Origin of the sequence: Tateyamaria sp. Alg231-49 (genome assembly GCF_900143535.1) — a bacterium.
Classification (GTDB): Bacteria; Pseudomonadota; Alphaproteobacteria; order Rhodobacterales; family Rhodobacteraceae; genus Tateyamaria.
This window is the reverse complement of the sequence record NZ_FRFA01000011.1, coordinates 1-91,049: the sequence shown is the minus strand read 5'-3', so window position 1 is coordinate 91,049 and position 91,049 is coordinate 1. Positions and strand designations below refer to the sequence as shown.

78 protein-coding genes, 1 tRNA gene and 1 pseudogene are annotated in these 91,049 nt (G+C 58.4%); 46 read left to right on the top strand and 34 right to left on the bottom strand.

Annotated elements, in window-relative coordinates; genetic code table 11:
* Positions 1-595: transposase (locus tag DHN60_RS16365; RefSeq protein ID WP_159089243.1), on the top strand; the 595-nt coding region annotated here is incomplete at its 5' end.
* Between the two features lie 29 nt (positions 596-624).
* Here the strand turns inward: DHN60_RS16365 and arfB are convergent.
* The 6 genes from arfB to DHN60_RS16335 form a co-directional block, all read right to left on the bottom strand.
* Positions 625-1,047: an alternative ribosome rescue aminoacyl-tRNA hydrolase ArfB gene (arfB, locus tag DHN60_RS16360; protein WP_108838401.1), complete on the bottom strand. Its 423-nt coding sequence runs from the start codon at positions 1,045-1,047 to the stop codon at positions 625-627.
* Between the two features lie 249 nt (positions 1,048-1,296).
* A complete protein-coding gene (locus DHN60_RS16355; RefSeq protein WP_108838400.1) occupies positions 1,297-1,926 on the bottom strand; it encodes a queuosine precursor transporter in 630 nt (209 codons plus the stop codon).
* 59 nt (positions 1,927-1,985) lie between these two features.
* Positions 1,986-2,819, bottom strand: coding sequence for an esterase-like activity of phytase family protein (locus DHN60_RS16350; protein ID WP_108838399.1), 834 nt, complete (start codon positions 2,817-2,819; stop codon positions 1,986-1,988).
* Positions 2,792-3,667 carry a penicillin-insensitive murein endopeptidase gene (gene mepA / locus DHN60_RS16345; RefSeq protein WP_108838409.1) on the bottom strand — a complete coding sequence of 292 codons (876 nt, stop codon included), beginning with the start codon at positions 3,665-3,667 and terminating at the stop codon, positions 2,792-2,794. Before mepA ends, DHN60_RS16350 begins: the two co-directional genes overlap by 28 nt.
* Positions 3,637-5,034, bottom strand: coding sequence for an MFS transporter (locus DHN60_RS16340; protein ID WP_108838398.1), 1,398 nt, complete (start codon positions 5,032-5,034; stop codon positions 3,637-3,639). Before DHN60_RS16340 ends, mepA begins: the two co-directional genes overlap by 31 nt.
* A gap of 142 nt (positions 5,035-5,176) precedes the next feature.
* Entirely contained in the window at positions 5,177-5,743 is a 567-nt protein-coding gene (locus DHN60_RS16335; RefSeq protein ID WP_108838408.1) for an acyl-CoA thioesterase, read from the bottom strand.
* A gap of 121 nt (positions 5,744-5,864) precedes the next feature.
* Between DHN60_RS16335 and DHN60_RS16330 the strand changes: the two genes are divergently transcribed.
* From DHN60_RS16330 to yaaA, 3 genes are all read left to right on the top strand, one after another.
* A complete protein-coding gene (locus DHN60_RS16330) occupies positions 5,865-6,152 on the top strand; it encodes a YggT family protein (protein WP_108838397.1) in 288 nt (95 codons plus the stop codon).
* Positions 6,153-6,236: 84 nt separating this feature from the next.
* Complete coding sequence (recQ, locus tag DHN60_RS16325; protein ID WP_108838396.1) at positions 6,237-8,291, top strand: DNA helicase RecQ; 2,055 nt, start codon at positions 6,237-6,239, stop codon at positions 8,289-8,291.
* Between the two features lie 30 nt (positions 8,292-8,321).
* The gene (gene yaaA / locus DHN60_RS16320; protein ID WP_108838395.1) at positions 8,322-9,092 is read left to right on the top strand and encodes a peroxide stress protein YaaA; all 771 of its coding nucleotides are present in this window, start codon (positions 8,322-8,324) and stop codon (positions 9,090-9,092) included.
* Here yaaA and DHN60_RS16315 read toward each other — a convergent pair.
* Complete coding sequence (locus tag DHN60_RS16315; protein ID WP_108838394.1) at positions 9,080-11,272, bottom strand: response regulator; 2,193 nt, start codon at positions 11,270-11,272, stop codon at positions 9,080-9,082. The genes yaaA and DHN60_RS16315 overlap by 13 nt on opposite strands.
* Before the next feature lie 151 nt (positions 11,273-11,423).
* On the opposite strand from DHN60_RS16315, the gene DHN60_RS16310 reads away from it, so the two are divergent.
* Complete coding sequence (locus DHN60_RS16310) at positions 11,424-16,805, top strand: alpha-2-macroglobulin family protein (protein ID WP_108838393.1); 5,382 nt, start codon at positions 11,424-11,426, stop codon at positions 16,803-16,805.
* A gap of 20 nt (positions 16,806-16,825) precedes the next feature.
* The gene (gene pbpC / locus DHN60_RS16305; RefSeq protein ID WP_234423671.1) at positions 16,826-18,799 is read left to right on the top strand and encodes a penicillin-binding protein 1C; all 1,974 of its coding nucleotides are present in this window, start codon (positions 16,826-16,828) and stop codon (positions 18,797-18,799) included.
* On the opposite strand, the gene DHN60_RS16300 is transcribed toward pbpC, so the two are convergent.
* From DHN60_RS16300 to DHN60_RS16285, 4 genes are read right to left on the bottom strand one after another with little or no spacing between them, the layout of a single operon-like run.
* On the bottom strand, positions 18,796-20,841 hold the full coding sequence (locus DHN60_RS16300) for a hypothetical protein (RefSeq protein ID WP_108838392.1): 2,046 nt from the start codon (positions 20,839-20,841) through the stop codon (positions 18,796-18,798). The two genes, pbpC and DHN60_RS16300, sit on opposite strands and share 4 nt — an antisense overlap.
* Positions 20,838-23,606, bottom strand: coding sequence for a DUF4159 domain-containing protein (locus DHN60_RS16295; protein WP_108838391.1), 2,769 nt, complete (start codon positions 23,604-23,606; stop codon positions 20,838-20,840). Before DHN60_RS16295 ends, DHN60_RS16300 begins: the two co-directional genes overlap by 4 nt.
* Positions 23,603-24,484: a DUF58 domain-containing protein gene (locus tag DHN60_RS16290; RefSeq protein ID WP_108838390.1), complete on the bottom strand. Its 882-nt coding sequence runs from the start codon at positions 24,482-24,484 to the stop codon at positions 23,603-23,605. Before DHN60_RS16290 ends, DHN60_RS16295 begins: the two co-directional genes overlap by 4 nt.
* A complete protein-coding gene (locus DHN60_RS16285) occupies positions 24,481-25,488 on the bottom strand; it encodes a MoxR family ATPase (protein WP_108838389.1) in 1,008 nt (335 codons plus the stop codon). The genes DHN60_RS16290 and DHN60_RS16285 overlap by 4 nt, the downstream gene beginning before the upstream one ends.
* Positions 25,489-25,556: 68 nt before the next feature.
* Between DHN60_RS16285 and DHN60_RS16280 the strand changes: the two genes are divergently transcribed.
* The 4 genes from DHN60_RS16280 (at position 25,557) to DHN60_RS16265 (ending at position 28,256) form a co-directional block, all read left to right on the top strand.
* Positions 25,557-26,132, top strand: a complete 576-nt coding sequence (locus tag DHN60_RS16280; protein ID WP_108838406.1) for a DUF1285 domain-containing protein — start codon at positions 25,557-25,559, stop codon at positions 26,130-26,132.
* Between the two features lie 146 nt (positions 26,133-26,278).
* Positions 26,279-26,980 carry an SDR family NAD(P)-dependent oxidoreductase gene (locus DHN60_RS16275; protein ID WP_108838388.1) on the top strand — a complete coding sequence of 234 codons (702 nt, stop codon included), beginning with the start codon at positions 26,279-26,281 and terminating at the stop codon, positions 26,978-26,980.
* A 36-nt stretch (positions 26,981-27,016) separates the two neighbouring features.
* The gene (locus tag DHN60_RS16270; RefSeq protein WP_108838387.1) at positions 27,017-27,784 is read left to right on the top strand and encodes a hydroxypyruvate isomerase family protein; all 768 of its coding nucleotides are present in this window, start codon (positions 27,017-27,019) and stop codon (positions 27,782-27,784) included.
* Between the two features lie 244 nt (positions 27,785-28,028).
* Positions 28,029-28,256: a DUF2798 domain-containing protein gene (locus tag DHN60_RS16265; protein WP_108838386.1), complete on the top strand. Its 228-nt coding sequence runs from the start codon at positions 28,029-28,031 to the stop codon at positions 28,254-28,256.
* A gap of 210 nt (positions 28,257-28,466) precedes the next feature.
* Here the strand turns inward: DHN60_RS16265 and DHN60_RS16260 are convergent, their stop codons facing one another.
* The 5 genes from DHN60_RS16260 to DHN60_RS16240 all read right to left on the bottom strand — a co-directional run bounded on the left by DHN60_RS16260 (position 28,467) and on the right by DHN60_RS16240 (position 34,647).
* A complete protein-coding gene (locus tag DHN60_RS16260) occupies positions 28,467-30,029 on the bottom strand; it encodes a DUF1254 domain-containing protein (RefSeq protein WP_108838385.1) in 1,563 nt (520 codons plus the stop codon).
* Between the two features lie 75 nt (positions 30,030-30,104).
* Positions 30,105-30,773 carry a TetR/AcrR family transcriptional regulator gene (locus DHN60_RS16255; protein ID WP_108838384.1) on the bottom strand — a complete coding sequence of 223 codons (669 nt, stop codon included), beginning with the start codon at positions 30,771-30,773 and terminating at the stop codon, positions 30,105-30,107.
* Positions 30,774-31,014: 241 nt separating this feature from the next.
* Positions 31,015-33,810 (bottom strand): DNA polymerase I, encoded by a 2,796-nt coding sequence (polA, locus tag DHN60_RS16250; RefSeq protein ID WP_108838383.1) that lies wholly within the window; start codon positions 33,808-33,810, stop codon positions 31,015-31,017.
* A 124-nt stretch (positions 33,811-33,934) separates the two neighbouring features.
* Positions 33,935-34,108 carry a zinc-finger domain-containing protein gene (locus DHN60_RS16245; protein WP_108838382.1) on the bottom strand — a complete coding sequence of 58 codons (174 nt, stop codon included), beginning with the start codon at positions 34,106-34,108 and terminating at the stop codon, positions 33,935-33,937.
* 71 nt (positions 34,109-34,179) lie between these two features.
* A complete protein-coding gene (locus tag DHN60_RS16240; RefSeq protein ID WP_108838381.1) occupies positions 34,180-34,647 on the bottom strand; it encodes a DUF1203 domain-containing protein in 468 nt (155 codons plus the stop codon).
* Positions 34,648-34,895: 248 nt separating this feature from the next.
* Here DHN60_RS16240 and DHN60_RS16235 point away from each other — a divergent pair, with 248 nt between their 5' ends.
* Entirely contained in the window at positions 34,896-37,814 is a 2,919-nt protein-coding gene (locus tag DHN60_RS16235) for an error-prone DNA polymerase (protein ID WP_108838405.1), read from the top strand.
* Positions 37,815-37,848: 34 nt separating this feature from the next.
* On the opposite strand, the gene DHN60_RS16230 is transcribed toward DHN60_RS16235, so the two are convergent.
* Positions 37,849-38,253 carry an Rrf2 family transcriptional regulator gene (locus DHN60_RS16230; RefSeq protein ID WP_108838380.1) on the bottom strand — a complete coding sequence of 135 codons (405 nt, stop codon included), beginning with the start codon at positions 38,251-38,253 and terminating at the stop codon, positions 37,849-37,851.
* Positions 38,254-38,357: 104 nt separating this feature from the next.
* On the opposite strand from DHN60_RS16230, the gene DHN60_RS16225 reads away from it, so the two are divergent.
* The 9 genes from DHN60_RS16225 to DHN60_RS16185 are packed head-to-tail and all read left to right on the top strand — an operon-like array spanning position 38,358 to position 46,021.
* The gene (locus DHN60_RS16225) at positions 38,358-39,569 is read left to right on the top strand and encodes a GTP-binding protein (RefSeq protein ID WP_108838379.1); all 1,212 of its coding nucleotides are present in this window, start codon (positions 38,358-38,360) and stop codon (positions 39,567-39,569) included.
* Positions 39,566-40,201, top strand: a complete 636-nt coding sequence (locus tag DHN60_RS16220; protein ID WP_108838378.1) for a DUF1826 domain-containing protein — start codon at positions 39,566-39,568, stop codon at positions 40,199-40,201. The genes DHN60_RS16225 and DHN60_RS16220 overlap by 4 nt, the downstream gene beginning before the upstream one ends.
* Positions 40,198-40,470: a DUF6525 family protein gene (locus tag DHN60_RS16215; RefSeq protein ID WP_108838377.1), complete on the top strand. Its 273-nt coding sequence runs from the start codon at positions 40,198-40,200 to the stop codon at positions 40,468-40,470. Before DHN60_RS16220 ends, DHN60_RS16215 begins: the two co-directional genes overlap by 4 nt.
* A 10-nt stretch (positions 40,471-40,480) precedes the next feature.
* The gene (locus tag DHN60_RS16210) at positions 40,481-42,004 is read left to right on the top strand and encodes an ABC transporter substrate-binding protein (RefSeq protein WP_108838376.1); all 1,524 of its coding nucleotides are present in this window, start codon (positions 40,481-40,483) and stop codon (positions 42,002-42,004) included.
* Entirely contained in the window at positions 42,001-42,684 is a 684-nt protein-coding gene (locus tag DHN60_RS16205; protein ID WP_108838375.1) for an ATP-binding cassette domain-containing protein, read from the top strand. The genes DHN60_RS16210 and DHN60_RS16205 overlap by 4 nt, the downstream gene beginning before the upstream one ends.
* Positions 42,678-43,403 (top strand): ABC transporter ATP-binding protein, encoded by a 726-nt coding sequence (locus tag DHN60_RS16200; protein WP_108838374.1) that lies wholly within the window; start codon positions 42,678-42,680, stop codon positions 43,401-43,403. Before DHN60_RS16205 ends, DHN60_RS16200 begins: the two co-directional genes overlap by 7 nt.
* Entirely contained in the window at positions 43,400-44,338 is a 939-nt protein-coding gene (locus DHN60_RS16195; RefSeq protein WP_108838373.1) for an ABC transporter permease, read from the top strand. The genes DHN60_RS16200 and DHN60_RS16195 overlap by 4 nt, the downstream gene beginning before the upstream one ends.
* Positions 44,331-45,125, top strand: a complete 795-nt coding sequence (locus DHN60_RS16190; RefSeq protein ID WP_108838372.1) for an ABC transporter permease — start codon at positions 44,331-44,333, stop codon at positions 45,123-45,125. The genes DHN60_RS16195 and DHN60_RS16190 overlap by 8 nt, the downstream gene beginning before the upstream one ends.
* Positions 45,122-46,021, top strand: coding sequence for a DMT family transporter (locus tag DHN60_RS16185; RefSeq protein ID WP_108838371.1), 900 nt, complete (start codon positions 45,122-45,124; stop codon positions 46,019-46,021). Before DHN60_RS16190 ends, DHN60_RS16185 begins: the two co-directional genes overlap by 4 nt.
* A gap of 322 nt (positions 46,022-46,343) precedes the next feature.
* On the opposite strand, the gene DHN60_RS16175 is transcribed toward DHN60_RS16185, so the two are convergent.
* Positions 46,344-46,835, bottom strand: coding sequence for a DUF3291 domain-containing protein (locus DHN60_RS16175; protein ID WP_159089241.1), 492 nt, complete (start codon positions 46,833-46,835; stop codon positions 46,344-46,346).
* Between the two features lie 121 nt (positions 46,836-46,956).
* Between DHN60_RS16175 and gpmI the strand changes: the two genes are divergently transcribed.
* From gpmI to DHN60_RS16160, 3 genes are read left to right on the top strand one after another with little or no spacing between them, the layout of a single operon-like run.
* Positions 46,957-48,468, top strand: a complete 1,512-nt coding sequence (gene gpmI, locus DHN60_RS16170) for a 2,3-bisphosphoglycerate-independent phosphoglycerate mutase (RefSeq protein ID WP_108838370.1) — start codon at positions 46,957-46,959, stop codon at positions 48,466-48,468.
* Positions 48,465-49,598 (top strand): murein hydrolase activator EnvC, encoded by a 1,134-nt coding sequence (locus DHN60_RS16165; RefSeq protein ID WP_108838369.1) that lies wholly within the window; start codon positions 48,465-48,467, stop codon positions 49,596-49,598. The genes gpmI and DHN60_RS16165 overlap by 4 nt, the downstream gene beginning before the upstream one ends.
* A gap of 6 nt (positions 49,599-49,604) precedes the next feature.
* Positions 49,605-50,945 (top strand): S41 family peptidase, encoded by a 1,341-nt coding sequence (locus tag DHN60_RS16160; protein ID WP_108838368.1) that lies wholly within the window; start codon positions 49,605-49,607, stop codon positions 50,943-50,945.
* Positions 50,946-50,978: 33 nt separating this feature from the next.
* On the opposite strand, the gene DHN60_RS16155 is transcribed toward DHN60_RS16160, so the two are convergent.
* Genes DHN60_RS16155 through DHN60_RS16135 form a run of 5 tightly spaced genes read right to left on the bottom strand, consistent with a single transcriptional unit; the run spans position 50,979 to position 56,377 of the window.
* Positions 50,979-52,067 (bottom strand): mandelate racemase/muconate lactonizing enzyme family protein, encoded by a 1,089-nt coding sequence (locus DHN60_RS16155; RefSeq protein ID WP_108838367.1) that lies wholly within the window; start codon positions 52,065-52,067, stop codon positions 50,979-50,981.
* Entirely contained in the window at positions 52,060-52,992 is a 933-nt protein-coding gene (locus tag DHN60_RS16150) for a 2-hydroxyacid dehydrogenase (protein WP_108838366.1), read from the bottom strand. The genes DHN60_RS16155 and DHN60_RS16150 overlap by 8 nt, the downstream gene beginning before the upstream one ends.
* Positions 52,985-53,827 (bottom strand): fumarylacetoacetate hydrolase family protein, encoded by an 843-nt coding sequence (locus DHN60_RS16145; RefSeq protein WP_108838365.1) that lies wholly within the window; start codon positions 53,825-53,827, stop codon positions 52,985-52,987. Before DHN60_RS16145 ends, DHN60_RS16150 begins: the two co-directional genes overlap by 8 nt.
* Before the next feature lie 10 nt (positions 53,828-53,837).
* Positions 53,838-55,637 carry an IlvD/Edd family dehydratase gene (locus DHN60_RS16140; protein WP_108838364.1) on the bottom strand — a complete coding sequence of 600 codons (1,800 nt, stop codon included), beginning with the start codon at positions 55,635-55,637 and terminating at the stop codon, positions 53,838-53,840.
* Complete coding sequence (locus DHN60_RS16135; RefSeq protein ID WP_108838363.1) at positions 55,634-56,377, bottom strand: SDR family oxidoreductase; 744 nt, start codon at positions 56,375-56,377, stop codon at positions 55,634-55,636. The genes DHN60_RS16140 and DHN60_RS16135 overlap by 4 nt, the downstream gene beginning before the upstream one ends.
* A 100-nt stretch (positions 56,378-56,477) precedes the next feature.
* Here DHN60_RS16135 and DHN60_RS16130 point away from each other — a divergent pair, with 100 nt between their 5' ends.
* From DHN60_RS16130 to DHN60_RS16120, 3 genes are read left to right on the top strand one after another with little or no spacing between them, the layout of a single operon-like run.
* On the top strand, positions 56,478-57,371 hold the full coding sequence (locus DHN60_RS16130) for an NAD(P)-dependent oxidoreductase (RefSeq protein WP_108838362.1): 894 nt from the start codon (positions 56,478-56,480) through the stop codon (positions 57,369-57,371).
* A complete protein-coding gene (gene denD, locus DHN60_RS16125; RefSeq protein ID WP_199913691.1) occupies positions 57,368-58,339 on the top strand; it encodes a D-erythronate dehydrogenase in 972 nt (323 codons plus the stop codon). Before DHN60_RS16130 ends, denD begins: the two co-directional genes overlap by 4 nt.
* A 48-nt stretch (positions 58,340-58,387) precedes the next feature.
* Positions 58,388-58,900 carry a hypothetical protein gene (locus DHN60_RS16120; protein ID WP_108838361.1) on the top strand — a complete coding sequence of 171 codons (513 nt, stop codon included), beginning with the start codon at positions 58,388-58,390 and terminating at the stop codon, positions 58,898-58,900.
* A gap of 70 nt (positions 58,901-58,970) precedes the next feature.
* On the opposite strand, the gene DHN60_RS16115 is transcribed toward DHN60_RS16120, so the two are convergent.
* Positions 58,971-59,606, bottom strand: a complete 636-nt coding sequence (locus DHN60_RS16115) for a GntR family transcriptional regulator (RefSeq protein WP_108838360.1) — start codon at positions 59,604-59,606, stop codon at positions 58,971-58,973.
* Positions 59,607-59,805: 199 nt separating this feature from the next.
* Here DHN60_RS16115 and DHN60_RS16110 point away from each other — a divergent pair, with 199 nt between their 5' ends.
* The 17 genes from DHN60_RS16110 (at position 59,806) to DHN60_RS16030 (ending at position 79,219) form a co-directional block, all read left to right on the top strand.
* A complete protein-coding gene (locus tag DHN60_RS16110; RefSeq protein WP_108838359.1) occupies positions 59,806-60,831 on the top strand; it encodes a TRAP transporter substrate-binding protein in 1,026 nt (341 codons plus the stop codon).
* A gap of 100 nt (positions 60,832-60,931) precedes the next feature.
* Entirely contained in the window at positions 60,932-61,822 is an 891-nt protein-coding gene (locus tag DHN60_RS16105) for a TRAP transporter small permease subunit (protein ID WP_108838358.1), read from the top strand.
* A gap of 3 nt (positions 61,823-61,825) precedes the next feature.
* Positions 61,826-63,448, top strand: a complete 1,623-nt coding sequence (locus DHN60_RS16100) for a TRAP transporter large permease subunit (protein WP_108838357.1) — start codon at positions 61,826-61,828, stop codon at positions 63,446-63,448.
* A gap of 12 nt (positions 63,449-63,460) precedes the next feature.
* Complete coding sequence (locus tag DHN60_RS16095; RefSeq protein ID WP_108838356.1) at positions 63,461-64,405, top strand: phytanoyl-CoA dioxygenase family protein; 945 nt, start codon at positions 63,461-63,463, stop codon at positions 64,403-64,405.
* Between the two features lie 8 nt (positions 64,406-64,413).
* A complete protein-coding gene (locus DHN60_RS16090) occupies positions 64,414-65,913 on the top strand; it encodes a UxaA family hydrolase (RefSeq protein ID WP_108838355.1) in 1,500 nt (499 codons plus the stop codon).
* On the top strand, positions 65,889-66,815 hold the full coding sequence (locus DHN60_RS16085) for a phytanoyl-CoA dioxygenase family protein (RefSeq protein WP_234423668.1): 927 nt from the start codon (positions 65,889-65,891) through the stop codon (positions 66,813-66,815). Before DHN60_RS16090 ends, DHN60_RS16085 begins: the two co-directional genes overlap by 25 nt.
* Entirely contained in the window at positions 66,812-67,699 is an 888-nt protein-coding gene (locus DHN60_RS16080) for an NAD(P)-dependent oxidoreductase (RefSeq protein WP_108838354.1), read from the top strand. Before DHN60_RS16085 ends, DHN60_RS16080 begins: the two co-directional genes overlap by 4 nt.
* Before the next feature lie 4 nt (positions 67,700-67,703).
* Positions 67,704-68,597, top strand: coding sequence for a DMT family transporter (locus tag DHN60_RS16075; protein WP_108838353.1), 894 nt, complete (start codon positions 67,704-67,706; stop codon positions 68,595-68,597).
* Positions 68,594-69,472: a sugar kinase gene (locus tag DHN60_RS16070; protein WP_108838352.1), complete on the top strand. Its 879-nt coding sequence runs from the start codon at positions 68,594-68,596 to the stop codon at positions 69,470-69,472. Before DHN60_RS16075 ends, DHN60_RS16070 begins: the two co-directional genes overlap by 4 nt.
* A gap of 35 nt (positions 69,473-69,507) precedes the next feature.
* Entirely contained in the window at positions 69,508-70,545 is a 1,038-nt protein-coding gene (locus tag DHN60_RS16065; protein WP_108838351.1) for a Gfo/Idh/MocA family protein, read from the top strand.
* A complete protein-coding gene (locus DHN60_RS16060; protein ID WP_108838350.1) occupies positions 70,542-71,549 on the top strand; it encodes a Gfo/Idh/MocA family protein in 1,008 nt (335 codons plus the stop codon). The genes DHN60_RS16065 and DHN60_RS16060 overlap by 4 nt, the downstream gene beginning before the upstream one ends.
* Positions 71,546-72,589, top strand: a complete 1,044-nt coding sequence (locus DHN60_RS16055) for a Gfo/Idh/MocA family protein (protein ID WP_108838349.1) — start codon at positions 71,546-71,548, stop codon at positions 72,587-72,589. The genes DHN60_RS16060 and DHN60_RS16055 overlap by 4 nt, the downstream gene beginning before the upstream one ends.
* The gene (locus DHN60_RS16050) at positions 72,586-73,584 is read left to right on the top strand and encodes a Gfo/Idh/MocA family protein (RefSeq protein WP_108838348.1); all 999 of its coding nucleotides are present in this window, start codon (positions 72,586-72,588) and stop codon (positions 73,582-73,584) included. Before DHN60_RS16055 ends, DHN60_RS16050 begins: the two co-directional genes overlap by 4 nt.
* Positions 73,585-73,736: 152 nt before the next feature.
* Positions 73,737-74,648, top strand: coding sequence for an NAD(P)-dependent oxidoreductase (locus DHN60_RS16045; protein WP_108838347.1), 912 nt, complete (start codon positions 73,737-73,739; stop codon positions 74,646-74,648).
* On the top strand, positions 74,645-75,514 hold the full coding sequence (locus DHN60_RS16040) for a sugar phosphate isomerase/epimerase (RefSeq protein WP_108838346.1): 870 nt from the start codon (positions 74,645-74,647) through the stop codon (positions 75,512-75,514). The genes DHN60_RS16045 and DHN60_RS16040 overlap by 4 nt, the downstream gene beginning before the upstream one ends.
* 124 nt (positions 75,515-75,638) lie before the next feature.
* Positions 75,639-77,249 (top strand): glutamate synthase-related protein, encoded by a 1,611-nt coding sequence (locus tag DHN60_RS16035; protein WP_108838345.1) that lies wholly within the window; start codon positions 75,639-75,641, stop codon positions 77,247-77,249.
* Positions 77,246-79,219: a thiamine pyrophosphate-binding protein gene (locus DHN60_RS16030; protein WP_108838344.1), complete on the top strand. Its 1,974-nt coding sequence runs from the start codon at positions 77,246-77,248 to the stop codon at positions 79,217-79,219. The genes DHN60_RS16035 and DHN60_RS16030 overlap by 4 nt, the downstream gene beginning before the upstream one ends.
* A 67-nt stretch (positions 79,220-79,286) precedes the next feature.
* Here DHN60_RS16030 and DHN60_RS16025 read toward each other — a convergent pair whose 3' ends face one another.
* From DHN60_RS16025 to DHN60_RS15990, 8 genes are all read right to left on the bottom strand, one after another.
* The gene (locus DHN60_RS16025) at positions 79,287-79,685 is read right to left on the bottom strand and encodes a thioredoxin family protein (RefSeq protein ID WP_108838343.1); all 399 of its coding nucleotides are present in this window, start codon (positions 79,683-79,685) and stop codon (positions 79,287-79,289) included.
* Positions 79,686-79,701: 16 nt separating this feature from the next.
* On the bottom strand, positions 79,702-80,415 hold the full coding sequence (locus DHN60_RS16020) for a cytochrome c biogenesis CcdA family protein (protein WP_108838342.1): 714 nt from the start codon (positions 80,413-80,415) through the stop codon (positions 79,702-79,704).
* A gap of 69 nt (positions 80,416-80,484) precedes the next feature.
* A complete protein-coding gene (locus DHN60_RS16015; RefSeq protein ID WP_108838341.1) occupies positions 80,485-81,693 on the bottom strand; it encodes an alpha-D-ribose 1-methylphosphonate 5-triphosphate diphosphatase in 1,209 nt (402 codons plus the stop codon).
* A gap of 122 nt (positions 81,694-81,815) precedes the next feature.
* On the bottom strand, positions 81,816-82,583 hold the full coding sequence (locus tag DHN60_RS16010) for a LamB/YcsF family protein (protein WP_234423667.1): 768 nt from the start codon (positions 82,581-82,583) through the stop codon (positions 81,816-81,818).
* Between the two features lie 4 nt (positions 82,584-82,587).
* Positions 82,588-83,613 carry a biotin-dependent carboxyltransferase family protein gene (locus tag DHN60_RS16005; protein ID WP_108838339.1) on the bottom strand — a complete coding sequence of 342 codons (1,026 nt, stop codon included), beginning with the start codon at positions 83,611-83,613 and terminating at the stop codon, positions 82,588-82,590.
* Positions 83,610-84,356: an allophanate hydrolase subunit 1 gene (locus DHN60_RS16000; protein ID WP_108838338.1), complete on the bottom strand. Its 747-nt coding sequence runs from the start codon at positions 84,354-84,356 to the stop codon at positions 83,610-83,612. Before DHN60_RS16000 ends, DHN60_RS16005 begins: the two co-directional genes overlap by 4 nt.
* 38 nt (positions 84,357-84,394) lie before the next feature.
* Complete coding sequence (locus DHN60_RS15995) at positions 84,395-85,603, bottom strand: winged helix-turn-helix domain-containing protein (RefSeq protein WP_108838337.1); 1,209 nt, start codon at positions 85,601-85,603, stop codon at positions 84,395-84,397.
* Positions 85,600-86,628: a LacI family DNA-binding transcriptional regulator gene (locus DHN60_RS15990; RefSeq protein WP_108838336.1), complete on the bottom strand. Its 1,029-nt coding sequence runs from the start codon at positions 86,626-86,628 to the stop codon at positions 85,600-85,602. Before DHN60_RS15990 ends, DHN60_RS15995 begins: the two co-directional genes overlap by 4 nt.
* A gap of 129 nt (positions 86,629-86,757) precedes the next feature.
* Between DHN60_RS15990 and DHN60_RS15985 the strand changes: the two genes are divergently transcribed.
* Both DHN60_RS15985 and DHN60_RS15980 read left to right on the top strand, forming a co-directional pair.
* A tRNA-Arg gene (locus tag DHN60_RS15985) sits at positions 86,758-86,834 on the top strand.
* A gap of 428 nt (positions 86,835-87,262) precedes the next feature.
* Positions 87,263-87,715 (top strand): annotated as a pseudogene (locus DHN60_RS15980) (transposase); the annotation flags it as partial.
* A gap of 207 nt (positions 87,716-87,922) precedes the next feature.
* Here DHN60_RS15980 and DHN60_RS15975 read toward each other — a convergent pair.
* A complete protein-coding gene (locus DHN60_RS15975) occupies positions 87,923-88,342 on the bottom strand; it encodes a DUF4345 domain-containing protein (protein WP_108838335.1) in 420 nt (139 codons plus the stop codon).
* Positions 88,343-88,451: 109 nt separating this feature from the next.
* Here DHN60_RS15975 and DHN60_RS15970 point away from each other — a divergent pair, with 109 nt between their 5' ends.
* A complete protein-coding gene (locus DHN60_RS15970) occupies positions 88,452-89,063 on the top strand; it encodes a TetR/AcrR family transcriptional regulator (protein ID WP_306416013.1) in 612 nt (203 codons plus the stop codon).
* Between the two features lie 401 nt (positions 89,064-89,464).
* Here the strand turns inward: DHN60_RS15970 and DHN60_RS15965 are convergent, their stop codons facing one another.
* Entirely contained in the window at positions 89,465-90,580 is a 1,116-nt protein-coding gene (locus DHN60_RS15965) for a linear amide C-N hydrolase (protein ID WP_108838333.1), read from the bottom strand.
* Positions 90,581-91,049: the final 469 nt, after the last annotated feature.

Below are 91,049 nucleotides of genomic sequence, written 5' to 3'. Positions count from 1 at the left end.
ACCCAWCGACGAAAAGCAATATGAAATCAGAGAGTTATTCAGTGCCCGAGGAGCTCTTATCAAGGATCGCACCCGATTGATAAATCGTCTGCAAACACAAACTCTTGCTCTCGTCAGGCGGCAAACCAAAGCACGGATAGAACAGCTAACGCGTCAGCTGAAGGCATTACAACAAGACATTAACGTAAGGCTGCAAGACTGCCCCAGCCGCGCCCGGGCCAACGCAATTTTACGATCAATCCCGGGCATAGGCGAAGTGGCCGCAGCAACCATTCTGATTGAGATGCCTGAGGTCGGTACTCTTGATAAGAAGAAAGCTGCAAGCCTGACCGGGCTGGCTCCGATGACCCAACAGTCGGGAAAGTGGCGTGGCAAAGCCAGCATTCAAGGGGGCCGAAAGCAGTTGCGCGACGCGCTCTACATGCCTGCTCTCGTCGCTGTAAAACACAACCCCGATATGTGCAAAAAATACCAGAGAATGATCAAACAGGGAAAACCGCAAAAGGTCGCTCTCACAGCAATCATGCGGAAACTCATTGAGCTCGCCAACACATTGGTCAAAGCAGATCGAGAGTGGGTTCAAAACCACGCTTGACCAAGACGGATACTCGAAACTATGTTTCGTTAGGTGTCCGGGTCTACGCGCCCGCGCATCGCTTTGACTTCTCCGCGCACTTTTTTGGCTTTGAGCCTGCGCTTTTTTGACCCCAGTGTCGGGCGGGTCGCGATGCGCTTTTTGGGCGCGACCAGTGCTTTTTCGATCAGCTCTGCCAGCCTTTTGCGCGCTATGTCTCGGTTGCGGGCCTGAGATCTGGTTTCATCACATTGGATGATCAAAGCGCCTTCTTGTGTCCAGCGCCGCCCCGCCAAACGTTTGAGCCGGGTTTTGACAGGACCGGGCAAGGACGGCGAACGCGCCGCCTCAAATCGCAACTCGACTGCTGTGGCGACCTTGTTCACGTTCTGCCCACCGGGTCCTGAGGCGCGCACAAACTGCTCGCTCAATTCCCAGTCTTCAATCGTGATAGTATCATTGATCCGCAGCATGGTGCCTTGATACCGCCTGAGGCTGTATAGAAAAAGGGCCACCCTCGCAGGCGGCCCTTCTCGAAATGTTTCGGAGGTTGTGTCGGTTAGGTCAACCGACCAACTTGGCGGTTTGCGCCGCGCGGGGCTGCCCTAGCAGGCGACCTCCCAAGTTGTTCCGACACCTCTCTCCAATACCTTTCTTGACACTGGATCACCTCCTTTTCATTTGTTGAACTCACTCACAGTTTTGCACAGCCGTGAGATAAGTCAACGCATTTCGGCAGGTGCGACAACGCGTGCGGTGATCGCCCGAAAAGGTGCCAATGCAATAAGCGCGAGTGTGAGTTTGACCGCCCAGTCGGCGATGGCCAAGGACACCCAGAGTGGTGCTATTGGACCGAACCCGAGGATCGGCAATGCCTCACCCGCCCATGACACGTCATTGCCCGGTTCGATGAAGGCAAGACTTGCTGAGAAGGCGATTGTGAAGAAAAGCGCGGTGTCGACAGTGCTGCCGACCAGTGTGGAGACCAATGGCGCCTTCCACCACGCGCCATTGCGCAGAGCGGAAAAGATACCGACGTCCAGCAACTGGGCAGTCAAAAACGCAAGCCCCGAGCCGATTGCAATGCGGAAGGTTACGAGTGGCCCGAATTCGCCCATAATCTGGGTGCCGACCAGCGAACAGAATACGCCGACGATAAAGCCCACAAAGACGACTGTGCGCGCCGGACCCGCGCCATAGACGCGGTTCATGATGTCGGTCACCAGAAAAGCGAGCGGATAGGTGAACGCCCCCCAGGTCAGCCAGTTGCCGAACAGGTATTGGACGAGGATGTTGGAGGCCACCACGATGGCGGCCATGGCAATGATGCCGGGAAGATGTGCGCGTGTCATAATATATGCCCGTTTTTGCAAGGTTGCGGCGACTTGGTTCGGATCCGAACTTGGGCGTCTTAGTCGCAGGTGGCGCCGCCTGCAAGCGTTTCCGTCACGGCGTATTCCACCAGCTCGCTGGTCTGTACGGATAGAAAATTGTCATCCGAAACCATCGATAGACACGTCGCCCCGCTGCGTGACGTCCAGACTGAAAGTCCTTCGAGGTTGTCATGGGTGCCCAGTCTCGTCTCCAAAACTGTTTCTGCGGTTGGCTCTGGCACATCGAGTGTGAGGCGCCGAATGCGTGTTCGAAACCCTAGGGCGGAAAAGGCGCGTTCCAGAACGTATAGCTGTCCATCCGGGCCGACATCTGCCCCGGTGGGTTGGAAGCCGCCATCGCGAGGTAAATATGCGGCGATGTCCCAGGCCTCGTTTTTGTAGCGGTAGATTGGGAAGGCGCCTGAGCGTTTGGGCGGGTTTTCAGGCAGGGTCAGCAGTGCGCCATCTGGTGTGATGGCGAGCGCTTCCAGAGCGCCGTTCGATGGAAACGCCATGAAATCGCGCGGCGTGAACAAAACGTCGCCGTCCAATGTACTTATGCTTGCAGGGTCTTCATAGCTCAGGAAAGTTGTTTTGTTGTTGATGGCCAGCCCTTCGATGTCCCATGCCGGATAGGGCAATGTGACGGATTCGACGTTTTTGATGCGGCCCCCATCGTCTGTCCGCTCGATCGTGAAACGGTGCGCGGTTCCACGATCTGACAGCACAAAGGCGGCTTGACCGTCCTGCTCTACCTCGATCGCGGATACACCGCCCAGACCATCCAGCGGAATGGTCCGCAGAAAAGTAAGGGGGTCGGCCAGCGACGCGGAGGCAGAGAGGATCAGCGCGCCGCTAAGACGCCAGCGCATTGTTGTGGCAAGTCCGCGACACGCAATTCACGGCGCGGTTTTGGAGCAGGTGCATTCGGATCACGGGGCCGGGGCGCGGGCGGGTTGAGGATGTCATCTACCCATTTCTGTGCATCTGCACATCCATCTCCGCGTGGCGGTAGATCTTGATTAACGCACCCGCGCGCGCCACGTGGGCAAGCAAGGCGCACGTGGAAATGATAGTGATGCCCGTACCAAGGACGGATCTTGCGCAACCAGCGTCGGTCGCCCTTTGCGTCCTTGCACATCTGAACTTTGGCACCCGGAAATACGAAAATGCGGGCCGTACGCTTGTCTTTGGCCGCCGCCTTGATGATGCGGTGATGCGCGCGGCTCCAATTGTCATTCACGAATGCGCCGTTGGCTCGGCGCAGCGAGATGGAGGAAATGTTTTCGCGGGTGTTGCGGCTTAGGTTGAGTCGCGAGGCGGGTAGCATCCAGATATCGATATCCAAACCCAACTGGTGGCTACGGTGCCCTGACAACATCGGACCACCACGTGGTTGACTGATATCTCCGATATAGAGGCCTTTCCAACCGGGTTGTTTGGCGGCCACTTTTGACAGGTCTTTGACAAAATCAACTGCCTGTGGATGTCCCCAGTTGCGGTTGCGTGACAGACGCATTGCTTGCCATGTGGGGCCGGTTTCCGGCAGTTGTTCCGCCCCTGCGATACATCCTTTTGAATAACTGCCAAAAGGCGCGGACTTTTGAGCAGATGCGACGCGCTTGGCCCCAAATTCCTGCTTGGCCAGTGGCTGCGCCCCAGCGGGTACAGCCAACAGAAGTGCAAAGATCAGGGCGAGGGAATTTCGGATTTTGACCATGTAGCGTGGTCTCCTTCTGGATGCACATAGCGCAACAGGATCAGCCCGATGACGAACAGCGCTATAACCGGAATATACCCCAACTGAGCATTCCCTGTCAGCGTTGAAAAGAGCCCGATGAGAAACGGCGCCAAAAAAGCGGTCGCTTTGCCTGACAAGGCGAACAAACCGAACGCTTCAGTTGGACGTTCGGGATGGGTGTGACGTACCATCATCGACCGGGACGCAGAATAAATCGCGCCGCCAGCCCCGCCAATGGCCGCACCACAGACATAGAATACGATGTCAGGCAAAGCGGAGCCCTCAGGAATAGCGACAATGCCAAACAGGCTGGTTCGGTTCATGCCAACAATGACGACACAGACAGCAATCAGAATGTAGCAACACACTTTGATCACAGGCCGCGGGCCGATCCGGGAATCGAAAATGCCCCCAATCTGTGTGGCAACGGCCGCCGTTATGGCCCCAACGATCCCGAATACGCCAATTTGAATGATGCTCCACCCAAGCACCAGCGTCGCATAGACGCCGCCCGCCGAATAAAGCGCGTTAAGCGCATCGCGATAAAGCATCGAGGAGATGAGAAAATTGAGCAGAGATTTGCGTTTCACAGCACCAGATAGCGACTGTTTGAGATCACGCATCGCGTCCTTGACCCCACCTGTTCGGTTGGCTTGCCGGGGTTCACGCACCCACACAAAGAAAGGGATCATAAAGACAGCGAACCAGATGGCGATGAATGGTCCAACCGACCGGGTGCCTTCGCGTTCGCTGGCATCCAGACCAAACAGTGGATCAAGCCCAATCAGGGTTTTGCCGGTATCGTTTTCTGCCAACAGCAGCAGCATAATGAAAAGAGACAAAACTCCGCCCCAATACCCCAAGGCCGCGCCGTTTCCGGAAATCTTTCCTATCTCTTCTTTGTCCCCAAGAGAGGGGAGGATGGCGTTGACAAAGATCAGCAAAAATTCTGCAGCGATGAGCCCGACGTTGAAAGCGATGAGGATCAGTATCAGTGTTGAGGCATCAGGAAAGGCCCACCACAGTGCGCTGGTCATCACGATGTAAATGACGCTGAACGCCCAAACCCACGGCATGCGCCGACCCGTGCTGTCGGCATAGGCCCCGATCAACGGAGCCGTAAACGCAATAAAGAGGCCCGCAATGGTCTGACCCCAGAACCACAATGTCTGTGAAGCGGCGGCGGCCTCTCCCGCATCCTCCATCTGACCTGAGAAATAACCCATTGAAATGGCGGCAAAGTAGGGACCGAATACGAATGTGAGGCCAAGAGTATAAAAGGGCTGCGTGGCCCAATCAAAGGACATCCATCCCCAAATCCGTCTTTTCAGACTAATCTCCGCCATGCCCTGCTCCCCACATTCTTTTTTTGTGGTTTCACCAAAGCAGTCTGCATCCAGTGTGGCAAGGAAAGGTTGTTAGCAGTGTCGGTGGATCAACCAATCTTTGAGGCAAAGGTCGGCTGCAAATCGACGCGTTTTGCCCAACTCACGCCGCGGTGCGTAGCTGTGTTGCGGGTGTTTCCTGCATAGGCGGCCAAGGGCGCAAGGCCTCTGCCTTGATCCAGGCGGCAATCCAGTCCGGTGTTTCGGGCGACGGTTCGGTTTGACCCATGGCGTCTAGCACCCTTTTTGGCGAAACGATCCCATTCTTGTCGGTGACGGCCGCGCGATACAGAACGTGACTGGCGCATTCCCCATCCGTTTTCCACATCGACTGTTCAATGTAGACAAACTTGTCGTCCCAACACACTGCGCGGCTGCGGGTTTCGAACCGCTCAAACGCGCGCAAACGGCGGCGATAACGGACCGAGGATCCAGCCATCGTCAAACCCCATTTTTCCGTAGCGAGGGCGGTCATCAATCCTGCACGAACACCCATGCCAAGCCGCCCAAGATCATAGAGCGTTAAAGCACGTCCGTTATTCAACTCCAGAAACCCATCCAGATCCCACGGCCAAACCATGTGGTGCGTGATGTGCATATCTGCCAGCCCGATACTGGGTTGGCGGCGGGCGATCACCAGATCTTTGACAAGACGTACGAAAGGAAACATGGGCATTACTCCTTGCTGGCTTAGATGCGGTTTTGCCGCGAAACTTCAATAGGCTGGCCAAGTGACCTTGCGCCACTTCGTTTAGCGCCCTAGGTCTTGGAAAACGAAAAGGACGCCAAATATGCTGGCCATTTACCAAACGCTGCAACTGATCCTAAGCGTTGTTTACACGATCATGATCGTGCACATCATCATGAGCTGGTTGATCAGCTTTCAGGTGCTGAACCTGCACCAGCCGATCGTTGCGCAGATCTGGCAAGGGCTGAACAAGTTGCTGGAACCGATTTATCGCCCCATTCGGCGCATCATGCCCGACACACATCCGCTTGATCTGGCGCCGCTTGTGGCCTTTGTGGCGTTGATTGCATTCCGATCCTTTATCTTGCCTGCGATTTTCGGGCTCGCCTGACCTCAAGGCCTTGTTCACCGCCTGTTAAAATGTGAGTCTGTATCAAACGAGCAGAACACATAAAATTTGACAGGGTTTTGAGACATGGAGCTCTCCAATACGGGCGCTGCCACGCTGTTGCGGGACATCTTTGGGTTCGACGGATTCCGACCGGGTCAGGAAGAGATTGTGGATGCCGTCGTGGCGGGGGATAACACCCTTGCCATAATGCCCACTGGCGGCGGTAAATCTCTTTGTTTTCAGTTGCCTGCACTGATGCGGGATGGGGTGACCGTGGTCATCTCCCCGCTTATCGCCCTGATGCGGGATCAGGTGCGTAGCCTGCAAGAGGCAGGCGTTGCAGCAGGCGCCCTGACATCCGGCAATACCCCTGAAGAAACCGATGCCGTGTGGACGGCGCTCGAACGTGGTGAACTGAAACTACTGTATATGGCGCCGGAACGGCTCGGCGCAGGGTCGGCGATTGGGATGTTGCGCCGAATTGGTGTGTCTTTGATCGCCGTGGACGAGGCGCATTGTGTGAGCCAATGGGGTCACGATTTTCGTCCCGATTACCTGCGAATTGGCGAATTGCGGCGAGCGCTTGATGTGCCTTTGGCCGCATTCACGGCGACAGCAGACGCTGAAACCCAAGCCGAGATCGTACAAAAGCTGTTTGACGGCACGCCTCCGCGCGCATTCCTGCGCGGCTTTGACCGGCCCAACATCCACCTTGCGTTCGCAGCCAAGAACGGCCCGCGCGCGCAGATTTTGAACTTTGCTGCTGCACGCAAAGGACAATCCGGCATCGTTTATTGCGGCACACGGGCCAAGACCGAGACGCTAGCCCAAGCTCTGCGTGAAGCAGGTCACACGGCCATCCACTATCATGGTGGCATGGAGGCCGAGGACCGGCGCATAGCAGAGCGTCGCTTTCAGCAAGAGGACGGGTTGATCGTCGCCGCTACGGTTGCCTTTGGCATGGGCGTGGACAAACCGGATATCCGTTGGGTGGCCCACGCGGATCTGCCTAAGAGTATCGAGGCCTACTATCAGGAAATTGGGCGCGCTGGGCGCGACGGAGCCCCCGCGGAAACCCTCACTCTGTTTGGGCCCGAAGACATCAAGCTGCGGCGCAGCCAAATCGACGAAGGATTGGCCCCACCAGAAAGGCGCATGGCGGATCATGCTCGGTTGAACGCACTTTTGGGGTTGGCTGAGGCTTTGGAATGCCGTCGCAAAACTCTTTTGGGGTATTTTGGCGAAACGGATGTGCAGTGCGGCACCTGCGATCTGTGCGACCAACCCGCCGACGTGTTTGACGGGACCACGGCAGTTCGCAAGGCTCTGTCCGCTATGCTCCGCACGGACGAATGGTTTGGTGCCGGGCACCTGATCGATATTCTACTGGGTGCCAAGACGGAAAAAATAATGCAACGCGGGCATGACAAACTGCCGACCTACGGTGTTGGCAAGGAATATTCGAAAGGGCAGTGGCAGGCCGTGTTTCGTCAGATGATGGGGCACGATCTGGTGCGCCCAGACCCGGATCGATATGGCGCGCTTCGCATGACAGACGCGGCGCTGCCTATCCTGAGAGACGAGGCCAAGATTTCGCTGCGACGCGATACGATTGCAGCGGCCGTAAATCGACGCCCGGCTGTGAAGGAAATGGTCTCGGAAGAAAACGCACCGTTACTCAGCGCTCTTAAGGCGAAACGGCGTGGTTTGGCCGAGGCAGCGCGGGTGCCAGCTTATGTGATTTTCCCTGACAGGACCCTGATCGAAATGGCCGAGAAACGGCCCAATAACCTTGATCAGATGGCGCAGGTCAGTGGTGTGGGTGCCAAAAAGCTTGAAAAATTTGGTAACGCGTTCCTTGAGGTGATCAATGGTGAGGCAGCGGCGCTGCATCCTACACGACGAAAACTTGCTGGAAAGGATGCCGGTGCAATTTATGACCAACTGCTTGCTGTGCAGGCAGAATTGGCGCGTGGCACGGACGGGACAGACAAACCGCTGAGCTGCTCGGCGTCTCAATTGGCGAAAGTTGCGCAATTGCGCGTTGGAGATGATGCGGCGATTGAGCGCGTGCTTGGTGATCGCAAAGCCGAGCGATTTGGTCCGGCTTTTCTGGACGTGTTGCGTGACGCAAGCTAGATCAGCACCAAACGGAATGGGAGTGGTGATATGCTGGTGGTAATTTCCCCCGCCAAGCGGTTGGATTGGGCAGAGCAGCAAGTGCAATCAACCGCACCTGCGATGCAGGAAGACGCAGTGCGTCTGGCCCGTACCGCGCGGAACCTTACATTGGGCAAATTGAAAGGGCTGATGGATCTGAGCGACGATCTGGCTCGGTTGAACCGCGACCGGTTTGCTGCGTTTGAAGAAGTGCCTGATGTCGAAACGACCCGCCCTGCGATGTTTGCCTTTGCGGGCGATACATATCAGGGCCTGGAAGCCGGAACGCTGACAGACGATCAAGTGGCCTACGCTCAGGATCATCTGCGGATTTTGTCGGGTTTGTACGGCCTGCTGCGCCCGCTTGATGCGATCCAGCCGTACCGATTGGAAATGGGAAGCAAGCTCAAGACGCGGCGTGGGACGTCGCTTTATGATTATTGGCGGGGTGAAATTGCCAAAGCGATCAATCTGCAGGCTGACGCCGTCGGAACAGATATGCTCGTGAATTGCGCTAGTCAGGAGTACTTTGGTGCCGTTCCGCTCAAGACGCTTAAGCCGCAAGTGATCACGCCGGTGTTCATGGAAGACAAAGGGGCGGGGCCCAAGATTGTAAGTTTCTTTGCAAAACGGGCTCGCGGCGCAATGGCGCGGCATGTGGTGCAAAACGAGGTGCGTGATCTAGATGGATTGCGCGCCTTTGAGACGGACGGATATCGGTACCAACCGAAGGCCTCTGACGATCAGCGGTTGGTGTTTGTCCGTCCTTACCCCGCTTGAAGCTCAGCAACGTTCTCTTCCAGCAACGGGTGGCAGGCCTCCGCCGGACATAGTTCCCTGAGTTTGGAGTGTATCTCTGGCTTGCGCAGAGGTTTGGTCAAGTAATGGTCAATGCCGCTTGCTAGAATGCCCTGATCATCACCGTCCATCGCGTGTGCAGTCAAAGCGACGATGGGGATATGCCCACCTGTCTCTTTTTCGATCTCGCGTATTTTGGTAGCCGCCTCTTTCCCATCCATTTTGGGCATCGAGATGTCCATGAAAATCATGTCGGGTTTGAAGCTTTGGAACAGCTCGACCACTTCTACTCCGTTGCCTGCAAACTTGAGATCGATGTCGGCATCCTTGACCATCTTTCGGAAAACAAGCTGATTGGTTTTGTTGTCCTCAGCAGCCAGAACCCGCATTTTGCGTGCTTCCGGGGCTGATGTGGGCGTGGCGCTTTTCTGGTTTCCCAACAATGGGCCTACAGATTGCAGATGGGAAAAAAGGTCTGCGCGCGGCAAGGGTTTTTGCAGGATCGCGTGCACATGCTTTGCACCGGGGTCGTTTGCGGCATAGGTTGTATTGGAACTGAGCAGGATGATCGGCACCTCAGAGCCCGTGGCACGGATGGCTTCTGCCAACTCGAGCCCGTCCATTCCGGGCATGTTGTGATCGGTCAACACCAGATCTATTTGGTCGAGTTGCTCCAACGCTTCCTTGGCATTGGCGCATGTGACAACGCCCATCCCAATCTGTTCCAATTGTCTTTGTAAGATTGTGCGGTTCGCCTCGATGTCATCGACCACCAACATGCGCCGCAACCCTTCCGGCACGGGCGGATGGGCGGGCAGTTCAGTTGTGCCCAACTCAAAAGGTACCATAAAGCCAAAGCATGACCCGATGCCATCCTCACTTGTGACCCACATCTCACCACGCATCAGGTCGACGAGGCGTTTAGAGATGGCAAGACCCAGCCCAGTACCATCAAACTGGCGATTGCGTTCGTTTTCGACCTGATTGAACTCGCCAAAGATGTGGTTGATCTTGCCATCTGGGATGCCAATCCCTGTGTCTTCGATGGCAATGTTGACGACCGCCTGGCCATTTTCGAGATCGGGAACACCCGTGACCCGCACAAGCACATGTCCCTTGGACGTGAATTTGACCGCATTGCCTATCAGGTTGGTCAACACTTGGCGTATGCGCCCCGGATCGCCGACATAAACAGTAGGCAAGAAGAGGTCGAAATCCACCAGCAAAGTCAGGTTCTTTTCCCGGGTCGAGGGTTGCAGAAGCATGATCACATCATGAATGCACCGTTCCAGATCGAAAGGCTCAGGGTGTAACTGCAGCTTCTGCGCTTCGATCTTGGAATAGTCGAGGACGTCGTTGATGATCACGAGCAAGGCTTCGCCGGATTTCTTAATTGTTTCGACATAGAGCTGTTGTTCTTCACTCAACCCGGTGTCGCATAGCAGTTCGGCCATGCCCACGACTCCATTCATGGGCGTGCGGATTTCGTGGCTCATGTTGGCCAGAAACGTAGATTTGGCGCGACTGGCGGCCTCAGCTTCGGCTTGGGCGGATTTTAGTTGTTTTTCGTATTGAACGGCTTCGGTGATGTTCAGGCCAAGCGAGACGATGTCGCCGCCATGTCCGCGTCGATCGACGAGTTTGATATATTGGTTGTTCCAAAGGCGGACGGTGATCGGCTCTGGCTGGGGCTGCAGCCACCGTTCCGTCATCAATTCGCGCCATGCCTCAGGGGTCAATTTTCCGGTGTCTATGATTCCTTCATCTGTCAACGACTGCAGGATAGTGACGTAGTGCACACCCGGTCGGATCACCTCGAGACCATCAAACGCCGCTAGGTAACTGCTGTTGGCGGCAATCATTCGATTGTCGGAATTAAAAAACGCAAAGCCGTCTGTGATTGTCTGAACCGAATGCCACAAGCGCCGTTCAGCGATTTCGACTTTTTGCTTGGCTTGCCCGAGTTCGGATTTGACCCGCTCGTTTTCGGTTTTGAAATTCGCCACTTCGGCCCGTGTTTCCACGATTTCGCCCTGCAATGCCGCTGCATGGCGCCCAAGCTTGCGATTGGCGGCAGACAATTCTGCTTCCTTGAGCTCCAAAAGTCGTTCAGCCGCTAGTCGACCACGCCGTTCCAGGGCCAGCTTGTTTGCCAGGCTCATTTCGTTGCTCCGCCAAAAACCACGTGGTTCCCCTATGTCACGGTCAGGGTGAAGATCGACTTAACCCGCGGTCGTCGAAACATTTGCATGCTGCGCCTCGGGCGTGGCAGGTTGGGGATGTCTTGCGTTCCTATTGCTCCGGAGATTTGGCATGCGTTTTTTTGGTCTGATTTGCCTTGTTCTTGTCTGGAGCAGCACCGCCTTTGCCCAAGCAGTGATCCCGGATCAACGTTATGTTTTAACGCAAGACATGGACTTCTTCGGAGCCGATCGCACCGCTCTGTTCGATACCACATTCCCAGCATGCCAGCGTGCATGCAGCGCGGATTCGCAATGTGTCGCCTTTACCTTCAACAGCCGGTCAAACGCCTGTTTTCCAAAATCCGCGATCTCGGATCAACAACCCTATGCCGGCGCAGTTTCGGCGACCCGTTTGTCCACCGATCCTGGGTTGAAACAGGCTGCTATCGCCCGCGCGGCGACACTTGGTGCATCAGACCAGGACAGTGCAGCGGCCCTTGAACTTGCCCAAGCTGTTGGGGCCCGCCATCCGGTCAATGGCCAGACAGTTGAGGCGTTGCTGGCCGCATCCCGCGCGTCGTGGGATCGTGGGGATCGCGTTGGCGCACTGAACTGGACAGGCGCGGCCATTGCATTGAGTGACGCGCCTGATCTGTGGTCACGCTATGCCTACATTGCCCTTCGCCTTGGAGATCAGACGCCGAACCGTGTGCGCAATCAGGGCCGTCGTGATGCAGTGCCCGCTGCGCTCAACGCCTTTCTGCGCAGCGCAAGTCCGGGCGGGCAGGCCAGTGCGTTGCAAGGTCTGGCTGAAGCTCTTGATGCCAATGGGCGAGGGCGGGACATGATCCCGGCGCTGCGTCTTGCTCAGTCTTTGCAACCGCGTGACGATATTGCTGCTGCACTCGATGATGCAGTCGCCAAGTACGGGTTCCGGGTTATTGATACACGGGTTGAAAGTGATGCCGCCCAACCTCGGATTTGTGCGACATTTTCGGAACCGCTGGTGCAAGCAGGCGTGGATTACGACCCCTTTGTGCGCAGCCAAGTACAGGGTTTGGTCCCCCAAGTCAGTGACCGCGAATTGTGTCTGGACGGCGCCACACATGGTGAACGGTATCAATTGACCCTTCGTTCGGGTCTGCCGAGCGCGAACGGAGAGGTGCTGCACAAGGACGTTCCTCTGACTCTGTATGTTCGGGATCGCGCACCGGCAATCCGCTTTGCGGGCCGTGCCTATGTGCTGCCGCGCAATGCTGGTGCCAGCGTGCCAATCGAGACCGTGAACCTCGAAACTGTCGATTTGGTTCTTTCGAGGGTCAGTGATCGAAATCTCGTCCAGTCACTCAAGGCCGACTTCTTTGGACGCCCCTTGTCGCGATGGCAGCAGGATCAGTTTGACCAAGAGATCGCACAAGAAGTTTGGCGCGGGACAGGTCAAGTTGAGAGCGTGTTAAACCAAGAGGTGCAGACGCGACTGCCTCTTGGCGATGTGCTCAAGGATCAACCGACGGGTATCTATGTGCTCAGTGCGCGTATACCGGGCAGTGACGTTTACGAAGTTCTCACAGCGTCGCAGTGGTTTGTTCTGTCTGATCTTGGGGTCAGCACATGGCAGGGGAATGATGGTCTGACAGCGGCCGTCCGAGCCCTCAGCGATACCGGGGCAATAGCAGGGGCCGACGTAAAACTGATTTCGAATGCCAATGCGGTGCTCGGCAGCGCCGTGACGGATGCAGACGGCTTTGCCAGTTTCGCACCCGGTCTCACCCGAGGGCGCGGCGCGGCGGCCCCTGCGTTACTACAGGTCGAGACAGGCGATGATTTCGTTTTTCTGCCTTTGACCGATCCTGCCTTCGATTTGTCTGATCGCGGGGTTGAGGGGCGTCCGCCCGCGCCACCAATTGATCTCTTTTTGACCACCGATCGTGGCGCCTACCGCCCCGGAGCCACGATCTATGCGACGGCTCTTGCTCGCGACGTGCGGGTGCAAGCAATTGAGGGCCTGCCAGTGACGGCGATCCTGAGCCGTCCGGACGGGGTTGAGTACACGCGTGTCGTCAGTGGGGCGGGACAGGCAGGGGGGCATGTGCTGGCTTTGCCGCTTGCCGCGAGCGCACCGCGCGGCACGTGGCGCATCGCAGTGATGGGCGATCTGGACGCCCCTCCATTGGCAACCACAACCGTGCTGGTGGAGGATTTCATACCTGATCGCATCGCCGTCACGTTGAACATGGATGAAGGCGCGATTGACCCGGTTGCTCTGCCGCGTTTGCAGGTCGATGCGCAATACCTTTTTGGCGCGCCCGGCGCTGATCTGGCGATCGAGGGTGATATCCGCCTGCGACGGAGAGACAGCGTTGAAGGATGGCCCGGGTATCTGTTCGGTCGCTTTGATGCTCAGTTCTCTGGTCAAAGCCAGTACTTTGACGGCGGTCGCACAGACGAGGATGGCGCGGCGCGCGTGCAATTTGAGTTGCCGGATGTGGAGGCGGAAGGAGTCTTGCTTGAGGCCGTCGCAACAGTGCGGGTTTCGGACAATGGCGGGCGCCCTGTTGAACAAGCCTTAACGCGCCCAGTTGCCTCAAATGGCCCAGTGATTGGCATTCGTCCGGGGTTTGACGATGTTTTGCCAGAAGGAGGCACAGCAATCTTCGATCTGGTGGCCGTTGGCGCGGATAATCTGCCAGTCCAGTGGACGGTGAACAAGATCGAAACTCGATACCAGTGGTATCAGCTTTACGGAAACTGGAACTGGGAACCGGTAACCAGACGCATCCGTGTGGCGCGTGGAGAGCTTGAACTGAATGCGACTCCACAAGGGCTACAAGTTGCGACCGAATGGGGGGATTACGAACTGGTCGTCGAGGCGCAGGGTGGCGCATTCAGCGCTAGTTCCGTTAGTTTTTCGTCAGGCTGGTATGGTGGTGTAGACAGCAGCGCGACGCCTGATCGCCTTGCCCTTTCATTGGACGCAACCTCCTACAGCGTCGGAGAGGTCGCACAGTTGCGATTGGTCGCTCCATTTGATGGCACGGCGTTGGTCTCTGTGCTCTCAAGCGGTGTGATCTCCCGTCAGGCGGTGCCTGTTACCGAGGGAGAGTTCGTTCTTCCGCTTTCTGTCACTGAAGCATGGGGTACGGGAGCGTATGTCGCCGCATCTATCCTGCGTAATGGTACCCAAACGCGTGGGCCATCGCGTGTTCTGGGTGTTGCCCACGCGCAGGTCGACCCCGGCGACCAAGCGTTGAAGGTCCGCATTGACGCACCCGAAGCAGTCAATGGTCAGGTGGGTAAGACCAATGTGACTGTCCGGGTCGACGGCCTCAACGGTGCGACGGGCTTTGTCACTTTGGCGGCCGTTGATGTGGGCATCCTGAACCTTACGCGTTTTGACGCCCCGGACCCGCAAGGGCACTACTTCGGGCAACGAAGACTTGGGGTCGAGTTGCGCGATTTGTACGGGCGGCTGATTGATACAAGCACCGGGGCCATGGGCAGCGTCCGTTCGGGCGGGGATGCAAATCGCGGTATGGAGCGCGCCGGGCCGCCACCGACCGAAGCGGTCATGGCTGTGTTTTCCGGACCGGTCGCACTGAACGCTGACGGCAGCGCCACCATCTCCGTGCAGCGGCCAAACTTCAACGGAACGGTTCGCTTGATGGCGGTGGCCTGGTCCGACACTGGTGTCGGTCAGGCGTCAACGGACATGCTTGCGCGCGATCCGGTTGTGATTTCAGCGGCACTCCCGCGCTTTCTTGCGCCCGGAGATAGGAGCCGTGTGATGCTCGATTTTGTCCATGCGGCGGGCGCATCGGGACCAATGGCGCTGTCGGTCAAATCTTCGGGTCTGGATTTGGGGCCGCCGCCTGCGCAGATTGATATTGGTGATGGGGCAACCGTCCGAGTGGCCCTTCCTGTCTCTGCGTTGGGCACCGGTGATCACAGGATTGAGGTTGCATTGACAACACCGGACGGAACGGTCCTGACCAAGAATCTCAATCTTGGTGTGCGGGCGAATGATCCGCTGATTGCAACAACCCGTCGTTTTGCCCTTGGCGCGGGTGAAGTGCTGACCTTCGATGACAACGTATTCGCCAACTTCCGCAGTGACACTGCCAGTGCGACACTCGCAGCCGGTCCGCTTGCCCGCTTTGACATGCCGGGCCTGTTGCGGCAGCTGGACCGCTACCCTTACGGCTGCACTGAACAGGTCACGTCCGCTGCTTTGCCCCTGCTCTATCTGCCGCAAACGGCAAGTGCTGCGGGCATTGAGGGGGTCAGGGGACGGGTTGAAAGCGCCATCACGCAGGTGCTGACACGTCAAACAAGCAACGGTGCCTTTGGTCTATGGCAGGCGCGGTCCGGTGACTTCTGGCTTGATGCGTATGTCACTGATTTCCTCACGCGCGCGCAGGTGCAAGGATACGAGGTTCCAGATGCTGCCGTACGCATCGCGCTGGATAACCTGCGCAATCGTATCAACTATGCGCCTGATTTTGACACAGGAGGCGAAGATATCGCCTATGCGCTTTTGGTGCTGGCGCGTGCTGGTGCAGCTTCAATCGGTGATCTTCGTTACTATGCTGACACCAAGGCAGAAGCCTTTTCGACCCCTCTTGCGCGCGGTCAATTGGGGGCGGCTTTGGCAAGCTACGGAGAGCAGTCCCGCGCCGACCGGATGTTCCAACTTGCTCAAGATTTGGCGCAGCGGACAAGTGACCAGACACCCGGGTGGCGCGATGACTACGGCACGGCGCTGCGGGATGCAGCAGGTCTTCTGCATCTGGCAGTTGAGGCAGGCAGTACAGCGGTTAACCAGACCCAACTCGCTGCTGGACTGACAGCGAGTCAGGGGCGGTATTCGACCCAAGAGGCGGCGCAAATTTTGATGGCGTCTCAGGCCTTGCGGGGCGGATCTGGGGTCGCGGTGCTCAGCGTCGATGACGCGCCTGTTGCAGGACCATTGGTGCAGACCCGTAGTGTCGGTGAAGCGCCATCTGCGATCCGCAATATTTCGGGCGTCGCGCAGGATGTGACCCTGACCACCTACGGCGTCCCGCTAACACCACCGGAGGCGGGCGGATATGGCTATGCGATCACCCGTAGCGAGTACGATATGGAGGGCACGTTGGTCAGTGGACCATGGCGCGTCGGCGAACGGCGCGTGATTGTTCTGCGCGTCGTTCCGTTTGAGCCCGTCGGTGCGCGGTTGATGGTTGATGATCCTCTGCCCGCTGGAATCGAGATCGACAATCCAAATCTGCTGCGGTCCGGGGATGTGCGTGGGCTAGATTGGCTGACACCGGCCGATGCTCAACACGCCGAATTTCGCAGTGTCCGGTTCTTGGCCGCAGTGGATCACCGCGGTGAAGAAGCGTTTGAACTGGCCTATATCGCCCGTGCCGTCAGCCCCGGCGATTTTCACCATCCCGCGGCCTCTGTCGAGGATATGTACCGGGCTGAGTACCGCGCCGTGACAGACACAGGTCGCACAGTGGTGACAGAGTGAGGCAGTCGCGCCGACCTTTCTTGTTGATTGCAGCTCTGTTGCTGGGTGTCGGCGTGATTTGGACGGTCTGGGATCAATGGGTCGATCGCACTGTTCTGCCTGCAATGCTGACCGAGACCTCGGTCGAAATGCAGGACCATCAGGGCACATTGATGCGTGCGTTCGCGGTTGAGAACGGGCGCATCCGCCTAGCCGTGACACAGGGAACTGTGGACAGCACGCTGACCGACATGCTGATCGCTTACGAGGACAAGCGGTACTACAGACACAACGGAGTCGACGTGCGGGCTATGATGCGCGCCGCCGTACAGGCGGCCTTTCATGGGCGTGTGGTGTCTGGCGGGTCCACGCTCACAATGCAGACAGCCCGATTGCTTGAAAACTCCGGCACTGGGTCGTTGCGCGGAAAGCTGCGCCAAATGCGGTTGGCTTGGGCCTTGGAGCGGACCCTGAGCAAAGCCGACATCCTGCATCTATACCTCCAACATGCGCCCTATGGTGGCCGGTTCGAAGGAGTGCGCAGTGCAGCCCATGTCTGGTTCGGCAAAGAGCCAACCCGTCTGTCTCCGTCGGAGGCGGCATTGTTGGTGGCCCTGCCGCAGTCGCCCGAGAACCGGCGGCCAGACCGGTACCCAAATGCCGCAAGGATGGCCCGCGACAGGGTTCTTGAACGGATCGGAGCAGCGCAGGTCAAGTCAGATGTCCCGCGCGCCATGCGCCCTTTGCCGCGTATTGCACCGCATCTGGCGGATGCATTGCGCATCGAGCAGCCCAACCAGACGCGTTTCGTGACCACCTTGCATGCACCCGTGCAGAAACAGATGGAAACTTTGGTTCGAATGCATGCGGCGGATCAGGCGGCGGGCGTTTCCGTCGCGCTAATGGTTGTTGATCACCACAATGGGGCGGTCCTTGCCCGCGTCGGCGCACCTGAATACTCGGATGCACATGGCGCGCTTGGCTTTGTCGATATGACGCGTGCAAAACGCTCGCCCGGCTCGACACTAAAGCCGTTGATATATGGGCTTGGTTTTGATCGCGGGCTTGCGCACCCTGACACCATATTTGCAGATCGACCCACGCGGTTTGGGCGATATGCGCCGAAAAACTTTGATGGGCAGTTTCGTGGGGATGTGACGGCGCGGACCGCATTGGCGCAATCCTTGAACATCCCGCCAGTTGCGTTGACCGACAGGCTTGGGCCGCAGCGCCTGATGGCAAGCTTGCGCGCATTTGGTGCCGAACCCGTGTTGCCTGGTGGCAAACCGGGTCTTGCTATTGCTTTGGGTGGTGTCGGGTTAAGCCTCGAAGATCTCGCAAAGGTCTATGCGGGACTCGCGCAACTGGGCAAAGCTGTTTCGATCAGCGACCAACGGCATGAGGAAACGCACACCGATCAGGTGATCGCAGCGCGCGCGGCATGGCAAGTGGGTGATATCTTGCGCGGCATCGCACCGCCTGCTGGGGCCCAGGGTGGGTTGGCTTACAAGACCGGCACATCTTACGGACACCGGGACGCCTGGGCGTTTGGTTATGACGGACGGCACGTGATTGGGGTTTGGATCGGGCGGCCAGACGGGACGCCGGTGCCGGGTGCGTTTGGCGCGGATCATGCAGCTCCGTTGTTGTTTGAGGCGTTCGGGCGCTTGAAACCTGAGCTGGACCCATCTCCGCCGCCGTCGCCCGACACGCTGATTGTAACCACGGCAGATCTGCCCGCGCCTTTGCGCCGTTTCGGCCATGCCGAACCCAATGCGTCTGGCCCTGTGCTAAGCTTCCCCCCGGATGGAGCTGTCTTGGAGGACGCGGGTACCATGGTCAAAGTGGAAGGGGGGCACTTGCCGCTGACAGTGTTGCTTAACGGCGCGCCGATCACATCGGGCTTACGCCAACGCACACTCTCGGTCGATCTCACATCGCCCGGATTTTCGGACATTGCCGTGATCGATGCTTCGGGCCGTTCTGCCCGGGTGGCCGTCGAACTTCGCCCTTAGCGGCGCCCTTCGCGCAACCATGCGCCGGTAATAAACCCTGCTGCCAAAAGCAGAACCAACCACGGGGGCAACAAGGCCATCTGGCGCACATCTTGTGTCTCGTAAGCACCGCGTGGCGTGATCCCGATCCAACCGCGTCCTGCGGCAGGTCGGCCCTCGCGTACTGTCCGGATGCGCGGCACGCCTTCTTCGATGCGCAATACTCCACCACGGGTGCTGGCCACCCGCTCGCCGATGATATCAGCAGTTGCGATGGTTGCTTCGAACTCTTTAGGCGCTGCGGGTCCAAGGCCAATGACTGCGCTTTGCTCTCCGTTCTCCAAGCGGTAAAGCCCGATCTCAGGCCCGTCAAAACGGGTTTCGAACTGGCCCGGAGCCACCTCTGTGAGGGACAGTTCAACAGTCGTGCCGTTTGGGTCGGTCACAGTGACAGGCGGCACAGCGTCAGACAATGTGCGACGCTGGATGCGCATGGACTGACCTGTGGCAATGGCGGTCAGCGCTTCTTCTTCCAGCTCGGGTTCTTTCATCATCCAGTGGGCAAGCCGACGCAGCAATTCCAATTGCGGACCGCCTCCTTCATACCCGCGATTCCACAGCCACGCGTGGTCCGAGGCCAGCAGCGCAACGCGCCCCTCCTCAACCCGCTCCAGCACCAGTAGTGGGCGATTGTCGATACCTTCCATTACCACCACACTGTCTTGTCGTGCGGCCACATCGATCTGGCGCAACCAGCGGCCCCAGTCACCTGCGCCGGGCATGCCGATTGTGACCGGGTGGCGCACGCCAATTTCGGACACTGTGGGGCGATAGGCCTCTTCCAGCACGCGGGCAGACGGTTCAGCGGGCATGACGGTCCCAAGTGGTGAGCGGTAAAGACTGTCGGCACCAGCAAAATCGGGCCCTGCCGCGACCAGAACTGCGCCGCCATCGCGGATATAGCGGGCAACGTTGTCGAGATAGAGCGACGGCAGAATCCCCCGCCGTTTATAGCGATCAAAGATGATCAGATCGAAATCGTCGATCTTTTCGAGGAACAATTCTCGCGTTGGAAAGGCGATCAAGGACAACTCTCCAACGGGCACGCCGTCCTGCTTTTCTGGCGGGCGCAGAATGGTGAAGTGGACGAGATCGACAGAACTGTCTGACTTGAGCAGATTGCGCCATGTACGCCCACCCGCATGCGGTTCGCCCGATACCAGCAGCACACGCAACCGGTCACGCACCCCGTTCATTTGGATCAATGCTGTGTTGTTGCGGTCGGTCAACTCACCCTCGGCTTCGGGAACCGAAAACTGGATCACATTGCGCCCGCCATGGGGCAAGGTGATGGGCAGATCGATATCCTCGCCAATACGGACGTTGAACCGCTGCGGTTCAGAGCCGTCGACAGAGATGTCCAGCGGGGCGGTGCCTGCGTCGCTCGGGGCCGCGCCGCTGTCTTCGATCCGCAAGGTCAGCGTGACGGATTCGCCAATGATGGCAAAGGCCGGCGCATTTTTGACCAATAGGCGGCGGTCCCAATCCGTGTCCTTGCCGGTCAGCAGGACGTGCAACGGCGCGGGCAATTCCAACGGCAGGTCAGCGTCGTGCACAACCCCGTCGCTGATCGCGATAAGGCCTGCAATACGCGCGCGCGGTTCTTCGGCCAGCGCATCCGACAGCGCGCTCATCAAGCGGGTGCCAGTGTCTTCGTCCCCATCCGGCACGGTGATACGCCGTACTTCGGTGCCTTCGCGCGCGGCGAGGGTTGCGGCGATTGCGTTTGCCGTGCTTTCGGTTTGGTCCGGCCGGTCTCGCAACCGCTGGCTTGCACTTTGGTCTTCGGCGAGAATGACGATATCGTTCAATGGCGCGCGGTCTTCTTCCTGAAGTGATGGGCCAGAAAGCGCGCCAAGAATGACCAGCCCGGCCATGCCACGCAGTGCCCAGCCGGACAGACCGCGCATCACGGCCAGAACGACGCCGCCCAAGACAATGGCCGCCAAAATGGCCAAAACAGGCCAAGGCAACAGCGGGTCAAAAAGGACAGTTCCGGTCATTGGCCAAGCCGATCAAGCAGTGCAGGCACGTGGACCTGATCGCTTTTGTAGTTTCCGGTGAGCACATGCATGACGAGGTTCACTCCGAAGCGGTAAGCCAACTCGCGCTGACGTTCTCCGCCAAATCCGCGACCCACCGGTAGCATCGCTTGACCGCTTGGGGTGACAGCCCACGCTGCCGCCCAGTCATTGCCACCGATCACGACTGGCGTGACGCCGTCATTGAGGTTGCGGAATGGCATCCCTTCGACCTGTTCTGCGCCGGGGGGTGCGGCCTCGACCCAAACCTCGCCGTTCAAATGGCGGCCCGGAAAGTCCTGCAGGAGGTAAAAGGTGCGCGTTAGAACGTGATCGCGTGGGATCGGTTCAAGGGCTGGGATGTCGAGCGGCGCTGCCAAGTCTTGCAACTTGCGCCCGTTCGGGCTGGCTGTCCCAAAGCCTGCGATGTCACCGTCACGGGTGTCAAAAAGGATGAGCCCACCGGACCGCAGGTAGTCGTTCAACTTGCCATAGGCTTCGCGTGACGGGCGCGGCTGATCCGGTGTGACGGGCCAGTAGAGGATTGGGAAAAACGCCAGCTCATCCGTTTCGAGGTCCACGCTGATAGGCGGCGCAGGTTCGACCGAGGTGCGGAAGAACAGAGTATCTGACAGGCCGCGCAGCCCGGCCTGTGCCACTTCGTCGACTTGGCTGTTGCCGGTGATGACATGGGCCAGCACAACTTCGGAAGCGGCAGCAATTTCATCCTCGGCACTTTGTTGGGCATGCGCGGGACCGGGGGCCATAGGCGCGACCAAAAGTGCCGCAATCAGCGCCGCCGGGCCACGTGCGCGGACACCGCCAGTCAACCGTCCCGAAAGTGCCAGAGACGCGATGATGTCAGCCAGCAACAGCCCGATTGCGGCCGCCAACAAAATGCCACCAAGCGGTTGTTCGGGGATGACTGCAAGGCCAGACACTTCGATCCGCGCAGGCCATTCCGTGGGGGTCAAAACCGCCTCTGCTGTGAGAACATTGCGCGCAAGGCTGCGTTCGCCCGAGATGTAGACGCCGGGTAAAAGGTTCGGCCCGGCGGGGTCCGAGACCAGCTTTGGACCAGGCACGCCCGGCATCGCGCCTGCGTCCCGCAAGTCTCCGAAACCATCCATGACGATTTGGGGTGTCCATATTGTGCCCTCCAGATCGTCTGCATTGGGCGCAGAACTCGTAGACGACACCGCGAGCCGTTCGAGCATTTCCACAAACAGGCCCGAAAGGGGCAGGGACGACCATTCGGCATTGGCCGTGACGTGAAACAAAACGATCTGGCCCTGTCCGACACGCTTGCGGGTTACCAATGGTGTGCCATCGCTCAACTCTGCAATCACCCGCTCGGCAAGGGTCGGGTCGGGTTGGGCCATCACTTGGGCGGTGATGGCGACGTCATCGGGAACCTCAAGACCAAAGAATGGCGACCCTTCCGTAAAAGGAGCGAGGGTCTTGGGAGATCCCCAGCTCATCGCGCCGCCGACGCTGCGCCCGCCAGACCGCAGACGAACAGGCATGAGCGGATCCTCATTGACGCGTGAAACATCGCTGGCGGCCACACGCGGCCCGGCAAAACGCAAGAGCAGTCCGCCCTGATCGATCCAGCCGGAAATCGCCTCGGCTTCGCCGTCCGAAAGAGTGGCCACATCGGCAAGAACAATCACATCAGGGTTGGCAGGCAGAACATCGCTAAGGGCACCGCCCAACAGGTCCGCCGTGGGTGCCAGCGCACGTTCAAGGTAATGCAGCGGTGAGAGCAATTCGAGGCCTTCACGCCCCTCGCGGCCTGCGATCAGTGCGATCTCCCGGCGACGCAGGCTGTCATCTACCAGAGTTACAGCACCCGAAGATTTCGCGCCCTGTACCTCAAAACGGGTGACGCGCGCCCGCAACTCGGCTGGTAGGGAAAGGGCAGTGTCCGCGCTGGTGGTTCCGGCATCGAATACGGCATTGGCGTTGGCCAGTATCGCGGCATTTCCGGCCGGATCCCGACCCTGCGCCAGAACAGTGACGCCCCGTTCAGGGCCAGCAGAGACGCGCAAGGCAGTCAGCTCAATCAACCCGTCGACGTACCGCGCCGGGGTCAATGCAATCACATCGGAAACGGCCTGAACGACCCGGACAGTCCCACGCGATTCCAAAGCGGCAAGGATGTCCGATTGACCTGGATAATCCACCCCATCACTGAACCAAACCGTTTCAAAATCTCCATCGGGCAGATTGGCGGTCAAAGAGCTTGGATCACCGGGTTGCCAAGGGGACGGAACAACCCCGGGCAGGCGCGTTGTGATCGTATTGGCGGTCTGAAAGACTGTCGATTCCGGATCGGCCAAGTTTAGCAGAGCAACCTGACGATCTGCCGCTCCGGCACGGCGCAATTCGCCTTCCACCGCTTCGATTTGACGGGACCATTGGGCCGCCCCCGCCCAACTGCCGTCCATCACAACAAGCAGAGGCCCGTTTCCGGCTTGGCCATCATCTTCGGGGTTCAGGACAGGCCCGGCGAGGCCGATAATCATCGCAGCCACAGCGAGCATGCGCAGCAGCAAAAGCCACCAAGGGGTGCGGTCGGATACAGATTCGTCGTCCTTGAGGCCCAACAAGAGTGCCACGCCCGGGAAACGCTGACGGATCGGCGCGGGCGGGATCGCGCGCAGGATCAGCCAAAGGATCGGCAGCGCAATAAGCGCGACCAGCAGCCACGGCGCGGCAAAACCAATGGGCCCAAAAACAGTCACGTGCGCGCCCTTCCACCATCAAGTGCCCGCCAAATCCACAGCAAACCGGATTGTGCGGAGGTGTCTGTGTGGTGCAGGCCATAGGTCCAGCCCGCAACCGAACAGAGATGCTGTAACTCGGCCTTGCGTTCAGCGAGCCGCTCAAGATAGCGGTCCTTCAGGTCAGAGGCTTTGAGGGTTTCATGCTCGAGAGTGCCGCCCATGCTTTGAAAGACAGTGCGCCCACGGAACGGAAACGCTTCTTCTGCCGGGTCAAGCACATGGAGCAGAACGCCACGCACTCCGCGATCCGCGGCCTTGGTCAATGCGGTGCGCACGGCTTCGATATCACCCATGAAATCAGAGACGAACAGCGCGCGGGCATGCGGCACCATCGCCCGGTGTTCCGGGGGGGCATAGTCCTCATCGGCATCTTCAGAAAACATCTCGGCCAACCGCATGACCTGCATGTTGCCCCGGCGTGGTGGCAATCGTGTACCCGTCAGCCCGACGCGTTCCCCGCCACGCACCAACAAGATCGCACAGGCCAACGCAAGGACTCGAGCGCGCTCAGCTTTTGTTGTGAGGTCCTTGGTTGAGGCAAAGTTCATCGATGCGCCCTGATCAACCCACAGCATAACGGATTGGGCTATCTGCCACTCGCGTTCGCGCACGAACTGAACGTCACCCATAGCGCTGCGTCGGTGGTCAATCATGCGGCGGCTATCGCCCAACTGGGCTGGGCGGTATTGCCAGAAATCATCGCCCATACCTGCGCGCCGCCGGCCGTGATCGCCCAGCAGGACAGCGCCTGCCAGATGCTCTGCCCGCGCCAAAAGGGCGGGCAGGCGCGCGGCCTGTGTCTCGGCTTTTTCTCGCAGAGCGACGGGGCTTGTCACGCGGCAGCCTCTTGGCGGCTGAGCGTGGCGGCGGTTTCCTCGATCAGGTCTGACAGGCTATCCCCACGGGCGCGTGCCGCAAAGTTCAGCGCCATACGGTGGGACAGAACAGGGCGGGCCATGTCGATAACATCCTCGGCCGAGGGCGCAAGACGCCCCTGCAACAGGGCGCGTGCACGCACGGCCAACATGAGGGCCTGTGCCGCACGTGGGCCAGGACCCCAGGCGACGGTTTCGCGCACTTGGGCAGATGAATCAGGTTCTGATGGACGGAAGGCACGTACCAGATCGAGGATCAATTCAACCACACTGTCGCCCACAGGCATCCGGCGCAGCAAAGTTTGCGCCGCAAGCAACTCACCATCCGAGAAGACGGCAGTGGCCTGCGCGTCCTCTGTTCCGGTCGTGGCCAGAAGAATGTCGCGCTCGGTCGCGCGGTCCGGGTAAAGGACGTCAATCTGCACAAGGAAACGGTCAAGCTGCGCTTCGGGCAGGGGATATGTCCCCTCCTGCTCAATCGGGTTCTGAGTGGCCAGAACGTGGAACGGCACGCCGAGGGGGCGGTCTTGTCCCGCCACAGTCACCGTCTTTTCCTGCATCGCCTGCAACAGGGCTGATTGGGTGCGCGGGCTGGCGCGGTTGATTTCATCTGCCATCAACAATTGGCAAAATACAGGGCCCGGCACGAATCGGAAACTGCGGTTGCCGTCGTCGTCCGTATCCAGAACCTCGGACCCCAGGATATCAGCAGGCATCAGGTCAGGTGTGAACTGGATGCGGCTGCCGTCTAGACCCATCACTGTGCTGAGGGTTTCGACCAATCGTGTCTTGCCCAGGCCGGGCAGACCAATCAGCAGACCGTGACCGCCGCATAGCAGGGCTGTGAGGGTCAGATCGACCACCCGCTCCTGTCCGATAAAGCGCTTGGTGATCGAGGCTTTCGCTTCGGCCAGCTTGCCTCCCAAAACTTCTATGTCGGCAACAAGATCCTCGGATGGGGTCATGACTTCTCTTTCCTTCGGGATATACTCTATTTGACAACCTATTGCCTAAAGGTGGAATGGCAAAAGATATGAGTGGACAAAAAACTGTGACACCGGATGCCGAAGGGCTGGTTGCGTCGATCAATGCAGTAAAAACACGCGGTTTGCCGCCTGTACATCTGTGGAATCCTCCGTTTTGCGGTGATCTGGACATGCGGATCGCCCGGGATGGGACGTGGTTTTATCAGGGTACCCCCATCGGGCGGCCCGGTTTGGTCAAATTGTTCTCATCGATTCTCAAGCGGGAAGAGGGCAAATATTTCCTTGTGACTCCGGTCGAAAAGGTCGGGATCACGGTGGATGATGCGCCGTTTGTGGCGGTTGATTTTGAACTCGAGGGGGAGGGCGTTGCGCAAACCCTGACATTTACCACCCACGTGGGGGATGTGGCCGCAGCCGGAGCCGAGCATCCCATCCGCGTGGAGCGTGATCCTGAGACAGGCGAACCTTCGCCCTACATTTTGATCCGCGCAGATCTTGAGGCGCTGATCGACCGCAAGAGCTTTTACCGTCTGGTTGATTTGTGCGTGCACGAAGACGACTGGTTTGGCGTTTGGTCGGGCGGACAGTTCTTCGGGGTAATTCCGTCAGCCGAATTGCCCTGATCCTGGCGCACGATACACAAGCCTTACTTCAAGGTGCACATCGCCTGTGCATTGGATGATCTTGGCCTTTTGGAACATTGGATTGCATTGTGGGCGGACGGCAGAGGTTCCCTCCGCCGCGCAACCTATGGCTTGGAGACAGAGATATGACCAAAGGAACGGCTTTGATCATCGGCGCAGGCAGTGGGCTGTCCGCGTCACTGGCGCGGCAATTGCATGCGCGTGGGAACGCCATTGTCCTCGCGGCACGCAACACCGACAAACTGGCGGTGCTTGCCGAAGAAACGCAGGCGCGCACTGTTGCACTGGATGGCAGTGATCCGGGCGATGTTGATGCGCTCTTTGCTTCTATCGAAGGTCGGTTGGATGTCGCCGTTTATAACCCGTCTGCGCGCGTTCGTGGTCCGGTGGCCGACCTTGATCCCGAAGAGGTCCGCCGCGCCATCGAAATCACCGCGTTCGGATCCTTCCTGATGGGCCGTGCGGCTGCCAAAGTGATGCAGGCCCAGCCCGCTCAGGAGGGCAAGCGGGGCACAATCCTGTTCACAGGGGCCTCTGCTGGCGTCAAAGGGTTCCCGAACTCAGCTCCTTTTGCGATGGGCAAGTTTGCACAGCGCGGCCTTGCTCAATCCATGGCGCGGGAACTGCACCCAAAAGGTATCCATGTGGCGTGGGTCAACATCGACGGTGGCATTTCCAATACCGCCTGGCCTGAGCGTACGGACGATGGCACGGACAAGATGCTGGATCCGGACGCCATCGCGGGGGCTTACATCCAGTTGATTGACCAGCACCGTTCGGCTTGGTCAAACGAGATCGCTTTGCGCCCATGGGTCGAGACGTTTTGATGGCGTTGCGTCCAAGGGCGGGCTAGCCTGCCGGTCATGCCGAAGTTTGCTGCCAACCTGACACACCTTTGGGCCGAGTTGCCCTATCTCGACCGCTTTGATGCTGCGGCGGACGCTGGATTTGAGGCGGTCGAAATCCTATTCCCTTACGACACCCCTGCTCCGGAGACGCAAAAGGCGCTTCAGCGAAACGGGCTGGAGATGGTACTTTTGAACGCGCCGGGTCCGAATTATGCGGGCGGCGCGCGGGGTTTTGCGGCGACCCCCGGCGGTGAGGCACGGTTTGACTATGATATGCGCCGGGCCGTGCGATATGCGCAGGCTTTAGGGGCGCGGTTCATCCATATGATGAGCGGTGTGGGTCAGGGCGATGCGGCGAAAGAGACAATGATCGCCAATCTAAAGCGTGCGGCCGCCGATTTGCCTGAGGGTCTTTGCCTTTGTTTGGAGCCGCTCAATCAGATCGCTCAGCCGGGGTATTTTCTCTCCAGCTTTGACCTTGCCGCCGAGATTATCGAGGCGGTTGGTGCGTCGAATGTGGCCCTTCAATATGACAGCTATCATGCTCAGGTGATCACGGGGGATGCTCTTGAAACCTTTGAAAAACTGCGCCCGCTGATCCGGCATATTCAGATCGGAGACGCGCCGGATCGGACGCCCCCGGGGACCGGGGAGATCGATTTTCCAGCCCTTTTTGCGGCCATTGATGCCGGCGGATATGAAGGCTGGGTCAGCGCGGAATATACGCCTCAGGGGCGCACGGAGGCGGGTCTGGGCTGGCGGGTGTCCCACGCTGGGACATGAGTTGGCACAAATAAAATCAATGGCTTACAGCGGCAGATTCATACCCTGTTAAGAAATCGCCCACTCCACGCCACCATCCCAATGCACTGGCCAGCCGGACGGAACGACGGGAGGACGCGCACATGAGACCTCCAAAATTGCGGGGGTTTGGTGAGACGCGCAGAGGTTGTGCACCAGAACACTTTCAAGGTTTGGGCAGCGCTGCTAGGACGCAGCCATCACAGGGAATGGAGAAGGGGCCAGCATGATACCTGCACGCTACGCACATATCGTCTTTGGACTGTTTCTGAGCGGGATGATGTCGTTCATCGTCTCGGGTATTTCGACATTCCTTGCCGTCGGCCTGATCCCCGGCTTTTTCGCGACATGGATGGGGGGCTGGTGGCCCAGCTGGGCGGTCGCCTTTCCCGTGGTGCTGTTCGTGGCACCTCTGGCCCGGCGCATGGTCGCGGCGCTGACGATCAAGGAGTAGCACGCGCAGGCGGCCAAGGGCGGCGATTGGCACAAGCTGATTGGACGTGTCGCTCTGGTTTAGGTCATCACAAAATCCCGCTGTGCGGACCAAAGCCGCAGGTTGCGTCGCGCGGGCGAGCAGCTGCTTTGCACCGGGATATTTCGGTCTCACAAATGATTAAGGGCGGCGCATATTTGCCCCGCCCCGTTTGCTATTTTTGTTTCGGTTTTATTCGTTGCAAGAACACGCTTCGCCATCTGAAGCGAAGGTGATCAATTCGATTTCACCGGGGCGCCAGGTTTGATCGAACCAAGACTCAAGTGGACCATACAGACGGAAAATGGTGTTCCACCCTTTTCCGGGTACGGTTTGAACCCAGTTGCTTTCTTTGCCCTCCGGAGCTTCTGGCGCAAAGTAAATGTCATAAGAACCATCGTCGTTCTGCACGACGTCAGAATCGTTGCTTCCTATGGCTGGGAACTGAGCGTCCGTCTGTAGCATTGAACGTGTCTGGTTATCGTACAGTGTGAAGGACCAGAAATCTTCGGCTGGAACATCGGCTGGCACGTTGATCTTATACATTTTGCCACCGTCTAGCGGATTGCCGTTGGAATCGCGGTAGGTGAACGCATATTGCGAGCCTTTCCCGACGGCCTTCAATGCCATGGCTGGGGTTATACCGGTTGCATAGAAGTGAAAGGCCGCGCGAATATCCTGAACGGTCGCCCCTTCGATTTCAAAAGTGTATGCTCCGCCCGGGAATGCCGTCTGCCAATAGCTTTCGCCCGGGTACCAGTAAAAGCGTTCGTCCCGCGGTTTGGAGATGATCGTTTTGACGGTTACCGCACCGGCAGCGGCCGCCGCTTCCAAAATTGGTTTCATCCGCGAGTCGGGCGCGAATTCTTGTCCTTTGACGATCCCAATCGCGGCAAGATGCCCAAGCAGTTCCGGACGTTCGCCCATGAGGGGTTCCCGCTGGACAACGGCGTTTATCTCTTCAAAAATTTCGACGTCCATTCGGTGAATCGTGTTAAACAGCTCACCGGAAACGTTCACGAAATTCATCTCAGGCGGGTTGTCAGCCTGTGAAAGAGGATAGATCCGGAAACGTTCTTTGGTCTGGCTGACCGCGAGGTCGGTCGTTCCGTCCTTTTGATAGCCGCGCCACAGCACCCAGTTCCCATACGTGTTGGTGCGTGCGACGTAATACCCTTCTGGCACATCGCCCTCGTATCCGGGGGGCAGGATCAGGAACTTGCCACCCTCTCCCTTGTCCGGGCCGAGGTTGCCAAAGTCAGTGACATATCGAAACCAAGCGTCGTTTAGGAACCCAAGTACATTTGGAGGCGTTTCGATCACCATGGGTTCGTCACCCATTTCAAGCCAAGACATCATATACACGCTGGTTGTATTTGCTGTCAGAAACAGCGCCCGGGAATCCATGAGTTCTTCGAAGAGAATGGCCGTTGTATTTGCGGGGCCAAAATCCAAAATCCCGTTGCGCAGACCTTCCATTGACGCGATTTTGGTGCCGTCCAAGACCGCTTGGTAGGCATGGGTAAAGTCCAGCAGGTTATAAATCTTCTGAGCGGACTCTACGTCCGGAACGCCGTCAAAGAAGTTAAGTTCTCCTACGCGTGTTTGCAGGTTGTCTGGTGTTGTGACCCCGTCCGGTATTGGTGTTGTCATCTCCATCGTCTGAACGCCTTGCGCGTTCGTTTGGGCGGCGAACAGACCCCCCGCCAATGCGGCTGCCGCAGCCACACGGAACATAGGTTTCTTGAAACTCATTTACTGTCCTCCCAGTAGTTCGTTTTTGTTTTTGAAAGCGACAAGAGTCGCCTTCGCAGAGTTCGAAACTTGAACTTACCCCTTACTTAGTTGGATCGCCGCGCGGGCGTCGAAGGGGTAAAGCGTTGAAAGCCAAACCCGCAATATCGCGGATAGTACCGCATCCTTGTCGTCCTTTTTTGGTGTGCCGAACGCCTTGATCAAAATGGCTGCATCCATTCGGTTCAGGGCGCGCGCCACATGAAAGGAATTGAACTCGGGCGTGATGCCATTTTGCTGGTCGTGCTCGATCCGAGCCGACACAACATGGTCGAAAGAGCTGAGGAACGTCTCCCAAACGATTTCAAGGCGTTCGTCACGGGTTGCCGCGTCTGAAACAGCCTTGAGGATCGTCCCGTGTTCGAAGCCGACATCCACAACGGCACGCAAACTGTTCTGAAGCTCGGTCACGGCATCGCCTTCACAGGCCAGCCAAGTTCTTGCCCCCTCGATGATCCCGCCTTTTGCTTCATCTAGCAAAGTTTCCATGAGGCTGTGCAGGTCATTGAAATATAGATAGAATGTCGGGCGACTAAGCCCTGTCGCCTTCATGAGCGTGCCTACGGTCAAATCTCTGAATGGACGGGTTTCCAAAATTGAGTGAGCGGTGTCTAAAATCGCCGCTTTCGTCAATGCCGCCTTGCTGGGTTCTAAGAAACGTGAAGCTGGGGCATCGGTTGAATCGCGTGGTTTCTCTTCTGACATGGTGTCAGTAATGCTGACATGGTGTCAGAAGTCGAGTCTTTTTGAAGTACCCCATTGGCTGCGGGTTTGTTGCCAATCGATAAGGTTTGGCTCGGGACGCTCTGATTTTGTTGTTTTGGGTCGCGCGCTGTGAATGGCAGTCTTGGGCTCAACGTGAACCTGCGTTGGAGTGCGAAAGGCTAAAATCCAGATGAGATGCGTGCCGCCGACAAAGTGGGTTTGGCTCAGTCTTTGACTTTGGTTAGTGCGCCTCGGCCCAGTTTTGGCCCTGTCCTGCATCCACGGTCAGTTTGACGTCGAGATGCACGACGGGGTTGTTTGCCCCTTCCATCACGCCCCGCGCCACGCCGATCAGATCGTCGACGGCGCTGTCTTCGACTTCGAACAGCAATTCGTCATGCACCTGCAGCAGCATCGTGGCGGGCAGGTTTGCGATTGCCTCTGGCATACGGATCATCGCGCGCCGGATCACATCTGCCGCTGTCCCTTGGATCGGGGCGTTGATGGCGGCGCGGGCTGCAAAGCCTGCATGTGGCCCCTTGGCCCCGATGTTGGGCGTGTGGATTTTGCGGCCAAACAGGGTCTGGACGTAGCCGTGTTCTTTGGCGAACGCCTTGGTGTCGTCCATATAGGTGCGGATGCCAGGGAAGCGTTCGAAGTACCGGTCGATGAACCCCTGCGCTTCGGCCCGTGGGATGCGCAGGTTGCGCGCCAGACCAAAGCCAGAGATGCCATAGATCACCCCGAAGTTGATCGCCTTGGCTTGTCGGCGAACGTCCGGCGTCATTTCGTCGAGCGGGACGTCAAACATTTCAGACGCTGTCAGCGCGTGGATGTCGATGCCGTCGTCAAAGGCCTGTTTCAGCTCGGGAATTTTGGCGATGTGGGCGAGAATGCGCAGTTCGATCTGGGAATAGTCCAGCGCCACGAGGGTCTTGCCCGGTTCGGACACAAAGGCTTCGCGGATGCGCCGCCCTTCTTCGGTTCGGATCGGGATGTTTTGCAGGTTTGGATCGGTTGAGGCGAGCCGCCCTGTTGACGCCCCAGCGATTGAATAGGACGTGTGCACGCGGCCTGTGTCCGGGTTGATATGGTCCTGCAGCGCGTCTGTATAGGTCGATTTCAGCTTGGAAAGTTGCCGCCAGTCCAGCACGAGACCAGGCAGTTCGTGTTCTGTGGCAAGGTCTTCGAGCACGTCCGCGCCGGTGGCATATTTGCCGGTCTTGCCCTTTTTGCCGCCCTCAAGGCTCATCTCGTCAAACAGGATTTCACCAACCTGCGCGGGAGAGCCCACGTTGAATTTGCGCCCGACCATTTCGTAAATCTCGTCCTCAAGCCCGGCCATCTTTTGGGCAAAGGCGTTGGACATGCGTGACAGCGTATCGCGGTCGACCTTGATACCGGAGCGTTCCATGCCAGCCAGCACGGGCACCATCGGCCGTTCGAGCGTTTCGTAGACTTTGGTGACCTGCGCGCGGTGCAGCCCAGGTTTGAACTGTTGCCAGAGGCGCAAGGTGATGTCGGCATCCTCGGCGGCGTATTTGACCGCATCCTCAACCGGCACCTGATCGAAGGTCTTGGCGGACTTGCCGGACCCCAGCAGCGGTTTGATCGGGATGGGTGTATGGCCCAGATAGCGTTCTGACAGTGTGTCCATGCCGTGATTGTGCAACCCGCCATGCATCGCATAGCTCATCAACATGGTGTCATCGATGGGGGCGACGTGCACGCCGATCTGGGCAAAGATCTTGGCATCATATTTCATGTTTTGCCCGATCTTGAGGATGCTGTCGTCTTCCAGAACGGGTTTGAGCATGTCGAGCGCCGTTTCCAGCGGCATCTGCCCCTCGGACAGATCGTCAGACCCAAAGAGGTCATCGCCCCCCTGTTTGTGGGTCAGAGGAATGTAGCAAGCGTGGCCCGGATTAACGGCCAGCGAGATACCGACAAGGTTGGCCGTCATTTCGTTCAGGCTGGTGGTTTCGGTGTCCACGGCGACATAGCCACGCTCGTAAATGAGGTCGATCCATGTCTGGAGGGCGGTCGCGTCGCTGACCTGTTCGTAGGTGGCATCGTCAAAGCTCGGCGCGTCGGGGGCATCTGCCGCCTCGGGCGCGGTGGGTTCCTTTATTTCGGGTTCTTCAACTCCAAGCTGGGTTGCAATCCGCTTGGTCAGGGTGCGGAATTCCATCTCGGCCAAAAAGGGTAGCAGTTGGTCGGGATGCGGGTCGCGGACCTCAAGATCGTCGATGGTGAAATCGAGCGGCGTGTTTTCGTCCAGCAATACCAGCTTGCGCGAGAGCCGGATCTGGTCGGCATTGTCGATCAGGGTTTCGCGGCGCTTGGGTTGTTTGATTTCGCCTGCGCGTTCCAGCAGTGCATCAAGATCGCCATATTCGTTGATCAACAGTGCTGCGGTTTTGATCCCGATGCCGGGGGCGCCGGGCACGTTGTCGACACTGTCGCCTGCCAGCGCCTGCACATCGACAACGCGTTCGGGAAAGACGCCGAATTTCTCGAACACACCGTCGCGGTCGATGCGCTTGTTCTTCATCGCGTCGAGCATTTCGACGCCGTCGCCGACCAGTTGCATCAGGTCCTTGTCTGACGAAATGATGGTGCAGCGCCCGCCGGCGGCACGCGCCTGCACGGCCAACGTGGCGATAATGTCGTCGGCCTCGAACCCTTCCTTTTCCTTGCAGGCGATGTTGAACGCCTCGGTCGCGGTCCGGGTCAGGGGGATTTGGGGCCGCAGGTCTTCGGGCATGGCCTCGCGGTTGGCTTTGTAAAGGTCATACATGTCGTTGCGGAACGTGTGGCTGCCCTTGTCAAAGATGACGGCCACGTGGGTCGGCGCGTCGGGGCCTGTGTTCCCTTCGACGTATTTGAAGAGCATGTTGCAAAAGCCGCTGACCGCCCCGATCGGCAGACCGTCGGATTTTCGGGTCAGAGGGGGCAGCGCGTGATAGGCGCGAAAGATAAAGGCCGATCCGTCAATCAGGTGCAGGTGATGCCCTTTGCCGAATTGAAGTGCCATGCGCGTTGCTCCGAACCTGTTATGCGCCGCCCTTTTGCCACGGCGCGGCGCGAGGGGCCAGACGTGATCCAATGGCGCGCCTGACGGCGCATTGCATTTTTGATTTGGCGCTACGCTGTGACGTTCAGTCCGCGTCTTCGGCCAGCACGTATTTGCAATCGCAATAGGGGCATTCGACCCAGCCGGTGTCTTCTGGGATTTGCAGCCAGACGCGGGGATGGCCCAGCGCGCCTTCGCCGCCGTCACATGCGATACGACGCGTGGTCACCGTCTTTGTCTCGGGGGCGTCGATGGTCATGGGCGGGGTCCTTGCATATGGCGCGACTTTGGGGGTGTTTATGGGCCAAGGCCTGCGGGCAGACAAGTCCCTTAGCCGTCCCTTTCGACCCGTGCCTGATAGCAGTTGTTGCGTGCTGAGCGGACGTGGATATAGGCGACCTCCGGATGGGCAAATATGGCCGTGATCCGATCCTCAAGGTCGGGGGTGGGGCTGATCGCTCCTGTGCCGTAAACGATGCGGTCCGCGGTGTTGTACCCTTTGACCAGGTAGTCGGGCGAGGTTGTTAGGATTTCGGGCAGCGCAGGCCCGCCGCCGCGCGTGCAGTCACTCGCACACAAAAAGATCGGCCCAACCTCCGCATAAGGGTGGGTGCCTTCAAAGGGCTTGTGGGCCAGTATCAGCATCTTGGCCCCTTTCGGAATATCGCACAGGCAATGGCGACACGGATTGCCTTCTCCGTCGCTGACTGTGCGTTCGGGCGGGTTGCCAAAGGCATCCAGACCTCCGGCGCGATAGGCTGTGACGATGTCGGTGGGCAAGGCGGTGAACATTGGCATGAGGTGTCTCCTTTGGCCTGTGCATATACGGCTCCCCTGCGCCGTGACGACCCGAATGATGCGCAACCCCCTGCTTCTCTGATTAAGAAAAATCCCGGGGGAGGCCCGCAGGGGTGGGGGCAGAGCCCCCTTACTTTTTGTTCCAGCGCTCCGCGCTGAGGGCAGAGCCTTCAAAACACAACACCAGTTCAAATGAGAACAAAACAAGAATATACTGCAACCCTGCCATGCCCGAATCTGCCACACATATGTTCACTGAACTTTCTGCCACGTCCAATTTCACCTTCCTCACCGGGGCATCCCACCCCGAGGAATACATGGCGCGCGCGGCTCTGTTGGGGATGGAGGCACTGGCCATTGCAGATGACAATTCAGTGGCCGGGATCGTGCGGGCACATACCGAAAGCAAAGCGATTGCGCGCAGTGTGAAAGAGCGGCAGGAGTTTGACGCGATCACCGGGCTGATCGGCCCGCCAAGGCCGGATCACATCCCGGCGGCACCAAGCGCACCGATCAGCACCATACCCCGGTTGATTCCGGCGGCACGGCTGGTGTTCCGCGATGCCTCGCCCATCACGGTGCTGCCGCAAAGCCGGGCTGGATGGCGCTCTTTATGCCGGATCATTTCCGCCGGGCGGTTGCGCGCAGAAAAGGGACAATGTGACATCGCGCTTGCTGATCTTGAGGCGTTCCCGGAGGGCCTTCACCTGCTGCTCTGGCCACAGGCACAGAAGGTGCAGGGCGGCGCGGGTGATTGGGTGCAAACGGCGCGCCGGTTGACGCGCCGCTTTGCTGGAAACATCCATGTGCTGATGCATCCGCACTATGACGGGCGGGATACGGTGCGCTTTGACGCGCTTGCGGACCGCGCGCGCGACCTTGGCCTGCCCACGCTGGCCTCTGCCGCGCCGCGCATGCACCACGGGGCGCGGCGCAAGCTGGCGGATGTGGTCACCGCCGTACGTCTGAAAACCCGTGTCGATCATCTGGGCCGCAACGCCTTGGCCAATGGTGAGGGGCGGTTGCGCAGTGCTGCTGACATGGCCCGCCTGTTTGCCGGGCACGAGGGCGCGGTGGCGCGCGCAGGTGCACTGGCCCAAAGCCTCACGTTCTCATTAGATGAGTTGCGCTATGAATACCCGTCCGAGGTCACCGACAATGAAACGCCGGGCCAACGGCTGGAGCGGCTCGCCTACGAGGGCCTCAAATGGCGCTACCCCGCAGGGGCGCCCGAAAAGGCACAGACGCTGCTGCGCCATGAACTGACCCTGATCGCCAAGCTGAAATATGAACCCTATTTCCTGACCGTGCGCGATATCGTGCACTTTGCACGGTCCCGGAACATCCTGTGTCAGGGGCGCGGGTCGGCGGCCAATTCGGTGGTCTGTTATTGCCTTGCTGTGACCTCGGTTTCCCCCGAGATGGGCACCATGGTCTTTGAACGCTTTGTCAGTGAGGCCCGCGATGAGCCCCCGGACATCGACGTCGATTTCGAACATGAGCGGCGCGAGGAAGTGATCCAACACATCTATGAGCGCTATGGCCGTCACCGCGCGGGCCTGTGTGCCACGGTGGTGCACTACCGGGGCAAGCGCGCCATCCGCGAAGTGGGCCGCGCCATGGGGCTGAGCGAGGATACGATTTCGGCGCTGAGTTCACAGCTTTGGGGGTTCTTTTCCACAAAAGGCATCGAGGCCGAGCGGATGGCAGAAATTGGCCTCGACTTCCGGGACAAGCGCCTGCGCCAGACGATTGAGCTGGTGCATGAGATCAATGGCTTTCCCCGCCACCTCAGCCAGCATGTGGGTGGGTTCATCATCACCGAAGGGCGGCTTGATGAACTTGTGCCGATCGAGAATGCCACGATGGAGGACCGCACTGTCATCTGCTGGGACAAGGACGATATCGACAGCCTTGGCATCCTCAAGATCGACGTGCTGTCCCTTGGCATGCTGACCTGCATCCGCAAGGCCTTTGATCTGCTCAAGATGCACCACCAGCAGACCTATACCCTTGCCACGCTGCCCCCCGAGGATCCGCGCGTCTATGACATGCTTTGTGCTGCGGACAGCATTGGCGTGTTTCAAGTGGAAAGCCGAGCGCAGATGAATTTCCTGCCCCGTATGCGCCCGCGCAATTTCTATGATCTGGTGATCGAGGTCGCGATCATCCGTCCCGGTCCCATTCAGGGGGATATGGTGCACCCTTATATCCGGCGGCGGAACGGAGAAGAGGCGGTGTCCTTTCCATCCGATGCGCTGGGCGCGGTGCTGAGCAAGACGCTGGGCGTGCCCCTGTTTCAGGAACAGGCGATGCAGATCGCGATTGTGGGGGCCAATTTCACCCCAGATCAGGCGGACCGGTTGCGCCGGTCTTTGGCCACCTTCAAGAAACATGGCAGCGTCAGTACATTCCGCGCTCTGTTCCTGCGTGGCATGCGCAAGAACGGGTACGAGGACGATTTTGCCGAGCGCTGTTTTTCACAGATCGAGGGGTTTGGTTCTTATGGGTTTCCCGAGAGCCATGCGGCGAGCTTTGCGCTCTTGGTTTATGCCTCAAGCTGGCTCAAGTGCCACCATCCGGGCATCTTTGCCTGCGCGCTGCTCAATTCCCAGCCGATGGGGTTTTACGCCCCTGCCCAGATTGTGCGTGACGCGCGCGAGCATGGCGTTGTTGTGCGCCCGATCTGTGTGAACACCAGCTATTGGGACAATGTGATGGAGCCGGACGGGCAGGGTGGGCTGGCCCTGCGTCTTGGGTTCCGCCAGATCAAGGGGCTGAGCGAAGAGGATGCCAGTTGGCTGACGGCGGCGCGCGGAAATGGGTATCATGCGGTGCGCGATGTGTGGCGCAAGGCGGGTCTTAACCCGCCGGTTCTGGTGCGACTTGCAGAGGCGGATGCCTTTGCAAGTATCGGGCTGTCGCGTCGTGAGGCATTGTGGGAGGCCAAGGCGCTGGCCCCGGGGCCGGTCTTGCCCCTGTTTGCACAGGACATTGACGGCGAGGTGGTGGATGAGCCTACGGCGCTGTTGCCCGAGATGACGATGGGCGAACAGGTGGTCGAGGATTACGTGTCCACCCGGCTGACCCTGCGCGCGCATCCTGTGGCGCTGTTGCGCCACATCCTGACGCCAGAGGCCGTGGAGGCGACAGAGACGCGCGCGTGATTGTAGACCCGGCCACCGCGCCGAAGGTCTTCAATCAGCCTCCTCTGACCTCGGAAATCGAAGTCTCGCCGAGCCTCTTAACGAGGCTTTCTTCGATTTCCTCCAGGACACCGGATACGCGTTCTTGCAACGCGTGTTCAACTGAGCAAGCCGGTGTTTCGCTGGCCTCATTCGTTGCGACCATTCGTTCATCCAGCGCGAGGTAGACATCGGCGAGTGTGATATTCTGAGGTTCGCGCGCTAAACGCCATCCGCCAGCATGCCCCTTTTCTGAGGTGAGCAGCCCAGCTTCGCGCAACTTTCCTAAGACGCGGCGTACAACAACGGGGTTGGTGCCTGCATGCTCTGCAATGTCAGAAGATGTGCGTACACGACCCGGGCTCCCCGCCATATGACTGAGGGTGTGCAGAGCAAGTGAAAGACGAGAATTACGCTTCATGTACGAATTTTCTCCAGACAGGCGTCATACGTAACTTTTCCAGTTGCTTTACTAATGCAACTGCGTAAGTTGCGTGATCTATAGGATCAGATTTGGAGCGTGTTATGCCAGACCAACGACTTCCCGTCACTGTGCTTTCAGGATTTCTTGGCGCAGGAAAGACGACGCTTCTGAATCGAGTTCTTAACAACCGCGAAGGTCGCCGGGTTGCGGTCATCGTCAACGACATGTCCGAGGTCAACATCGATGCCGACCTGGTGCGGGCGGATACCGAACTGAGCCGAACGAACGAAACGCTTGTAGAGATGTCGAACGGGTGCATTTGCTGCACATTGCGCGATGACCTGCTGGACGAAGTCCGTCGCCTGTCAGCCGAAGGTCGGTTTGACTATCTGTTGATCGAGTCCACAGGGATTTCCGAGCCGTTGCCTGTCGCCGCTACCTTTGATTTCCGGGATGAGCTTGGTGACAGTCTTTCGGACGTTTCGAGGCTTGATACGATGGTGACGGTTGTTGATGCCGTGAACCTGCTTAACGACTATTCCAGCCACGATTTTCTGCGCGACCGCGGCGAAACCCTTGGGGAAGAGGATGATCGGACGCTGGTCAACCTGCTTGTTGAACAGATCGAATTTGCCGATGTGGTCATCCTGAACAAGGTCACGGATGCGGGATCCGAGCGCACCGACGCTGCGCGCAAGATCATTCGCAGCCTGAACGCCGATGCCAAGATCATCGAGACAGATCATTCGGATGTCGCGGCAGACGCGATCCTCGACACCGGCATGTTCGACTTTCAAAAGGCCCATGAGCATCCGATGTGGGCAAAGGAACTTTATGGCTTTGCCGATCACACCCCGGAAACCGAGGAATACGGTGTCGCTTCGTTTGTTTACCGGGCGAGGCTTCCTTTCGTTCCGGAAAAAATCCTTGGCGTGCTGAACGGCGATCTTGCCGGTGTGATCCGCGCCAAGGGCCATTTCTGGATTTCGACACGTCCCGGTTGGGTGGCCGAATTTTCGCTGGCGGGTGCCCTGTCGAGCGTCAAGCCGCTTGGGACATGGTGGGCTTCGGTCCCCCGCGAGCGCTGGCCCGATCACGAAGGCGCGCAGGACTATATGCAGCAGCATTGGCAGGAACCGTGGGGCGACCGGCGCCAAGAGATTGTGTTCATCGGCGCCGGCATTGATTGGCCCGCCCTGAAAGCCCAGCTTGATACCTGTCTTGTTCCGGAAACCGCAGCCACCGGGCCAGATGACCTGCCGACTTACCCGGACCCGTTTCCTGTCTGGCGACGTCAGGAGGAAGCCGCATGACACTTGCACGGACGGTGATCAGGAACGCAGCCGTTGGCGTGGCTGTTGCAGACAAGCCTCAAAACTTGCGGGCGTTTCTACAGCCGGGCTGCGCGGCAGCGATCTGGCGCAGGCAGCCGAAGCCAGCGTTTCAGCCTTGGATCGATGCGATTGATCCGATGCGACTGCCGCAGGGTCGTATCGTTTTGCGCCCCGAGGCCGTTCCATCTGCAATCCATGCCTTGTGCGAGAGTGCGCAGACACCAGATTGCGCCGAACGCGATGACTTGATCAGTGACATTGGCGTTCTGGCCAAAATCTTCGCAGATCTGGTCTCTGCGCCCCTTGTGCAAGTGCGGCTTCAGGTGGTCACGACGAATGCATGCCGCAGGTTCCACATTGATGCGATTGCCGCGCGGCTTATTTGCACCTACCGCGGTCCGGGAACACAATACGGCGTTTCAACCGACGGTCAGGACCCAAAGCGCGTGTTCTCTGTCGCCAAGGGTGCCCCAATCCTTATGCGCGGCACGCTGTCGCCGACACAGCCAGCGCCGGGCCTTTTGCATCGTTCGCCCCCCATCGAAGGGACGGGAGAGGCGCGTTTGGTGCTCGTTTTGGATGCTGTCAATGATCCAGAGGAAGAGGCATGAGTCGAAACCTTGGATCAACCTCGCTTGGCCGCAAGAGTCGCACGGCAGACCCCATGCGCAGCTATGACGCGTTGCCAGCGCCGCTGCGCAACTGGCTGGCGCAAGCAAGTCTGCCATGGTCGTCCGCGTCTGCGCGCCGAGTGTGGAACAGGGCCTGTGCAAAGGGCCTGAGCCCGGACGAAGCGTTGTCAAAACTGTCAAACGCGGAGGCGCGCACACTGGCACGCGACCGTTCTGCAAATTCCCAACATCTACCTGCAAAGTTCTAAAGGAACCTGAATGTCTAAATTCTCCAGCATTGCCGCTGCCGCATTGATCGTGCTCGGCACAACCCTTCCTGCTGTGGCGCAGGACGATACGCTCACCATTTCCGTTACCTTCGGCCCCACTGCCGAAGTGCCTGACCCGCGCGCTGGTTATAACGGGTGGATGTCCAACCAGACCGGTGTGACCGAAACCTTGATGGGCATTGACTATGATTTGAACCTTTACCCCCGATTGGCCGAAAGCATTCAACAGACGGCCCCGACGATCTGGCGAGTCACGCTGCGCGATGGGCTTGTATTTCACGATGGCTCTGCTGTGACCGCGCAGGCCGTTATTGATGCGATTGGGCCGATTTCGGACGAGAACGATCCGGCCTTCAACAAGCGTATCGCCGGTGTGCTTGATCTGGCGGGCATGTCGGCTGACGGGGATCGTGCTGTGATCTTTGAAACAAACAGCCCGAACGCGGCATTCCAATGGAGCCTGTCTGATCCTGGTGTTGCCATTCTTGGCGCGCCTTCGGAGGCCTTTCCGATCAATGCCACGGGTCCATATATTTTCCGTGGGGCCGTGCCAGAGCAGTCGTATCGCGTTGAGGCCAACGCAGACTATCGTCTGGGCGAACCCGGATTTGACGCGGTGCGCGTTGTCGCGTCGCCGGATCCCGCTATGGCGTCTCTTGCCTTTGAGGCGGGTGACGTCGACATGGTCATCAACTATCCGGAAACCGATTTCGAGCGTATTCAGGACACCGGCGCACAAGGGTTCACGGCCCCGACGGCGCGGCTTTATTTCTACTCGATGAACACCGCATCGGGCCCTCTGGCGAACCCGCTGATCAGGCAAGCGGTGTCCTTGGCGGTGGATCGTGATGGTATCGTTGATGCGGTTTTGTCTGGCGTTGGTGGGGTGCCCGCGGGCACCATCTATCCTGCGGGCAAAAACTGGGCTGCGGATATCCCGTCGACCTATGATCCTGCGCGGGCTGAGGAACTGTTGGCAGAAGCTGGCGCCGTCAAGCAAGGCGGAGTTTGGACGCTGGACGGCGCGCCGATCGAGATTGAAATCCTGACCTACTCCTCACGTGCGGCCTTGCCGCCGACTGCTGAGATTACCCAAGCCTTCCTGCAACAGATCGGCATCACTGCAACGGTGCGCGTCGGCGAGTACGGTGCCAGCAACGAGGCGATGCTGGCGGGTGACGGAGACATGTTCTTGCAGGCTTGGGTGATGTTGCCGCAGGGTGATCCCGGCTTGATCCTTGGGTTCCTGTTGTCCAGCGACGGGGGCTCGAATGCGGGCCGCTATGCGAACCCGGCTTTGGACGCCCTTCTTGTCGAAGGTCAAACGACATTCGCGCAAGCGGAGCGTGAAAGGATCTATGACGAGGTCCAGCAAATTATCGCGACGGATGTACCCCTTCTTCCGGTCTTTCATGTCAGCCAAGCAGTGGTGGCGCGTGCCGGTTTAACGGGCTATCGCGTGCATCCGACCGAAACCTACTGGATCACACACGAAACACGCTTTGTTGAATGAACATCCAGGCAAACGGCCTTTGCGCGGAGCGCTCGGGCCGCATCATCCTTCACCCCACCGATGTGAACCTCAAGCCGGGGGAACGCGTCGGGCTTGTGGGTGCTTCGGGGTCGGGAAAATCTACTCTTGGCCATGAACTCGTTGACGGTTTGCGGGCACGGGGGACGCGTGTTGCCCATGTGCCGCAAAGCCCGGATGAGGCGCTTGATCCGCTTCGCACGATGGCATTCCATTGGCGCGAGACAGAGCATGCCTTGGGCCATGCCCCGGACACGGTGCGCCGCGATGTTCTTTTCCACGCGCTTCAGATCGAAGGGGGTGATTTGCGAAAACGCCCTTGGGGCTGGAGCCGTGGGATGCAGCAACGCTTTGTTATCGCAATGGCGTTGATCGGGACCCCTGAATTGCTGGTCATGGACGAACCCACATCAGCCCTGGACCCTGTGGTTGCTGCCGGAACAATGGATCTTCTTGAAGCCTATCTGAAGAAGCGTCAAACGGCGCTTTTGCTAATCACGCATGATCTTGGGCTCGCCGCCCGGCGGGTGTCGCGGTTGATGGTGATGGATGCCGGGCGGGTCGTCGAGGATGCGCCGACGGCGCGGATTCTCTCAGCCCCGGTCACACCGGCGGCGAAAGCTCTTTGTGCGCATCGCAACTGGCTGGAATTGCCGTGCTGACGGTAGCGAACATTTCGGTCCGGCGCGGTGCTGCTGTCACGTTGCGCGATCTTTCCCTTTCGCTTGCGCCCGGCCGCACCCTTGCCGTGGTCGGGGAAAGTGGTGCCGGAAAATCCACTTTGATAGGCGCGATCCTTGGGTTGGTGCGTTGTTCTGCAGGGCAGGTCGATTGGAACGCTGCGCCCGTTTCAAAGTGCCGCCCCGCGTTGGTTATGCAGGAGCCACGTGCGGCTTTTAACCCCCGTCTTTCGCTGCGGCGTTCTGTGATGGAACCTGTCTTGGCCCAGAAACTGGCTATGGATTCGGACCGCTTGGAGCGGCTGTGTCGAGGACTAGAACTACAACCTGATTTGCTGGACCGCCGCCCTGATCAGGTGTCCATCGGGCAGGCGCAGCGGATCGGAATCCTGCGTGCGTTGATCGCTGCCCCTCCGTTGGTGCTGTTTGATGAACCCCTGTCCGCCCTTGATGCAGTGACTCAGAAACACACAGCCCGCCTGATTGCCGATATGCAGAGGCAAGAGGGTTTTGCGGCTCTGATTGTAACCCATGACCTTGGCTATGCTGCTGCCTATGCCGATGAGATTGCCGTACTGCGCGCTGGGAAGATCGAAGAGTACGCGGCGACGCAGGCCTTTGTTGATGCGCCGCAGTCTGAGTATGGGCGCAAGTTGCGCGGCGCTGCTTTTGCGCTTGGCGCTTTGGAGCGTGTCGCATGATAGGCCTTGTTGCTGGGCTTTTCCTGCGTGCCTTTGTGGTCTTGACCGGGACCGCTTTGGCGACTTTTGCGCTGTTGTGGCATGCGCCGGGCGATCCTGCACTTTCGATCGCGCAAGCGCGGTATGGGACGATCGTTTCGGATGAGGTTCTGGATTTCATCCGCGCTGAGGCAGGGTTTGAGGACGGCTTTTGGACGGCGTTCTGGGCTTGGCTTGCGCCCCTTGTCCAAGGCGATTTTGGCCAGTCTTCTGTGAATGGTCGGGACGTTTGGCCTAATCTTGTGACCGCGATGTCATACACTTTCCCCCTTGCCATCTTCAGCCTAGGGATCGGGCTGGCCATCTCGGTCCCTCTTGCCCTCATTGCCACACGCAAACCGGGCAGTTGGATGGACCGAGGGGCCGTTGCTTTGGCCTCGGTCGGGGTGGCAATTCCGGCGTTCTGGCTGGGCCTGCTGCTAATCCTGCTTTTTGCTGTGCAGCTTGGGTGGTTGCCGGCGATGGGGGCCGAAACGACCGCCCACAGTGTTTTACCTGCGCTGACGCTTGGGTTTGGTGTCGCAGCGTCGATGACGCGGATCATCAGGTCCGGTATTCTGGAAGCCCGTGGACAGCCGTTTCTGCCCGCGTTCTATCGTCGGGGCGTTGCCTCTCGGGACATCGCCCGCGACCATGTTGCGCCGCACGCGGCTGTGCCGGTGATCACCGTCCTTGGGTTGGAACTTGCCTTTCTGCTGGAAGGTCTGGTGGTCGTTGAAGTGATTTTTGCCCGCCCCGGTCTTGGCAGCTTTCTTGTTCATGCGATCTTTGCCCGCGATTTTCCAAAGGTGCAGGCCGTGGTGATCCTGACGGCTGTTATTTTTGTGGTCGTCAACTTGGTGATTGACCTGGTCTATCGCAGCTTGGACCCAAGATTGGACGTGCGCGATGCGTAGTGTTGGCATTCTGGCAGTTGTGTTGGTGTTGATCGCGGTTTTTGGCCCGGTGCTGGCCCCTTATGATCCGACTGCGATCAACATTCCCAACAGGTTGCGCCCACCCGGTGGCGAATGGATACTGGGCACCGATGCCCTTGGTCGCGATATTCTATCAAGGCTTTTGCACGGGGCGCGCTGGTCGCTTGGGCTGGCCTTTTTGGTGTCTCTCTTGGGGCTTTTGATCGGGACAGCCATCGGCCTGATTGCTGCGCAAGGCGGCGTCTTGGCGGACTGGATTGCCATGCGGGTCACAGATACGTTTCTGGCCTTTCCGGAGCTTATTGCCGCCGTGGTCATCGCAGGTGTCTTGGGGGCAAGCACGGGCTCGCTGATCTTTGCACTCACTGTGACAGGGTGGATGCGATATGCCTGCGTGGCCCGCGGCATCGGTTTGTCGGTCGGGACCCGAGGGTATGTGGTGCAGGCGCGACTTGCGGGACTTGCGCCGCTGGCAATTGCCCGTTGGCATTATCTGCCGTCGCTTTTGCCATCGCTGACGGTGGTCTGGACGGGCATGTTCGCCCGCGCGATCCTGGGAATTTCGACGCTTGGTTTTCTGGGATTTGGGGTTCAGCCGCCAATGCCCGAATGGGGCACCATGTTGCTGGATGCCCGTATCCACATGCGCTCGACCCCGTTGCAGATGATCTGGCCTGGGATTGCCGTGGTCGCTGCGGTGCTTGCAGTCAACCTGGCCGGAGATGCGTTGCGCGATGCGCTTGCAGAACAGGACGCACGAGAGTGACGCGGCCTGAAAACCCGACGCTGGGTATCGGCCTGCGCCTTTTGTCGGGAGTTCTGTTCACCGGGATGGTCATCTGCGTCAAAATTCTGAGCGATGCGGTGCCATTGGGTCAGATTGTGTTCTTTAGATCGTTCTTTGCGCTTATCCCGCTGGTGATCTTTCTGATGGTGCGGCACGAATTTCCGTCAGGGCTTCGCACGGCGCGCCCGTTTGGTCATTTGGTTCGCTCGTTTTTTGGCGCGGCTGCCATGTTCACCTCTTTTGCGTCCGTTGCTTTGTTGCCCTTGGCCGAGGCCATCTTGCTTGCGCAACTCACTCCGGTTTTGACCGCCTTGGCGGCCGTTGTGATCCTGCACGAACGCCTGACCAAATGGCGCGCTCTGGCGCTTGCCTTTGGGCTTGGCGGGGTTTTGGTTCTCGTTGGGCCCGATGTCGGAGGAGGCGAACTTGATGGGCGCCGGTTGCTAGGGATCGGTCTGGGCCTGTTGACCGCGTTGCTGACCGCCTTTGCGCTGATCATGGTTCGAAGTCTTACGCGGACGGAAAGTCCCGGCGCGATCGCTTTTTACTTCGTCATCGCCTCAATGGTGGGAGGGGTTTTGACATTGCCGTGGGGATGGGCGCCCCCGGATGCGCATACGCTGGCACTGCTTGTCCTCGCAGGTCTTTTTGGCGGCTTTGCACATATCGCGATGACGCTCTCTTTTCGCCATGCCGAGGCGTCCCGGCTTGCTCCGTTTGAGTATGTCGCATTGTTGTGGCCCATACTTGCGGACATTCTGATTTTCAGGCTGCCGCTGGCCACCAGCTTTCTGTTCGCGCTGCCGCTTGTGTTGATGGGGGCTGCCATCGCTGCTGCTGAACGAAAGCCAAAACTGGAAAAACCGCAGCCATAGTCATGTGCTCTAGGACGAACATTGAGAAATCGCCGCAATTGGCGACCGTATCCGGCCAGTTCATTTCGGACCAGTTGGCGGCGTTGCTGCCCCTTTGCCGGGCAGACCGCTTTCAGTTCCTATTGCGGCGATCTTCCTGTTTGGCGGCTAAATATGCGGCCCAAATCCACAGCTGCATGTGAGCGGTTGGCGATTCCATTTCCGAGGACATTCAATCGACGTTGAAAGCCGCTTAGATCGCGACCTGATCCTAGCCGTTCGGGGGTTTGGCGCCGTGTTTCGACACGGCGCATTTTCCATCCATGAAAAAGCTGTTCTGGGATCACTCTGGCGCTGCAATCGCCGTGCGCGGCGTAAAGACTGCATCCGATGGCCCGTCCCGCCGCAGTCGCGCCAGTTGATCCCATGCCTCGTCCAGACCCACCCGCGCGCCGCGTGGGACCCACCACAATGCCAGTGTCGGCCCTTCTGACCGGTCAACCCAGCCTTTGAGTTTGCGAATGCCCTCTGCATGTAAGGGTTCGCGATAGGCAAACCGTTGCATTGCGGCCAGATCCCGCCATCCGGCCATCGTCATGATGTGCAGGTTGTCTTTTGTGTCTTTTGTGTTCTGGGCGAGCAGGTCCGTCATTTCCAAATACCGTCCGTCCGGCGCGCGTGCCCCATGGTTGTGCCAGAACATGTCCCCATCCGCTTTGGCCAGTGCGAACACTTTGGGCAGTTGTTCAAAGAAGTAGACGGCGTTGGGGTGTGCGGCGCTGAAGGCTCCGACCGGGCGCACCACGTTGAGGTGCACCAGCATGTGTTCGCTCATCTTTGGCCTCCTTGCTTTGGTTAAACAGTAAACCGCTTGTCTGTGTGGGCAAGCGTTCTTCCCAAGCGTGACCCGGCGCGCTAGAAGGCTGGCAAACCTGCGAACAAAGGTCCTTGAGCATATGTCAGTCCCCAAACCCGTCGTTTTGTGCATCCTTGATGGGTGGGGTCTGCGTGCAGAGACCACAGGCAACGCGCCTGCGCTGGCCGATACGCCCACCTATGACCACATTATGGCGACCTGTCCGAACGCGACCCTGATCACCCATGGCCCCGATGTGGGTCTGCCGCGTGGCCAGATGGGCAATTCCGAAGTGGGCCATACCAACATTGGTGCGGGTCGCGTGGTGGCGATGGACTTGGGTCAGATTGATCTGGCTATTGAGGACGGCAGCTTTTTCGACAATGCCCGCCTGGTCGCCTGGATCGAGGCTATCAAGGCCGCAGGCGGGTGCGCCCATCTGATGGGCGTGATGTCTGATGGCGGGGTGCATGGCCATATCAGTCACATGATTGCCGCAGCCAAGGCGTGTACGGATGCAGGTCTTGAGGTGTGTATTCACGCCATTACGGATGGGCGTGACGTGCCCCCGAAATCTGCGCTTGGGTATCTTGAGTCGTTGCAGGCTGCTCTGCCCACAGGTGCGCGTATCGTAACTGTCACGGGCCGTTACTTTGCTATGGATCGGGACAATCGGTGGGATCGGGTTGAGACAGCCTTTGCCGCGATGGTGCGGGCTGATGGGGCGGTCAAGCCAAGCGCGAAGGCGGCGATTGAGGCGGCCTATGGCGCGGATAAGACGGATGAATTTATCCCGGCCACCGTTATTGATGGATACAATGGGACCAAGGACGGAGACGGGCTGTTTTGCCTGAACTTCCGTGCCGACCGTGCGCGCGAGATCATGGCGGCGATGGGCGACCCGGGGTTTGACGCCTTTGATGCATCGGGCCGACCTGACTGGGCGGGTTTGATGGGCATGGCGGATTATTCCGAGGCGCATGGCGCCTATATGACAACGGTGTACCCCAAGCCTGAGATTGTGAACACACTGGGTGCTTGGGTTGCGCGCGCCGGCCTGCGCCAGTTTCGGCTGGCCGAAACGGAAAAGTACCCCCATGTCACCTTTTTCCTCAATGGAGGCGAAGAAAAGCCTGAGGATGGAGAAGAGCGGGCGATGCCGAAATCCCCGAATGTGGCCACGTATGATTTGCAGCCAGAGATGTCGTCTGTTGAAGTGACAGACCGGTTTATCGGAGCGATTGAGGCGGGCTATGACCTGATCGTCGTGAACTATGCCAACCCGGATATGGTTGGTCATACTGGTGATCTGGAGGCTGCAATGGCTGCTTGCGCTGCTGTGGATCAGGGCCTTGCGCGGGTGCTGCCCGTGTTGGAGGCGGCCGGGGGCGCGATGATCCTGACGGCGGACCATGGCAATTGCGAGGTCATGATTGACCCGGACACCGGCGCGCCGCACACGGCGCACACCACCAATCTGGTGCCGGTTGCGTTGATTGGGGCCGACTGTGCCCTGAACGATGGGCGGCTTGCAGATCTGGCGCCGACATTGTTGCACCTGATGGGGCTGGAAAAACCGCTGGAAATGACAGGACAGAGCCTGATTGCATGAGACGTCTCGCTGTCCTTGCCTTGTGCCTTTTGGCACCTCCTGCGTCTGCGCAGGACAGGTCGGGTGATCTGGCGCGTGCTGCCGGTGATCTGTTGGAAGCGGCGTCGATCCAACTGGAAGACGCAGACAGTGCACGGGATCGTGTGCGTGCATTGACGCAAACGGTGCAGGCCTATGAGGCGGGGCTGTCGGCCATGCGGTCTGGTTTGCGCCGTGCCGCGATCCGCGAAGCACAGCTGCGTGCCCAACTTGAGTCCCGTGATGAAGAGATTTCCCAATTGCTCGCGGTGTTGCAGACGATAAAGCCCGAGGAAACGCCCACCGCGTTTCTGCACCCGGATGGGCCTGCGGGTACAGCGCGGGCGGGTATGCTGCTGGCGGAACTTACCCCCACGCTGAACCAGCGGGCCGAGAGTTTGCGCACTGACCTAAGCGATGTTGAAGGGTTGCGCCGATTGCAGGAGCAAGCCGCCGCGCAGTTGCAACTGGGGCTGAGTGAGGTGCAATCCGCACGGGCCGCGCTGAACCAGGCCATGGCCAACCGTACTGATTTGCCGCAACGGTTTACCCAAGACCCGGTGCGCACCGCCATTCTGATCGAATCCTCTGAAACGCTGGAGGCGTTTTCAAGTGGGCTGACTGAGACCACCACCGACGACGCGGGGTGGACGCCGCCGGACTTTGAGGACCAGATTGGCGCGCTGCCTGTGCCGGTGCGTGGCCTGATCCTGCGCCATGCGGGCGAGGCAGATGCCGCGGGAGTTGTGCGCCCCGGACTTTTGTTGGCCACGCGCCCCGGTGCACTTGTCACGTCTCCGACGGCGGCCACATTGCGCTATGTTGGCCCTTTGCTGGACTTTGGATCGGTAACGATCCTTGAACCTCGGCCCGGCACACTATTTGTACTTGCAGGTATGGGCGTCAGCTATGGGGAGGCGGGACAAATCATCGCAAGTGGTACTCCTTTGGGCCTCATGAGCGGGCTTCCTGCCGAAACCGACGGGGATGCGTTGTCAACTCGTGGTGAAGGGGGTGGTGCTGAGCGCTCGGAAACGCTCTATATAGAGGTCAGACAAGATAATACGCCTTTGGACCCGCAAACGTGGTTCAGCTTTGAACAGGATGGATAACAAGGAATGAAAAAATTCGTTATGGCCGCGCTGGGCGGTACCTTGGCGGGGGCAATTGCCACAACGCAGGTTGCAGGGCCGCTGCTCGCGCAAGAGAACAGCGCAAATGCTGGCGTCTATCAGCAGCTTGATCTGTTTGGCGACATTTTTGAGCGCATTCGCAGCCAGTATGTCGAGGAGGTCGAACCCAGCGAACTGATCGAAGCGGCGATTGACGGGATGCTGACATCGCTTGATCCGCATTCCAGCTATCTGTCCCCCGATGACGCCGCCGCCATGCAGGTGCAGACGCGCGGTGAATTTGGCGGCCTTGGCATTGAGGTCACGCAGGAAGAAGGCTTTATCAAGGTCGTTTCCCCTATCGATGGCACGCCGGCAGCCGAAGCCGGGATCGAGGCTGGCGATTTCATCACCCATGTTGATGGCGACTCGATGCTTGGCTTTACTTTGGATGAGGCGGTGGACCGGATGCGCGGCCCTGTTGGCTCCGAAATCATCATCACCGTTGTGCGGGAGGGTGAGACAGAACCCTTCGACGTGCCGATTGTCCGTGACACCATCGAATTGCAGGCCGTGCGTGCGCGTTCTCAGGGCGAAACTGTCGTGCTGCGGATCACCACGTTCAACGACAAGACGACGCCTAATCTGATTTCCAAGCTGAATGAAGAGGTCGAGGCCCTTGGCGGCATGGATAATGTCGATGGTTTTGTTCTGGACCTGCGCAACAATCCGGGCGGTTTGCTGACCCAAGCCATTCGAGTGTCGGATGCGTTTTTGGAAAAGGGTGAGATTGTATCCACCCGTGGTCGTGAGCCTGCGGATGGGGATCGGTTCAACGCAACGCCCGGCGATCTGGCGGAAGGAAAGCCGATTGTCGTTCTGATCAATGGCGGCTCTGCCTCGGCATCCGAGATTGTGGCGGGTGCCTTGCAGGATCACCGTCGTGCCATCGTCGTGGGCACTAAGAGCTTTGGCAAAGGATCGGTGCAGACCGTCATGCCGCTGCGCGGTGAGGGTGCGATGCGCCTGACCACGGCGCGTTATTACACGCCGTCGGGTCGGTCGATCCAGTCGCTGGGTGTCAGCCCGAACATTGTGGTGGAACAACCCCGTCGCAGCCCCACCACCGAGGAAGAGGACGAACCGGCAAGTGCCGTCGGCCAGCGTTCCGAAGCGGACCTGCGCGGGAGCCTCAACAACGACTCGCTCAGCGAAGATGAGATCCGCCAGATCGAAGAAGATCGCGAGAAGGCCGAAGCAGCGGCAGCGCTGCGCGAAGAGGATTATCAGCTGGCCTATGCCATCGATATCCTCAAGGGTCTGAACGCTCTTGGTCCTGAAAACTAAAGCATAGCGCCCCGTAACAGGGGCGTTGTTGCCTTACGGCCGTACTTCGTGCGGCGTCAGTTGGCCCCAGTCAAAGTCTACGCCTATGCCCGGCATGTCCGGCGCGACTGCCATGTGATCCGCAATCACAAGAGGGCGTTTGGTGTAGCGGTCGATTGGGAAGCTATGCACTTCGAGCCAGCCACCATGGGGTTGCGCGGACACGAGCGACACGTGCAATTCCTGCATCCCGTGGCTGCACACTGGCACGCCTGCGTCCTTTGCCATGTCTGCCACCTGCAGCCAGCCGGTGATGCCGAGGCAGTTGGAGGCGTCAGGCTGGATGAAATCCACATGTGGCATGGCGCGGGCGAATTCATGCATCGTGTGCAGGTTTTCACCTTGGGACACTGGCACCCCGGTAGCGGTGCGGATCGTTGCAAAATCCTCAAAAGCGTCGGGCACGATTGGTTCTTCGAACCATGTGATGTCGTAGGGTTTAAAGGCCTTGGCCATCGCAATGGCCTGATCGACGGTCATTGAATAATTCGCGTCGACCATGAATGTCACGTCGGGGCCAATCAATTCGCGCACTGCTGCGATTCTGGCGAGGTCTTCTTCTTGCGTGGGCTGGCCGATCTTGATCTTTACGGCGTTGTGACCGCGATCCAGATAGGTCTGGATGCTCTCAAGAAGCCTTGGCATGTCGAATCCCAGGTCGATCCCGCCAGCATAGGCCTTGCAACGGTCGGACGCGCCACCTGCGGCCTTCACCAAAGACTGCCCCGCGCCTTTCAGGCGGGTATCCCAGAGCGCGATGTCGACCGCTGAAAGGGCAAAGGACAGGATGCCACCCCGGCCCACGTAGTGCATGTGCCAGTCCATTGCGTCGGTCAGTTTTTCGACTTCTGTTGCGTCCTGTCCGATCAGGAAAGGGGCAAGATCATGTGTAATCATTGCCACTGTGGCGTGCCCGCCCCGCCCACCGTTGTAGGTGTACCCGGTGCCCGTTCGCCCGTCGCTGAGCGTGACGGTTGCCGTGACCAGATGGAAGTGGCCGTGGTCGCCATGTTTGGCGTCCACAAGAACCTCATCCAATGGGATTTCAAAGAGGCGAGCGGTGACGGAAACGATCTTAGCCATTCAGATGCGCGGTCTCTGGAACGGGCGTGTGAACCTTGCCGGTGGTCAAATGCGCGATCAGATTGTCGACGACCAACCCGCCCATGGCTGCCCGCGTCTCGTGTGTGGCGGACCCAACATGGGGCAACAAGACGACGTTTGGCATGGTCTTGAGAGCGTCTGGTATCTTGGGTTCTGCTTCGAACACATCGAGGGCCGCATATCCCAAGCGCCCGTCTTGCAGAGCCTGCACCATGGCCGGTTCGTCCACGACCGACCCACGCGAGACGTTGATCAGGGTGCCTTCGGGCCCCAGCGCGTCCATCACTTCGCTGTTCACGATCCGGTGGGTCGAAGGACCGCCGGGGGTAATGCAGATGAGCACTTCGACGGCTTTGGCCATGTCGGTCAGGGACGCGTGGTAGGTGTAAGGTACGTCCTTTTTGCTGCGCGAATGGTAGTGAATGTCGGCGTCAAAGGCCTTGAGTTTGTCCGCAATGGCTTGCCCGATGCGGCCAAGGCCAAGGATTCCGACACGACGGTTGTCAGTACTGCGCGACAGAGGTGCGCCGCCGTTTTCCCAAGCACCTGAGCGCGCGTGCGCTTCGTCATGGAGAAAGTTGCGGAAGCTGGCGAGCATGAGCAGGATCGTTGTGCTTGCGACTTCGGCGTTCAACACGTCGGGTGTGTGCGTGACGAGGATGCCGCGATCTGCTGCCGCCTTGGTGTCGATGGCGTCATATCCGACGCCATAACAGCTGACCATTTTAAGGTTGGGGCAGGCGGCCATCACATCCGCTGGCACGCCATCATGGCCGTTGGTGGCGATGTGGGTGATGGCGTCCGCCGGATAGGCGCGTTCGCTAAGTTGATGGATGGTGAAGTGTTCGGCCAGACGATCCCGCATGGTGTCTGTGATGCCGCCAATTTGCAGAAGATCAGGCATCCATCTTCACTTCCTGGCGCTGGCGGCCCAGCCCTCCGATTTCCACCTCCATCACGTCGCCGACGTTTAGATAGACCGGGGGTTTCATCCCCATGCCGACGCCGGGAGGGGTGCCCGTCGTGATGACATCACCGGGGTGCAGGGTCATGAGACCGCTGAGATGTTCGATGATTTCGGCCACGGTAAAGATCATGGTGGCCGTATTCCCCGTCTGCATCCGCTTGCCGTTCACATCAAGTTCCATGGCGAGGTTCTGGGGATCGGGGATTTCGTCGCGCGTGACAAGATACGGACCCGTAGGGCCAAAGGTATCGCAGGACTTGCCCTTGGTCCATTGGCCGGTCAGCTTGGTCTGGAAATGACGTTCAGAGACGTCATTGACGACGCAATAGCCCGCCACATAATCCAGCGCGTCCGCCTTGCTGACGTATTTCGCTGTTTTGCCGATCACGACGCCCAGTTCGACTTCCCAATCTGTGTGGGTTGACCCGCGTGGCATCACCACATCATCGAATGCTCCAACAATGGCAGAGTTTGCCTTGAAAAACAGGATGGGGTGTTCGGGGATCGCAGCGCCGGTTTCGGCGGCGTGGTCTGAATAGTTCAGTCCGATGCACAGGAACTTGCTGAAGCCTGTAACGCAGGCCCCGAGGCGTGGGTTTCCGGTGACCTCGGGCAGCGTGGAGGGATCGATGGCGCGCAGTTTGTCGAGCGTTGCATCGTCCAGCGTATCGCCTGAGATGTCCGCGATGTGGCCCGACAGATCGCGCAGCGTGTCGCCGTCCATCATCCCCGGCTTTTCGTTCCCTACGTCACCGTATCTTACAAGTCTCATGTCTGTGTCCTCAGTGGTTGTCGCGCGGCATATGTTTGCGCGAGATATCTTGGTATTCGGCGGCGCCTTTCAGCGTCATGCCCTCATCAAAGCGGCCGACTCGGTCGCGGAAGATTTCCTGCCACGGGCTTTGGTTTTCGGGGCTGGCATAGCCGCCCGCGTCCGACAGAGCGGCGGCACGCGTGGCGAGTTCGGATGCGTCGATCAGCATATCTGCGGTGCATTTTTTCAGATCGATCCGCACCATATCGCCAGTTTGCAGCAGAGCCAAACCGCCCCCATCCGCAGCCTCAGGCGAGGCGTTGAGAATGGATGGAGAGCCTGACGTGCCCGACTGCCGCCCGTCACCGATACAGGGGAGCGCATTGATCCCTTGTTTCAGCAGGTAGGCCGGTGGGCGCATGTTCACGACCTCGGCTCCGCCGGGGTAGCCTTTGGGTCCGGCGCCGCGCATGAACAAAATACAGGTGTCATCGATCTTTTCGGCCGGGTCGTCGATGCGGTGGTGAAAGTCCTCGGGTCCGTCAAAGACGATAGCACGTCCCTCGAACGCTTCTGGATCGTCCGGGTTGGACAGGTACCGCGCGCGGAAGGCATCCGAGATCACGGATGTTTTCATGATCGCGCTGTCAAAGAGGTTGCCCTTGAGGTTGATGAACCCGGCATGGTCCACCATCGGCTCGGACACGGGGCGGATCACGCGGGTGTCTTCGCTGCGCACATCGCCGCAGTTCTCGCGCATCGTTTTGCCGTTGGCCGTCATCGCGTCCGGGTGGGGCAGCAAGTCTGCGGCAATCAGTTCGCCGATTACCGCAGGCACGCCGCCCGCATGTTGATAATCCTCGCCCAGATACTCACCTGCGGGCTGCATGTTGACGATCAGAGGAACCTTGTGGCCCACGTTTTGCCAGTCGTCGTTGTCGAGCGGGACGCCGAGGTGGCGCGCGATGCCGTTGAGGTGGATTGGCGCGTTGGTGGACCCGCCGATCGCGGAGTTGATGACGATGGTGTTTTCGAACGCCTCGCGCGTCATGATGTCGGAGGGCCGCATGTCTTCCCACACCATGTCGACGATTCGCCGTCCGGTTTCGTATGCCATCTGACCGCGTTCGCGATAGGGGGCCGGGATAGCGGCGGCGCCGGGCAATTGCATGCCTAACGCTTCGGCAAGACTGTTCATCGTAGTCGCAGTGCCCATAGTGTTGCAGTAGCCAACGGACGGGGCCGAAGATGCGACGAGTTCCATAAACCCGTCGTCGTCAATCTCGCCTGCTGCCAGCATCTCGCGCGCTTTCCACACGATGGTGCCTGAACCGGTGCGTTCGCCCCGGAACCAGCCGTTCAGCATTGGCCCGACAGACAGGGCGACGGCCGGGATGTTCACGGTGGCGGCGGCCATGAGCAGGGCGGGTGTGGTTTTGTCACAACCGATGTTCAGTACAACGCCGTCCAGTGGGTAGCCGAAGAGGGTTTCGACGAGAGACAGATAGGCGAGGTTGCGGTCCAGCATTGCGGTCGGTCGCTTACCGGTTTCCTGAATAGGGTGCACGGGCACTTCGATGCAGGTACCACCGGCGGCGATAATGCCATCGCGCACGCGCTTGGACAGTTCCAAGTGGTGGCGGTTGCAAGGGGAGAGGTCACTGCCGGTCTGCGCGATCCCGATGATCGGTTTGCCCGACTGCAATTCGGCCCGTGTCAGCCCGTAGTTAAGATAGCGTTCGAGGTAGAGCGCTGTCATCTCCGGGTTGTCGGGGTTCATGAACCATTTGCGCGAACGCAAGTCTTCGATGCCTATTTTCTTGCTCATTGGCCTGACCAGCCTCCGTCGATGATGTGGGGGTGTCCGGTGGTGAAACCGCTGTCGTCGCTGCCCAAGTACACCACCAGTGCGGCGATTTCGTCGGCGGTTGCCACCCGGCCCATGGGCTGGCGGGACACGAACTGTTTTAGGGCCTCTTCATAGCTGCCGACCTCTTCGCCAAGTGCTTTGACGCGGTCATGCCAGCTTGGGCTTTCCACGGTGCCGGGGCAGATGCAGTTGCAGCGGATGCCTTTGGTGACAAAGTCTACGGCGACTGATTTGGTCATACCGATCACGGCCGCTTTGGTCGTGCCGTAGATGAAACGGTTGGGTGCGCCAATCACGGATGAGCAGGCCGAGGACATATTGATGATCGACCCTGTGCCCCGTTCAACCATGCCCGGCAATGCGGCGCGCATGGTGCGCAGCATCGAGCGGACGTTGAGGTCAAAGGCGAAATCCCATTCGTCATCTGTGGCGTCCAAAACGGTGCCGTGGTGGACGAAGCCAGCGCAGTTGAACAGCACGTCGGGTTTCGCGCGCGCGACCCCCTCGGCCACGCTGGTGTCGTCCAAGGCATTCAAAACAAAGGATTCGACGCCTTCGGGCATATCTCCAAGCAGATCTGCGTTCACATCCGTGGCAAAGACCTGCGCGCCTTCGGCCGCCATTGCTACAACGCTCGCTCGGCCAATGCCTTGGCCTGCGGCTGTCACAAGTGCGCGCTTTCCGTCTAAACGGCCCATAAACTCCCCCCATTCTTATCAGGTGTTGCGCATCGGAAGATGCTGCGTTTTGATGTTAGCGTAGGACAAGCTGTTGGCGTTGACCAGACGTCTCGGCAAAATGGGAGGACGAAGAATGGGATCGCAAAAGGTGGCCTTGTTGGGCACAGGGCTGATGGGCTTTCCCATGGCGCGCAATCTGGCGCAGGCGGGCATGGACCTCACGGTGTGGAACCGGACGCGGGCCAAAGCCGACCCTCTGACTCAGTTTGGGGCGCGGGTCGTGGATACGACCACCGAAGCGGTCACAGGGGCGGATGTCGTCATTACGATGATGAGTGACGGGCCGACGGTTTTGTCGGTGATTGACGACGTGAAGGGTGCCCTGAGCGAAGGGGCCCTGTGGATCGACATGTCCTCGACCAAACCGGGTGAGGCGCGCGCACAGGCTGACGTCTTGGCGGGGATCGGAGTCGCTCATCTGGATGCGCCAGTGTCGGGCGGCACCAAAGGGGCCGAGGCTGCGAGCCTTGCTATCATGGTGGGCGGTGCTGCTGAGAATGTGACGCGTGCAGAGCCTGTCCTAAGTGCGATGGGTCGCCCTGTGCACGTCGGCCCATCCGGGACCGGGCAATTGTCCAAGCTGTGCAATCAGACCATCGTCGCGGTGACCATTGGTGCCGTGGCCGAGGCGATGCTGCTGGCCCAGGAGGGTGGCGCCGACCCTGCTGCTCTGAGGGCGGCGTTGAAGGGTGGATTTGCTGACAGCACCATCTTGCAACAGCACGGAGAGCGGATGACGACCGGAAATTTTGAGCCCGGTGGTTTGTCAAAATTCCAGCTTAAGGACCTCAACAACGTATTGGTCGAGGCCGAGGCCGCGAATCTGAAATTGCCGATGACCCAAGGCGTGCGGGATCGATTTGCCCACTTCGTAGACAACATGGGCGGGGCCGATCGGGACCATTCGGGTCTTTACCTTGAACTGCGAGCGCAAAACGGGATGGACACATGATGCGGGTACTTATTCTCGGTGGTGGTGGCATGGTGGGTCAGAAACTGGCCCACAAGCTGGAGGCCGAAGGGCTGGACGGTGCGCCAGTCACTCTGACGCTGCATGACATGGCGTTTCCTGAGGGTGGCGCGGGCAAGGATCGCCGGGTTGGCAACCTGTCTGTGGCCGCCGAAGGAGCCGCGCTGGCGGCTGAACGCTTCGATGTAATCTATTTCCTCGCCTCCATCGTTTCGGGCGAGGCAGAGACGAATTTTGATCTCGGCTGGCAGGTGAACATGCTGCCGATGTGGCATTTCCTTGAGGCGTTGCGTGCGCAGCATCGCGCGACAGGTGGGGAATATGTGCCTCGGGTCGTTTTCACCTCGTCCATTGCGGTGTTTGGGGGTCCCTATCCGGACAAGATCGGAGATGAATTCCTGACCTCACCCCAGACCAGCTATGGCGCGCAAAAGGCGTCTTGCGAGTTGATGGTGCAGGATTTCAGCCGCAAGGGGTTCATTGATGGGATGTCCCTGCGCCTGCCGACGATTTGTGTGCGTCCGGGCAAGGCCAACCTTGCCGCTTCCTCCTTTTTCTCGGGCATCATTCGTGAGCCTTTGAACGGGATGGAGGCCATCTTGCCGGTCGATGATACGGTGCGCCACTGGCATGCATCGCCCCGCTCTGCCGCCGGGTTTCTGGCCCATGCCGGGACGCTGGACACAGACCGGTTAGAGGGACGCCGGGCGCTGAACCTGCCGGGCCTGTCCTGCACTGTTGCCGAACAGATTGAGGCGTTGCGCGAAGTTGCCGGCAACAACGTCGTGGCCTTGATCAAGCCGCAGCCGGACGAGGCCATCGCCAAGATTGTGGATGGGTGGCCGCGCAATTTTGCACCGGAACGGGCCAAGGCGTTGGGGTTTGAGGCGGAAACGACGTTCCGCGAGATTATTGACGTGTATGTGGCTGAGGATTTGCCGGGGCGGTAAAGCCAATAGGAAAAGAACGGCGCGCAATGCGATGGGAAGCTGCCACATATGACACATTTTTCTGGTCTTTCTTCCTCGAGCGGTCTTTCGGATGTGCTTCGTCTGTTCCCGCGCAATTCGGATCAGGTTCTGCGCCTGCTTGATGGCATCATGTGTTCGGACGGGGCTTTGTCGCGCGGCGAACGAGAGGCGATTGCAGCGTTTGTTTCAGAGCTTAACACGACCCCTTATTGTGTGTTTTACCACACGGTGTTTTCCGAAGTTTTTTCCGGTTCGATTGAGGCGACCAACGCGCGAATCCAGCCATTGCTTGAATATGCGCGCTGTCTGCACCGCCGAAACAGCGACGGTATCGCGGAGGCTTTCGAAGCTGTTTTGCGCTCGGGTTGGACTGAGGAGGCTGCCTATGAGGTGGTCGAAGTCTGCGGCATTTTTGATCTGATCAACACTGTTGTTCTGGCGTCGGGGATCTCAACGCCCAAAGCCCCTTTGGCGCCTTATCCCACGTTGGATGGTCTTCGAAGTCTGTACACAGATATGGCCGATACCGTTTCAAGCTGAGATTCACCTGAGAGTTTGCGTGGCTTCGCGGCTGGTGCATGCCGTGTGGTTGGACCATCAACCCTATCGCCTAGCCGGTGAGGTGCCGCGCCAAATGGTCATGGATTTTCTGCCGCGTCAGAGCCTCATCTCCTGAAAGGGCCGCATCAAGGATCTGCTGGTGGTGCTTGATGTTGTTCGAGATGAAATCAAACTGCCGATCTTCGACCATCAGTTGCTGGCGAAACCTGCAATAGATCTGGTGGTGCGTGGTGCGCAAGGAATCAGATCCGCAGGCCGAGATCAGCGTTTCGTGGAATTGCCGTTCGGCGGCGAACCACAGATCGACAAAAGGGGCGGTGTCGTCGGCGGATTGCAGGCGCATCTCAAGATGGCTGAGTTGGTGATGGGCGGCCGTCAGCTGAGCCTCCCATGCGATGCCCCCTAACCGAATCGACATGGCCGTCCCTTCGGCCTCAAGCAGAACACGCAGGTGGGTCAGTTCGTTGACAATCTTTGCGGATTTTTGAGGAACGCGAAAGCCCCGCTGGTCGCGAAATTCGACCAGACCAAGGGTGGAAAGTCGGAACAAAACCTCACGTATCGTACTGGCTGAACAGCCAAATTCCTGCCGCAGGTGTTCGGCCCGAAGCTTTTGCCCGTGTGCAAACCCGTTGGTCATCAGCCGGTACTTAAGGGTCTCGTAAATGTCAGTGTTCTGGAGCAAGCGGCACCGCCATGAGCTGTTTCAGTTCAGAGTAGTAAATCGTAAAATCTCGAAATTTCAACAAAATCTCAAAAATAACCAATATTTCCAGTTTTCTGTTGTCGTGCGTGAAATCTCCGCTTAGCCTCGGAAACACAGCGCGTGAAAGTGGGCCCAAGACCCGAATGCGTGCGATGAAAAATGTATCTGGGAGGATAATATGACATTCATGAAGAAGGCGGCATCCGTCGCCGCCGTGGCTGCGCTTGCGGCAAGTACGGCAATGACAGCTGGCGCGCAGGAAACCAAACTGCGCATCCAAACACACTACGCACCAGAAACCGTGTCGGGTAAGCTGGCCGCTCAATACGTCGAAGACATTCAGACAATGTCCGGCGGCGGCATCCAGGTTGAAATGTTCTACAGCTCGTCTGTTGTGAAGTCGGTTGAGACTTTTGACGCGGCAGCCACGGGCATTCTTGACTGTGACATGACCGGTGGTGGCTACCAAACTGGTAAAAACTCGGCGTTCCAGTTTGTGGGCGACATCATGGGCGGCTACGAAACGCCTTACCAACAGCTGAGCTGGCTGTATTTCGGTGGCGGTCGTGAAGCAGCGGCACCCCTGTACAACAAGTACGGCATGGAGCTGATCGGCTGGTGGGTTTACGGTCAAGAGTCGTTTGCCTCTTCCAAGCCAATCGAGAAGGTTGCTGACTTTAAAGACTGGAAATTCCGTTCGCCCCCCGGCATGGAAACCAAAATCTTTGAAAAGCTGGGCGCCTCGCCCATCGTGATGGACTTCACCGAGATCTTTACCGCTCTGGAAACAGGCATCATCGACGGTGCGGACGCATCTGGTCTGGCCAATAACGTCGGCCTTGGTCTCTATGACATCGTTAAGTATGCAAACTTCCCCGGCTTCCACTCGATGCCTTCGGATCACCTGGCGTGCAACAAGGCCGTGTTCGACGCGATGCCCGCAGCGCACCAGACGATCATGAAGGTCGCTATGGAAGCACTGGCTCTGCGCACCGCGCTGACGTTTGAAAAAGCGAATGCTGAAGCGGCGGCTCAACTGCGTGCAGACGGTGTGACTTTGTCTCAGTGGGCGCCTGATGAGCTGCAGAAGTTCCGCGATGCAGCCCAAGCCACATGGCCTGAGTTTGCTGATACGCCAGAAGCCAAAGCGTTGGTGGAATCGCACCTCGGTTACCTGACGCAACTCGGCCTCGTGTCCCAGTAAGCGACTATGCTATCAGGGGTTCCGCCATGGCGGGACCCCATCCACTTGAAGGCGCACGATAAGACGCGCTCAAGAATTTTCGGGACAGGGGGATTATGTGATGCAGGTGCGTTCCGGCACTCTGATTGAATGGCTCGTGCCAATGGCCTTCATCTTTGCCGCAGGCTGGGTTGTGTGGCACATGCCCGCTTTCACCCTGACGTTTTTTCCACCGACTGATCCGTCCGAATTCGACAAGCTGTCGGCGCTGTTTGGCCGTGTGGACGTCACTCCCGGTTTGAGTGGCTTGTTCGGTGGAACTGCTGACATCGTTGATTGGCTGGCAATGATTTTCATTCCGATTTTGATCTATATCGGCGTACGCACTGTGCGCCGCGCTGGCATGGAGTTCGAAAGCTGGAAGCCGGCAGACCGACTGGCTGTCTTTATCGGCCGCATCACCATGATGCTGATCGTGTGCCTGACGTCCGTGATGCTTTACGAGGTGATGCTGCGCTATGTGTTCGAAGCGCCCACACTCTGGGCCAACGAAATGTCACTCTGGCTGGCCGGGTTCGTGTTCTTGTGTGCGGGCCTTTATGCGATGCAGCAGCGCAGCCATATCCGAATTGTCCTGCTATATGATGCAGTGCCGCGCTGGCTCCAGCGTGTGTTCGACACGATTTCCACCGTGCTAATCGTCACTTTCGCATTCTTTCTAATCTATGGCGGCTATGGCGAGGCATTCGACAAATTCTATCGCTGGGAAACCTTTGGCACCGCCTTTGATCCACCGATTCCTGCCACGCTGAAACCCATGGTTCTGCTTATTGTCGGGTTGGTGGCCATTCAGGCTGTCGTCAATCTGATCTCTGACTGGAACAAGGAAGAGGTCCACTACGGTGGCGACGATCTGGACGAAGACGAGATCGCCCGCATCAAAGCCCAAGTCGGAACGGACGGTGTCGGCGACATCGACGTGACCGGTCAGCACGTTTCCGCAAAGGACTGATCCATGGATATTGGTACAATTTCTCTGGTCCTGATGTTGGGCCTGATCCTGCTTCTGGCCATCGGCATGCCGCTGGGTCTTGCATCGGCTGTTTTGGCCGTTCTGGTGCTGGTGATGAAGTTTGAGCCCGAACTTCTTCTGGCTCCCTGGACCTTTGGAGATGGCATTTTGACCGGCAGGCCCGGATCGGGGCCGCTCAATATCTTAGCTCAGAAAATATATGGGCTCTTAACGGACTATGTCCTCATATCCATTCCGCTGTTCATCTTCATGGCCGCACTGCTCGAACGCTCGGGTATCGCAAAGGAGATGTATTCATCTCTCAATGTCTGGCTGAACCGCACTCGCGGTGGCATCGCCATCGTTACATCGATCATGGCCGTAATCATGGCCGCGATGTCAGGCATCATTGGCGGTGAAGTTGTTCTGCTCGGCTTGATCGCGTTGCCGCAAATGTTGAGGCTTGGCTATAACCAGAACCTCGCGATCGGTGTGATCTGTGCATCCGGTTCGTTGGGCACCATGATTCCCCCGTCTATCGTTCTGATCATCTATGGCCTCATCACTGAAACCTCGATCAAGGCGCTGTTCACTGCGTCCTTTATCCCCGGTTTCATGCTGGCCTCGTTCATCATCATCTACATCATCATTCGCACACAGCTGAAACCAGAGGACGCGCCGCTGCCCGAACCGGTCGAAGGCGAACCGCAAGGCGGCGAAAAGGCGGGTCTGTTCCTTGCCTTCCTCAACGTGTTGGTTGCTGGTTTTGGTACGGCGCTGTTCCTGCGAGCGTGTTTCTTTGAATTCTCCGGGTCGAACGCGGCGAACACGGGTGATGCGGCCTTCTGGGGCACATCCGAATACATCTACATCTTTGGTATCATGGTGGCTGTCAGCCTTGGTCTGGCCTTTTTCGTCTTTGGTAAGGAACGCACTTTGACCGGCTGGTCGATGGGCAAAGGTCTTGTCCCGCCCATTGTTGTGATCGGCGTTGTCATGGGGTCGATTTATGGTGGGATCACCGGGATCACCGAAGCGGCTGGCATGGGCGCGGCAGCGGTCTTTATCATTGCGCTTTTGCGTGGTGAAGCCTCGACCGAACTGGTCTGGGACTCGCTGATGCGCACATTGAAATCCACCGGCACGATTATCTGGGTGACCATTGGTGCCGCCACTCTGGCGGGGGCCTACACCATTGCAGGCGGGCCGACTTATGTGGCCGATTTTATCGTTGGCTCTGAACTGCCCACCATGTTGGTGATTCTGCTGATGATGCTGATCCTGCTGTTCATGGGCGCATTCATGGACTGGGTCGGGATCGTTCTGCTGATCATCCCCGTCTTCCTGCCCATCGTTCTGCGCTTGCCCTTGGACGAGATTGGTCTGTTTGGAGAGTTGAACCCGCGCCACGTGGCGATCTGGTTCGGGGTGGTGTTCTGTATGAACATGCAGGTGAGCTTCCTTTCGCCACCCTTTGGCCCTGCGGCGTTCTATCTGAAATCAGTTGCTCCGCCGCACATCACGCTGACCGACATCTTCAAGGGTTTCCTGCCATTCATTGGCATCCAGCTGATCGCGCTTTCGGTGCTACTGATCTATCCGCCGATCATATCCATCCTGCTTTAGAGGAGGGGGAGAATGCTGACCGACGCCCAAGTCACGCAGTTCTATTCGGCGGGATATCTGGTCGTTGATGATGTGCTGCCCTGTGATGTGCTGGGCAGTGTGAGGGCGGAATATAGTGATCTTCTGGACTCGCTTTATGACGGATGGTCAGCGGAAGGGCGCGTGCCGGATGGGCGTGACATGGATTTCTGGGCCAAGCTCAGCGCGTCATATGCCGCAGGCTGTGATTGGTTTCAGCCCATGGACATCAGCCTGCCGGGAGGCGAGATCGCGCCGGATACGCCCATGCATTTTGGACCTGCCATTTTTGATTTGGTTATGCACGAACGCATCCTTGATCTGGCGGAGGCATTGATTGGGCCTGAACTGACGCTCAACCCGATCCAGCATGTGCGCATCAAACCCCCTAGCCCTCAGTTGGGTGCAGAGGAAACGCGCGCGCATATCACCCGCACCGACTGGCATCAGGACCGCGCCGTGGGGTTGGAGGAAGCGGATCAGACGGACATGGTCACCGTTTGGGTTGCGATTACGGATGCCACTTTGGACAACGGTTGTCTTCAGGTTATGCCCGGCGTTGATGCCGGTATGTTGCCCCATTGCCCGCAGGTGCAGACGGCGATTGCACCCAAGTTTCTGGATGTTGACCGTGCCGTGCCGTTGCCTGTGAAAGCGGGGGGCGTTGTACTGTTTCATCCCTTGGTGCCACATGCGTCGCTGCCGAACATGTCAGATGGTTTTCGCTGGTCTTTTGATCTTCGCTTTTCCAAGACTGGCCAGAATACGGGGCGTGAACACTTTCCAAGTTTCATTGCACGCAGCCATGTGACACCAAAGGCAGAACTGAAGGATTGGCGGGTCTGGCGTGATGCATGGTTTGCGACGCGCGACCGTCTTGCCGTGAACCCGCATATTCCGATCCACCGCTGGGCGTCCGACGCCCCGTATTGCGCTTGAGAGAACAAATGGATTTCATTCGTCTTGATGAAACAGACACTGTCGTAACCGCCACCCGCGCTCTCGAAGTTGGGGTTACCATTGAAGCCGCCAAAACGCGTGCCCTGATTCCGTCGGGACACAAGATAGCCGCTTGCGACATGGCAAAGGGCACTCCGATCCGCAAATACGCGCAAGTGATCGGGTACGCGGCGCAGGACATCGCAGCAGGCGATCACGTGCACACACACAACGTCGAATTCCGCGCCACGGATGTCGATTACGAATTTGGCACAAACCTACGCCCCGCCACGCCCTCGGGCGGAGACACCTTTATGGGATATCAGCGCGCAAACGGGTCGGTGGGCACGCGCAACTACGTGGCCATTGTGACATCTGTGAACTGCTCGGCCACTGCGGCCCGCATGATTGCCGCGCATTTCACACCGGAGATTCTCGCGGCTTACCCCAACGTGGATGGCGTCGTTGCCTTTGTGCATGGCACTGGCTGCGGCATGGCTGACTCAGGGGATGGGTTCGAGGCGTTGCAACGTGTCATGTGGGGCTATGCCCGCCACCCCAACCATGCCGCTGTTCTGATGGTGGGCCTTGGGTGCGAGATGAACCAGATCGACTGGTTGCTCGAGGCGTGGGGGTTGAAGCAAGGGCCTACGTTCCAGACGATGAACATCCAGTCTGTGGCCGGACTGCGCCGCACGATTGAAAAGGGTATCGAGAAGGTCGAGGCGATGTTACCCATCGCGAATGAGGCGACACGCACACCTTGCCCTGTCTCTGCACTGAAAGTTGCGTTGCAGTGCGGTGGATCGGATGCGTGGTCTGGGATCACTGCCAATCCGGCATTGGGTTATGCGACGGACCTGCTGGTGGCCCAAGGGGGCACCGGCGTGTTGGCCGAAACGCCCGAGATTTACGGGGCAGAACACCTGTTGACCGCCCGCGCGGCGGATCGTGCGACGGGCGATCGCCTGATCGGTTTGATCAAATGGTGGGAAGATTACACAGAGCGCAACAAGGGCAGCATGGACAACAACCCCAGCCCGGGAAACAAGGCTGGAGGGTTGACCACTATCCTTGAAAAGTCACTGGGTGCAGCGGCCAAAGGGGGCACCACCCCACTGACGGGCGTCTACAAATACGCGGAGATCGTGCGCGAAACCGGGTTCACCTTCATGGACAGTCCCGGCTATGACCCAGCCAGCGTGACAGGGCAGATCGCGGGAGGGTGCAATCTCGTGTGCTTTACCACCGGGCGCGGGTCTGCCTTTGGATCGAAACCGGCACCCACCATCAAGGTGGCCACCAATTCTGCGATGTACAACCGCATGACCGAAGACATGGATGTGAACGCAGGTGCCATGTTGACGGACGGCGTTTCCCTTGAGGAAAAAGGGCGCGAAATCTACGACCTGTTCCTCCGCGTCGCGAGCGGGGAAATGAGTAAATCCGAAGCACAGGGCCTTGGGGACTATGAATTCGTCCCATGGCAGATTGGCGCGGTGATGTGATGGAGTGTCTGAGCGCTGAACAGAAACTACACTTTGAAGAGCATGGGTATTTGCTGGTTGAAAATCAGATACCCGGCGATTGGTTGAAGAAAATCAGGGACGAGATCGCCCGGTTTGAGGCCGAAGCCGCGACCATGACAGCCAGCAATGATCGCCTTGATCTTGAAGACAGTCACACGGCGGACGATCCGCGTCTGCGGCGGATCAAACTGCCTCACACGATATCGGATGTGATGCGCGATCTGATGTATTCCGATCATGTACTTGCCCCGGCGCGCGACCTGATCGGGCCAAATCTGCGTCTGCACACAACCAAGCTGAACATGAAATCAGCGGGCTATGGGGCTGCGGTTGAGTGGCATCAGGACTATGCGTTTTATCCGCACACCAATGACGACATCCTTGCCATCGGTATCTGCATTGACGACATGGCGCCGGAAAACGGGCCACTTATGGTCTATCCGGGCAGCCACAAGGGGCCAGTGTTTGACCACCATGTAGACGGTGTGTTTGCAGGTGCGATGCTTCCCCAAGAAAACGGCCTGAACCCCGACGATGCGGTCCAACTGACCGGCCCTGCCGGATCGATCAGCATTCACCACGGGCGCATCGTCCATGGTTCTGCCCTGAACACGTCGGACCGCGCGCGGCGCATCCTGTTCTATGAAATGATGGCGGCGGATGCTTTTCCCATTATGGGAAGCATGACCAAATGGGCAGGCATCGAAGACTATAACACGCGTATGCTTTGTGGTGAACCCACTCTTACGCCGCGCCTCAAAGACATCCCGATCCGCATTCCGCAACCACAACCGGATGTGCCGATCTCGATTTATGAAATCCAGAAGGGGCTGAAAACACGCGCCTTTGACACCATTCCGCACAAGGAGAAGACCAAATGAGCAAACCGACAATTGGATTTATGGGCCTTGGCCTGATGGGCGGCGCTATGGTCGGACGCTTGCAGGATCAGGGCTACGCGATGAATGTCATTGCGAACCGCACCCGCACGTATGTGGATCAGGCAATCGCGCGCGGCGCGACTGAGGTGAGCACAAGCAAAGAACTGGCAGAAGCCTCTGACATCGTGATGCTGTGTATGGATACCTCTGCAAATGTCGAGGCGCGGATGCGCGGTGCGAATGGGGTGATCGCAGGCTTGAAACCGGGTGCAATAGTGATCGACTTTGGCACGTCTTTGCCTGCCTCGACCAAGGCGCTTGGCGACGAGGTGGCGGCCGCTGGTGGTCAATACCTTGATGCGCCGCTGGGCCGCACGCCGTCGCATGCCAAGGATGGGCTGCTGAACATCATGGGGTCGGGGGACAAGGATGCCTTTGATAAGGTCAAACCTGTGCTCGACGATCTGGGCGAGAACGTTTTTCACCTTGGCGCACTTGGGTCTGGGCACACGATCAAGCTGATCAACAACTTCTTTGGAATGACTGTCGCCAACGCGATGGCCGAAGCCTTTGCTATGGCGGACGTTGCGGGCGTTCCGCGGCAAGACCTTTACGACGTTGTTTCGGCTGGTCCGCTCAAGTCCGGCATGATGGATTTCGTCAAGGGATATGCGGTGGACGGTGATCCGAACCAGCTTGCTTTTGCGATCAAGAACGCGGCCAAAGATGTGGGGTACTACGCGCAGATGGCTTCGGATGCCGGGGTTGAATCCATCATGTCCAAATGTGCGCTGACCGCACTAAGCACCGCGCGGGATGCCGGGCAAGCCGATGATATGGTCAGCCAGATGGTCGATTTCTACGCTGACCGGTTCAAGGGGTAACACCGTGGCCATCGCGGCACGCGCACAGCAAGACCGCGCGGCCCTCGGCATCGCAATGACGCTGGGGGCCTATGCCTTTTTCTCCCTGATAGATACGTCGGTCAAATGGCTGATTGTGGCTGGCCTGCCCGCGATGCAACTGGCGTTCATGCGGTACCTGCCGCATTTCATCATCTCGACGGCACTGGTGCTGCGGCAGGGGGCCAATTGGTCGAACTTTCAGACAGATCACCTTGTGCTGGTGCTGTTTCGAGGATTTCTGCTGGCCTCAGCCACGATGTTCAACTTTATCACGCTCAAGTATCTGTCTCTGACGGTGACGGGATCGATCATGTTTTCCGCACCGATCATCGTTTGCGCGCTAAGCTGGCCTTTGTTGGGTGAACGGGTCGGCCCCTGGCGCTGGGGCGCGATTATGTTGGGTTTTGTTGGCGTTTTGATTGTGATCCGACCGTTTAATGCGGACTTTCACTGGATCGCGCTGCTCAATGTCTACAATGCGGTGTCGCTTGCGCTTTACTCGATTATCACCCGCAAATTGTCCGGGGTGGTCGCGGCAGAAACCATGCAGTTCTATATGGGCGCTATGGGTGCCGTGATGCTGTTGCCATTTGCGTTGAACGTCTGGGTTACGCCAGAGACCCCTCTGCAATGGGGGCTTATGATCGGGCTTGGATTGTGGGGATGGGCGGGCCATGAAATATTTTCGCGCGCACATGCCTATGCGCCGGCCAATACGCTGATGCCTTACACCTATAGCTTCCTTCTGTATCTGGCCATCGCCAGTTATGTCGTGTTCAATGACGTCCCGGATGGGTGGACCATACTGGGTGCAAGTATCATCGTTTGTTCAGGATTTATCGTGTGGTGGCGCACGGGGCGAAAGGAAACCGCATGAAAATCGCAGCAATTGGCGAGGCAATGATCGAGCTATCGATGGCGGGAGATTCTGCTGGTGTAGGTGTGGCCGGTGATACGCTGAATACAGCCATCTACCTCAAACGCAGCGCGCCGGAGTTGCAGATCGATTATATCACTCGGTTGGGCACGGATGCTTTTTCAGACCGAATTGCGGATTTTATCGCATCCGAAGACATCGGCACGGGTGGCATCCAACGTGATCCCCAAGGCACTCCCGGTCTTTATGCCATCACCACCGATGATACTGGCGAACGGTCCTTTACCTACTGGCGCGACAGCTCTGCGGCGCGGCTGACATTTGTGACAGATCAGGGGCCTGATTTTGCGGCACTTGCACAGTATGACGTGATTTATCTGTCCGGCATCACGATGGCGATCCTTTCCGCTTCTACCCGGTCTGCGTTGATGCGGTTTTTGCAGGCGTTTCGCAAATCCGGAGGGCGTGTTTGCTATGACAGCAACTACCGGGCCCGTCTTTGGATGGATCCAGAAACCGCCCGGACTCAGAACGAGGCGATGTGGGCGTTGTCTGATATCGCGTTGCCGTCTGTTGATGACGAACAGGAGATCACTGGTGAAACGCCCGAGGTCATCGCACGTCGTTTCCTTGATCTGGGGCGCACCGGAGCGTTGAAGCGCGGTGAGTTGGGGCCGATGTGCTTGCAGACGGGGGCAACCTACGATTTCCCCAAGGCAGAGACGGTCGTCGACACCACGTCGGCGGGTGACAGTTTCAACGGTGGGTATCTGGGGGCGTCGTTGACGGGGGCCTCGCAGGCCAACGCATTGCGAGCTGGGCATGACCTTGCGATGCAGGTTGTGGGGCACAAAGGTGCCATTCTACCAAAGTAGGTGGGGATGCTTTGCGAAAGGGGGCAAAGGTCACAATGGATGTGTTGCTGATTGGCGCGGGCATGGTGGCCCAGACCCATGTACTGGCGTTGCGGGACAACCAGGCGGGGTTGCGTCTGGCGGGTGTTCTGGGTCGTGACCCGGTGCGCACAAAGGCGTTTTGCGCGCAGGCAGGGGATACTGTCGGACATGCGGTCCCAGCATTCACGGATGTTGGGGAGGCTTTGTCTACCCCACCTGATATGGCCATCCTGATTACCCCGCCGAACGCGCGGGCTGGTTTTGCCGATGCTTTGGCGGAGGCCCGAGTTCCAACGCTCATGGAAAAACCGATTGAGCGGACGCTGGATGCGGCCCGTGCAATCGGGGCCACCTATGCCCGCTTTGGTGTGCTGGCCGGTGTGTGCTTTCAGCACCGCACGCGCGCGGCGTCTCAGGCGTTGAAGGCCAAACTGTTGGCAAGTGATCTGGGCGACATTGTCCACGTGGACATCCGTGTTCCTTGGTGGCGCGATCAGGCCTATTACGATGAACCCGGGCGCGGCAGCTATGACCGTGATGGGGGCGGCGTGATGATCAATCAAGCGATCCACAGCCTTGATCTGGCTCTGTGGTTGGTCGGGTCTGTCGCGCAGGTGCAGGCCCAAATGCGCACCAGCCCGTTGCACCGTATGGAAGCCGAAGACATTGCATCGGGCCTTTTGACCTTTGCCTCAGGGGCGTCGGGTGTGTTGAGCGCCAGCACAGCCGCCTATCCGGGAGGTGCGGAAAGCATAGCGATCACCACGACCAAAGCGCAGGTCCTGCTACAGGGCGATAAACTGCGGATCGACTGGCATGACGGCCGACAAGACTTGATGACCCCCGATACAAGTGCGGGCACAGGTGGTGGCGCTGATCCGATGGCGTTTTCCCATGGCTGGCACCAGTCCATGATCGAAGATTTTGCGCAGGCAGTGCGCAACGAGGCGGCCCCTTTGGTCCCCATGGACGAGGCGTTGCACGTGCATGCCGTCATTCATGCAATGGAACAAGCCGCGCGCAACCAAACACTTACGGATGTTCCCACATGACCCTTAGTTTCGTCGCCCTTGGGCTGGATCACCGTCACATCTATGGCATGACTGAAAACATGGTGCGCATTGGTGGTCGCTGCCTTGGCTATTGGACTGACGGTACACCGCAACCGCTGGCGGGGTATGTCGAACGTTTTCCTGAGCTTCATCGGTTCGCGACCCTCGAGGATGCGCTTGCGGCTGGCGCTGACCTTGCTCTTGTCTCTGCGATCCCTGCGGATCGCGCAGCCTTGTCTATTCGCGCGATGCAGACCGGCCATGATGTCATGACGGACAAGCCGGGTTGCACCACCATCGAGCAGTTGGATCAGATCAAGGCAGCGGTGGCCGAAACAGGTCGTATCTGGTCGATCAATTTCTCTGAACGTTTTGAGGTCCCTTGCGTTACGTTGGCGGATCAATTGGTCCAAGAAGGAGCCATTGGGCGTGTGGTCCACACAACCGGCCTTGGCCCCCACCGTCTAAATCGTGCAACGCGCCCGGAATGGTTCTTTGAGCGGGATAGATACGGGGGCGTGCTGACGGATATTGCGTCACATCAGATTGACCAATTCCTTCATTTCACTGGCTCCGAAAGTGCTGACGTAACGATGGCACACGTCGCCAATCACGCCAATCCGGGCGATTCAGGTCTGCAAGATTTTGGAGAGGTTGCACTTCGTGCGCCCCAAGCTTCGGGTTACATTCGCGTGGACTGGTACACCCCAGATGCCCTGCCGAATTGGGGGGATGGCCGCCTGACCTTGCTGGGCACTGACGGCTACATCGAGTTGCGCAAGTACGTGGATGTAGCTGGCCGCGCAGGTACGGACAGCCTGATCCTGGTCAACGGCGCGCGCTGCGAAACCATGGACGGGCGCGAGGCCGGGTTGCCCTATTTCGACCGCTTTGCACACGATATCGCGCACCGGACTGAGACGGCCATGAGCCAAACGCACTGCTTCAAAGTCATGGAGCTGGCCCTTGAGGCGCAGCGCCTTGCAGAGGCAGGTGTATCATGATCCGCGTTGCTATTCTTGGTGGTGGAATTGGGGCGCAGCACCTCGCGGCATATCGGGAGTTGGACGCGTTCGCGGTTACGCACCTTGCTGATCAGGATGCAGACCGGCGCGCAGCATTATGTGGTGACGACATTGTGGGTCTGGCGGATATAGACGCTGCATTGCAGGCGGACGTTGACGTGATCGACATATGTTTGCCGCCGCACATGCACGCACCGGTCGCTATTGCTGCTGTGGAAGCTGGAAAACATGTGATCTGCGAGAAGCCGCTGGCGACATCAATGGCGCAGGTTGATGCCATCCGCGCCGCTGCACGCAAGGCGGGCAAGCAGGTCTTTCCTGTGTTTCAGTACCGCTTTGGTCCAGCATTTGATCAGTTGAATGCTTTGCGTGCCGCCGGGATGACGGGGCGGCCGCGCGCAGCGTCAATTGAGACGCATTGGAATCGTGCGGCGGATTATTATGCCATTCCTTGGCGCGGGACTTGGGCGGGTGAACAGGGCGGAGCAGTTCTGGGGCACGCAATCCATGCGCATGATCTGTTGTCCCATTTTGTGGCGCCCATCCGCCAAGTAACCGCGCGGCTTGGAACACTCGTCAATCCGATTGAAACGGAAGATACTGCCGCACTGATCTTTGATCTTGAGGGTGGGGCCATCGCGACGAGTTCGATCACCCTTGGGGGCGCGACAGATGAAACGCGCTTGCGCTTTGTTTACGAACACCTGACAGCGACTTCACACACGCTTCCGTACACTCCCGGTGAGGGAGAGTGGACTTTTAAGGCCCGCGATCCGGACCGGCAGAGAGAGGTAGATGCTATCGTTGCGAACGTCCCCTCGCGTCCATCCGGATTTGCAGGCTTCCTTTCGGAAATTGCCAACTCCCTCGGTGGAGAGCCAAACTCTGCTGTCTCTCTTGAGGACGGAGCGGGTTCGATTGAGCTGGTGACGGCGATCTATGCCTCGCATCGCAGTAGCATACCTGTGGCGTTGCCCTTGGGCGCCGACCATCCAATGTATGAAGGGTGGCAACCATGACGCGGATTGGGGTGGCCGGGGCGGGTTTGATTGGGCGGCAGCATATCGCAGCCATCGATCGAACGCCGAATGTGACACTGTCCGCGGTGCTTGATCCTTCGGTGTCGGAAATGGAGTGGCCGCGTGCGCGTGACTTGGCGGAACTAGCGAGAGTGTCTGACGGAATCATTCTGGCGGTGCCAAATGCGTTGCACGCGCCGATGGCCAAGGAGCTGATCGGTGCGGGTTGCCCAATGCTGATCGAAAAACCGCTGGCCGGTACTGCTGCCGAAGGTGCTGATTTGGTGGCTTGTGCTGGTGATGTGCCCATTCTTGTAGGCCATCATCGCCGCCATAACCCACTCGTGGCCAAGGCCAAAGAGATCATCGACTCTGGTGTCTTGGGCGCTCTGACGGCAGTGCATGGGCAATGCTGGTTGCCCAAACCCGACCATTATTACGAGGCCGACTGGCGGCAGGGCGCGGGTGCAGGACCGTTGTTTATTAACTTGATCCACGATGTGGATGTGCTGATGCACCTGTGTGGACCGATTGCGAGTGTACAAGCCTTCGAGAGCAACGCAGTCCGAGGGGCAGAAGCCGAGGAAGTCAGCGTTGCCATTTTACGATTTGCCAACGGTGCGCTCGGTACAGTGAACTTGTCTGATGTTAGCCTTGGCCCGTGGAGTTGGGAGCTGACGGCTGGCGAAAACCCAGCCTACCCCAAGACGGATCAATCCTCCTACTTGATTGGTGGAACACATGGATCACTTTCCCTTCCCAACCTTACCGTATGGAGCCAAAAAGCTGGCCCGGACTGGTGGGCGCCGATGGATCAAACGCGCCATCCCTTGCCCTTGAGTGATCCACTGTCTGCACAGATTTCACATTTTTCTGACGTGATCGCAGGCCGCGCGGCACCGCTGGTCAGCGCGGCGGACGGTTTGCGCGCGGTGCAAGTGATCGAAGCCATCAAGCACGCGGCGCAAACCGGTACATCCATCGATATCCACTGAAATTCTGAATCGCCTTTTGCCAATCCTGTGCTAGCCTGATGGCGCGCGCCAAAGCGTGCCGCGATAGGGCAGGGGGTGTCTTTTGGACCTGCCCGGCGTCCGCGCATGACGTGAAACCCCACCGGAAAAATGGATGAGAAAAGGAGCATCTGATGCCGTCAGTGGGTGTTATTGGATTGGGAGATATGGGCAGTGGACTGGCCAAGAACCTGATCGCCAACGGATTTGAAACTTGGGGCCGGGACGTGATCCCGGAACGCCACAGTGCCTTTGCGCAGATGGGCGGCCACGCCGCGACCTCAACTGCCGATGTGGGGGCAAATGCCCAATACGTCTTTGTCATGGTGATGAAGGGGGCCGAGGCGCATGACGTTATCCTCGGCGAAGGCGGCTTGGCCAGTTCCATGGCACCCGGCGGAACCATTTTGCTGACTTCAACCATCAAACCGGCTGAGGCACGTGCCATTGGTGAAGGGTTGAAAGATACAGGCCTCAAGTTGATCGACAGCCCAGTATCGGGTGGCTATCCCGGAGCGCAGGGCGGTACTCTGACTATGATGGCCGCTGCGCCAGACAACGTTCTGGGCGATGCGCGGCCGGTGATGGAGGCTGTGTCCGCCTCTATCCATCACGTCGGAACGGCGCCGGGCGAGGGTCAGGTTGTCAAAGCGTGCCTGCAATCCCTGATCGGGTCCATCTTTTCCGCGACATTCGAAGCTGCCGCACTGGCCGCTAAGGCAGGTGTGCCGGGGCAAGTGATATTGGACGTGTTTTCAACTTCATCCGCGGGGTCTGGCATCACCAACAATGCACTGGAAAAGATCATCGACCGTCAGTTCGAAGGGACGGGAAGCCACATCAACACCATGCATAAGGACCTGACAATCTCGATGGCCCTGGGCGAGGAGCTTGGCGTCCCACTCCATACGGCGGCGGCTGCGATGCAGATTTTCCACGCCGGACGCACCCGCCACCCTGATGGAGACAACTGGGTTGCAACCCGTGTGATCGAAGAGATCGTGGGCGCCGAGTTGCACCGCGACGGCGCCAAGGTGACCCGATGAAGCTGGGTGTTATCACCGACGGGATCAGCCGGGATTTGGCCCATGCCATCGACGTTATGGACGAATTTGAGCTGACCTACGCCGAGCTGCAATTCGTAGGCGATACTGAAGTCGGCGATCATCCCGCAGAGGAAATCAGAGCTATCAACAGCCTTCTGCGCGACCGGGGAAAGCCGGTTAGTTGCCTGTCCCGGCACATATTTGCCGGTACCACATCTGCGAACCGGCCCGGCGATCCTTTGCACACCCAGCATATGGACGCGCTCAAGCGAGCGATCGACATGGCCCATGTGGTCGGCAGCCCGCTGGTGCGCATCATGACTCCGAAGAAGGAACAAATCCTGTGGGGTCGAAATGGAGCAGAACGCTGGAATGTCGCCAAGGGCGCTTGGGATCAGGTGGCTCCGTTGATTGCACCCGCGGTGGAATTGGCGCGGAGTGAGGAAATCACGCTGGTCGTCGAAACCGGCAACGGGACCATGGTCAACTCGAACTACACTGCGCGCAAGTTGATCGAAGAACTGGACGCGGCCGACGTGCTGAAGGTGCTGTGGGATCCCGCGAACAACTGCTGGTGTCACGAGCTGGCCTATCCGGACGGGTATGATGAGGTGAAAGCCGGCCTGCTTGGCCATATCCACATCAAGGACGTGCTGGTCGATACGCCCCGTGCCACGTTGGAAGTGCGTGAGATGGGGCACGGGCAATTGGGTCCGTTGTTCAAACCCATGGCGGATGCCTTGCGCAGTGACGGCTACGCAGGTGTTGTGTCCTTCGAAAGCGTGTATCACCCCGGAAACGGCGATTTTGAGGCCGGGTTCCGCGCCTGTATCGACCGTTTCCGTGAGATCTTTGAGCCTGCCTGACGTCTGGCTCAAACGACCCCGCCTTCGCCATTCGTCGCGCGATCTGTGCGCCAAAAGAATTGTGATGTGCTTTGTTTGATGACCTGTGCCAACCTGACTTCATAAGAACAGGTGGGACCCTTTGATGAAAAAAGAAATTGTGGCGCAGCTATCTGCGCTGGACGACCGTAGCCCGGCCTACGCGCTCGTCGGCGAAGTCGATTTGGTGGTGGTGCGGTTTGATGATGAAGTCTCGGTTTTTTATGGGCGGTGTCTGCATCGGGGCGCGTTGATGTCGGATGGCTTTGTGCGTGGGAACAACCTGATTTGTGGACTGCATGACTGGGATTACCGTCTGGATAGCGGTGTCAGCGAATACGCCAATGACGAGGCCCTTCCAAAGTTCAAAAGTTGGATCGAAACTGACGACGTTTGTGTCGATGCGGATGAGATTTCAGCATGGGCGCACGCTAACCCGCAGCCCTTTAATCGCGACAGCTATCTTGGGCTTTATGCCGACACATCGCACGGAACTGAGGAAGAACCGTATACCGGTCTGATCCAGCAATACGCGCGGGATGGGTTGTCCAAGACAGGCCATCACGGTGTCGTCGATGCTATGGGCGTGCCGCGCCATACGCTTCCGGACTGGGACGATATCCAAATCATCACGGCTCAATTGCACAAAGCTCCACTGCTGGACAACGACGCCGTCGGTACTGAAGTCGTCATCGGCCCAAACGCGCAAAAACCAATGCGCCTCGACATCCCTTTGTTCGTGTCTGACATGTCTTATGGCGCGCTTTCAGAACCCGCCAAAGTCGCCCTTGCCCGCGGTGCCGAACTGGCTGGGACAGGAATCTGTTCGGGCGAAGGCGGCATGTTGCCCGAAGAGCAGGAGGCGAACTCCAAGTACTTCTACGAACTGGCGTCGGGCCGCTTTGGCTTTACTTGGGACAAGTTGGCCAAAGCCCAGGCGTTCCATTTCAAAGGTGGACAGGGGGCCAAAACGGGCACGGGCGGCCATTTGCCCGGCCACAAGGTCACCGGTAAGATCGCCGAAGTGCGCGGGCTGAACGAAGGCCAAGACGCCATTTCCCCAGCGCGGTTTCCTGACTGGAGCGACCCGCTGCAGATCAAGGATTTTGCCGACGAGGTGCGGGATCGCACTGGGGGTATTCCGATTGGATACAAGCTGAGTGCCCAGCACATCGAAAAGGATATTGATGCCGCTCTCACCGTGGGCGTCGATTACATTATCCTTGATGGGCGCGGGGGTGGTACGGGTGCGGCCCCCATTATTTTCCGTGACAACATCTCGGTCCCCACGATCCCTACGTTGGCACGGGCCCGCGCGCATCTTGACCGGCTTGAGCGCAACGATGTGTCTCTGGTCATCACCGGCGGGCTGCGCAAGCCTGCTGATTTTGTCAAAGCGTTGGCTATGGGTGCGGACGCGATTGCAGTGTCCAATTCTGCGATGCAGGCGATTGGATGCATCGCCATGCGCGCGTGCCACACGAACAACTGCCCGGTGGGTATTGCAAGTCAGAAGCCGCATCTGGTGAGCCGCCTGGTCGTGGAAAAGTCAGCCCGCCAATTGGCCAATTTCTTCGAGGCAAGCACTGAGTTGATGCAGGTGATGGCGCGGGCCTGTGGCCACGATCACCTTGGCAAGTTTAACGCAAGCGATCTGACCACGTGGAAAAGGGACATGTCCGATATCTCGGGCGTGGCGTTTGGAGGACTGTCATGAGCGAGACTTTGGATTGGATCAGCGTCGGACACACCGGCGATCTTCCCGAAGGGCGGGTCAAGACGGTCACAGCGCGCACCACATCAATCTGCCTGTCTCATTTCGATGGTCAGTGGGCTGCGATGAACAATCATTGCCCGCACCAGCGTGGCCCCCTGGGGGAGGGCTCAATTGAGCGTGGAGAGGGTGGCAAATGCTGGATCCGATGCCCGTGGCACGGTTGGGATTTTGATCCGCTGACGGGTAAGCCACCCGGGGGCCACGAGGATACCGGCCAGACGATTTATCCGGTAAAGATCGAAGGCGAAGAGATCTTTGTCGGGCTTGAACCCGAGCCGCCCCATGAACGCACGGTGAGCGATCAGATGGCCGAAAGCATGGTCAACTGGGGTATCAAGCACGTGTTCGGAATGGTGGGGCATTCCAACCTTGGTCTTGCTGATGCCATACGGATGCGCGTTGAAGCGGGTGAGATGAAGTATATCGGCATCCGTCACGAAGGGGCGGCCGCCTTTGCCGCCTCGGCCTATGGTAAGTTGACCGGCCATCCTGCGGCCTGCCTGACCATTGCAGGACCGGGTGCCACCAACCTGTTGACCGGCCTGTGGGATGCAAAAGTGGACCGCGCGCCTGTACTGGCGTTGACCGGTCAGGTTCAAACGCAGGTATTTGGACCCGGCGCGTTTCAGGACATTGATCTGGCGTCGGCCTTCGACGCCGTCAGTAAATTCAGCCAAACGGTTCTGTCGACATCGAACCACTCTGAACTTGTTTCGCTGGCCATGAAAAACGCGCTCGTGGAACAGGATGTAGCGCATTTGATTTTTCCAGACGATATGCAGACCAATCCGTCTGACAACCCAGCCGGCGCGCCCGATGGGCGCATGGGCCGTGCGGTTGTGAAGCCAAGCGATGAAGATGTTTCGGATGCGCTCGCTTTGCTTAACAAGGCGGAGCGCCCGATCCTCGTGGTGGGACACGGCGCGTGGGATCATATGGAGGCGATCACGAAACTGGCCGCTGATCTGGGTGCGCCGGTTCTGACGACGTTCAAGGGCAAGGGATTGATTGCGGATGATCACCCTAACGCCGCGGGCGTCCTTGGTCGCTCAGGTACGCCCATTGCCAGTTGGTTCATGAACGAAGCGGACCTTATCCTGACCCTTGGCACGTCATTTTCCAACCACACCGGGATTGAACGGGGCAAGACCATTATTCAGGTCGATTACGAACGGATGCAGTTGGGCAAGTTCCATCCCGTTACCTTGCCGATCTGGGCAGAGATTGGTGCATTTTGCGAAGGCATTGCGCCGCAAATCAACCGACCGGCCGATGCCCCCGATCAGGTTGGCGAACTGGCTGAACGTTGGCAGATGTGGCAGGACGAAAAACAGACCCGATTGGGCGAGGAAGGCTGCAAAGGCATCCACTCTGCGGCGATCTTTGCCGCGTTGTCCCGCGTGGCGCCAAGCGATGCGATTATTGCTGTGGACGTGGGTAACAACACCTACTCGTTTGGCCGCTATTTTGAGACGAAGGGACAGCGCGTGCTGATGTCTGGCTATCTTGGGTCCATTGGTTTTGGCTTTCCCGCGGGTATGGGTGCTTGGGCTGCGACGCAGGATTTCGAGTGGTTGAAGGGGCGCAAAGTGATCTCGATTTCTGGCGATGGTGGGTTCGGCCAATACCCGATGGAACTGACCACTGCCGTTAAGTACGGGATGGATATCACCCATGTCCTCTTGCACAACGGAGAGCTGGGCAAGATATCCAAAGAGCAACGCTCCGGTGAATGGCCGGTTTGGGAGACCAACCTGCACAACCCATCCTTCGCCGCCTTTGCCAAGATTTGCGGTGCGCACGGGGAAAAGGTCGTCGCGGCAGATGCCATCGAGGCGGCGTTGCAAAAGGCGCTCGATGTGGACGGCCCGGCCCTGGTGGAGATCTTGACAGACGCTGACCTGGTGTAATTACTGCCGCAGTCAGGGGTCAGGCTGCGGGCCAGTCGCACAGGTTGGATCTCGTATCAGGACAGTATCAGAGGCCGATATCCATCAGCGCCTTGATCTGGCTTTTGGAAGTGCCTGCGATAACGCGGCCCAGTTCGTCGTCTCCACGCAAAAGCAACAGAGTCGAACGGCGCGGGATGTTGCGAGACGTCGTGACGTCGGCGCTCTTGTACGTATCCCAATCAACCTTGATGAAAGTCAGCTTGGAGTCATAGTCCGGGTTTTCGGCGCGCAGGGCGTTGATCACACGTTCCTGACGCTTGCAGGTGCTGCACCATGTGGCGGAAAAATCGACAAACACTGTTTTGCCTTCGGCCAGCGCCGCGTCAATTGCACCGGGCGTGTAGTCAACAAAGCCAGCGGCTTGAACGGCGAAGGGCACAGCACTTGCCGCTGCCGCTGAGATCAGAAAAGTACGACGGTCCATATGTGGTCTCCGGGAGTTAGAGAGCGACAGAGAGGTCTTGCAACCAGATTGGCATGACCTCCAGCGCCCATGCTTCGATGATGTGGTGAATCTGGAAGAACAGCATCAATCCAACAGCGATGAAGGTGATGCCAAGGATGGGTTTGGAGCGTTCCGCGATCCCGCGCAAGGATTGGGCCCGCGTGCGGATTGCTTCGCGCGCGCCAAGGCCAAGACCGATGATCAGGGTGGAAACGCCCATGGCGAAGAATACCATAATCAACCCGGCATAGCCGAGGTTCTGTCCCTGAGACGCCAGCGCGATGGCCCCGCCGAGGGTTGGACCGATACATGGTGACCAAACGGCGCCAAGAAGCAAACCGCCAAGGAACTGTCCCTTTTTCCCTGAGGCGTCCACATCGTTCATCCGGCTGTCGGCCTGAGACGCAAACCCGGCGGTCGCCATTTCGAATTGCCGCGCAAACATCGGCACGACCAGTACGATCCCGAACAGGATCATCAAGACGGCCCCGGCCTGTGCAATCGTGTCTTGGGTCAGCCCGATTGCAGGCCCAAATGCCGTGACCAGTAACCCGAAGGTCACGAAAGAAACGCTCATCCCCGCGGCCAATGCCACAGGGCCATACCGGTCCGCGTTCAGGGCACTGACCAGTACAATAGGCAGAACCGGCAGGACGCATGGGTTGATCAGGGTCAATAGCCCGGCGAGATATGCAAAGACGAATTCCATTCGCTCGGTATGTACGACCCGGCGTTTGGCGGGCAAGGAAAACCGCTCTTACGTGCACTCACGATGTTGTCAGTGCGCGGGCTGCGCGCGATATGCCGGGCGACCGGCCACCCAAGTGCCTTGCACAGCCGGAGTCCGGCCGTCAGGCCAGTCGACCAGCACCAGATCAGCGCGTTGACCCACGGCAATCTCGCCACGATCGTCCAACTGCATCGCGCGCGCTGGGCCTGTCGATACCAAAGACCAAAGCGTCGATCGATCTGCGCGCTTTTCGCGGTCCAACCGATCCACTGCCGCCAGCATAGCGGGGTAGTAGTAATCTGACGCCAGCACGTCACACAGCCCCTCTTCGACCATGTCGCCCGCGGCAAGTGATCCGATGTGACTGCCGCCGCGCACCGCATTCGGCGCGCCGAAGATGATCGTATCCCCATTTGCCCGCGCGTCTTTAATCGGCGCCATGGTCATTGGGAATTCGGCCACTGTGACGCCCATATCGCGATAATGCTGGCGCGTTTCGACCTGAGTGTCGTCATGGCTGAGCATTGGCACGCCTTTGGCGCGGGCTTTGCCCGCAAGCGTTTGCATTGCGCCCGGTACGTCTGAACGGCGCGCCCACACCCGCTCAATCAGCGCCATGTAGTCGTCAATTGCCAGACCCGCGCGTGCCGCGTGTTTTTCGTGCCGCACCGTTGCAAGGCGCGGGTCATACGGGTCGGCGAGAGCATAGTTGGGACTGTGTTCGAACTGTCGATCCTGAATTTTCGTATCAAAGCTGCGCATCGACATCGACAGGTGATCATTGAACGCAAGCGAAGGGCTCAGCGGCGCATCCAGTGCCCAATCGATTGTTTCAAGCGCCTCAAAGGCGAAGGTTTCCCAACGCAACTGAATACGGTTCTCGACCAAAAGGCGGGGGGCCAGATCACGGATGGTTTGCATCATCTCGCGCCCTCTATCGACGCTGCGCAGGCCCGGTTCAAAGCTGAGTGTGATGGAGTGATAGGTCGTTGCGATCCCGTTGGCTGCCAGCTGCCTATCGGTTTCCAACACAGCGGTTTCCATGGGGAAGTAAACGCCGGGGCGCGGCATGACTTGTCTTTCAAACGCATCGCCATGCACGTCGATCAGGGCAGGGGCAAGGATCAGCCCGCGCGCGTCGATGACCTCGCCTTGCGGTGCCCCCCCGATTTCAGCGATCAGACCATCCGCGATGGTCACGTTCGTTTCCGCAATCTCGCCCGGCAGATAGACCGTTGCACCTTGGAATGTTTGCATCGTTCAAGTCTTTCCAATGTCAGAAGGGAGCGCCGCACCCGGTGCTTTGCCGTCGGGGCCGTCAACGTTCATGTATCTCAATCGCCTGCATCAGGGTTTGTTTGGACAGGCGAAGGGGGGGGTCAGCCTCGGCGTCCGTCAAATGCTTTGACGGTTATCCCCTCGGCCTCAAGCGTCCGTCGCACAGACGCGGCGATGTCTACGGCTTCGGGGGTGTCACCGTGACAGCAGATGCTGTCGATTGGTGTTTCGATCCGGGTGCCGTCTTCGGTGATGATGGCTTGGGCCTTCACCATTTCGACCATCCGTTTGCCTGCAAGCTCAGCGTCATGGATCACCGCGCCGGGCTTGCGTCGATCCACAAGCGTCGCATCCGCATTATAGGCACGGTCGGCAAAAATCTCGCAGGCAAAGGCTGCTCCCAGACTGCGCGCTGCGCGCTCTTGGGCGGTGGCGGCCAGCACCATGATGATCGCGTCCGGGTGGGCGGACAGGGCCGCCTCATAGCACCCACGGGCCATGTCCTCATCCTCGGACGTCATATTGCCGAGTGCTCCGTGCAGTTTGATATGGCGCACCGTTGCGCCCAGACTGCGTGCCATGCCAAGGCTGGCCCCGACTTGACAGCGGATCGAGTTTTGCAATGAGGCGAGTGGCATGTCGATACGCCGACGTCCAAAGCCCTGAATGTCGGCAAAACCGGGATGCGAGCCGATCCCCACCCCTTTTTCCAGTGCGATCCGCATAGTCGACGCCATAACATCAGGATCGCCCGCGTGGGCGCCGCACGCAATACTGGCCGATGTCACAGTGCCAAGCAGGGCGGCATCGTCGCCCATTTTCCAAGGGCCAAAGCTTTCGCCCATATCCGCGTTCAGATCGACTTGCATGGGGTTAGTCTCCTTCATCCAAATGGGGGTGCGTGGCCGAAATCGCGCCATCAATAAGCTGGTAGCTGAGCAGGTCCTGCATCGTGGACGGGTCACGCACCAAAGGTGTCACTGCGGCGGTGAGTTTGGCCAGATCAGAATTGGCGCGCGCTTGAATGGCGGCACCCTCTTCTAGGGTTACAAAGTCAAAGCGCAGGCTGGCACCGGCCGGGGCTTGCGCCACACGTGGCAAGTCGCAGGGCAAAACGGTGCCAATGCGGGGGTACCCGCCTGTGGTCTGGCATTCAGCCATCAGCACAAAAGGTGTGCCGTCACCGGTAATCTGAATGTCGCCGGGCACAATGACTTCGCTGACGATGCTGAGGGCTTTGGGGTTGGAAAAGCCTTCGCCGTCGCTGTCCATGCGGATGCCCTGCCGGTTGGCCCGTGGGTCTCGGCGAAACTCTGTTTGTGCAAACCGGTCTCGGATTGCGATGTCGAAGTCTTCGGTTTGCATGCTGGGCACGACACGAATCGTGCCTCCGGTGAAGCGCGCATCCGGGGCCAGTGTCATGCCCACTTCTTGGCTGGTGTCGGGGCCGACCGGCAGTGTGTCACCCGCTGCCACCAGCGCACCCAGACCGCAGGACAGGTGAGTGGCCCGTGCGCCAAGGCTCGCCTCAGTCGAAAACCCACCGCCGACGTGGAGATACCCATAGGTTCCGGTGCGTGTCGGTCCGATTGTCAGCCGCGCTCCTTTGGGAACGGCATGGCTTGCGTTCCATGCGATGGCGCGTCCGTCGACGTCCGCCGTCATCACGCCGCCTGTCAGGGCTATGCGCAAATCTTCGGTCGCCTCAAACGCGCCTCCGGTCCCGACCATTTCAAGCACTGCAAGGCTGGGATCCTGCTGCAAGAGTGCGGCCCCTTCGTGCACGGCGCGCAGGTCGGCAGCTCCGCCATTTGTCAAACCCATCGCGAGGAACCCTGGCCGCCCCAGATCTTGGACTGCGACACCCGGTCCGGCGGTGTGAACGATTAGCCCCCTCATTCGAGCACCTCGCGCAATGCACCGCCTGCACCGTCCGCATTATGCGCCTCTATGCGTGCCAACTCTTGGTCGGTGATTGCAGTGAATTGTACCTCATCCCCGGGTGCGAGGGGGAAGGGTGTCGTGCTGGATGGGCGAAAACAGGCAAAGGCGGATTGGCCAACATGGCGCCAGCCGGTGGGTGTGTCCTTGGTAAAGAGGCAAATCTGACGCACGGCGGCGACCAGCGCACCAGCGGGAATATTGGGGGACAGGCCGACCTGACGCGGGATATTCCATTCTTCGCCCAAAGTCCCAAGATAGGGTTGGCCGGGCGCAAAGCCCAAGGTGAGAACGCGCAGCCTTGTCGAGGTCAGCGCGGCCTCGGCTTGGGCAACGCTCAGCCCTGCGGCCTCTGCGGCCTCGGCCAATTGTGGCGCGCGGGGGCCGCCAAATACGGCTGGAATGGTCCACAGTGTTCGGTTCGAAGGCAGCGCAGTTGTGGTCCAGTCCTTGGAAGCCAAAACAGCGTTCAAACGGTCTCTCAGGCCCTCAAAATCATGCTCTGCCAAATCCACACGAAAAAATGCGGACGCCAGCGTACTGCTGCTTTCGGCAATCTCGGGCCAAGCCATGGAGTCTACCTCGGCCCGAAAAGCGATGGCCGCGCGGTTTGCCGCGTCAGTCGCACGTTCGCCAAATGTTACGAGCAGGCCATTCAGGCCCACGGATCGGATTGTTGGAACGAATGAAGCGGTTTGCATATGGCGAACCTAACGGCTTTGGGACTGCGCGCAATTGGTTAAAGTGGGGTACGCAACCATGCATCTTCAAATGCGAGTTTAGACACACCAGCCAAACGCAGAACGCGATCCAGTTCAGTTTCAAGCGCGCGCTGGCGGCCTTTGCCCCAGCGCACCCCACGCTCTGGCCAAACAGCACGCACGCGCAGGGTGTCTTCGGCCCGAAATGCCTTCATGTCGATACGTCCGACGATCCGGTCACCTTCAAGAAGTGGAAAGACGTAGTAGCCGTATTTGCGTTTCGGCTCGGGTACAAAGATTTCGATGCGGTAGTCAAAGCCAAACAGGCGCTCTGCCCGTTTGCGATCGCGCAGGGCCGGGTCAAACGGGCTGAGAACTCGCAATCGTGGGGTTGGGTCAGATTTTTGGGTTGGGCAATCAGGCAGGTCTGGCCACGCGTAAGCGGGGCGGACGGTGCCATCGACGCAGGTGATACAAATCTGGATGATCCGCCCCGTTGCCAGCGCCCGGGTGCACCACTCTTTCGCCTCAGCAGGGGAAATGTGATCCCAGAACGCCGCCAACTCGCCATGAGTGGCAAAGCCCAGCCGGGTCAACGCCTCACGGCAGCACCAGTCGATGGTCTCTTCTGTATCAGGTGCGTTTCCGATGGTCGTGCGGTCAATCACGCGTTCTGTCAAATCATAGTATTTCTGAAAGCCCTGCCGCTTCACGACGGTCAACGCTCCGCTGCGCCACAGGTATTCCAGCGCCGTTTTGGAAGGATGCCAGTCCCACCACCCGCCTGACCCGCGTTTTTCGCCCTCTCCGACCTGCGCCGAACAGACTGGGCCCCGTTCGCGGATCATGTCGAGGACAGATTGGAACTGCCCCTCAAAACCGTCGCGACGCCAATCTTTCCAACGCCGCCTCAGAAGGGCCGCGTCCCGCTCGCGGCGCATATGCCAATACGGATAAAAGGAAATTGGGACGACGGCTGCATCATGGGTCCAGTGTTCGAACAGCGCCCGATCGCGTTCGTAAAGCAGTTTTAGTGCCTTTGGTCGGTACCGGGCCTTTCGCGAAAACAGGATAAGATCGTGGGCACGCGCCACCGTGTTGATGCTGTCGAGTTGCACAAACCCCAGTCGCTCAATCAGGTTGAGCAAATCCTGACCATGGGCCGCTCCCTGCGGAGCATCGGTCAAGGCGTGGCGGTCCAGAAACACGCGGCGAGCCGCGCTGTTCGTCAGAGTGAAGGGGGTCAAGGCCGCCGTTGACGACGCAGGGTGTCACCATAAGAAATTGTCGGTGTCAGGGTGATATGCTTTGGTTCTGTTGCCCCGGCCAACCGTTCGAGAATGATGTTGGCCGCCGCGCGCCCGATGTCGAGGCGGCAGGCGTCCATCGTTGCAAGGCGGCGTGGCAATCCATCAAGAAGGTCAACGCCATTGAACCCGGCCAGTCCGATCTGGCCCGGTATGTCGACACCCTGTTCGATCAGGTAAAGCAACCCGCCCGCACCGATCATGTCATTGGAGTAGTAAAGGAAATCCAGATCAGGATTTTCGTCCAGCATCGCCTTGGTCATTTCGCGGCCCTTGGCCAGCGCTGAACCTCCGGAATAAAAGTCGCGTGCTTCGATTTCGATGCCCGCCTTGCCCAGCACCTCAGTCAGCCCCTCGAACCGCTTGCGCGCCCGGTGATCCCGAGGCATCGACGTGCCCATGAACCCAATCCGGCTATAACCCTGTTTCAGGATGGCACGGGCCATGTCCTGCCCTGCGGCACGGTGCGAAATACCCACCATGCTATCGACAGGATTGCCATCAGTGTCCATAATCTCAACCACGGGGATGGCTGCGTTTTCCAGCATGGCGCGGGTGGCATCTGAATGCTCAAGGCCCGCGATGATGATGCCGGACGGGCGCCAGGACAGCATTTCATACAGCACGCGTTCTTCTTTGTCGCGCATGTAGTCGGTGACGCCAAAGACGGGTTGCAAAGGCGTTTCTTCGAGCACCTGATTGATGCCTGTCAGCACCTCGGGAAAGACCATATTGCCCAGTGAGGGGATGATCACAGCGACAAGGTTGACCTGCTGCGAAGCCAACGACCCTGCAATCTTATTTGGCACATAGCCAAGCGTTTTGGCGGCCTCGAGCACTTTGGCGCGGGTTGCTTCGCTCACATCACCGCGGTTGCGCAACACGCGGCTGACGGTCATTTCGGAAACGCCGGATGCTGCAGAAACATCGCGCAAAGTTAGCGGGCGTGGGGCGCGATCGGTCAAGGGCAGTCCTTCGAATTTATTGTTCTTGGAGTTAGCGCCAATTGCCGCGATGTTTCAAGAGACTCGGCGCGTTTTGCATACCTGCGGCGGGTGACAACGCAGTTCTAAGCCGATAATTGGAGTGCATACGGCCCCGTGGCTCAACTGGATAGAGCAGCCCCCTCCTAAGGGGCAGGTTGTAGGTTCAAGTCCTACCGGGGCCGCCAATTTACTGCATATAAATCAATAGGTTAGTAGATTTTTTCATGACTCCTTATTTTGGTGGTGCGAGCAAAAACTGGAACAAACGGGGTCCAAACGGCGGTTGTCCGTACAAAACCGGTACAGGGTATCACCTTACGTTCCCTGTTTGCCCCGTCCGAGATGGATGTATGTCGACACACTTTCTGCCTTTTAGACCGAGGCAATCAGAGTTTGAGATCTGTCGATCAAACTTCTCAGAAGTTCAGAAAGAACGCGAATGGACCTGTGATCGGGCCACGTACTTAACAACCAATCGTGGTCATCCAAGGTCATCGCAAACAAGCGCTCATCAACACCCAGTTCTTGAGCGTAGTCGGCCTTCAGGCTTCTGATAATGCTGGGAACCTGTTCACGGCTAGGACCGTCGACGTGAACGACCAAACAGCGGCTTATGCGAACCGAGGACGTGACGGATACACTGGAACTCGCATTGCAGGCTTCCGGCTGTGATCAGGTGCATGTCGTCCACAAGCCACGTCTGCTCAGCGATAACGGCTCAAGCTACGTCTCAGGGGATCTGGCCGAGTGGTTGAAAGACAAAGGCATGAGGCACTCGCGCGGTGCGCCGTATCATCCTCAAACTCAAGGCAAGATCGAACGCTGGCACCAAACCTTGAAGAACCGCATCCTGCTCGAAAACTACTTCCTACCCGGTGATCTTGAGGCCCAGATCGAAGCCTTCGTCGACCACTACAATCATCAGCGGTATCACGAGAGCATCAACAACGTCACACCCGCAGACGTCTACTTCGGGCGTGACAAAGCCATTCTAAAGCAACGGGAAAGGATCAAACGAAAGACGCTCGAAACGCGCCGCTTGCAACACAGACAACGCGCCGCATAATCAAACCAACCAGATGAGCCAAACTCTCTCTTAGTTTAGGTCGCCATTGGTTCCAAAAACTCTGACGACGGACAAGTTTCAACGGCCGCTTTTCCAGCATCGGACATTCACTGCGCCAATGCCTAGCGTCTCAGTTGCGGGACAAAGCCGCCTTGCAGGTCAATCGGCTAAGTATCTGCCATCAAAAATCTTCTCATCCTTGACAAGCTAAACTTCTCGTTTGTCAGAAACTATCAGCCACGATGCAAGTAGCGGAAAACCAACAAGTTCGAATGCGAAGGACGGGGCAATGGCAGCGCTAAACACCCCCCCGGTATCCATGCTACTTAGTCGAAACAGACCCGCGATTGCGATCATGGCCGATAGAATGATCAAAGTTGAGCGAAACTGGCGCATTGCAAAACCTCCGATTATGAACGCAGCACCGACGCCAAACCAGACACCACCAATAAATCGTATGTGGCTATCTTGAGTATGGAATGTTGCCGCATCGGTGATCGACACAAAATCACGGGTTGATTGCCATCCCAGTGTCTTAATCCCGCCGAGGCCGACGTTCAAACCTAGGAACATGATGACGGCACCAATGATAACGACAACCGCGTTCAGCAATTTGATCTTCTTCATTTCATTTCTCCTAAAGGCAGGCCGTGAGGGTGAAAAATACTTGGCACGCGTTCCATATTAATACAAACTTGACAGCGCAAGACTTATTTGGGACGCGTTCCAGATTAAAATGGAGTGCCCAACCATGACTAGACGCGCAGGCAGACCCCGCCGCAGTGAGATCGATATTCTTGAGTACCAAGCAAAAATTGGGAAGCACGCGCTCGAGATCTACCGAGTAGAAGGCTTCGGAGCGGTTTCAATGCGCCGCCTGGCCAAGGAGGTTGGATGCTCGCCGATGACGATCTATGCACATTTTGAGGGTAAGACGGATATTCTGCGGTACCTTTGGGCGGACGTCTTATCGGACATGTCAGATGAAATCCAAAAACGGCTAAAGTTTTCTGCTGCTCCAATTGAACGGCTACAGTTAGCGGCACAAACCTTTGTCGCCTATTGGACCGATCATCCCGATCAGTATCGACTTGTCTTTATGTCCAACGACGTGAACCGGGCGGATGTCAGTACGTTCATTAGCGACGAAAAGACCCTGGCACACTTCTCAATGTTTTCAGATTTGATCCGAGAGGTTCTTCCGAACGAACCTGATGTTCAAGTGAGGACCGACACTCTCATATCGGGAATGATCGGCATCGCTCTTTGTATGAACACTATCCCCGATTACCCTTGGGTCGACGTAACATTGATGACCGAACGTCTACTTACAAGCGTCATTGCATAAGCCAATAGGCAGTTCCGGGAAAAACGGACATCCATGCAATCAGCAGCCTTCGACGCTTTGGGCTCAGTTTAGCCGTTCTCTGCCTAGTGCACGAATGCCCAGTCAGAGATTTCCGCCATTCGTTGCGCTATGGATGAACTGGTACAGAGTGGGATAAACCCTCCATCTGTCTGATTGCAGGGGCCACTATTCGGACTGTTACCGTTTTTATCTATCCCTTGCCCAACGAATAGGTTTCCAAAGCCAACCCAATTAGAAACACCGAGCCAGCCGCTATCGACCTTTAATCGCCACCTGTATTATAAGCCCCTCTCGATTGCATCATAGGGGATTGGTCTGGAAAGCGTATCTCATATGTCAAAACGGCTTAGGTCCAGTTTATTAGGATGCTAAGATAGCACTCAAGGGGTTGGTGTTACATCAATTGCAAACGGGGCCGATTGATCACGCATTGGAATCTTCAGAGGCGACGACAGCGCATCGAAATCAAACTTTTTGAAGTCAACACTGCGTAAGTTGGGGTTCATGCTTGTATAGTAATAAGCTTTCAAATTTTGGAGATCATAAGACACGGTGTACTGCGTCCCTCCGTACTTCAGAACCTCCAATTCAGCAGGATTCAACTTTTGGTCGGTCGCCTCCATCGGGAGCTGGAAGTTGGCAAGGATGCGGATAGCCTCGTGTACCGTGTCTTCTCCTCCATCGGTTGGACGAGACGTCTGAGTCCAGGCCAGTGCGCGGATAAAACGTGATGGTGGCGTGAAGTCTCCGGGCAAGCCCAACATCCCGGTTCCATACCCGATTGGCGCAAGATCAATCCCGTCGACTTTAACCGAAGGCCAAGCGACGGATCGCATGTTGATGTAATTCCGCGCATTGTTGATGTGCCAGTCATACGGTGGTGAGTTGGTCAGCACGCCTAATGTCTTATCATAGATTTTCATTTCGCCGCCGACAAACTCAACAATGATCTGATCGCCACTTTTATCGGTTACTGAGAAGTGCACTGGCGCCGGGCCGCCAAGCTCTGGCGTTACAACAGGCACCACTCGAATTTTTTCTGCCGCCTGCTTAACTTCGGCCACCGAAGCGAATTGGCTCAGCATAAAGCCAACAAAATCGACGGGGGCCAGCGAGATTTCAGCTTTAACGGGATCATATTCTTGATACTCCGCAAACCCAGGCAGATAGAGCAGCGAAACGTTCAAACCTTCGGAGTTTATGCCGTCGCCAAAGAGCATCTGGCCCAGCATGGTCACGCCGGCGATGTCGTATTTGGTGACCCATTTTGCGCCATCTTTGTCATCTGGCATTTTCATTGCTGAGGCCTCAGTGCCTGCCGGAACAAATGTCATGACTGGGGACAGATCAAACGTACCCCATTCCATGGTCCGGGAGGCAACTACCGTACCATCAGCTCCTGTCAGTGTGATAAACGTGCAAGAGCTTGCCATATTGGCGCCAAAACTGACAAACCCAGCAACAGATATGCCACAGAGTTTTTTTAAATAGCTCATTTGAACCTCCTTGCCTTACATACCAAAGCGTCTGACCCGTGAACAATAAAGCACGCCATTTGGGGTGCCGCATTACGTCTTTGAGCGTGCCGAATGCAGTGCCAATCCCGACTTTACGACGTAGCGCTAGGTACTCTATCGTCGATAGCATCGACCAAAAATGGCCGTTTTCCCTTGACCGCTTTGGGCTTGTCTTATGCTTTCCTTATCGATCTGCAAAGATTGAGCCACTGCCGGCCAAGCCATTTATGGCTGGCAGTGGTGGCGGCTGGATCGCTTTGGGCTTGGTCGTGAGGGACCGTTTTCGAGTATGGTCAGCCGCCGTCTTCGCATGAGGCCTGAACGGATACGCAAGCTGGATTTTTCATGGGCTTGCATGACAAGCATAGGACATGACGATGATGACAGATGATAGCATAGGCATTGATATTTCGAAGGAATTTCTGGAAGCGCATCGGTTAAGCGATGG

What these genes read in the sequence shown, in the direction of transcription:
- arfB (WP_108838401.1), bottom strand. Translation starts at nt 1,047, where the DNA reads ATGCTGCGGATCAATGATACTATCACGATTGAAGACTGGGAATTGAGC.
- DHN60_RS16355 (WP_108838400.1), bottom strand. Translation starts at nt 1,926, where the DNA reads ATGACACGCGCACATCTTCCCGGCATCATTGCCATGGCCGCCATCGTG.
- DHN60_RS16350 (WP_108838399.1), bottom strand. Translation starts at nt 2,819, where the DNA reads ATGCGCTGGCGTCTTAGCGGCGCGCTGATCCTCTCTGCCTCCGCGTCG.
- mepA (WP_108838409.1), bottom strand. Translation starts at nt 3,667, where the DNA reads ATGGTCAAAATCCGAAATTCCCTCGCCCTGATCTTTGCACTTCTGTTG.
- DHN60_RS16340 (WP_108838398.1), bottom strand. Translation starts at nt 5,034, where the DNA reads ATGGCGGAGATTAGTCTGAAAAGACGGATTTGGGGATGGATGTCCTTT.
- DHN60_RS16335 (WP_108838408.1), bottom strand. Translation starts at nt 5,743, where the DNA reads ATGTTTCCTTTCGTACGTCTTGTCAAAGATCTGGTGATCGCCCGCCGC.
- DHN60_RS16330 (WP_108838397.1), top strand. Translation starts at nt 5,865, where the DNA reads ATGCTGGCCATTTACCAAACGCTGCAACTGATCCTAAGCGTTGTTTAC.
- recQ (WP_108838396.1), top strand. Translation starts at nt 6,237, where the DNA reads ATGGAGCTCTCCAATACGGGCGCTGCCACGCTGTTGCGGGACATCTTT.
- yaaA (WP_108838395.1), top strand. Translation starts at nt 8,322, where the DNA reads ATGCTGGTGGTAATTTCCCCCGCCAAGCGGTTGGATTGGGCAGAGCAG.
- DHN60_RS16315 (WP_108838394.1), bottom strand. Translation starts at nt 11,272, where the DNA reads ATGAGCCTGGCAAACAAGCTGGCCCTGGAACGGCGTGGTCGACTAGCG.
- DHN60_RS16310 (WP_108838393.1), top strand. Translation starts at nt 11,424, where the DNA reads ATGCGTTTTTTTGGTCTGATTTGCCTTGTTCTTGTCTGGAGCAGCACC.
- DHN60_RS16300 (WP_108838392.1), bottom strand. Translation starts at nt 20,841, where the DNA reads ATGACCGGAACTGTCCTTTTTGACCCGCTGTTGCCTTGGCCTGTTTTG.
- DHN60_RS16285 (WP_108838389.1), bottom strand. Translation starts at nt 25,488, where the DNA reads ATGACCCCATCCGAGGATCTTGTTGCCGACATAGAAGTTTTGGGAGGC.
- DHN60_RS16280 (WP_108838406.1), top strand. Translation starts at nt 25,557, where the DNA reads ATGAGTGGACAAAAAACTGTGACACCGGATGCCGAAGGGCTGGTTGCG.
- DHN60_RS16275 (WP_108838388.1), top strand. Translation starts at nt 26,279, where the DNA reads ATGACCAAAGGAACGGCTTTGATCATCGGCGCAGGCAGTGGGCTGTCC.
- DHN60_RS16270 (WP_108838387.1), top strand. Translation starts at nt 27,017, where the DNA reads ATGCCGAAGTTTGCTGCCAACCTGACACACCTTTGGGCCGAGTTGCCC.
- DHN60_RS16265 (WP_108838386.1), top strand. Translation starts at nt 28,029, where the DNA reads ATGATACCTGCACGCTACGCACATATCGTCTTTGGACTGTTTCTGAGC.
- DHN60_RS16260 (WP_108838385.1), bottom strand. Translation starts at nt 30,029, where the DNA reads ATGAGTTTCAAGAAACCTATGTTCCGTGTGGCTGCGGCAGCCGCATTG.
- DHN60_RS16255 (WP_108838384.1), bottom strand. Translation starts at nt 30,773, where the DNA reads ATGTCAGAAGAGAAACCACGCGATTCAACCGATGCCCCAGCTTCACGT.
- polA (WP_108838383.1), bottom strand. Translation starts at nt 33,810, where the DNA reads ATGGCACTTCAATTCGGCAAAGGGCATCACCTGCACCTGATTGACGGA.
- DHN60_RS16245 (WP_108838382.1), bottom strand. Translation starts at nt 34,108, where the DNA reads ATGACCATCGACGCCCCCGAGACAAAGACGGTGACCACGCGTCGTATC.
- DHN60_RS16240 (WP_108838381.1), bottom strand. Translation starts at nt 34,647, where the DNA reads ATGCCAATGTTCACCGCCTTGCCCACCGACATCGTCACAGCCTATCGC.
- DHN60_RS16235 (WP_108838405.1), top strand. Translation starts at nt 34,896, where the DNA reads ATGTTCACTGAACTTTCTGCCACGTCCAATTTCACCTTCCTCACCGGG.
- DHN60_RS16230 (WP_108838380.1), bottom strand. Translation starts at nt 38,253, where the DNA reads ATGAAGCGTAATTCTCGTCTTTCACTTGCTCTGCACACCCTCAGTCAT.
- DHN60_RS16225 (WP_108838379.1), top strand. Translation starts at nt 38,358, where the DNA reads ATGCCAGACCAACGACTTCCCGTCACTGTGCTTTCAGGATTTCTTGGC.
- DHN60_RS16220 (WP_108838378.1), top strand. Translation starts at nt 39,566, where the DNA reads ATGACACTTGCACGGACGGTGATCAGGAACGCAGCCGTTGGCGTGGCT.
- DHN60_RS16215 (WP_108838377.1), top strand. Translation starts at nt 40,198, where the DNA reads ATGAGTCGAAACCTTGGATCAACCTCGCTTGGCCGCAAGAGTCGCACG.
- DHN60_RS16210 (WP_108838376.1), top strand. Translation starts at nt 40,481, where the DNA reads ATGTCTAAATTCTCCAGCATTGCCGCTGCCGCATTGATCGTGCTCGGC.
- DHN60_RS16205 (WP_108838375.1), top strand. Translation starts at nt 42,001, where the DNA reads ATGAACATCCAGGCAAACGGCCTTTGCGCGGAGCGCTCGGGCCGCATC.
- DHN60_RS16195 (WP_108838373.1), top strand. Translation starts at nt 43,400, where the DNA reads ATGATAGGCCTTGTTGCTGGGCTTTTCCTGCGTGCCTTTGTGGTCTTG.
- DHN60_RS16190 (WP_108838372.1), top strand. Translation starts at nt 44,331, where the DNA reads ATGCGTAGTGTTGGCATTCTGGCAGTTGTGTTGGTGTTGATCGCGGTT.
- DHN60_RS16175 (WP_159089241.1), bottom strand. Translation starts at nt 46,835, where the DNA reads ATGAGCGAACACATGCTGGTGCACCTCAACGTGGTGCGCCCGGTCGGA.
- gpmI (WP_108838370.1), top strand. Translation starts at nt 46,957, where the DNA reads ATGTCAGTCCCCAAACCCGTCGTTTTGTGCATCCTTGATGGGTGGGGT.
- DHN60_RS16165 (WP_108838369.1), top strand. Translation starts at nt 48,465, where the DNA reads ATGAGACGTCTCGCTGTCCTTGCCTTGTGCCTTTTGGCACCTCCTGCG.
- DHN60_RS16160 (WP_108838368.1), top strand. Translation starts at nt 49,605, where the DNA reads ATGAAAAAATTCGTTATGGCCGCGCTGGGCGGTACCTTGGCGGGGGCA.
- DHN60_RS16155 (WP_108838367.1), bottom strand. Translation starts at nt 52,067, where the DNA reads ATGGCTAAGATCGTTTCCGTCACCGCTCGCCTCTTTGAAATCCCATTG.
- DHN60_RS16150 (WP_108838366.1), bottom strand. Translation starts at nt 52,992, where the DNA reads ATGCCTGATCTTCTGCAAATTGGCGGCATCACAGACACCATGCGGGAT.
- DHN60_RS16145 (WP_108838365.1), bottom strand. Translation starts at nt 53,827, where the DNA reads ATGAGACTTGTAAGATACGGTGACGTAGGGAACGAAAAGCCGGGGATG.
- DHN60_RS16140 (WP_108838364.1), bottom strand. Translation starts at nt 55,637, where the DNA reads ATGAGCAAGAAAATAGGCATCGAAGACTTGCGTTCGCGCAAATGGTTC.
- DHN60_RS16135 (WP_108838363.1), bottom strand. Translation starts at nt 56,377, where the DNA reads ATGGGCCGTTTAGACGGAAAGCGCGCACTTGTGACAGCCGCAGGCCAA.
- DHN60_RS16130 (WP_108838362.1), top strand. Translation starts at nt 56,478, where the DNA reads ATGGGAGGACGAAGAATGGGATCGCAAAAGGTGGCCTTGTTGGGCACA.
- denD (WP_199913691.1), top strand. Translation starts at nt 57,368, where the DNA reads ATGATGCGGGTACTTATTCTCGGTGGTGGTGGCATGGTGGGTCAGAAA.
- DHN60_RS16120 (WP_108838361.1), top strand. Translation starts at nt 58,388, where the DNA reads ATGACACATTTTTCTGGTCTTTCTTCCTCGAGCGGTCTTTCGGATGTG.
- DHN60_RS16110 (WP_108838359.1), top strand. Translation starts at nt 59,806, where the DNA reads ATGACATTCATGAAGAAGGCGGCATCCGTCGCCGCCGTGGCTGCGCTT.
- DHN60_RS16105 (WP_108838358.1), top strand. Translation starts at nt 60,932, where the DNA reads ATGCAGGTGCGTTCCGGCACTCTGATTGAATGGCTCGTGCCAATGGCC.
- DHN60_RS16100 (WP_108838357.1), top strand. Translation starts at nt 61,826, where the DNA reads ATGGATATTGGTACAATTTCTCTGGTCCTGATGTTGGGCCTGATCCTG.
- DHN60_RS16095 (WP_108838356.1), top strand. Translation starts at nt 63,461, where the DNA reads ATGCTGACCGACGCCCAAGTCACGCAGTTCTATTCGGCGGGATATCTG.
- DHN60_RS16090 (WP_108838355.1), top strand. Translation starts at nt 64,414, where the DNA reads ATGGATTTCATTCGTCTTGATGAAACAGACACTGTCGTAACCGCCACC.
- DHN60_RS16085 (WP_234423668.1), top strand. Translation starts at nt 65,889, where the DNA reads ATGGCAGATTGGCGCGGTGATGTGATGGAGTGTCTGAGCGCTGAACAG.
- DHN60_RS16080 (WP_108838354.1), top strand. Translation starts at nt 66,812, where the DNA reads ATGAGCAAACCGACAATTGGATTTATGGGCCTTGGCCTGATGGGCGGC.
- DHN60_RS16070 (WP_108838352.1), top strand. Translation starts at nt 68,594, where the DNA reads ATGAAAATCGCAGCAATTGGCGAGGCAATGATCGAGCTATCGATGGCG.
- DHN60_RS16065 (WP_108838351.1), top strand. Translation starts at nt 69,508, where the DNA reads ATGGATGTGTTGCTGATTGGCGCGGGCATGGTGGCCCAGACCCATGTA.
- DHN60_RS16060 (WP_108838350.1), top strand. Translation starts at nt 70,542, where the DNA reads ATGACCCTTAGTTTCGTCGCCCTTGGGCTGGATCACCGTCACATCTAT.
- DHN60_RS16055 (WP_108838349.1), top strand. Translation starts at nt 71,546, where the DNA reads ATGATCCGCGTTGCTATTCTTGGTGGTGGAATTGGGGCGCAGCACCTC.
- DHN60_RS16050 (WP_108838348.1), top strand. Translation starts at nt 72,586, where the DNA reads ATGACGCGGATTGGGGTGGCCGGGGCGGGTTTGATTGGGCGGCAGCAT.
- DHN60_RS16045 (WP_108838347.1), top strand. Translation starts at nt 73,737, where the DNA reads ATGCCGTCAGTGGGTGTTATTGGATTGGGAGATATGGGCAGTGGACTG.
- DHN60_RS16040 (WP_108838346.1), top strand. Translation starts at nt 74,645, where the DNA reads ATGAAGCTGGGTGTTATCACCGACGGGATCAGCCGGGATTTGGCCCAT.
- DHN60_RS16035 (WP_108838345.1), top strand. Translation starts at nt 75,639, where the DNA reads ATGAAAAAAGAAATTGTGGCGCAGCTATCTGCGCTGGACGACCGTAGC.
- DHN60_RS16030 (WP_108838344.1), top strand. Translation starts at nt 77,246, where the DNA reads ATGAGCGAGACTTTGGATTGGATCAGCGTCGGACACACCGGCGATCTT.
- DHN60_RS16025 (WP_108838343.1), bottom strand. Translation starts at nt 79,685, where the DNA reads ATGGACCGTCGTACTTTTCTGATCTCAGCGGCAGCGGCAAGTGCTGTG.
- DHN60_RS16020 (WP_108838342.1), bottom strand. Translation starts at nt 80,415, where the DNA reads ATGGAATTCGTCTTTGCATATCTCGCCGGGCTATTGACCCTGATCAAC.
- DHN60_RS16015 (WP_108838341.1), bottom strand. Translation starts at nt 81,693, where the DNA reads ATGCAAACATTCCAAGGTGCAACGGTCTATCTGCCGGGCGAGATTGCG.
- DHN60_RS16010 (WP_234423667.1), bottom strand. Translation starts at nt 82,583, where the DNA reads ATGCAAGTCGATCTGAACGCGGATATGGGCGAAAGCTTTGGCCCTTGG.
- DHN60_RS16005 (WP_108838339.1), bottom strand. Translation starts at nt 83,613, where the DNA reads ATGAGGGGGCTAATCGTTCACACCGCCGGACCGGGTGTCGCAGTCCAA.
- DHN60_RS16000 (WP_108838338.1), bottom strand. Translation starts at nt 84,356, where the DNA reads ATGCAAACCGCTTCATTCGTTCCAACAATCCGATCCGTGGGCCTGAAT.
- DHN60_RS15975 (WP_108838335.1), bottom strand. Translation starts at nt 88,342, where the DNA reads ATGAAGAAGATCAAATTGCTGAACGCGGTTGTCGTTATCATTGGTGCC.
- DHN60_RS15970 (WP_306416013.1), top strand. Translation starts at nt 88,452, where the DNA reads ATGGAGTGCCCAACCATGACTAGACGCGCAGGCAGACCCCGCCGCAGT.
- DHN60_RS15965 (WP_108838333.1), bottom strand. Translation starts at nt 90,580, where the DNA reads ATGAGCTATTTAAAAAAACTCTGTGGCATATCTGTTGCTGGGTTTGTC.